Source organism: Bradyrhizobium sp. PUT101 (assembly GCF_052043945.1).
Classification (GTDB): domain Bacteria; phylum Pseudomonadota; class Alphaproteobacteria; order Rhizobiales; family Xanthobacteraceae; genus Bradyrhizobium.
This window is the reverse complement of sequence record NZ_CP197207.1, coordinates 5,435,417-5,547,972: the sequence shown is the minus strand read 5'-3', so window position 1 is coordinate 5,547,972 and position 112,556 is coordinate 5,435,417. Positions and strand designations below refer to the sequence as shown.

General features: G+C 65.2%; 102 protein-coding genes, 1 tRNA gene and 1 pseudogene (1 of these 104 cut by a window edge). 55 read left to right on the top strand and 49 right to left on the bottom strand.

The window, feature by feature from the left end:
• The 6 genes from ACSHT2_RS26705 to ACSHT2_RS26680 form a co-directional block, all read left to right on the top strand.
• Positions 1–615: the 3' portion of a Bug family tripartite tricarboxylate transporter substrate binding protein gene (locus ACSHT2_RS26705; RefSeq protein WP_440637596.1), read on the top strand. Its footprint begins 354 nt before the window's first position; only the last 615 of its 969 coding nucleotides appear in the window; the start codon falls outside the window, past its left edge; the stop codon is at positions 613–615.
• Positions 616–827: 212 nt separating this feature from the next.
• Positions 828–1,367 carry a VOC family protein gene (locus ACSHT2_RS26700; RefSeq protein WP_440637594.1) on the top strand — a complete coding sequence of 180 codons (540 nt, stop codon included), beginning with the start codon at positions 828–830 and terminating at the stop codon, positions 1,365–1,367.
• Positions 1,368–1,476: 109 nt separating this feature from the next.
• Complete coding sequence (locus ACSHT2_RS26695) at positions 1,477–2,289, top strand: class I SAM-dependent methyltransferase (protein WP_440637592.1); 813 nt, start codon at positions 1,477–1,479, stop codon at positions 2,287–2,289.
• A 361-nt stretch (positions 2,290–2,650) separates the two neighbouring features.
• Positions 2,651–3,178: a hypothetical protein gene (locus ACSHT2_RS26690; RefSeq protein WP_440637590.1), complete on the top strand. Its 528-nt coding sequence runs from the start codon at positions 2,651–2,653 to the stop codon at positions 3,176–3,178.
• 14 nt (positions 3,179–3,192) lie between these two features.
• Positions 3,193–3,843 (top strand): isochorismatase family cysteine hydrolase, encoded by a 651-nt coding sequence (locus ACSHT2_RS26685; RefSeq protein ID WP_440637588.1) that lies wholly within the window; start codon positions 3,193–3,195, stop codon positions 3,841–3,843.
• Positions 3,844–3,976: 133 nt separating this feature from the next.
• Entirely contained in the window at positions 3,977–4,798 is an 822-nt protein-coding gene (locus tag ACSHT2_RS26680; protein WP_440637586.1) for an enoyl-CoA hydratase/isomerase family protein, read from the top strand.
• A gap of 31 nt (positions 4,799–4,829) precedes the next feature.
• On the opposite strand, the gene ACSHT2_RS26675 is transcribed toward ACSHT2_RS26680, so the two are convergent.
• On the bottom strand, positions 4,830–6,380 hold the full coding sequence (locus ACSHT2_RS26675; RefSeq protein ID WP_440637584.1) for a L,D-transpeptidase: 1,551 nt from the start codon (positions 6,378–6,380) through the stop codon (positions 4,830–4,832).
• 359 nt (positions 6,381–6,739) lie between these two features.
• On the bottom strand, positions 6,740–8,176 hold the full coding sequence (locus tag ACSHT2_RS26670; RefSeq protein WP_440637582.1) for a lipopolysaccharide biosynthesis protein: 1,437 nt from the start codon (positions 8,174–8,176) through the stop codon (positions 6,740–6,742).
• A gap of 263 nt (positions 8,177–8,439) precedes the next feature.
• Here ACSHT2_RS26670 and ACSHT2_RS26665 point away from each other — a divergent pair, with 263 nt between their 5' ends.
• Positions 8,440–9,528, top strand: a complete 1,089-nt coding sequence (locus ACSHT2_RS26665) for a glycosyltransferase (RefSeq protein ID WP_440637580.1) — start codon at positions 8,440–8,442, stop codon at positions 9,526–9,528.
• The gene (locus tag ACSHT2_RS26660) at positions 9,525–10,592 is read left to right on the top strand and encodes an endo-1,4-beta-xylanase (protein WP_440637578.1); all 1,068 of its coding nucleotides are present in this window, start codon (positions 9,525–9,527) and stop codon (positions 10,590–10,592) included. The genes ACSHT2_RS26665 and ACSHT2_RS26660 overlap by 4 nt, the downstream gene beginning before the upstream one ends.
• An 11-nt stretch (positions 10,593–10,603) precedes the next feature.
• On the opposite strand, the gene ACSHT2_RS26655 is transcribed toward ACSHT2_RS26660, so the two are convergent.
• The 3 genes from ACSHT2_RS26655 to ACSHT2_RS26645 all read right to left on the bottom strand — a co-directional run bounded on the left by ACSHT2_RS26655 (position 10,604) and on the right by ACSHT2_RS26645 (position 15,910).
• On the bottom strand, positions 10,604–11,554 hold the full coding sequence (locus ACSHT2_RS26655; RefSeq protein WP_440637576.1) for a DUF6492 family protein: 951 nt from the start codon (positions 11,552–11,554) through the stop codon (positions 10,604–10,606).
• A 95-nt stretch (positions 11,555–11,649) separates the two neighbouring features.
• Complete coding sequence (locus ACSHT2_RS26650; RefSeq protein ID WP_440637574.1) at positions 11,650–12,444, bottom strand: protein-L-isoaspartate O-methyltransferase family protein; 795 nt, start codon at positions 12,442–12,444, stop codon at positions 11,650–11,652.
• A 1-nt stretch (position 12,445) separates the two neighbouring features.
• Positions 12,446–15,910, bottom strand: coding sequence for an ATP-binding protein (locus ACSHT2_RS26645; RefSeq protein WP_440637572.1), 3,465 nt, complete (start codon positions 15,908–15,910; stop codon positions 12,446–12,448).
• A gap of 136 nt (positions 15,911–16,046) precedes the next feature.
• On the opposite strand from ACSHT2_RS26645, the gene ACSHT2_RS26640 reads away from it, so the two are divergent.
• From ACSHT2_RS26640 to ACSHT2_RS26625, 4 genes are all read left to right on the top strand, one after another.
• The gene (locus tag ACSHT2_RS26640) at positions 16,047–22,490 is read left to right on the top strand and encodes an amino acid adenylation domain-containing protein (protein WP_440637570.1); all 6,444 of its coding nucleotides are present in this window, start codon (positions 16,047–16,049) and stop codon (positions 22,488–22,490) included.
• 138 nt (positions 22,491–22,628) lie between these two features.
• Positions 22,629–22,799, top strand: coding sequence for a hypothetical protein (locus tag ACSHT2_RS26635; RefSeq protein ID WP_319333456.1), 171 nt, complete (start codon positions 22,629–22,631; stop codon positions 22,797–22,799).
• A gap of 284 nt (positions 22,800–23,083) precedes the next feature.
• Entirely contained in the window at positions 23,084–23,815 is a 732-nt protein-coding gene (locus tag ACSHT2_RS26630; protein ID WP_440637568.1) for a 4'-phosphopantetheinyl transferase family protein, read from the top strand.
• On the top strand, positions 23,812–24,792 hold the full coding sequence (locus ACSHT2_RS26625) for an LLM class flavin-dependent oxidoreductase (protein ID WP_440637566.1): 981 nt from the start codon (positions 23,812–23,814) through the stop codon (positions 24,790–24,792). Before ACSHT2_RS26630 ends, ACSHT2_RS26625 begins: the two co-directional genes overlap by 4 nt.
• Before the next feature lie 172 nt (positions 24,793–24,964).
• Here ACSHT2_RS26625 and ACSHT2_RS26620 read toward each other — a convergent pair whose 3' ends face one another.
• The 3 genes from ACSHT2_RS26620 to ACSHT2_RS26610 form a co-directional block, all read right to left on the bottom strand.
• Positions 24,965–25,990, bottom strand: coding sequence for a histone deacetylase family protein (locus ACSHT2_RS26620; RefSeq protein WP_440637564.1), 1,026 nt, complete (start codon positions 25,988–25,990; stop codon positions 24,965–24,967).
• A gap of 137 nt (positions 25,991–26,127) precedes the next feature.
• Positions 26,128–27,069: an SMP-30/gluconolactonase/LRE family protein gene (locus ACSHT2_RS26615; RefSeq protein ID WP_440637563.1), complete on the bottom strand. Its 942-nt coding sequence runs from the start codon at positions 27,067–27,069 to the stop codon at positions 26,128–26,130.
• A complete protein-coding gene (locus ACSHT2_RS26610) occupies positions 27,026–29,098 on the bottom strand; it encodes a PQQ-dependent sugar dehydrogenase (protein WP_440637561.1) in 2,073 nt (690 codons plus the stop codon). The genes ACSHT2_RS26615 and ACSHT2_RS26610 overlap by 44 nt, the downstream gene beginning before the upstream one ends.
• 200 nt (positions 29,099–29,298) lie before the next feature.
• Here ACSHT2_RS26610 and ACSHT2_RS26605 point away from each other — a divergent pair, with 200 nt between their 5' ends.
• Positions 29,299–29,532, top strand: a complete 234-nt coding sequence (locus ACSHT2_RS26605; RefSeq protein ID WP_319333441.1) for a DUF6894 family protein — start codon at positions 29,299–29,301, stop codon at positions 29,530–29,532.
• A 12-nt stretch (positions 29,533–29,544) separates the two neighbouring features.
• A complete protein-coding gene (locus ACSHT2_RS26600; RefSeq protein WP_440637559.1) occupies positions 29,545–29,718 on the top strand; it encodes a hypothetical protein in 174 nt (57 codons plus the stop codon).
• Between the two features lie 151 nt (positions 29,719–29,869).
• Here ACSHT2_RS26600 and ACSHT2_RS26595 read toward each other — a convergent pair whose 3' ends face one another.
• On the bottom strand, positions 29,870–30,643 hold the full coding sequence (locus tag ACSHT2_RS26595; RefSeq protein WP_440637557.1) for an enoyl-CoA hydratase-related protein: 774 nt from the start codon (positions 30,641–30,643) through the stop codon (positions 29,870–29,872).
• A 143-nt stretch (positions 30,644–30,786) separates the two neighbouring features.
• On the opposite strand from ACSHT2_RS26595, the gene ACSHT2_RS26590 reads away from it, so the two are divergent.
• Both ACSHT2_RS26590 and ACSHT2_RS26585 read left to right on the top strand, forming a co-directional pair.
• Complete coding sequence (locus ACSHT2_RS26590; RefSeq protein WP_440637555.1) at positions 30,787–32,376, top strand: gamma-glutamyltransferase family protein; 1,590 nt, start codon at positions 30,787–30,789, stop codon at positions 32,374–32,376.
• A gap of 158 nt (positions 32,377–32,534) precedes the next feature.
• Complete coding sequence (locus ACSHT2_RS26585; protein WP_440637553.1) at positions 32,535–32,747, top strand: hypothetical protein; 213 nt, start codon at positions 32,535–32,537, stop codon at positions 32,745–32,747.
• 54 nt (positions 32,748–32,801) lie between these two features.
• Here ACSHT2_RS26585 and ACSHT2_RS26580 read toward each other — a convergent pair whose 3' ends face one another.
• From ACSHT2_RS26580 to ACSHT2_RS26565, 4 genes are read right to left on the bottom strand one after another with little or no spacing between them, the layout of a single operon-like run.
• Positions 32,802–34,085 (bottom strand): NAD(P)/FAD-dependent oxidoreductase, encoded by a 1,284-nt coding sequence (locus ACSHT2_RS26580; RefSeq protein WP_440637551.1) that lies wholly within the window; start codon positions 34,083–34,085, stop codon positions 32,802–32,804.
• Positions 34,086–34,097: 12 nt separating this feature from the next.
• On the bottom strand, positions 34,098–34,829 hold the full coding sequence (locus ACSHT2_RS26575; protein ID WP_028180141.1) for an amino acid ABC transporter ATP-binding protein: 732 nt from the start codon (positions 34,827–34,829) through the stop codon (positions 34,098–34,100).
• A complete protein-coding gene (locus tag ACSHT2_RS26570; protein WP_080140251.1) occupies positions 34,826–35,479 on the bottom strand; it encodes an amino acid ABC transporter permease in 654 nt (217 codons plus the stop codon). Before ACSHT2_RS26570 ends, ACSHT2_RS26575 begins: the two co-directional genes overlap by 4 nt.
• A 31-nt stretch (positions 35,480–35,510) precedes the next feature.
• Positions 35,511–36,269 carry an ABC transporter substrate-binding protein gene (locus tag ACSHT2_RS26565; RefSeq protein ID WP_440637549.1) on the bottom strand — a complete coding sequence of 253 codons (759 nt, stop codon included), beginning with the start codon at positions 36,267–36,269 and terminating at the stop codon, positions 35,511–35,513.
• A gap of 180 nt (positions 36,270–36,449) precedes the next feature.
• Between ACSHT2_RS26565 and ACSHT2_RS26560 the strand changes: the two genes are divergently transcribed.
• Positions 36,450–37,094, top strand: a complete 645-nt coding sequence (locus tag ACSHT2_RS26560; protein ID WP_440637547.1) for a helix-turn-helix domain-containing protein — start codon at positions 36,450–36,452, stop codon at positions 37,092–37,094.
• Positions 37,095–37,214: 120 nt separating this feature from the next.
• On the opposite strand, the gene ACSHT2_RS26555 is transcribed toward ACSHT2_RS26560, so the two are convergent.
• Both ACSHT2_RS26555 and ACSHT2_RS26550 read right to left on the bottom strand, forming a co-directional pair.
• Positions 37,215–38,480, bottom strand: a complete 1,266-nt coding sequence (locus ACSHT2_RS26555; protein ID WP_440637545.1) for a D-amino acid dehydrogenase — start codon at positions 38,478–38,480, stop codon at positions 37,215–37,217.
• A gap of 69 nt (positions 38,481–38,549) precedes the next feature.
• Positions 38,550–39,878, bottom strand: a complete 1,329-nt coding sequence (locus ACSHT2_RS26550; RefSeq protein WP_440637543.1) for an aspartate aminotransferase family protein — start codon at positions 39,876–39,878, stop codon at positions 38,550–38,552.
• A gap of 148 nt (positions 39,879–40,026) precedes the next feature.
• Here ACSHT2_RS26550 and ACSHT2_RS26545 point away from each other — a divergent pair, with 148 nt between their 5' ends.
• Positions 40,027–40,575 carry a cupin domain-containing protein gene (locus ACSHT2_RS26545; RefSeq protein WP_028180135.1) on the top strand — a complete coding sequence of 183 codons (549 nt, stop codon included), beginning with the start codon at positions 40,027–40,029 and terminating at the stop codon, positions 40,573–40,575.
• Positions 40,576–40,761: 186 nt separating this feature from the next.
• Positions 40,762–40,914, top strand: a complete 153-nt coding sequence (locus ACSHT2_RS26540; RefSeq protein WP_271526884.1) for a hypothetical protein — start codon at positions 40,762–40,764, stop codon at positions 40,912–40,914.
• A 42-nt stretch (positions 40,915–40,956) separates the two neighbouring features.
• Here the strand turns inward: ACSHT2_RS26540 and ACSHT2_RS26535 are convergent, their stop codons facing one another.
• The 3 genes from ACSHT2_RS26535 to ACSHT2_RS26525 are packed head-to-tail and all read right to left on the bottom strand — an operon-like array spanning position 40,957 to position 44,760.
• The gene (locus ACSHT2_RS26535) at positions 40,957–43,218 is read right to left on the bottom strand and encodes a xanthine dehydrogenase family protein molybdopterin-binding subunit (protein ID WP_440637540.1); all 2,262 of its coding nucleotides are present in this window, start codon (positions 43,216–43,218) and stop codon (positions 40,957–40,959) included.
• Positions 43,211–44,266, bottom strand: a complete 1,056-nt coding sequence (locus ACSHT2_RS26530; RefSeq protein ID WP_440637538.1) for an FAD binding domain-containing protein — start codon at positions 44,264–44,266, stop codon at positions 43,211–43,213. The genes ACSHT2_RS26535 and ACSHT2_RS26530 overlap by 8 nt, the downstream gene beginning before the upstream one ends.
• Entirely contained in the window at positions 44,263–44,760 is a 498-nt protein-coding gene (locus ACSHT2_RS26525) for a (2Fe-2S)-binding protein (protein ID WP_440637536.1), read from the bottom strand. The genes ACSHT2_RS26530 and ACSHT2_RS26525 overlap by 4 nt, the downstream gene beginning before the upstream one ends.
• A gap of 251 nt (positions 44,761–45,011) precedes the next feature.
• On the opposite strand from ACSHT2_RS26525, the gene ACSHT2_RS26520 reads away from it, so the two are divergent.
• The 5 genes from ACSHT2_RS26520 (at position 45,012) to cydX (ending at position 49,000) form a co-directional block, all read left to right on the top strand.
• Positions 45,012–45,671, top strand: coding sequence for a TetR/AcrR family transcriptional regulator (locus ACSHT2_RS26520; RefSeq protein WP_440642939.1), 660 nt, complete (start codon positions 45,012–45,014; stop codon positions 45,669–45,671).
• Between the two features lie 158 nt (positions 45,672–45,829).
• Positions 45,830–46,153 carry a hypothetical protein gene (locus ACSHT2_RS26515; RefSeq protein ID WP_440637534.1) on the top strand — a complete coding sequence of 108 codons (324 nt, stop codon included), beginning with the start codon at positions 45,830–45,832 and terminating at the stop codon, positions 46,151–46,153.
• Complete coding sequence (locus tag ACSHT2_RS26510) at positions 46,150–47,706, top strand: cytochrome ubiquinol oxidase subunit I (RefSeq protein ID WP_440637532.1); 1,557 nt, start codon at positions 46,150–46,152, stop codon at positions 47,704–47,706. Before ACSHT2_RS26515 ends, ACSHT2_RS26510 begins: the two co-directional genes overlap by 4 nt.
• A 13-nt stretch (positions 47,707–47,719) precedes the next feature.
• A complete protein-coding gene (gene cydB / locus ACSHT2_RS26505) occupies positions 47,720–48,862 on the top strand; it encodes a cytochrome d ubiquinol oxidase subunit II (RefSeq protein ID WP_440637530.1) in 1,143 nt (380 codons plus the stop codon).
• A 12-nt stretch (positions 48,863–48,874) separates the two neighbouring features.
• Positions 48,875–49,000, top strand: a complete 126-nt coding sequence (cydX, locus tag ACSHT2_RS26500; RefSeq protein WP_440637528.1) for a cytochrome bd-I oxidase subunit CydX — start codon at positions 48,875–48,877, stop codon at positions 48,998–49,000.
• Positions 49,001–49,095: 95 nt separating this feature from the next.
• On the opposite strand, the gene ACSHT2_RS26495 is transcribed toward cydX, so the two are convergent.
• On the bottom strand, positions 49,096–50,361 hold the full coding sequence (locus ACSHT2_RS26495; protein WP_440637526.1) for an MFS transporter: 1,266 nt from the start codon (positions 50,359–50,361) through the stop codon (positions 49,096–49,098).
• A 150-nt stretch (positions 50,362–50,511) separates the two neighbouring features.
• Between ACSHT2_RS26495 and ACSHT2_RS26490 the strand changes: the two genes are divergently transcribed.
• The 8 genes from ACSHT2_RS26490 (at position 50,512) to ACSHT2_RS26455 (ending at position 57,881) form a co-directional block, all read left to right on the top strand.
• On the top strand, positions 50,512–50,955 hold the full coding sequence (locus tag ACSHT2_RS26490) for a hypothetical protein (protein ID WP_440637524.1): 444 nt from the start codon (positions 50,512–50,514) through the stop codon (positions 50,953–50,955).
• Positions 50,956–51,028: 73 nt separating this feature from the next.
• A complete protein-coding gene (locus tag ACSHT2_RS26485; protein ID WP_440637522.1) occupies positions 51,029–51,313 on the top strand; it encodes a hypothetical protein in 285 nt (94 codons plus the stop codon).
• A gap of 9 nt (positions 51,314–51,322) precedes the next feature.
• Positions 51,323–52,747 carry a TolC family protein gene (locus ACSHT2_RS26480; RefSeq protein WP_440637520.1) on the top strand — a complete coding sequence of 475 codons (1,425 nt, stop codon included), beginning with the start codon at positions 51,323–51,325 and terminating at the stop codon, positions 52,745–52,747.
• Between the two features lie 13 nt (positions 52,748–52,760).
• Positions 52,761–54,098, top strand: a complete 1,338-nt coding sequence (locus ACSHT2_RS26475; protein ID WP_440637518.1) for a copper oxidase — start codon at positions 52,761–52,763, stop codon at positions 54,096–54,098.
• Positions 54,099–54,130: 32 nt separating this feature from the next.
• Entirely contained in the window at positions 54,131–54,586 is a 456-nt protein-coding gene (locus tag ACSHT2_RS26470; RefSeq protein WP_440642938.1) for a cupredoxin domain-containing protein, read from the top strand.
• Between the two features lie 15 nt (positions 54,587–54,601).
• A complete protein-coding gene (locus tag ACSHT2_RS26465) occupies positions 54,602–54,904 on the top strand; it encodes a copper-binding protein (RefSeq protein WP_440637516.1) in 303 nt (100 codons plus the stop codon).
• A 341-nt stretch (positions 54,905–55,245) separates the two neighbouring features.
• Positions 55,246–57,387: a flagellar biosynthesis protein FlhA gene (gene flhA, locus ACSHT2_RS26460; RefSeq protein WP_440637514.1), complete on the top strand. Its 2,142-nt coding sequence runs from the start codon at positions 55,246–55,248 to the stop codon at positions 57,385–57,387.
• A gap of 293 nt (positions 57,388–57,680) precedes the next feature.
• Complete coding sequence (locus ACSHT2_RS26455) at positions 57,681–57,881, top strand: hypothetical protein (protein ID WP_440637512.1); 201 nt, start codon at positions 57,681–57,683, stop codon at positions 57,879–57,881.
• Between the two features lie 335 nt (positions 57,882–58,216).
• On the opposite strand, the gene ACSHT2_RS26450 is transcribed toward ACSHT2_RS26455, so the two are convergent.
• The 6 genes from ACSHT2_RS26450 to fliI form a co-directional block, all read right to left on the bottom strand.
• Complete coding sequence (locus ACSHT2_RS26450) at positions 58,217–59,437, bottom strand: NAD(P)/FAD-dependent oxidoreductase (protein ID WP_440637511.1); 1,221 nt, start codon at positions 59,435–59,437, stop codon at positions 58,217–58,219.
• 111 nt (positions 59,438–59,548) lie between these two features.
• Positions 59,549–60,508, bottom strand: a complete 960-nt coding sequence (locus ACSHT2_RS26445) for an AraC family transcriptional regulator (RefSeq protein WP_440637509.1) — start codon at positions 60,506–60,508, stop codon at positions 59,549–59,551.
• Between the two features lie 227 nt (positions 60,509–60,735).
• Positions 60,736–61,794 (bottom strand): anti-sigma factor, encoded by a 1,059-nt coding sequence (locus tag ACSHT2_RS26440; RefSeq protein WP_440637507.1) that lies wholly within the window; start codon positions 61,792–61,794, stop codon positions 60,736–60,738.
• Between the two features lie 36 nt (positions 61,795–61,830).
• On the bottom strand, positions 61,831–62,376 hold the full coding sequence (locus ACSHT2_RS26435; protein WP_440637505.1) for a sigma-70 family RNA polymerase sigma factor: 546 nt from the start codon (positions 62,374–62,376) through the stop codon (positions 61,831–61,833).
• A gap of 316 nt (positions 62,377–62,692) precedes the next feature.
• The gene (fliJ, locus tag ACSHT2_RS26430; RefSeq protein WP_011084990.1) at positions 62,693–63,112 is read right to left on the bottom strand and encodes a flagellar export protein FliJ; all 420 of its coding nucleotides are present in this window, start codon (positions 63,110–63,112) and stop codon (positions 62,693–62,695) included.
• A gap of 121 nt (positions 63,113–63,233) precedes the next feature.
• Positions 63,234–64,559 (bottom strand): flagellar protein export ATPase FliI, encoded by a 1,326-nt coding sequence (gene fliI / locus ACSHT2_RS26425; RefSeq protein ID WP_440637503.1) that lies wholly within the window; start codon positions 64,557–64,559, stop codon positions 63,234–63,236.
• A 421-nt stretch (positions 64,560–64,980) separates the two neighbouring features.
• On the opposite strand from fliI, the gene ctrA reads away from it, so the two are divergent.
• The 4 genes from ctrA (at position 64,981) to ACSHT2_RS26405 (ending at position 67,844) form a co-directional block, all read left to right on the top strand.
• Positions 64,981–65,682: a response regulator transcription factor CtrA gene (gene ctrA, locus ACSHT2_RS26420; protein ID WP_008138878.1), complete on the top strand. Its 702-nt coding sequence runs from the start codon at positions 64,981–64,983 to the stop codon at positions 65,680–65,682.
• Between the two features lie 211 nt (positions 65,683–65,893).
• The gene (locus ACSHT2_RS26415) at positions 65,894–66,298 is read left to right on the top strand and encodes a DUF350 domain-containing protein (RefSeq protein ID WP_124161042.1); all 405 of its coding nucleotides are present in this window, start codon (positions 65,894–65,896) and stop codon (positions 66,296–66,298) included.
• Between the two features lies 1 nt (position 66,299).
• Positions 66,300–66,680, top strand: a complete 381-nt coding sequence (locus tag ACSHT2_RS26410) for a hypothetical protein (protein WP_440637500.1) — start codon at positions 66,300–66,302, stop codon at positions 66,678–66,680.
• Between the two features lie 3 nt (positions 66,681–66,683).
• Positions 66,684–67,844, top strand: a complete 1,161-nt coding sequence (locus ACSHT2_RS26405) for a glutathionylspermidine synthase family protein (protein WP_440637498.1) — start codon at positions 66,684–66,686, stop codon at positions 67,842–67,844.
• Between the two features lie 154 nt (positions 67,845–67,998).
• Here ACSHT2_RS26405 and ACSHT2_RS26400 read toward each other — a convergent pair whose 3' ends face one another.
• From ACSHT2_RS26400 to chpT, 6 genes are all read right to left on the bottom strand, one after another.
• Entirely contained in the window at positions 67,999–68,871 is an 873-nt protein-coding gene (locus ACSHT2_RS26400) for a CheR family methyltransferase (RefSeq protein ID WP_440637496.1), read from the bottom strand.
• Positions 68,868–70,058 (bottom strand): protein-glutamate methylesterase/protein-glutamine glutaminase, encoded by a 1,191-nt coding sequence (locus ACSHT2_RS26395; RefSeq protein WP_440637494.1) that lies wholly within the window; start codon positions 70,056–70,058, stop codon positions 68,868–68,870. The genes ACSHT2_RS26400 and ACSHT2_RS26395 overlap by 4 nt, the downstream gene beginning before the upstream one ends.
• 76 nt (positions 70,059–70,134) lie before the next feature.
• Positions 70,135–70,500 carry a response regulator gene (locus ACSHT2_RS26390; protein WP_007600538.1) on the bottom strand — a complete coding sequence of 122 codons (366 nt, stop codon included), beginning with the start codon at positions 70,498–70,500 and terminating at the stop codon, positions 70,135–70,137.
• Positions 70,501–70,571: 71 nt separating this feature from the next.
• On the bottom strand, positions 70,572–71,042 hold the full coding sequence (locus ACSHT2_RS26385; protein ID WP_440637492.1) for a chemotaxis protein CheW: 471 nt from the start codon (positions 71,040–71,042) through the stop codon (positions 70,572–70,574).
• Between the two features lie 21 nt (positions 71,043–71,063).
• Positions 71,064–73,880 (bottom strand): hybrid sensor histidine kinase/response regulator, encoded by a 2,817-nt coding sequence (locus tag ACSHT2_RS26380; protein ID WP_440637491.1) that lies wholly within the window; start codon positions 73,878–73,880, stop codon positions 71,064–71,066.
• Between the two features lie 194 nt (positions 73,881–74,074).
• Positions 74,075–74,728: a histidine phosphotransferase ChpT gene (gene chpT / locus ACSHT2_RS26375; RefSeq protein ID WP_440637490.1), complete on the bottom strand. Its 654-nt coding sequence runs from the start codon at positions 74,726–74,728 to the stop codon at positions 74,075–74,077.
• Between the two features lie 179 nt (positions 74,729–74,907).
• Here chpT and ACSHT2_RS26370 point away from each other — a divergent pair, with 179 nt between their 5' ends.
• Complete coding sequence (locus ACSHT2_RS26370) at positions 74,908–75,738, top strand: 3'(2'),5'-bisphosphate nucleotidase CysQ family protein (RefSeq protein WP_440637488.1); 831 nt, start codon at positions 74,908–74,910, stop codon at positions 75,736–75,738.
• Here the strand turns inward: ACSHT2_RS26370 and ACSHT2_RS26365 are convergent.
• The gene (locus ACSHT2_RS26365; protein WP_440637487.1) at positions 75,732–76,217 is read right to left on the bottom strand and encodes a YHS domain-containing (seleno)protein; all 486 of its coding nucleotides are present in this window, start codon (positions 76,215–76,217) and stop codon (positions 75,732–75,734) included. The two genes, ACSHT2_RS26370 and ACSHT2_RS26365, sit on opposite strands and share 7 nt — an antisense overlap.
• 138 nt (positions 76,218–76,355) lie before the next feature.
• On the opposite strand from ACSHT2_RS26365, the gene ACSHT2_RS26360 reads away from it, so the two are divergent.
• The 3 genes from ACSHT2_RS26360 to ACSHT2_RS26350 all read left to right on the top strand — a co-directional run bounded on the left by ACSHT2_RS26360 (position 76,356) and on the right by ACSHT2_RS26350 (position 78,605).
• On the top strand, positions 76,356–76,961 hold the full coding sequence (locus ACSHT2_RS26360) for a DUF1134 domain-containing protein (RefSeq protein ID WP_271527693.1): 606 nt from the start codon (positions 76,356–76,358) through the stop codon (positions 76,959–76,961).
• 113 nt (positions 76,962–77,074) lie between these two features.
• Positions 77,075–78,373: a hypothetical protein gene (locus tag ACSHT2_RS26355; RefSeq protein WP_440637485.1), complete on the top strand. Its 1,299-nt coding sequence runs from the start codon at positions 77,075–77,077 to the stop codon at positions 78,371–78,373.
• 157 nt (positions 78,374–78,530) lie between these two features.
• Positions 78,531–78,605 (top strand) — tRNA-Val (locus tag ACSHT2_RS26350).
• A 287-nt stretch (positions 78,606–78,892) separates the two neighbouring features.
• On the opposite strand, the gene ACSHT2_RS26345 is transcribed toward ACSHT2_RS26350, so the two are convergent.
• From ACSHT2_RS26345 to ACSHT2_RS26310, 8 genes and pseudogenes are all read right to left on the bottom strand, one after another.
• Positions 78,893–80,197 (bottom strand): HlyD family type I secretion periplasmic adaptor subunit, encoded by a 1,305-nt coding sequence (locus ACSHT2_RS26345; protein ID WP_440637483.1) that lies wholly within the window; start codon positions 80,195–80,197, stop codon positions 78,893–78,895.
• Positions 80,194–81,966, bottom strand: coding sequence for a type I secretion system permease/ATPase (locus tag ACSHT2_RS26340; RefSeq protein ID WP_440642937.1), 1,773 nt, complete (start codon positions 81,964–81,966; stop codon positions 80,194–80,196). The genes ACSHT2_RS26345 and ACSHT2_RS26340 overlap by 4 nt, the downstream gene beginning before the upstream one ends.
• A 186-nt stretch (positions 81,967–82,152) precedes the next feature.
• Positions 82,153–83,625, bottom strand: coding sequence for an alkaline phosphatase PhoX (locus tag ACSHT2_RS26335; RefSeq protein WP_440642936.1), 1,473 nt, complete (start codon positions 83,623–83,625; stop codon positions 82,153–82,155).
• Between the two features lie 183 nt (positions 83,626–83,808).
• Positions 83,809–84,108: pseudogene (locus ACSHT2_RS26330) on the bottom strand (calcium-binding protein); the annotation flags it as partial.
• Between the two features lie 306 nt (positions 84,109–84,414).
• Entirely contained in the window at positions 84,415–85,092 is a 678-nt protein-coding gene (locus ACSHT2_RS26325) for a hypothetical protein (protein WP_440637482.1), read from the bottom strand.
• Positions 85,093–85,433: 341 nt separating this feature from the next.
• Positions 85,434–85,916: a transcription elongation factor GreA gene (gene greA, locus ACSHT2_RS26320; protein WP_440637481.1), complete on the bottom strand. Its 483-nt coding sequence runs from the start codon at positions 85,914–85,916 to the stop codon at positions 85,434–85,436.
• Positions 85,917–85,975: 59 nt separating this feature from the next.
• Positions 85,976–86,461, bottom strand: a complete 486-nt coding sequence (locus ACSHT2_RS26315) for a hypothetical protein (RefSeq protein WP_440637479.1) — start codon at positions 86,459–86,461, stop codon at positions 85,976–85,978.
• A gap of 56 nt (positions 86,462–86,517) precedes the next feature.
• Positions 86,518–86,853, bottom strand: coding sequence for a hypothetical protein (locus ACSHT2_RS26310; RefSeq protein WP_440637477.1), 336 nt, complete (start codon positions 86,851–86,853; stop codon positions 86,518–86,520).
• Positions 86,854–87,115: 262 nt separating this feature from the next.
• Here ACSHT2_RS26310 and ACSHT2_RS26305 point away from each other — a divergent pair, with 262 nt between their 5' ends.
• Both ACSHT2_RS26305 and ACSHT2_RS26300 read left to right on the top strand, forming a co-directional pair.
• Complete coding sequence (locus tag ACSHT2_RS26305) at positions 87,116–87,349, top strand: DUF3551 domain-containing protein (RefSeq protein WP_440637475.1); 234 nt, start codon at positions 87,116–87,118, stop codon at positions 87,347–87,349.
• 258 nt (positions 87,350–87,607) lie between these two features.
• A complete protein-coding gene (locus tag ACSHT2_RS26300; RefSeq protein ID WP_440637473.1) occupies positions 87,608–88,552 on the top strand; it encodes a hypothetical protein in 945 nt (314 codons plus the stop codon).
• Between the two features lie 62 nt (positions 88,553–88,614).
• Here ACSHT2_RS26300 and ACSHT2_RS26295 read toward each other — a convergent pair whose 3' ends face one another.
• Entirely contained in the window at positions 88,615–89,133 is a 519-nt protein-coding gene (locus tag ACSHT2_RS26295) for a hypothetical protein (protein WP_440642935.1), read from the bottom strand.
• Between the two features lie 38 nt (positions 89,134–89,171).
• On the bottom strand, positions 89,172–90,719 hold the full coding sequence (locus ACSHT2_RS26290) for an acetolactate synthase large subunit (RefSeq protein ID WP_440637471.1): 1,548 nt from the start codon (positions 90,717–90,719) through the stop codon (positions 89,172–89,174).
• A gap of 263 nt (positions 90,720–90,982) precedes the next feature.
• On the opposite strand from ACSHT2_RS26290, the gene ACSHT2_RS26285 reads away from it, so the two are divergent.
• Together ACSHT2_RS26285 and ACSHT2_RS26280 are read left to right on the top strand one after the other, a co-directional pair.
• Positions 90,983–91,561, top strand: coding sequence for a L,D-transpeptidase (locus ACSHT2_RS26285; RefSeq protein WP_440637469.1), 579 nt, complete (start codon positions 90,983–90,985; stop codon positions 91,559–91,561).
• An 84-nt stretch (positions 91,562–91,645) separates the two neighbouring features.
• Positions 91,646–92,461 (top strand): DUF2927 domain-containing protein, encoded by an 816-nt coding sequence (locus ACSHT2_RS26280; RefSeq protein WP_440637467.1) that lies wholly within the window; start codon positions 91,646–91,648, stop codon positions 92,459–92,461.
• Positions 92,462–92,692: 231 nt separating this feature from the next.
• Here the strand turns inward: ACSHT2_RS26280 and ACSHT2_RS26275 are convergent, their stop codons facing one another.
• Positions 92,693–93,820: a threonine synthase gene (locus tag ACSHT2_RS26275; protein WP_440637465.1), complete on the bottom strand. Its 1,128-nt coding sequence runs from the start codon at positions 93,818–93,820 to the stop codon at positions 92,693–92,695.
• Between the two features lie 385 nt (positions 93,821–94,205).
• Between ACSHT2_RS26275 and ACSHT2_RS26270 the strand changes: the two genes are divergently transcribed.
• The 4 genes from ACSHT2_RS26270 (at position 94,206) to ACSHT2_RS26255 (ending at position 97,812) form a co-directional block, all read left to right on the top strand.
• Entirely contained in the window at positions 94,206–95,462 is a 1,257-nt protein-coding gene (locus tag ACSHT2_RS26270; protein ID WP_440637463.1) for a GTP cyclohydrolase II, read from the top strand.
• Positions 95,463–95,469: 7 nt separating this feature from the next.
• On the top strand, positions 95,470–96,708 hold the full coding sequence (locus ACSHT2_RS26265) for a URC4/urg3 family protein (protein ID WP_440642934.1): 1,239 nt from the start codon (positions 95,470–95,472) through the stop codon (positions 96,706–96,708).
• Between the two features lie 136 nt (positions 96,709–96,844).
• Positions 96,845–97,474 carry a uracil phosphoribosyltransferase gene (gene upp / locus ACSHT2_RS26260; RefSeq protein ID WP_028134563.1) on the top strand — a complete coding sequence of 210 codons (630 nt, stop codon included), beginning with the start codon at positions 96,845–96,847 and terminating at the stop codon, positions 97,472–97,474.
• A 125-nt stretch (positions 97,475–97,599) separates the two neighbouring features.
• The gene (locus tag ACSHT2_RS26255) at positions 97,600–97,812 is read left to right on the top strand and encodes a hypothetical protein (protein ID WP_271527711.1); all 213 of its coding nucleotides are present in this window, start codon (positions 97,600–97,602) and stop codon (positions 97,810–97,812) included.
• Between the two features lie 18 nt (positions 97,813–97,830).
• On the opposite strand, the gene ACSHT2_RS26250 is transcribed toward ACSHT2_RS26255, so the two are convergent.
• Both ACSHT2_RS26250 and ACSHT2_RS26245 read right to left on the bottom strand, forming a co-directional pair.
• Entirely contained in the window at positions 97,831–98,940 is a 1,110-nt protein-coding gene (locus tag ACSHT2_RS26250) for a M48 family metallopeptidase (protein WP_440637461.1), read from the bottom strand.
• A gap of 3 nt (positions 98,941–98,943) precedes the next feature.
• A complete protein-coding gene (locus ACSHT2_RS26245) occupies positions 98,944–100,089 on the bottom strand; it encodes a YjgN family protein (protein ID WP_440642933.1) in 1,146 nt (381 codons plus the stop codon).
• Between the two features lie 302 nt (positions 100,090–100,391).
• Between ACSHT2_RS26245 and ACSHT2_RS26240 the strand changes: the two genes are divergently transcribed.
• Both ACSHT2_RS26240 and ACSHT2_RS26235 read left to right on the top strand, forming a co-directional pair.
• Complete coding sequence (locus tag ACSHT2_RS26240; protein WP_440637459.1) at positions 100,392–101,657, top strand: cytochrome P450; 1,266 nt, start codon at positions 100,392–100,394, stop codon at positions 101,655–101,657.
• A gap of 190 nt (positions 101,658–101,847) precedes the next feature.
• Entirely contained in the window at positions 101,848–103,122 is a 1,275-nt protein-coding gene (locus tag ACSHT2_RS26235) for a cytochrome P450 (RefSeq protein ID WP_440637457.1), read from the top strand.
• A 279-nt stretch (positions 103,123–103,401) separates the two neighbouring features.
• On the opposite strand, the gene ACSHT2_RS26230 is transcribed toward ACSHT2_RS26235, so the two are convergent.
• Positions 103,402–104,322 (bottom strand): LysR substrate-binding domain-containing protein, encoded by a 921-nt coding sequence (locus tag ACSHT2_RS26230; RefSeq protein WP_440637455.1) that lies wholly within the window; start codon positions 104,320–104,322, stop codon positions 103,402–103,404.
• Between the two features lie 125 nt (positions 104,323–104,447).
• On the opposite strand from ACSHT2_RS26230, the gene ACSHT2_RS26225 reads away from it, so the two are divergent.
• The 4 genes from ACSHT2_RS26225 (at position 104,448) to mdlC (ending at position 109,339) form a co-directional block, all read left to right on the top strand.
• The gene (locus ACSHT2_RS26225; protein WP_319335855.1) at positions 104,448–105,617 is read left to right on the top strand and encodes an acyl-CoA dehydrogenase family protein; all 1,170 of its coding nucleotides are present in this window, start codon (positions 104,448–104,450) and stop codon (positions 105,615–105,617) included.
• Positions 105,618–105,627: 10 nt separating this feature from the next.
• Positions 105,628–106,731: a CaiB/BaiF CoA transferase family protein gene (locus ACSHT2_RS26220; protein ID WP_440637452.1), complete on the top strand. Its 1,104-nt coding sequence runs from the start codon at positions 105,628–105,630 to the stop codon at positions 106,729–106,731.
• 16 nt (positions 106,732–106,747) lie between these two features.
• Positions 106,748–107,599, top strand: coding sequence for an FAS1-like dehydratase domain-containing protein (locus ACSHT2_RS26215; RefSeq protein WP_440637450.1), 852 nt, complete (start codon positions 106,748–106,750; stop codon positions 107,597–107,599).
• Positions 107,600–107,716: 117 nt separating this feature from the next.
• Positions 107,717–109,339, top strand: a complete 1,623-nt coding sequence (gene mdlC / locus ACSHT2_RS26210) for a benzoylformate decarboxylase (protein ID WP_440637448.1) — start codon at positions 107,717–107,719, stop codon at positions 109,337–109,339.
• Positions 109,340–109,430: 91 nt separating this feature from the next.
• Here mdlC and ACSHT2_RS26205 read toward each other — a convergent pair whose 3' ends face one another.
• Complete coding sequence (locus ACSHT2_RS26205) at positions 109,431–110,207, bottom strand: SDR family NAD(P)-dependent oxidoreductase (protein WP_440637446.1); 777 nt, start codon at positions 110,205–110,207, stop codon at positions 109,431–109,433.
• 75 nt (positions 110,208–110,282) lie between these two features.
• On the opposite strand from ACSHT2_RS26205, the gene ACSHT2_RS26200 reads away from it, so the two are divergent.
• Entirely contained in the window at positions 110,283–110,741 is a 459-nt protein-coding gene (locus tag ACSHT2_RS26200; RefSeq protein ID WP_440637444.1) for a MarR family winged helix-turn-helix transcriptional regulator, read from the top strand.
• Positions 110,742–110,889: 148 nt separating this feature from the next.
• Here ACSHT2_RS26200 and ACSHT2_RS26195 read toward each other — a convergent pair whose 3' ends face one another.
• Both ACSHT2_RS26195 and trhA read right to left on the bottom strand, forming a co-directional pair.
• Positions 110,890–111,684: an SDR family oxidoreductase gene (locus tag ACSHT2_RS26195; RefSeq protein WP_440637442.1), complete on the bottom strand. Its 795-nt coding sequence runs from the start codon at positions 111,682–111,684 to the stop codon at positions 110,890–110,892.
• Between the two features lie 57 nt (positions 111,685–111,741).
• Complete coding sequence (gene trhA, locus ACSHT2_RS26190; RefSeq protein WP_440637440.1) at positions 111,742–112,437, bottom strand: PAQR family membrane homeostasis protein TrhA; 696 nt, start codon at positions 112,435–112,437, stop codon at positions 111,742–111,744.
• Positions 112,438–112,556: the final 119 nt, after the last annotated feature.

The following is a 112,556-nucleotide window of genomic DNA, read 5'->3' as shown; positions in this document are numbered from 1 at the left end:
ACCATCGGGCGTGTCGGCACCTCCTCGATCATGCTGGTCGCGACCAGGAATTTTGCCGCCAATGACATCAAGGGCCTCGTCGCGCTGGCCAAGAAAGGCGAGCCGATCCAGTACGGCAGCTGGGGCGTCGGCTCGACCGGGCAATTCTGCGCGGAGATCCTGATGCAGCAGACCGGCATCAAGATGGATCACGTGCCGTTCAACGGCATCGCGAAGCTTGCCGGCGATCTGCTCGGCGGCCACATCTCCCTTGCGACGCTCGACGTCGCGACGGCGACGCCGCTGGTGAAGGACGGCTCGATCAAGGCGCTCGCCGCCTGCGGCGAACGTTCGCCGAGCCTGCCTGATGTCGCCAGCTACAAGGAACAGGGCGTGCCATTCGACCGCAGCCTGTCCTGGGCGATGTATGCGCCGGCGGGACTCGCTCCGCCGACCGCGCAGAAATTATCGGCTGCGCTGAAAGAAGCGCTCGACGACACCGTCGTGAAGCAGAAGCTGCTCGGACTCGGCATCACGCCCCAATTCGTCTCCGGCGAGGAGCAGCGCGACATCAATGCCCGCGACATCACGGCCTGGAAGCAGGTTGCCAAGGACGCCGGGATCGAGGTCAAGTGAGCAGCAGGTTGCCTGCAGCCCATCCTTCGAGACGCCCGCCTGCGGCGGGCCCTCAGGATGAGGTCACGTTTTGCGGCAAGATTTCAGACCCTCATGGTGAGGAGCCCGCCAAAGCGGGCGTCTCGAACCATGCAGGCCGTGCTCATGCGACAGCCCTCCGCTGTCTTGTGCGATAGCACTGAGGTGATTGGGATTAAAAAAGGAGCGCGGGCATGAGCCGCATCTTCGGCGCGGTGCGCCAGAACGGATATGTGGTGCGGGACATCCACGCCGCGATGACGCACTGGATCGAGGTGATGGGCGTCGGCCCCTGGTACTACATGGACTGGGTCAAGACCGACTGGTTCCGCCATCGCGGTCAGGATTCCGCGGTCGAGATGAGCATTGCCCTCGCCAATTCCGGCGATCTCCAGATCGAGCTGATCCAGCAGCGCAACGACGCGCCTTCGCTGTACAAGGAATTCTTGGACGCCGGGCACGAAGGGCTCCAGCACATGTCGTACTGGAGCCACGACTATCAGGCGCTCTACGACAAGGCACTCGGGCTCGGCTACAGGATCGGCCATGAGGGCCAGATCGGCGGTGACAAGGGGCGCTTTGCCTATTTCGACACGCAGGCGCATCCGGGTACGGTGATCGAGATCTCCGACATCAGCGGCACCAAGGGACCGTTCTTCGAGAAGGTCCGGCAGGCCGCGATGAACTGGGACGGCACGCGGCCGATCCGCGAAGTCGGCGGGAGCCGATCGTAGGCTTGATCACCGGCTTGGTCGGCGTCGTTCGAAGCGCGCAAGACGACGTAAGGACCGAGGCCAAATCATGCTAGTCTGAAGCCGTGTCCGAACCTTCAGGGAGGCAATCATGTCCGAAACTGACAAGGTTTTCGCCGGCTCGATTCCAAGACTCTACGACGAATATCTCGTCCCGATGATCTTCGCCGTTTACGCCGAGGACATCGCAAGACGCGTCGCTGCACTCTCGCCCTCCGTGCTGCTGGAGATCGCGGCAGGCACCGGCGCGGTGACACGCGCCGTGGCGGCGGCGCTGCCGGGCGGCATCCGCTACGTTGCGACCGATCTGAACGAGCCGATGCTGGCTGTTGCCGCGCAGCGCCAGGCGGGTGATGATCGCATCACCTGGCGCCAGGCGGACGGAATGGCCCTGCCCTTCGGTGATGCCGAGTTCGACGCGGTCTGTTGCCAATTCGGCGCAATGTTCTTTCCGGACCGGATCAAGGCTTACGGAGAGGTGAAGCGAGTCCTGAAGCCGGACGGCACGTTCGTCTTCAACGTCTGGGATCGTATCGAGGACAATGTGCTCACGCAGGAAGCGATGGTCGCACTCGAAAAGCTGTTTCCCGACGATCCGCCCCGTTTCATGATCCGGACGCCGCACGGCTATTACGACAAGACCGTCATCAGAGGCGACCTCGAACGGGCGGGCTTCCGTGACATATCGATCGAAACCCGGTCTGAGATCAGCCGCGCGCCGTCGGCCGAATATGTCGCCATTGCGCTCTGCCAGGGCACGCCGCTGCGCAGCGAGATCGAAGCAAAGGATGCCAGCAAGCTCCAGGCTGCGACTGATATCGTTGCCGAGGCGATCCGGACGCGCCATGGCTCCGGCCCGGTCGAGGGCAAGATCCAGGCTATCGTGATCGAGGCGCGCGCGTAATTGCCGAAGCCGCCATCCACTGCGCCCTCGGCTCGCCTTCGAGACCAACGGCGTGAGCATCCATCCGGCCCGGGGGCGCAAACCTGCGGCCTCCCGGCGATCGCCGCCATAACAAAATCTCGCAGTCTCTAACACCGGACCGACCGATCGCCGGCGGACGACTGCCTGCGCGTTTTCGGCGCGATTTCCACGGCTCCGCAGAAGCTAACGACCTATAACAACCCATAACGAGCAATTTCCGGCGGCCCGCGCCAATTTGGTTGCACGACGAGCGGCCAGCCGACCTTGCGAGCACGCAGCGCAGTGTCGAGACACAGGGCCGTGAAGCCTCGAGCCTGCAACCCGATGAGGAGTTCCGGAGATGACCAATAACCAGATCGTCGATTCAAGTTTCACCGCCATCATCAACGCACCGATCGACCGGATCGACATACCCGAATGGTGCTTCAACCTGCCGGAACGCGAGTATCAGGGCTGCTCGCCTGCGCACATCGCCGCGGGCTTCACGACGGCCCCGAACGGCAAGCGGATGTCCATCAATGTCGAGATCATCGGCGGCAGCCTCATGGTGCAGCACTATGTCGAGACGCTGGGCGAGAAGGACCATCTGATCCTCGATTCCACCTCCGATGTGTTCACGCCCAATGGACGCACCACCATTCACGTGACCTGGGAGTTGAGCGTGAAGGAGATCGAGCCCGGCAAGTGCGAGTTCACCAACCGCGTCAGGTCGTACGCGACGGACGAGTTCATGGCGTTCATCGGCAAGCAGGGCATTCCCTTCGACCTCTTCCGCGCCCAGCGCCAGCCCGCCTCGATCGCGCACAATCAGGGCGAAACGCCTCTGTTCGCCGCCAGCATCGAGCGCGCGGCCCTGGCGAACGCCTGACAACGGAGAGTCTCATGACAGACCTGTCCTACGACAAGACCGTCACGGCGCTCCTGGTGGTTGATCCCTATAACGACTTCATTTCGGAAGGAGGCAAGATCTGGCCGCGGATCAAGGCCGTCGCCGAATCGAACAATTGCGTTCCACACATGCAGCAGGTTCTGCAGGCCGCGCGCGACGCGAAGCTTCGCGTCTTCTACGCCATGCATCATCGCTACCGCGAAGGCGATTATGCATCCTGGAAGTACATTGCGCCGATCCAGCGGAGAGCGTGGAAGAACAGGAGCTTCGAATTCGGCACCTGGGGCGGCGAGTTCCGCGCCGAGTTCGTGCCGGCGCCCGGCGAGATCGTCGCCAGCGAGCATTGGTGCTCCAGCGGCTTCGCCAATACCGATCTGGATCTCCAGCTGAAGCGGCATGGCGTCCAGCGACTGATCGTCATCGGATTGATCGCGCACACCTGCATCGAAGCGACCGTCCGCTTTGCTGCCGAGCTCGGCTACGACGTCACCGTCGTCAAGGATGCGGTTGCCGACTACTCCGAAGAGATGATGCACGCAGCGCTCGACATCAACATGCCGAACTACGCCAGTGCCATCGTGACCACGGACGAGATCGTCGCGGCGCTGTCATCAAGCCGGGTGGCAATCATCGCTGCCGAATGAGCTGGATCAACGAAAGATCGGGACGGTTGATCGGACCGGATCGGCCGGTATCCCGGCAGAGATGCTCGCGCGCCGGCGAGGGCAACAAGCCCGAATGCGCCCGAACATCCTCGCAACATCTATGGAGACCACAATGACCCGACAGATCACCATCGAGAAGCCGCTGCCAGCATTCTGGACCGCCACGTTCAACAATCCGCCCATCAACCTGATCGATCCGGACACGATTGGCGAACTGCAGGATCTGCTTGCAGCGCTCGAAACCGACGCGCATGTGAAGGTTGTCGTATTCCGGAGTGCCGACCCTGACTTCTTTCTCGCGCATTGGGACGTGCTTGCCGACAAGACCAAGGTCGCGGCGATGCCGCCCGGTCCGACCGGAATGCACCCGTGGATCGATGTGCTCGTGAGGCTGTCGCGGGCACCGGTCGGCTCCATCGCCGAGATCCGTGGCCGCGCACGCGGGGCGGGAAGCGAATTCGTCCTCGCCTGCGATATGCGCTTCGCCAGTCGCGAGCGCGCAATCCTGGGGCAGTTCGAGGTCGGGCTCGGCTCGGTACCCGGTGGAAATCCGATGGCGCGGCTGGCCGGCTTGATGGGGCGCGGGCGCGGGCTGGAGGTGATCTTGGGCGCCGACGACTTTTCAGCCGACCTGGCTGAGCGCTACGGCTACGTCAATAGAGCCCTGCCGGACAGCGAGATCGAGGCGTTCGTCGATGCGCTTGCCCGTCGTCTCGCCTCGTTCGAAAAGCATGCGCTGGTCGGTGCCAAGGCCCTGATGAACGACGTCACGCTGCCGGCGGACAGCGTCTTTCCGGCGGCGCTGTCGGCTTTCTTCAGCTCGGCCTCCCACCCAGCCACCCGCGCGCGCGCGGTGGCTCTGGTCGAGCGCGGCCTTCAGCTCCGTTCCGACATTGAGCTGCGGCTGGGTCAGGCTGTGGCCGACCTCGGATGATGTCCGCAGCGACAATGCGCGCGGCGCTTCCTTACCAAAAGCCGCGCTGCATCGGCTGCGCCGGCGCATAATACTGATACTGGCTGCGCCTGCGCGGATTGGCCGGCTGGACGTACGGATCACGCTGCTGGAAGAAGAAGAAGCCGTTACCGCCGTTGTCCCAGCCGTCATCGCTCGCGATCATGGCAGGCGCGGTCGGCTTGCGCGTGATGAAACCGCCCTGCGGCTCGTTGCTCAGCACCGCGACGAACTCGGTGCGGTAATTGGTCTCGCTGCTCAGGGGCTCATCCGAGACGGCGATCGACGAGCGCGGCAACGCGGTCGGTCCGATGCGATCCCACACGTCCTGCGGGATGGTGATGCGATCGAGCGCGTTCCTCGCCTCGTCGCCGTTCTCGATCGTGACCACGCTCCAGCGCAGGCCCGTATCGGTCTTCGCCATCGCCGTGAAGATATGCGTGCCGAGCGGCTGGTCGGGATTTCTGATCGTGACGGGAACCTCGATGCTGGTGTCGAACACCTCGCCGCCGCCGTCGGGCGCCGGCTTGTGCGTGTTCCGCCGCACGTAGAGCTTCTGCGTCGCGCGGCTGATGTAAACCGAGACCGGCTCGCCTGCGAGCTTCGCGTCGGTCGCCGCCTTGGCCGCGTCGGCTTTCCGGGTCGCGGCGGCCTTGGCGGCTTCCTTCGTGGCGGCCACTGCATCGCGCTTCGGCTGCGCGGCGGCCCTGGCGGCGTCGAGCTGTGTCGCCGCGTCGGCGGCCCTGGCCGCCACCTTTTGCTTCAGCTCCTCGGCCTTGGCGCGGGCCTGATCGTTCTTGGCGTTCGCGAGCGTCCTGTCGGCGAAGGCGAGCTCGGCATCTGCGCGGGCCTTCTGCTGTTCCAGCTTGCGCAGCGCGGCGGGAAGCGAGGCGGCTTCCTTCGCGGCTGCGGCAGCAGCCTTCTTGGCCGCATCGGCTGCCCTTGTGGCCTCCTCGGCCTCGGTGGAGAGCTTGTCGGCCCGGCCGGGCGCTGCCGCGATGGCGTCCGGCTTCGGCACGAACAGCGAGGGATGAGAGAAGTCGGTCGGGGCCGCGTCATACGGCGAGATGATCACACGCATCCCGATATTCATCTTCTCGAACAGGTTCTCGGCAAAGCCGAACGGCATGCGCACGCAGCCGTGCGAAGCGGCATAGCCAGGCAGCGGCCCGCCATGCAGCGCGATACCGTTCCAGGTGATGCGCAGCATGTTCGGCATCCAGGCATCGTCGTACATGGTCGAGCGGTGGTCCTTGTCCTTCTCGACGATGGCGAACACGCCGGCCGGCGTTTCGCGGCCCGTCGTGCCGGTCGACACCGGCGCCCGCATGATCCAGCCGTCGGCATCGTAGAAAGTGACCTGCTGGCTCTTGATCGACACGATCGCCATGACCGGCTCGCCGGCCTGGCGCGGCGCCACGGCCTCGGCCGTCTGGCGCGGCTGCTTGGCGGCGGTCGCCGGGGTCGCCGTCAATGCGACCATTGCCGCCAACGCCACAATTCCGGGAGGCCCCCAACGCCGCATCGCCAGGGTGGGTCGCGCCGTCGTCAGTCGGTTTCTCATGCCATCCTCGGTCGAATTGCCAGTCCGCCTGTGTCGATCACGCGTCAGATTGGAATCATTGGATTAAGAAATCGCAGCCGCCTTACGTTCCGTCTGTGGCGAGATTCGGCACGTTCCGGCGATAAATCTCTCATATACGACGGTTTGCGCAGGCGGAAGGCGGCCTTCGGCGGGACTGGCCCGAAGCTGGCGTCGATCACTGCGGCAGAATGTCCGGGTCACCTTTTGGTGCAGCCGTATGGGCCGACGCCGCCCGGCACGCTCCTTCAGGCTATTGTTTGAGCATGATCTCCGCGCAAGCGCGTTGCGCGTTTGTCGCGAGGGAAAACCGCCGCGCACTTTTCCGGATCGTGCTTGAGCTAGACGCCGAGCGCCTTGCGGTTCGACGTTCGCAGGAAACGCAGCGACAACGTTCGCACGTTCGCGACATTCAGCAGCCAGGCCGCAGCCGCATAAGCGAGGCCACCGGCGAGACTGACGATGGCGAGCGACACGAAGCCGGTGCCGCCCGCCTGCGATCGCGCAATCAGGATCGCGGCCGCCATCGCGGCTGCGGAAACGGCAACGCCGGCGAGGCGATTGAACTCGAACGGGACCGGGTAGGCCCGACGCATCAGGACGGCGGCAACGACGAAGCCGATCGCCTCGGTCGCCAGCGTCGCCAGCGCCGCGCCGTAGAGGCCGTAGCCGGCGATCAGCACGAACATCAGGGCCACGCTGATCACCAGCGTGAGAAAGGATTGCGCCGCCAGCATGAAGGGCCGTTCGGCGAGCTGGAAGCTGATCTGCACGTAGAACTGATTGGCAATACCGAAGAAGCGGGCGAGCACCAGCGTGGGCAGCAGCGCCGAGACGCCGGCGCGGAAGTCGATGCCGACGAGCGTGCCGGCGACCTGGTCCGCGGCGAGCGCGAGCCAGACGGCAACGGGTGCAACGACGACGAGGAGGAGCTCGAGGCTTTCGGTCAGCCGCTCCCGCGTCGTCACGCCGTTGTTCTCGGCCAACGACCGGAACACCAGCGGCACGGTCGCCGCGGCAACGCTGGATGCGATCATGACCATGAACTGGCGTGGCAGATCGGCGGCAACGCCGAAGATGCCGGCAGCGTCCCTGCCGAGCAAATAGGCGACAATGAGCCGGTCGCAGGCCGAATAGACGGCGACGGACAATCCTGCCAGCGTCAGCGGCAGGCCGTAGCGCGCCAGCTGCATGAACTGGCTGCGCTGGAACCGCGCGATCCTGGTGCGGTCGCCGACGAGGTTCAGGACGATGCCCGCGAGCGACCCCAGGCCAAACGCGGCGAGCAGCCCCAATCCACCCCAGCCGAGCCAGATGCCGAGCAGACCGAAGCCGACGCTGGAGACGCTGCGCACGATCGAGATCGCCGCGAAGCGGTAGGGGCGCAATTTGGCGCGCTCGAACTCCTGGCCGACATCGACCGCGTTCGCCATGATCGCGACGAACATGCTGGCGAGCAGCAGCTCGACACTGACGTCGCTGCGGAACAGGAAGACCAGCGGGGTGGTGGCGCAGAGCACCGCGGCCGTGAGGGCGAAGGCGACCATCGCCGTGCCGCGGAAATCGACCTCCGCCGACATCGCCTGATAGCGGGACACCGACAGCTTGATCCAGGCGAAGAAGATCGCGCCCAGAATGCCCGCAAGGCTGATGCCGACGACATAGAGGCCGTACTCAGCCGGGCTCAGGAGCCGCGTATAGGCGGTGACAGCGAAAAAGCCCACCGCCGCGGGCAGGATGTAGGCGACCAGATAGATCGAGAAGTGGCGGTTCAGCATGCGAGCAAGGGACCGTTGGCGGCCATCAGGATTAACGAGACGTTAAGGCAGTTGGACTTTGGTGTGACAATCGGATTGCGCCGCTGGCATCGGCGAAGATAGCCGCACAAGCCTGCAAATCGGACCGCGAATGGGGCGAGCGGGCGGTTATCGCGCGTTAGCGTTAAATTTGCCCTGTCCTTGAAGCGGCCGGCGCGATCACGGAAAAGAAGCAATGATGGCGAAACGTCGCTCGATTCCTCCGATGCGCTGATGTGACCGACATGGACGTTGCCGAACCAACCCGGGTGAAACCGGCCTCGCTGCCGCGTCGCGGCACCAACGTGCCTGCGGTTCCTTCGGATTTCGGCGCAGGAGGCCGCGACAGGATGGTCCTCAACCTCTTTTTCGAAGAACGGGACGACCGCTGGTTTCCCGGCGACCGTCGTCTCCGGCCGCTGCTGCGACGCTTGCTGCTGGGCAAGTCCTTCATCAGCGGACAGCGGCGCGTCCTGCTCAATCTGTGCGCAGGCCTCGATCGGCTCGGCATCCGCTATCGCGTCAACGACTATCGCCACATCCGGAAGCACCCCGAGGAACTGGCCTGCATCATCGGCCGGCCGTTCGTGCTCGACTGGTTCAAGTGGAAGAACCCGCTCTTGCTCGGCGTCGCCATGTATGACCACCCGATCGATGCGCCGGAGAGTCTGAAGGATCTCGATGTGAGGCGCGTGCTGGTGCCGTGCGCCTGGTATGCCGACATGTTCCGTCCGCACTGGCCCCACGTCGGCGCCTGGCCCGTCGGCATCGAGACCGATCTGTGGACACCCGCGCCGGCGGATCAGAAGAGCGTCGACGTGCTGCTCTACGACAAGGTCCGCTGGGATCAAGGACGGTACGAGCGAGAGCTGATCGAGCCGATCCGCAGGCATCTCGAGGCAAGCGGCCGTACCGTCGAGGTGATCCGCTACGGGCACTACAAGGAAGACGACTACAAGGCCGCGCTGGCGCGTTGCCGCAGCATGGTCTTCCTCTGCGAGCACGAAAGCCAGGGCATCGCCTGCCAGCAGGCGCTGTCGAGCGGCGTTCCTGTCTTTGCCTGGGACCGTGGCGGACCGTGGCAGGATCCGAAATATTTTCCGGACAAGGTGAGGTTCGAAGGCGACGTGTCCTCGGTGCCCTATTTCGACGGGCGCTGTGGCATGACCTTCACCGATGCGAGCGGATTCACCGCAGGCTGGGACGGCTTCTGGTCGCACGTCGGCGCGGGGGACTTCGCGCCGCGCGACTATGTGCTGGATCACCTGACGCTCGAGAAGGGCGCGCTTCACTATTACGAGATCGCCGAAGCGGCGATGCAGCGTCACGCGTGACCAGGATCGACCGACGCGAATTTCTCCTCGGCAGCGCCGCGGCCCTCGCGGCGGGCGCATCCGCGTCCGCAGTGCCGGCGTCGAAACGCGCCCAGCGCCGTCCCGGCTTTGGCGCTGCGGCGACGCTCTGGGACCTGCAAGCCGATCCCAGGCTCGGCGAGGCCATCAGTACCTATTGCACCCAGGTGGTGCCGGTGCTCGAGCTGAAATGGCCGATGCTGCGGCCGGACGCGCATACGTTTGCCTTCGAACGCGCCGACGCGATCCTGGATTTCGCGCGAGACAACGATCTGACGATGCGCGGCCACGCGCTCGCCTGGTATCACGACATTCCGGACTGGACCAAGCAGATCAAGACCACCAAGGGCGTCGAGCGCGCGTATCTCGACCACATCGGCACTGTGGTCTCCTACTACAAGGACAAGCTGACGTCGTGGGATGTCGTCAACGAGCCGATCCCGGACAATCCCCGCAGTCCGAAGGACCGGCGCGACACGTTCTGGACACAGCATCTGGGTCAAGGCTGGATACCGTTGGCGTTCCGCACGGCGGCTGCGGCCGACCCCTTGGTCCAGCTCGCGATCAACGAATATGACATCGAGTCGGCAAAAGACTCGTTCATCGCCAAGCGGGCAGCCTATCGCAACCTCATCATGGACCTGCTCGACCAGGGCGTTCCGCTACATGCCGTGGGGCTGCAATCGCATCTGCACGCCGAACTCGAGATCGACACGCACGGGCTCGCCGCGTTCGTGGCCGAGCTGCGTTCCTGGGGACTCGAGGTGCTGGTCACCGAGCTCGACGTCGACGACCAGAAGCTGGCGGGCAATCCGGCAGAGCGCGACGCGATCGTCGCCAAGCGCGTCGACGATCTCCTCACCGCGATCTCGACCAGCGGCCCCGTGCGCTCGATCCTGACCTGGGGTATCTCGGACCGTTACAGCTGGATCAACGGTACCTTCTCCCGCAAGGACAAGCAGCCGAACCGTCCGCTGCCGCTCGACGGCGAGTTCAAGCCGAAGCCGTTCATGGATGTCATCAGCAAGTTTACGAAGGACGCCTGAGGCGCTGGTCCTCAGCGTGTCTTCGGCGTCTCGAACGCGGGCGCATCTCCGATGTGATCGGGAACAAGGCTCGGACTGCGACGGTCGCGCGAGGAGAGGCGGAACACGTCACGAATGTCGTCGACCGAGGTCGACGAATAGGACTGGATGCAGAGCGCGACCTGCTCGGGCGAAGCGGCGCGCATCATGGCTTCGATGGCCGGACGGTCGAGGGGCGTGTCGTCCCAGTGCGAGACCGCGATGCTGTCTTCAGTGACCCGATGTCTCGCCAGATGTTCCGGCGAATTCGCGACGAAGTTCCCGTAAAGCAGATATTCGGAGAACTTCTTCTTCCGGCACAGCGCCAGAGCCCAGCTCAAGCCCGTCGCCGACTTGATGGCGTCGGTCATCGCGCGCGCGGTGTCCTTGTCCCAGACCAGCGCGTTGCCGACATAATCGTCCGCCGGGAACGAGCGCTCCTTGATACCCAGAAGCTGATCGACGGTGCGGAGCCATAGACCATGCAACGGGTGGTCGGCGCCGATCGCCTTGCGCGTGACGAAGAGCGGCGCCTTCTCGTCGCCGGCATATCGGCTGACGTCGAATTCGCGGAAGAACAGATTGTCCGAATCCAGGATGCAGACGCGCTGCTCGGGCGCATTGAGGACCCCTGCGATCTTCAGGATCTGCTGGATGTGCCAGCCATGCACGGGCGACGACAGCAGCGAGAGCCAGACACGCCGGCTGCTGATGAACTGGAGCGCCGGCGGCACCGCGAACAGCCATCCTGGCAGGTAGCGCGAGGCCGGAACGATGACCCGCCTGTCGGAGGCGAACCGCGCGAACAGAGGCACGTCCTCATCGTTAACGAGAACATAATGCCGCGTGTATCCCGAGAGCCAGGTGTCGATGCTCTCGCTGAGCAGCGAAAAGCGTTCGATATCCTTGGCGTAGCTGGCAGTCAGCAGTGCAACGGAATGCATGGAGCGCGCTCGAATGGCCATCAGCCCGCACTCATAGCGGCAATGGGAGGCGATGGAAACTTGCATTCGCAATCAAGGTAAAATGAAACGAAGCATTAACCATCCGATGGCAGGCCCTGCTCCAGCCTACGAAAGCGCAGCGGCGCCAGTGCGGAGGCGCGCTGCCACCAGTCGGCGACGCGGTCGTCGAGGGCGGTCGTGCCGCGGCCCTGGCCGGGGAAGATCCGGATCTGCTGGATCGCCTCAGCTTCAAACCTCCTGCCCTTGCGCGTGATCTTGAGGGCGGCGCCTTCGCGATCCCGCTGGGTCAGCGGCACCAGGAGGCGGCCGCGCGGACGGAGCGACTGAAGCCAGAGCGAGTGCGGCTGCGGGAAGCCGGCATGGACGATGATGACGTCGGCGGGCCCGCCGACGTCCTTGCATCCGTCGCCGTTGACGACCGTGACGTTGCGATATCGGCGCAAGTAGTTCGCCGCCCGGGCCGCGAGCCGCTCGTCGCATTCGACCGCATGTACGCTGCCCTTTGGGCCGACCATCATCGACAGCACCGCCGAGAAATACCCAAGACCGCAGCCGATCTGCACGACGCGCTCCTTCTCCCTGACGTCGAGCACGTCGATGAGATGCGCCCACAGGCTCGGCAAGCCGGTGTCGAGCTTGCGGCGAGCGTCGATCGCGATCAGCACATTGTCGTAGAGATGCACGGGATCCGCGTCGGGCGTCAGCCGGTAGCTGCGCGCCGCCTCGCTCTTGATGCGCCAGGGGCCCCTCGGCAGGAAATCCTCGCGCGGAACGGTGGCGAGCGCCTCGAGCAGGCGGGGCGAGGAAATCCGCTCGCGCCTGGCAATCCTCTCCGCGTAGCGCGCACGCACGGCGGCAAGATCGCTCATGTCACAGATCGGCCTGTTCGCGCACAGGCGCGTCCGTCCCCAGCTCGTTGACGAGTTGCATCGCCTGCTTCAGGTCCGGCGTGCAGAAACCCTCGCTGAACTTGGCCAAGACCGGCACGAGCAGAAGACTTGCGTGCTCGCGCCTGCCGGCTTCAAGCGACAGGCGCGCGAGGCTGACGGCGGTGCGAAGCTCCCAGGACAGCGCACCCTGCTTGCGCGCGGTCGCCAGCGACAGGGAGAACAGGTCCTCGGCCTCCTGTACCGAGGCCGGGTCGCCATCCGACAGGGTGATCTCGCCTTGAAGGCGATAGACCTCGGCGAGGTAGGAATGATCGCCGGTCCGCCGTGCGGTTGCGAGCGCGCCGTCCAGCGCGCGCAGGGCGGCATCGCGCATCCCGCTCCTGGCGTAGGCTTCCGCGAGCAGGCAGCGGAACCAGCAGCCGGCGAGCCAGGAATCCATCGCCTCGTATTCGTCGAGACCGAAGCGCATCTGGCCGAGGCCTTCGTCGGCCTCGCCGAGCTGCGTCAGCGCCCAGCCGCGCAGGATCGTCGCCTGCTGCTTCCAGTGCAGGAAATTGTGCTCGGTGGCGATGATCATGGCGCGGTTGGCGTGGTCGCGCGTACCCTCGACGTCGCGCAGATGCTGGCAGAGATAGGCGCCGAACACGAGCGCAAAGGCGAGCGTGAAAGGATGGCGGATCTTCTCGGCATTGGCGATCGCCTGCTCGCTGTGCTGGCGCGCCGCGTCGGGCCGGCCGAGAAACCAGAGCAGATAACCGAGATAGGACAGCGAGACGACACCGGGATCGGTGCCGTGCCGCACCATCAGGTCGGAGTGCAAATCGGGGCTGTAGAGATTGATGCAGCGGTGCAGATGATGCTGCGAGGCGGCAAAGCGGCCGCGATAGAGCATGGTCATCGCGATCGAACGGTGCGCCTCGATCAAATACCCGGTCTGCTGCGCCGGCTGCGAGCGCTCGTTCAGCCGCTGCCGCTTGGCGAATTTCAACAGCTCGACGCTGAGATCGTGCGCGCGGGTGAGATCGGCGCGGATGAAGTGGCACACCCAGAGTCCGCGAGTGGCTGCGAAGACCTTTTCGTCGTCATCGAGCTGATGGCCGAGTTCCAGTGCGCGGATGTAGTTTTCCTCGACTTCCTGCACCGCATAGCCCTTGGCGGCAATCAGCGCGTTGCCCAGCGCGATGCGCAGATCGAGCTCCATCTCGTCGGCACCCTGTATGCGCGCGCTGGCGTGCACGACGCTGAGGCCGCGGCGCAGATGTCCGATCGCCTCCAGATTGGCGCCGCTCCTCGCCGCCTGCTTGCCGGCCTTAAGCCAGAAGCTGGCGGCGCCCTCGCTTTGGCCGGATTCGGTCAGGTGATGGGCGAGCAGCTCCGGCTCGCGCTCGGTCTTCTCCGGATACATTTCGGAAAGCACCTGGGCGATCCGGGAATGCAGCTTGCGCCGCTCGCTGTGCAACAGGCTCGCATGCGCGGCGTTCTGGATCATCACGTGCTTGAAGGAGTAGAGCGCGTCCGGCGGGTCGCCGCGGCGCATGATCAGCCCCGCCCCCTCCAGATGATTGAGTGCCGCCACGATCTGCTCGGCAGGCGTATTGGCGACGGCGTGCAGCGTCTCGTAGGAGAACTCGCGGCCGATCGTGGCGCCGATCTGCGCGATCCGCTTGAACGGCCCCATCCGATCGAGCCGCGCCATCAGCGAGTCGGTCAGGGTTGCCGGGATTGCGAGCTGCCGCCACGGCCCGGACAGCACATAGCGCCCGTGCCGCTCGGTCAGGAGGTCGGATTCAAGAACCGTCTTGGTCAGTTCTTCCAAAAACAGCGGCACGCCGTCGGTCTTGACGATGATCTCCTCGACGACCTCCTTGGGCAGCTCGCGTCCCGCAACGCGCTCGACCAGCGTCGTGCGCAATTGCCGGCTCAGGCGGCTCAGGACCAGGGTGGTGATGTGCGAATGCGCGTTCCAGCTCGGCTGGAATTCGGAGCGCGCGGTGATGATGACCAGGATCGGCCGGTTCTGCACCCGGTCGACCAAGAGGTCGATCACCTCGCGGGACGTCGGGTCGATCCAGTGCAGGTCCTCGAACGCGATCACCAGCGGCATCTCGCGCGCGAGGCCGAGGAAATGGTTGACCAGCGCCACAACGGTCGCATCCTTCTGCTGCTGCGGCGAGAGTTGGAGCGGCGGATAGCGGTCTCCGGTCGGTATCGACAGCAGCGCGGCAAACAGCGGCGTGACCTGCTCGATGTCGCCATGAGCGGCGGCGATCGCGGTCTCGAGGCCCGCCAGCGACAGCGCGGACGGATCCTCGCGATCGAGGCCGAGCGAGAATTTGAGCTGATCGACGAACGGGTGGAACGCCGTGGAGGTGTAGTAAGGCGAGCACTGGAGCGAGACTTGTCCGTGGCGGTCGCCCGATATCCGCTCGAAGATTTCCTGGATGATGCGCGACTTGCCGATGCCCGGCTCGCCGAACTTGACCACGACCTGGCCGTCGCCGTCCTTGGCCTGCTGCCAGCGCCCCATCAACAGCGAGATCTCCTCCTCGCGGTTGACGAGCGGCGTCAACCGCGAGCCCATGGCGGCGGCGAAGCGGGTCTCCATCCGCGAGGCGCGCACCACGTGCCAGGCCTGTGCTTTCTCGGAGATCCCCTTCAAGTCATGGACGCCGAGATTGCGGTAATCGAACTTCCCCTTCAGCAGCGACTGCGTCGAAGCGGAGATCACCACACCGTTGGGCGGCGCCAGGGCTTGCAGGCGCGCAGCGAGATTGACGGTCTCTCCGACCGCGGAGTCGCGTTCTTCGGTGCCCTGTCCGACGAGGTCGCCGACCACGACGAGACCAGTCGCGATTCCGATGCGGACGGCGGGCGAATGGCTGAGCGCACCGCGCGGCTCGACCGCGTGCGCCGTCGACAGCACGCGCACGATCTCGAGCCCGGCGCGCACCGCGCGCTCAGCATCGTCCTCATGTGCGGCCGGATAGCCGAAATAGACCAGGATACCGTCGCCGACGAAACGGGCGGCAAAGCCCTCGTAATGCTTGACCACGCGGACGCAGGTTTCGCGGAAGCCCGCAATCATGTCGCGGACGTCTTCGGGATCGAACTGCGCGGAAAGCGAGGTGGAATCCACCATGTCGCAGAACATCGTGGTGAGCTGGCGCCGTTCGGCTCCGACGTCCGCCCGTGCTTGCGGACGCACAGCCTCGGTTGGCACCTCCGCCGTTTCAGCTTGAAACAGCGCCGCCATCGCACGCTGGAGCCGCTTGCGATCGCCGAGCGGCAATCCGAGCTCGCCCAGATCGGATTCGGTCAGGTCCCCGATGACGTCGAGATCGAGACGGTGCTGCGCGAAGAGATCGGTGTAGTGACCGAGGCCGATACCTTCGAGCCAGCGCTTCAGCTCGCCTTCCGTTCCCGTGTCCGGCTCATTCTCCAGCATGGTGATTCTGCCCGACCATCACTCCGTCGAAGGGCTCCGGGGCCCCTCAACCACAGATTTCGGGGCTCAAACTTCACCTCAGACTGGACGCGTTCCCCAACTTCTTGGAAGAATAGCTCAATCGGATCAAAAGGGAATGGCGTTGTCGGACATTGCATCCGGAGCAAACGAAGAATCAGCCGGTAGCACGGCCGAAACGAAGATATTCGCCCATATCAGCGGCCTTCTCGAATTCTACGCGCGCAGGACACCGGCGGCGCCCGCACTCCTCGCCCCTGGCCGGCCGGTTCTCAACTACCGCGCCCTTGGCAACCGGACGCAGGATCTGATCCGTACGCTGCGCGGGCTCGGCATCGCGCCTGCGGACCGCATTGCAGTTGCACTGCCGCGCGGCGCCGACAGCGCGTTGGCGTTGATCGCGGTCGCGTCAGCCGCCGTTTGCATCCCCGTCAGCCCGGATCTGACGGCGGACGAGCTGCAACGCTATTTCAGCGAATTGAAGTTGGCGGCGCTCGTGACCCGGGCCGACATGAACTCGGCGAGCCGCGACGTCGCCAGGGCGCTCAATATCGCGGTGATCGATTTCGTGCCGGGGCCGAAAGACGATCTCGGCGGCTGCGCGTTCATCGGCCCGTCGGTCGGGCCGGCGAGCACGAGCGGCCCCTCGCGCGGGGACGACGATGCGTTCATCCTGTTGACGTCAGGCACGGCGGCGCGGCCGAAGATGGTGCCGCTGACGCATCGCAATGTCTGCCTGTCCGCCTACAATGCCGGCCGTGTGCTGTCTCTCGCTTCGCGCGATCGCCTGCTCAACGTCCTCCCGCTGTTTCATGCCCATGGCTTGATCTCCGGCCTTCTCACGGCGCTGGCCGCGGGCTCCAGCGTGATCTGCACCGACGGCTTCGACGCATCGTCCTTCTTCGGCTGGATGCGGGAGCTGCAGCCGACCTGGTACACGGCGGTGCCGACCATTCACCGCGCATTGCTGACGGCAGCGGAAGCGAACCCGGACCGCGCCCGGTCGTCGTCGCTGCGTGTGATCCGCTCGGCCTCGGCCTCGCTCGCGCCTGCGATTCTTCGAGGGCTGGAGGCGACGTTCGGCGTTCCCGTGCTCGAGACCTACGGGATGACGGAAGCGGCCTCGCAGATCGCGGCCAATCCGTTCGAGCTGCGGAAGGTCGGATCGGTCGGCCGCGCCGCCGGTCCGGAGATCGCGATCATGGACGAGACGGGCCGCAGGCTTGCGAGCGGCGCGCGCGGCGAGATCATGCTGCGCGGACCCAACATGAGCCGCGGCTATTACAATGACGAGGCGGCGACGCAGGCTGCGTTCCACCATGGCTGGTTCCGGACCGGCGACCTCGGCTATCTCGATGCCGACGGCTATCTCTTCATCGTGGGCCGCATCAAGGATGTCATCAACCGCGGCGGTCAGAAGATATCGCCGCTGGAGGTTGAAGAAGTTCTGCTCGGCCATCCGGCGGTGCTGGAGGCCGGCGTGTTCGCCGTCCCGCACCCGAAGCTCGGCGAGAACGTCGCCGCCGTCGTGGTGCTGCGGCCGAATTCCGAGGCCACCTCCGACCAGCTACGCCAGTTCGCACGAAAGCGGCTTGCAGCCTACAAGGTACCGAGCCTGATCCGCAGCGTCGCGGCGCTGCCGAAAGGCGCCAGCGGCAAGGTTCAACGCAATGTGCTGGCCGGACTCATTGCAGCAGTTGACGGCAGGGACGAGACCCGGCTGCCGCGCAATGCGATGGAGACCCAGCTCGCCGAAATCTGGGCCGGCCTGTTGGAGTTGCCGCAGGTCGGCGTCGACCAGGACGTCTTCGCGCTCGGTGCGGACTCGCTCGCAGTGACGCAGATGCGCTCGCGCCTGCGCGAACGCTTCAATGTCGACTTCTCGTTCGAGGACATCTTCGATTGCACCACGGTCGCAGCACTCGCGGTGCGGATCGATACCGCCGCAAGCCGGCGCGAGACGGCGCTGCCGGCCTGGCACCATGCTGCGGGCGCAGATGCACCGCTGTCGTTCCAGCAGCAGCGGATGTACGTGCTCTCGCGGCTCGACCCAACCCGCTACAATTACAATGTCGTCGAAGTGGCGCTCCTCAACGGACCGGTCGACGTCGCCGCGCTTTCTGCGAGCCTCACTGCGATCTGCGCGCGCCATGAGGCGCTGCGCACGGTCTTCATCGAACGTCTGGGCGAGCCGGTGCAGCTTGTGCTGTCATCGCCGCCGCAGTTCGAGCGCATCGAGCTCAAGCCCTGCCCTCCGGACAAGCGGCTCGCGGCTGTCCGGCGCGAGGCGCTCAAGCTCGCGCAACATCCGTTCGACCTGGCCCACGAGCCGCCGCTGAAGGTCGCACTGCTGTCGTTCGACGAGCACAGCCATGCGCTGGTGGTCAACGTCCATCACCTCGTCACCGACGGCTGGTCGCAGCGGCTGTTCTGGGAGGATCTCGCCGTCCATTACGCCGCGGCGCGCATGAAGCGCCCGGTCACGCTGCCTCCGCCTGCCTTCCGGTATCGCGACTTCGCGCTCTGGCAGCAGAGCTGGGCGCAGACGCCGGCGGCGAAGGAGCAGCTCGATTATTGGAGGGCCCAGCTCAACGGCGTCACCACGTTGCCGCTGCGAACCGACAGGCCCAGGCCGGAGGCCTGGAGCGGTCACGGCGCGCGCCACTATCTCGAATTTTCCAAAACGCTGTCGGGCGACCTGCGCGCACTGAGCCAGAACCAGGGCGTCACACCGTTCATGACGCTGCTGGCGGCCTTCCAGTGCCTGTTGTTCCGCCACACCTCGCATGAGGACGTCGCGACGGGATCGCTGATCGCCAACCGCAACCAGATCGAGAGCGAACGCCTGATCGGGCTGTTCGCCAACACCCTGATCCTGCGCAACGATTTTAGCGGCGATCCGAGCTTCGGCGAGATGTTGCGGCGGGTGCGGCAGGTCACGTTGGACGCCTACCGCAACCAGGACCTCCCGATCGAGGAGGTGTTGCGCACGCTCCAGATCGCGCGCCGCAGCGACGGCAATCCGCTGTTCCGGATCATGTTCATCCTCCAGAACGCCTCGATCGAGGCGGCACGTTTTCCCGGCCTGTCGGCACGGCGGCTGGAAATCGATCCGAAAGTGGCGCGCTTCGACATCACGCTCGAACTGGTCGAGGCCGATGGCCGTTTCAGCGGGTTCTTCGAATACGCCACCGATCTGTTCGACGCCGCGACGATCGCAGGCATGGCCGCCCAGTTCAGGACGCTGCTCAAGGCCGTCATCGCCAATCCGGAACAGCGCATCTCGCGCCTGCCGCTCCTGACCGAGGCCGAACGCCGTCTGCTGCTGGCGAAAGGCCGGGGCGTGCCGGCCAATTTCACGACGCGCGGCAATTTGTGCGAACGCTTCGAGCGCCAGGCGAGGAAGACGCCAAACGCTGTTGCGGTGTCGGACGGCCGTACGTCTCTGAGCTATCGCGAGCTGGCGCACCGCAGCCTGGCGGCTGCGCGCTGGCTGGCCCGTGAGGGAGTCGGCGGCGAGAGCGTCGTCGCCTTGCTCGCGGAGCGCGGGCCCGACCTGCTCGCCGCGATGATCGCAGTGCAGCGCGTCGGCGCGGCCTTTCTCAATCTCGATCCCGACCAGCCGACGGCCCGGCTCACCACTATCCTCGGATCGAGCTGTGCCCGCGTGCTGCTGACCGGACGGGCTCAGTCCGCCATGGTCGAGGCACTGCTCGAGCCGCTGGTCGAGCGCATCCAGGTGGCCGAGCTCGAAGACGCGATCGCGTCAGGGACGACCAAGCCCGCACGCGCCGCAGCGCGGGCCGCCTCCAGCCTCGCCTATCTCGTCTATACGTCCGGCTCCTCCGGCGCGCCGAAGGGCGTCATGATCGAGCAGCGCGGCCTGTCGAACCACCTCGCCTCGCTCATCTCCGAGCTCGAACTCTCCGCCAGGGACGTGATCGCGCAGACCGCGCCGCAGAGCTTCGTCATCTCGGTCTGGCAATTCCTCGCCGGGCCGATGGTCGGCGCGCGCGTGCATGTCTGCGCCACCGCGATCGTGCGGGACCCGATCCTGCTGGCGCGGGAGATCGAGCGTGAGGGCATCACGGTGCTCGAGATCGTGCCTTCGCTGCTGCGTGTCATTCTCGATCGCATGGACGAGACGCCGGTGCTGCGCGCCTTCTCCAGGTTGCGTCTCCTGATCTCGACCGGAGAACCGTTGCCCGTCGAGCTCTGCCGCGCCTGGTTCGCCCGCTGTCCAGGAGTGCCGTTGATCAACGCCTATGGCGCGTCGGAATGCTCCGACGACGTCTCCCTGCATCGCCTGACCAAGGTCCCGGCGACCGCGACGGGCAACGTTCCGGTCGGCGCGCCGCTGCCGAACACCCAGCTCTACGTGCTCGACGCAAACCTCCAGCCGCAGCCGATCGGCGTGACCGGCGAGCTCTGCATCGGCGGTGCCGGCGTAGGCCGCGGCTATGTCAACGATCCCGCGCAAAGCCGGCAGCGCTTCATCCCCGATCCGTTCTCGCGCCAGCAAGGCGGCCGACTCTACCGGACTGGCGATCTTGCCCGGCGTCGCGCCGACGGGACGATCGAATGCCTCGGCCGTGCCGACCATCAGGTCAAGATCCGTGGCCATCGTATCGAGCTCAAGGAGATCGAGAACGCGCTTGCCGATCATCCAGGCGTGCGCGCCGGCCTCGTCGAGCCGCGCCGCGAGGCGAGCGGCGATATCAGGCTGATCGCCCATATCGTCGCAAAGCCCGGCAGCCGGAGCAGCGCCAGCGAGCTGCGCGAATTCCTGAAAGGAAGGCTGCCGGCCCACGCCATCCCGTCCGCATTCCTGTTCCTGGATCAGGTGCCGCTCAACGCCCATGGCAAGATCGACCGCTCCGCGCTGCTGGCGCCCACCCAGCAGGAAACGTCCGGGCCGGACGCGGCCGTGCCGGCGCGGCGCTTCACCGAAAAGGTGCTCTCCGACATCTGGACCGACCTGCTGAAGGTCGAGAGCCTCGGTGTGACCGACAATTTCTTCGACCTCGGCGGCCATTCGCTGCTGGCCGGCCAGGCGATGGCGCGCGTTGCGCGCGCGCTTGGCGTGTCGCTGCCGATCAAAACCATCTTCGAGGCACCGACGATCGAGGAGCTCGCCCGGCGGGTCGACGAGGCCGTGGCGGCGAAGCCGCACAAGCCTGCCGCAAGCGTGCCGCGATTGGCTGCAAGCGGGCCTCCTGCGCTTTCCATCGCGCAGGAGCAGATGCTGCGGATCGAGCGGAATCTGCCGGAGCTACCGTTGTTCAACCTGCCCTTCGCGTTGCGTCTAGAGGGCCCGCTCGATTCGGCCGCCCTGGCAAAGGCGATCGACGACGTCGTGCGCCGGCACGAATCGCTGCGGACCGCGTTCGCCTGGAACGGCGAGGAGCCCGAAAGCCGCATCGTTGCGCCCCGCGCCCTTGGCCCTGTCATGACCGTCGAGACGATCGGCGACGGTCATCCCCACAACAACAAGCGGCGCAAGGCGCTCGAACTCAGGAAGATCAATCTCCTGACCGAGCAGGAGACCTATACCCCGATCGACACCACGCGCGCGCCGCTGCTGCGCGCCCGGTTATTGCGGCTCCACGACAACGACCACGCGCTTTTGCTGACGCTGCATCACGCCATTGTCGACGGCTGGTCGATCGGCGTGCTGTTCGAGGAATTGTCGAGCCGGTATGCGGCGCTGGCCGGATATCCGTCGGTGCCGTTGCCGAAACCGCCACCGGCGTTTTCGGCTGTCGCACGCTGGCAGCGCTGGTGGTGCGATACCGACGCCGCCCGCCGCCAGGCTGCCGACTGGACGGAGAATTTGCGCGGAGCGCGCCCCGTCTTCGACGGCGGATCGAGCCCGGGCGCACCCACCGGGCACCATCCGGTCAGCCTCGAGCGGGAACTGATCGGTCGGCTCACGGCGTTCGCCGGCCGGCACAATTGCACGCTGTTCATGTGCCTGCTCACCGGTCTGAAGGGCATGCTGCTGGCGCGGACGGGCCGCACCGACATCGCGGTCGCGACCGCCATGGCCAATCGTGCCCAGCCGGACACCGACCGCATCATCGGCCCGTTCGAGAACACGGTGATCGTCCGTACGACAATCACGCCGGAGCTGTCGTTCGCGCAGGCCCTGGTGCGGGTGCGCCAGAGCGTGCTCGACGCGCATGCGCGGCAGGAGCTGCCGTTCAACATCCTGGCCGACCATCTGGAGCAGGAGGGGATCGATCCGGCCTCGCTGCTCCAGGTCTATTTCACGCTGCAGAATCCACTACGCCAGCCGCTCGATCTTCCTGATCTCGCGACAGAATCGATCGGCAACATCGCGCGCGAAGGCCAGCCGGTGCTGCCGATCGACCAGACCTGGCTGTCGCTGATGCTCAAGGAGCGCCCGACCGGCGTCACCGGCTCATGCAACTACAAGAGCGACTTGCTCGAGGACCGAATGGTCGGCGAGTGGATGGAGGATCTCGTCGCACTGCTGACGGCGGCTGTGGCCCAACCCAACACACCGCTCGGCCGGTTGCTCGCCCGCAGGGCAGCCTGAGCGGGTTGCATCGCGAACGACTACGGATTCACGGCCAAGGCTGTGAATGATCAAGTTGCGTCTTGATTATTTGGCGTCGCCGCGCAAGATTATTCCCGCGGTTTGATTTGGACGACTATTTTCAACCGGGGGAGTGTTATGGGTTTCATCAAATTTACCAAGGGCACCTCGTTGAGCGACAAGGACCGCAAGGCCCTCCAGAAGCTGCTGACCGACCAGAAGAAGAAGCTGCAGTCGGCACTGAAGGAGGTCGACGCCAGCCTTTCCATCCTGGGTGGGTCGAAGAAGGCCAAGAAGAAAAAGAAGTAAGATTCGCCGGCCGGGACGCTGCAGGAATCTCCAGGCTTCAACGTTCGGCTTCAGTTTTCGGACTTTGACTTTCGGTCTTTAGTTTTCGATCTTTAGTTTTCGGTCGTGGCCGCTCGCTGGTCGAGTTAGGGTCTCGCACAAGCTTGCGCCTGTAAACCGGCCTGCAAATCGACAAGAATTCGCCTGGGTGGATCGCTAGGAACGGTCCACTTGGTGATTCTTGCTTAGTTGAATCTTCCGTCGGGATCGGGGATTGGCCTCGCCTGACGCCATGGGCCCAATTGATGGCGGACGACAGAATTGAACTCTTTGTCGGGCTGATCGAGACCTTTGACGCCCCGGGCGCGGTCGAGGCGTGCCGGCGCCTGCTCTCGGTCGACGAACGGGCCCGGGCCGATCGATTCATGTTCGAGCGGCACCGACGGCAATACATCTTCGCACACGCCATGTTGCGCCTCGCGCTATCGCAGGTCGCGCGCAACGTCGCGCCCTCCGACTGGTCCTTTGCCGCAGGCCACTATGGGCGGCCCTTTGTCGCAGCGCCGGTCACCTCGACTGCGCTGCATTTCAGCCTGTCGCATGCCGACGGCTGCGTCGCCTGCGTGGTGTCGCGGCATGAGGCCGTCGGCGTCGACGTCGAAGCCGTGTCGCGGCGCGTCGCCCCGCTGTCCACCGCGCTTCGCTTCTTTGCGCCGGAGGAGGTCGAAACGCTGCGCGGGCTGCCGGAGCCCGCGGCCATCGAGCGCTTCTTCGACTATTGGACGCTCAAGGAGGCCTATCTGAAGGCCAGGGGCTTTGGGCTCAATTTGCCGCTCGACGCCTTCGCTATGCAGGTGTCGGGCAAGGCCATCGAGATCAGCTTCAAGCCCGACATCGTCGACGATCCGGACGGCTGGCGCTTCTCGCTGTGCTCGCCATCGCCCTCGCACCGCCTCGCGATCGCCGACGGCTCCCGTGCGGACGGCGGCCTTCCCATCAGCCGACATGCCTGGCCGCTCCAGCAAGCGGCTGAATGATGCCGCCGCGGCTGCGCGTCTTTCCAGCGATTTCACGCAACCGCGATCCCAAGGCCTATATCGGCGAGCTGATGCGGGTGGCCCGGTTCGCCGACCGCAACGGCTTCGAAGGCATCCTGCTGTTCGAAGGCAATGACGTGTTCGTCGAACCCTGGGCGATGGCCCAGCACATCATGGCAGAGACGACGCAGAGCTCGCCGCTGATCGCCGTCAATCCGGTCTACATGCACCCGTTCACGGCCGCGAAATTCGTCTCGTCCTTCGCGCAGCTCTACGGCCGCAAGGTCTATCTCAACATGATCACGGGGACGGCGATCAGCGACTTGCAGGGACTGGGCGACGACCAGTCCCATGCCGATCGCTACGTTCGCCTCGGTGAATTCGTCGCGCTGATGCGCCAGTTGCTGGCAAGCCCGCGGCCGGTGAATTTCGAGGGCACGTTCTATCGTGCCAGCAATCTGCAACTTCGTCCGCGCCTGCCCGCGGAGCTGATGCCGGAGTTCTTGATCGCCGGCCAATCCGAGGCGGCCGAGCGCGTCGCGAAGGAGACCGGCTGCATCAAGATGCAGATGCTGCCGCCCGATCTCGATCGCGGGCTCGACGTATCAGGCCTCAACTTTGGAATATTCGCGCGCGAGGGACGGGACGAGGCTCGGCAGGCCGCAAAGGTGCGCTTCCGCGACAATCCCGATGATCGCGAGCTGCTCGCGCTCACCGTAGAGAACAGCGACTCCGTGTGGAAGCAGCGGCTCTATGAGAGCCAGAGCGGCGAACTTCAGGACAACGGCTACTGGCTGCTGCCGTTCCTGACTTTCCAGGCCGACTGCCCATATCTCGTCGGCAGCTACGAGGAGATCGGCGCGAAGCTGAAGCAGTTTGCGGCGAACGGCCTGACCACGATCATGCTCGACATGGTCGCCGACGAGACCGAGATGCGGCACGTCGGCAAGGCGCTCGCAGCGAGCGGGATGTTTTGAGCTCTCGCCCCGCCTGCCGGCTCCTCCGCATCGTCATGGCGGGAGGGTCCCGGGGCATCGCCGCACTGAGCAGAGAACGTGAATGCCCGGGACAAGCCCCGGGCATGACGACCCTTCATTGAGGGCGGACGCGAGATTTCCTAAACCGCATGCGCGGGGAATGACGGCGGCCTCACCTTGCTTCCTCGAATCCTGCCAGCACCGAGGTCAGGTTCGCGCCAAGGATATCCGAGAGATAACCGCCCTCCTGCACGAACACGGTCGGCAGGCCCATCCTCGCGATGGCCTGGCCGATGCGGCGGAAGCCGGGCGTGGTGACGGACAATCCCTTCAGCGGGTCGTGCTCGGAGGCATCGAGACCGAGCGCGATGACGAGCGCTCCGGGCGCAAACGACTCGATCGCCCTGCGCGCGAGGTCCAGCGCCTGCATGTAGCCGTCATCGCCGGTGCCGATGGCGAGGGGAATGTTGAGATTGGTGCCGAGACCGGGCCCTTCGCCCCGCTCATGCGAATAGCCCCACACGTAGGGATAGTACGCCACGGGGTCGGCATGGATCGAGATCGTGTAGACGTCGGGCCGGGCATAAAAAATGCCTTGCGTGCCGTTGCCGTGATGGACATCGACGTCGAGGATCACGACGCGCTCGTGCTTCTGCCGCAGATGCGCCGCCGCGATCGCGCTGTTGTTGAGGAAGCAGAAGCCGCCGGCCATGTCGCGATAGGCGTGATGGCCGGGCGGACGGCACAGCGCGTAGGTCGCGTCCTCGCCGTCCATCACCATCTGCGCGGCGGTGACTGCGACATCGGTCGCGGCACAGACCGCCGCCCACGTGCCCGGCCCGATCGGCGCCGCGGTGTCGGCAGTGTGCCAGCCGAGCTTGCCGACGATGTGGGTGGGATAGGTTGCGGCATGGCGCACCGGATGGATGTTGCCGATCATCTCCGGGCCGGAATCCCCGAGCGCCGTCCAGGCGTCCCAGGCTTCGCTCAGGAACGACAGATATTCCGGGCTGTGGATGCGCGCGCGGGGCCCCTGCCCGAACTTGGTCGGCTCGACCAGCTGATGCTTGCCGTCCTTCAATCCCTTGAGCAGGCGGTCGGCGCGCTCGGGCTGCTCGGTGGTGCGCTTGACGACACCGCGAACCAGGAAGAATTGCGGATCGTGGCTGCGGTGCAGTTCGGTATGGACGGCTTTCACTCAAACACTCCGTGGTCGCATGCTCTAGGGGGTGCCACAGATTCTTGATCCCTGCGGCGGCCGGATGCAAGCAAGAAGAATGCCGCCTCACCCCCACCGTTCTGCACGGGAAGGAGACCGCCTTTGAACGGCCGGGCTCAGCAACGTCCGCGCTGGAGGCAGTGCTCGCGCCCCTGCTGGTCAGTGCGGAAGGACTCGATGAAGCCACCTTGGCGCTGAGTGACGAAGACGGTCTTGCCGTCGCTGCCGCCGAAGGCGAGGTTGGTCGGCTCCTTGCCCTTCAGCGCGATCTCCCGCTCGACGGCGCCACTGGGCTTCATCAGCGCGATCGTGCCTTTGAGAATGCGCGCGACATAGAGACGGCCGGCAACGTCGGTGCGCAGACCGTCGACGGTGTCGGGCTGAAACGACTTGACGAGTTTTGCGCCGGTGAGCTCGTTGCCGTTGATCGCATAGGACCAGATCTGGCCGCTGCTGGATTCGCCAACATAGAGCGTCCTGCCGTCCGGGCTGAGATCGATGCCGTTTGTGGTGCCCATCGCGCGCGGCGCAGTCATGACCCGGCCCTGCACCGTACCATCGGCTCCCTTGGCGATGCGCCAGATGTATCCCTGGCGGCCCTTCCAGTTCGGATCGCTCGCATAGATCGTGCCGTCGCGCGCGATGGTGATGTCGTTCGGCTGGTTCATTTCGCCGGAGTGAAACCAGACGGCCGGCTCGGTCGCGCCCTTCGGAATCGCGAAGATGTTGTGCTTCTTGTAGTCGGCAATGAACATGGTGCCGTTCCGATCGAAACGGATGGCATTGCCGACGCTGCCTTCGGGCAGCACCGTGAATGGCTCCGACGCCGCGCCGCCGGCCGGCAGCCTGCCGATGGTGCCGGGCTTGCCGAGATTGACCACGAAGAGGTTGCCGTCGAGATCGGCGGCCGGCCCCTCGATGCCGAACGTGTATTCGCCCGCAGGCGTCACCTGCACGCTTTCGAACAGCTTGGTCTCGGCCCGGGCGGACGCGGTCGCAATGACGAGAACAACGCTACCGCACAGGCACCAGAAATTCCTGCCGGATGTAATAGCCATCGCCGTCGGTGCACTCGCCATTCAGATAGGGATCGGCCGGCCGAAAGAAGCGGCTGAAGCCGGGTTTGTCTACAGCGCTCCTTTGTGTCACGACAACGACCTTGGCGGCCGGTATTTCGCCGCATTCCTTGTTCGTCCTGCCATAGAACTTGCGCTGCGGCGGACCGGATTTGATCCGCATCCGCGTGCCCGGAACCATTTTCGCAACGAGCAGATCTGCCGCATCCAGCAGACGTTTGTAGCCGGGCTCCGTCTTCGGCAGGTTCTCGCCGCCCGGCGGCATCAGCTTCTCCGCGCCCAAGCCGCGCAGGCGCGTGCGCAGCTTGCCGGCGTCGGGATCGCCCGGATAGATCCAGCCGTCTTGCGACAGGATGAAGCGCAGCACGGCCCCGTCCCTCTCCGTCTCCGATTGACCCGGCGTCAGACCGAAATCGGAGTGACAGCCGACACAATGCTTCTCGACGAGGCCCTTGCGCAGCGTGGTGAGCCGGGCGCTGTTCTGCGTGTCCTTGGCGACGAAGGCCGCGAGTTGGTCGATCATGGCCTGGCTGCGCACGTCGCAGGGTAGCGGCTGAGGCGCATCGCCCGTGGCGCGATCAATGCGGATCACGGTCTTGTTCTTGTCCTCGACCAGCCAGATCGCGCCGTCCTCGGCAACCGTCATGCCAACCGGGGCGCCTTGTGGCCGCGCGCCATTGACACGGTGCCAGCCTGCAATCAGCTCCTGGAACGGCGCAGCGGCGACCTCGCCGGTGTCGGTCTGGAAGCTGCGGGTCGGGTCAGCTGCGCAACTGACGTGATAGCGCACCGGTGCCGGGGCAGGTTTGGGAAAGCCGTGATCGCCGACGTCATAGACGAGCAGGCGACTGCCGGTCGGCCGATAGCCGTGCAGGCCGACCAGCAGCTTGCCCTCAAGCTCCGGGAATTTGCCGCCGCGATAATACAGCATCGCGAGCGGCGCACCGTGTGGCGGCAGCAGCGAGAGCGGCGCCTTGTAGAGCGCATTGGCCGTGCATAGCGATTTGTAGATCCCCGATTGCAGCACGAGCCTGAATTCGGGACTCGGCGTCGACAGGTCGTAGCAATAGGGCCAGCCATAGTGCCGGCCCTGCTCGATCGCGTTGATCTCCTCGTTCGGCTTGAAGATGTCAGGCAGATCGCGACCGTTCTCGCCCTGCAGGAAGGCGTAACCGGCATCCGGAAACATCGGGTGCAGCACCAGCGCCATCGAATTGCGCAAGCCGCGCGCATAGACGGTGTGCGGCGGATCGGGATCGTTCGGCTTCAATGCCGGGAAGACGCCGCCTGCGGGCGGCGCATACAGCCAGATCGATGCCATCGCGGACGCGCCCTCGGCGGCAGCGCAAGGCCTCGTGATCGGTGCGGGCGTAACGCAGTCGTCGCTATGCGAGCCGATATTGACGAACAGCCGCCCATTCCGGTCAAAGACGAACGCCTTAAACGGATGCGCACTCTCGTCGATCCTGGCACTGCCGGGCAAGCTGATCCGCCGGCCGGGCATGTTGCGGATGATGGTCTCAACCGTGCCGCGCGGATTGTCGGCGAGCGGATCGAACCGGAAGATCGTCTCTGCGGTCGAGGCATAGAGCTTCCGGTCGGGGCCGATCAACAGGCCGAACGGATATTCGACATCGGTCAATAGCTCCTTGAAACGCCGGCCCTGTGGCGCGTGCGGGTCGAGCAGCAGCAGCCGTCCATCGGCGTGACCCCAGCCGCCCATGTCGGCCACTACGAACAGGTCGCGGCCGGGCACCTGGACGATCGCACGCGGAAATTTGAGATGATCCTCTTCGCTGGCGACGAGGCCGGCGCAAAACTCCGCCTTCATGTCGATCTGGATCCGGGGAAAAGCGAGATCGCCGCTGCCGCAAACGTCCGTGCCGATCGCATAGCCGCTCTTACTGATCGGTTCGGACGAAGCAGGGGCGAAGCCGAGCAGCACGCCGGCCAAGACTGCAGCAACCAAGCGCAGATGTCGCCGTTCGCCTGCGAATGTGAACTGGTTCACGGTGGCCCCCGTCTTCCCGGGACGCTTGTTCCATGGCGACCGGGCGCCGTCCAGTCTTCACCCGCCTGTGATCAAACCCGTAGCGGCTTTGGTGGCGACCAACCTCCGTAAATTCCCTTACCGGGCTCGACCCGAATGTTTCGCGAATGCCTGGGGTGGTATGGATTTGCCATCCCAATCGCTTTCTACAGGAGGCGTTCATGGTCCAGGTCTATTTTCACTGCTCCAACACCGAGGGCACGCTGATCGACCGCTACGGCGCCGTCGTCGCCAATCTGACCGAGGCGCGCGACCACGCCGCCCAGATCATGAACTTGATGATCCAGACCCCCGGTGCCGAAGACTGGCGCGAGTGGGTCATCCATGTCAGCGACGATGACGGCGAGGAGATTTTCGATCTCCCTTTCACCGCCATTCTCGGCAAGCCGCATTGAGGTGATGCCATATTGCTCCCTTCACTGAACCTGCTCCGCCAGCCCCTGACCTTCGTCGCCGCAAAATGGCAGACACTGATCCGTGTCGCAGGCAACCCTTATCGCCCCGAACTGCACTACATGCGCGGGCCTGGCCCGAAATGGCGCGCCAAGCATCAGGCCAGCCGGCTGGACCGCTCGCTCTGAGCACCGTCCACTGCTTTCCTAGATCAGATCGCTCTCTCCACTCGTCATGCCCGGGCTTGTCCCGGGCATCCACGTCTTGGCCACCACGAAGGAACGTGGATGGCCGGGACAAGCCCGGCCATGACGAGCCCCGGGGAAGCGCTTCCCCACCTCACCTCCCGGTAAACCTCGCCTTGCGCTTCTCGATGAAGGCATTGCGGCCTTCGATGGCGTCTGCGCTCTTGCGGATCGTGGCCTGGAGTTCGATCTCGCGGCGGAACTGCGCCTCGTAGGTCGCATGCTCGCTCTCCTCGATCAGCATGCGCGTTGCCACCAAGGCGCGCGTCGGTCCCTCGGCGAGGCGGCGGGCCAGACCCAGCGCCTCGTCCATCAGCTTGGCATCGTCAACGACCTGCCGCACCAGGCCGATCTCCTGGGCACGTTCCGCCGTCAGCGGCTCGTTCAGCAGCATCAGCTCGAGCGCGCGCTGCCGGCCGACCAGCCGCGGCAGCAGCCAGGTCGAGCCGAGATCGGGCACCAGCGCGATGCGGCTGAACACCTGGATGAAGCTCGCCGACCGCGCCGCGACGATCATGTCGCCGGCCATCGCCAGACTGAAGCCGCCGCCGGCCGCTACGCCATTGACGGCGACCACGACGGGCACGCGGCACTCGCGCAAGGCCTTGAAGGCCGGCCAGTAGAAGCGCATGACGCCGGCGGCGATATCCTCGCCGAGCGCTTCCGAGGCCTTCAGGTTCTGGCCCGAGCAGAAGCCGCGCCCGGCCCCGGTCAGGATGAGGGCGCGGACGTCCTCGTCCGTCGTCATCTCCGCGACGGCGGCGGCGAGCGCGCCGAGCAGGTCCGGCGTCATTGCGTTCAGGCTTGCCGGCTCGTCGAGGGTCAAGATCCCGACCGCGCCATCCCGCGCCTGTTTCACACCAGCCATGTCGCCTCTCCCTTTTGATGTTCTCGTTGGCTCCAATGTGCCATTGTCCGCGCGCTTCGCCAATCGCGGAGCGCCTCACATTCAACGCAGCCACACAAGACGGCTGACGCAAGACCACTGAATCCAGAGATCAAGACGACATCATGCCTCATCAGTTCAGCCTCAACCAAACCGTCCGCAAACCTGCCGTTACATCCAAGGGCGGCATCGTCGCCTCGCAATCGCGACGGGCGGCTGAAGTCGGGACGCAGGTGCTGGCCGCGGGTGGCGACTGCGTCGACGCGATCGTCGCGACCACTTTTGCCCTGAATGTGCTGGAGCCCTGGAATAGCGGTATCGGCGGCGGTGGTGCGATGGTGCTCTACCGTGCCAAGGAAAATCGCACCGAGGTGATCGACTACGGCATGTGCGCGCCGCAGAGCCTGCGCGCCGCCGACTATCCACTCAGTGGCGAAGGCGCGGCGTCCGACCTATTTCCCTGGTCGCGGGTGAAGGATGATCGCAACATCCATGGTCCCGGCTCGATTGCCGTCCCCGGCGTCGTTGCCGGAATGGAAGAGGCGCATCGGCGCTACGCAAAAATGCCGTGGAAGGAACTGGTCGCGCCGGCTGCCGCGCTCGCCGGCGAAGGCCTGCTGGTCGATTGGTGGACCACGGTGACGATCGCGGGCTCGGCCGCCGATCTCAGGCGCTATCCGGCCAGCGCAGCGGCGTACCTGAAGGACGGCCTGCCGCCGAGCGCGCCATGGGGCATCAAGTCCGAGACGCGGCTGCCGCAGGACTCGCTGAAGGCGACGCTGTCGCATCTCGCCGAAGCCGGACCGCGCGACTTCTACCAGGGCGATCTCGCCAGGAGCATCGCTTCCGACATCAAGGCCGACGGCGGTTCGCTGTCCGTGGAGGATCTCGCCGCCTTCCGTGCCCACCCGCGCGCGCCGCTGGCGATCCCCTATCGCGACGGCAAGGTGTACGCGACGCCTGAGCTCACGGCCGGGCCCACCATGGCGCACGCGCTGCGCCTGTTGCAGCAGAGCCTGAAGCCGGCAAGCGCGCCGGATGCGGCCGCCTATGTCGAATATGCACTCGCCTTGCAAGCAGCCTTCCGCGAGCGGCTCAAGGACATGGGCGATGCCGACGGCAAGCGCTCCCTCGGCGCCGAATATCTGGCGCCGGCCTGCACCACGCATTTCTCGGTGGTCGACCGACACGGCAACATCGCCGCGGTGACGCAGACGCTGCTCTCGTCGTTCGGCTCGCGATATGTGACACCGCATACCGGTATCACCATGAACAACGGCATCATGTGGTTCGATCCGACGCCGGGCACCACCAACTCGCTGGCACCCGGCAAGCGCTGCCTTTGCAACTACACGCCCGTCATCGCCGAGACGAAGGATGGCAAGCGCCTCGCCGTCGGCGCCTCCGGCGGACGCCGCATCCTGCCGTCGGTGATGCAGCTCGTGTCCTTTGCGATGGATTACGGCATGGACCTCGACGCCGCCATCCATCAGCCGCGTATCGACGCCAGCGAGGGTGCGATCGTGATCGGCGACGCCCGCCTGCCGGCGGACGTCCGCAAGACGCTCGCCGCGCGCTTCGACTATGAAGAGAGTCGCGTGCAGACGTTGCCGCAGAAATTCGCCTGCCCGAGCGTTGTGATGCGCGAGGGCGACACGAATTTTGGCGCGGTCGAGATCTTTCAGCCCTGGGCCGACGCGGTGACGGAGGGCTGAACGCTCGGATCGATGCAGGATTGTGCCAGCGCGCGTTGTGCGCTCGCACGATTGCGTATCTCCGCGAGCGTCACGACTCCTCCGCATTTGCAGGCAACCTAGCTGCGCGCGGTTCGCTCGCTGAACGGACCGGTGCGCTCGCCCCACTGGAGGACACGATGAAGAAACTTGCGCTCGCCGCGTCGCTGATCGTTGCGGCCGGCCTCACTTATGCCGGCCCTGCGGCTGCGAAGGGCGGACATGGTCACGGTCACGGCCGAGCAATGGGCCATCATTATCATGGCACGCCGGCCGGATGGCACCACGGGCGCAAGGTTGGCTGGCGCGGCATGGGGTGCCCGCCCGGCCTGTGGAAGCAGGGCCGCTGCTGACGCCCGCTCTGCAAGTCCTGCAAGGCGTCGCCCGAAACCGGGCGGCGCCTTTCTTCAAATGCCGAGCCGGTCCCGCACGCGGCCCGCAATCACGGCGGTCGTCACGCCGACCGGCCAGAACGCATGCATCGGGATCGGCTTGATGCCCGTGATCGGCATGTCGATCTCCACCTTCGGTCCGCCGATCAGCCGGTGGGCCAGCTGCGCACCCATCGCGGTCGAGAGCGCGACGCCACGACCGTTGCAGCCGAGCGAGATCAGCACGCTTTCCGCAGGCTCGTGCACGTGCGGATAATGATCCTTGGTGATGGCGAGCCGGCTGTTCCAGCCATGGGTCCAGGAAGCGCCCTTGAGCTGCGGCCAAAGCCGCTCGGCATAACGGATGAGATAGGCGACGTCATACGGCGACTTGATCCAGCGCATCGGGCCGCGGCCGCCCATCAAGAGACGGTTCTGCTGGTCGATGCGGTAGTAGACGGTGATGTGGCCGCTCTCGTAGAGGACGGGACGCGTCGGCATGATCGAACGGGCGACCTCGTCGGAGAGCGGCGCGGTGGCGGCGATCGAGGAGAACACGGGCACGATGGTGCGGCGGAGCGCCGGCCAGAGATCATCGGTGAAGCCGTTGGTGGCGAGCAGCACTTTTTCTGCGTGCACCACCGCGCGTGGCGTTTCGATGCGCCAGCGCGAGCCGTCGCGGCGCAGCGACAACGCCGGTGTCTCGCCAAAGACCTTTGCGCCGGCGGAGATTGCCGCGCGCGCGAGACCGCGCGCGTAGCTGAGCGGATGCAGATCACCGCCGCGGCTATCCAGCATGGCGCCGATGTAGCGGTCGGTGCCGGTCATCTCGCGGAGCTGCTCGCGGTTCAGATATGTCACCGGCATGCCGCGGCGGATGCATTGTTGCGCGGTCTTCTCGATCGCGGCGGCGCTGGCTTCGTTGTAGGCCGCGCGCAGCGTGCCGTTCTGCCGCGCCTCGCACGGGATCTGGTAGCGGCGGATCAGATCATGCGTGAAATTCGTGGTGCCGTAGGCGAAGTCGATCATGCGGCGACCGAGCTCCGCGCCGAAATCGGCCTCGATCTGATCGGGGTCGTGCTTCAGCCCGGGATTGGTGTGGCCGCCATTGTTGCCGGACGCGCCCCAGCCCGGCTCCTGCGCCTCCAGCACCAGCGCCTCGACGCCCTGCTCCGCCAGATGCAGCGCGGTGGACAGGCCGGTGTAGCCGCCGCCGATGATTGCGACGGAGACGCTCTTGTCGACGTCGAGCGGCGGCGTGGCCGCCGGTGCGACGGCAGTATCGGCATAGAGCGAGGGCGGCAAAGGCAGGCGCGTCATGGCGAATTCCGGTCAGAGCGGATGCAGCACGCGGCGCAAGAAGTCCTGCGTGCGCGGATGCTGGGGCTGGTTGAGCAGCGCCTTGGCCGGCCCCTGCTCGACGATGACGCCGCCGTCGATGAACAGCACGCGGTCGGCGACGTCGCGGGCAAAGCCCATCTCGTGGGTGACGACGACCATGGTCATGCCGTCGTCGGCGAGCTTGCGCATGACGCCGAGCACGTCGCCGACGAGCTCGGGATCGAGTGCCGAGGTCGGCTCGTCGAACAGGATGGCCTTGGGCTGCATCGCGAGCGCCCGCGCGATCGCGACGCGCTGCTGCTGGCCGCCGGAGAGCTGCGGCGGATGCGCATCGGCCTTCTCGGCGAGCCCGACCTGGGCGAGCAGCGCGCGGCCGCGCTCGAGCGCCTGCGCACGCGATTCTTTCTTCACATAGAGTGGTCCCTCGACCACGTTCTCCAGCGCCGTGCGGTGTGGGAACAGATTGAAGCGCTGAAACACCATCGAGACCTGGGTGCGAATGTCCACGATCGACGGCGCGTCGCGGTCGACCTTCAGCCCTTCGACGCTGATCTCGCCACGGTCATAGCTCTCCAGTCCGTTGATGCAGCGCAGGATGGTGGACTTGCCGGAGCCGGAGGGGCCGATAATGCAGACCACCTCGCCCTTCTGGACGGAGGCCGTGATGCCCTTGAGCACCTCGACCTTGCCGAAGCTCTTGTGGACGTCGCTCAGCTCGATCATCGCTTGCCGGCCCGCTTCTCGAAGTGACGAACCAGCAGGATCAGCGGGATGCTCATGGTGAGATACATCAGCGCCACGAGCGTGAATACGCTGGTGTTCTTGAAGGTCGAGGACGCGATCAGCTTGCCTTGCAGCGCGAGCTCGGCGACCGTGATGGTCGAGGCCTGCGAAGAGTCCTTCAGCATCATGATCATGACGTTGCCGTAGGGCGGCAGCACGATGCGCACAGCCTGTGGCAGCACCACGCGGCGCATGGTGAGCCACCAGCCCATGCCGATCGACTGTGCCGCCTCGATCTGGCCCTTGTCGATCGCCTCGATGCCGGCGCGGAAGTTTTCCGCCTGGTAGGCCGAATAGGCGATGCCAAGCCCGAGGATCGCGGCCTGCAAGGCCGACAGCGTGACGCCGAGATCGGGCATCACGAAGTAAAGGTAGAACAACAGCACGATGATCGGGATGCCGCGGATCACGTTGATCAGGCTGGCGCTGAGCATCGACAGTGCCTTGATGCCCGAAACTCGCATCATCGCCCAGACGAGGCCCAGCACCGTCGAGAGCAGCAGCGAGCCGATCGTGACGACGATCGTCAGCGCGACGCCGTTCATCAGGATCGGGAAGAACTCGGCGGCGTCGTGCCAGAAGCCTTTCATCGGGCAGCCTTCATCGATCAGACGCTGACGATCAACCCTGTGCCTTCAGGCCCCACTTACCGAGGATCTTGTCGATGGTGCCGTTGGCCTTGAGCTTCGCGAGCGAGGCATTGATCTTGCCGAGCAGCGCGGTCTCGCCCTTGCGCACGCCGATGCCGACCGAGCCGACCGTGACCGGCTTGTAGCCGTCGACCAGGCGCACCTCGGGGAAGCCGCCCTGCTTCAGATTGTAGGCGAGGATCGGATAGTCGGCGTAGCCGGCCTTGAGGCGCCCGGTGTTCACGTCACGCAGGATGTCGGGAATGGTGTCGTAGGCCTTCACGTCGGCGAACAGGCCGGTCTTCTTCAGCGCGTCGACGAAGGCGGTGCCGACCTGGGCGCCGACCGTCTCGCCCTTCAGATCGTCCTGCGTGGCGTAGGCCTTGGTGTCGCTCTTAGGCACCACGAGGCCCTCGCCGTAGCTGTAGATCGGGTCGGAGAAGTCGACGACCTCCTTGCGCGGCGGCGTGATGAACATCGCAGCCGCAATGATGTCGATCTTGCTCGAGGTCAGCGACGGGATCAGTGCCGAAAACTGCATCGGCTCGATCTGCACGTTGAAGCCGGCATCCTTGCCGACCTCGGTGATGAGATCGACCATGATGCCCTGGATGGTGTTGGTCTTGGTGTCGAGGAAGGTGAACGGAATGCCCGTCGGCGTCGAGCCGACCTTCAGCACCTGTTGCGCCGAAGCCGGCACTACGGTTGCAATTGCGAGTGCCGCTATCGCGACCAGACCAAAACGCTTCATCGCATCCCCCTTTGGGCCCGGCCGATGGGCGGCGCTCGCGCATGTCGTGATCAGACGTTGCGAGCGAAGCCATTTCGGCCTATTTTCACCAATATGAAAATCTGGTCATACTTTCACGGACGATGCAAGCAGTTTTCATGCACATGAAGGAAGCGGTTTGACGTGAGCGGTGGCAAAAGAATGCGCAAACCGGCCGCCCCGAAGCCGGCGAACAAGGTGAAGGCCAGAGCCATGACCAAGCCGGCCGAGCCGGCGATGGACGTCGCCGTCGGCCGCCGCATCAGGGATCTGCGGCGGGTCCGGCAATTCTCGCTGGAGACGGTCGCCGCGCGCACGGACCTGTCGATCGGCTTTCTCAGCCAGATCGAGCGCGGGCTGTCGTCACCGTCGCTGCGCGTGCTGGCAACGCTCGCCGACGTGCTCGGCGTCGGCATCGCCGCGCTGTTCGGCGCGAGCCCGAGCGCCGACGGCGCATCCGATCAGGTGGTGACGCGCGGCCTGCAACGGCCAGAGCTGAAGCTCTGGCGCACCGGCGTGTCAAAACAGTTGCTGAGCCCGGCCAGCGCCGACAACAAGCTCAACCTGTTCCTGGTGCATCTGGAGCCAGGCGGCTCCACCGGGGACGAGCTCTACACCCATGACGGCGAGGAAGCCGGCCTCGTGCTCGAAGGCGAGATGATGCTGACGGTGGACAGCGAGACGTGGTCGCTGAAGACGGGCGACAGTTTTCGTTTCGCGAGCCGAAGGCCGCACCGGTTTTCCAATCCGGCGAACGATGCGAAGGCCGTGGTGCTGTGGGTGAATTGTGTGACGGGAGCGGGATAGCGCTGTTCGCAACGTAAACAGCCGTCATTGCGAGGAGCCCTAGCGACGAAGCAATCGAGGCTGTCTCCGCGGACAGTTACTGGATTGCTTTGCTGCGCTCGCAATGACGAAGAGAGAGTCTCACCCAAAGCGGTGATTATACCTGTCCACCGTCAGCGCGCTGACGTCGATGTCGGGTTTCTTGCCCGACAGCATGTCGGCGAGCACACGTCCCGAACCGCAGGACATTGTCCAGCCCAGCGTGCCGTGGCCGGTGTTGAGGTGAAGATTGGCGTACTGCGTCGGGCCGATCACGGGCGGGCCGTCCGGCGTCATCGGGCGCAGGCCGCTCCAGAACGTCGCCTTGGCGAGATCGCCGCCACGCGGGAACAGGTCGGTCAGCGAATGATCGAGCGTGGCGCGGCGCGCGTCGTAGAGCTTGTCCGAGAAGCCCGAGATTTCGGCGGTGCCGCCGACGCGGATGCGGTTGCCGAGGCGGGTGATCGCGACCTTGTAGCTCTCGTCCATCACGGTCGATTCCGGCGCGCCGGAGGTGTCCTTGATCGGCACCGTGATCGAATAGCCCTTCACCGGATAGACCGGCAGCGAGATGCCGAGCGGCGCGACCAGCCGCGACGACCAGCTGCCGAGCGCGAGCACGTAAGCATCCGCCTGCAACAGGCCGGCGCCGGTCGCGACGCCGCTGACGCGGGCGCCCTCGGTGACGATGCGATCGATGGCGGTGTTGAACATGAAGCGCACGCCAAGCGCCTCGGCATGCTTGGCCAGCGCCTGGGTGAACATGTGGCAGTCGCCGGTCTCGTCCTGCGGCAAGCGAAGGCCGCCGACGAACTTCTCCTTTACGCCACCGAGCGCCGGCTCGACCGCAATGCAGCCCTCGCGGCTCAGCACCTCGAAGGGCACGCCGTACTGCTTGAGCACGGTGATGTCCTCAGCCGTGCCGTCGAGCTGCGCCTGGTAGCGAAACAGCTGCAGCGTCCCCTGCGCGCGATCGTCATATTGAATACCGATGTCGCGGCGCAGATCGCGCAGGCAATCGCGGCTGTATTCCGCGATCGGAATCATCCGGCTCTTGTTGACCGCGTAGCGGGCGCTGGTGCAGTTGCGCAGCATCTTGAGCAGCCAGACCCACATCACCGGATCGAGCTTCGGCCGGATCACCAGCGGGCCGTGCTTCATCAAGAGCCACTTGACCGCCTTCACCGGCACGCCGGGGCCGGCCCAGGGCGAGGAATAGCCCGGCGACACCTCGCCGGCATTGGCGAAAGAGGTCTCCAGTGCCGGCTCCGGTTGACGGTCGACGACCGTCACGTCATGGCCGGCACGAGCGAGGTAGTAGGCAGAGGTGACACCGATGACACCGCTGCCGAGGATCAGAACTTTCACGCTTCGTCAAACTCCCGCGGCATCACGCTCGCCGCTGCAAGGAACAACTCGCAACGGCGAGAGCAATTATCAGGCCACCTTCTTGATGGCGTCGCCGAGGATCGAGACCATCTGGTCGATGTGGCTCTTCTCGACGATGAGCGGGGGCGACATCGCGAAGCTGTCGCCGCTCATGCGCAGGTAAAGGCCGGTGTTGAAGCAGTCGACCATGACATCATAACCGCGCGCGCCGACGACTCCGTCACGCGGCGCGAGCTCGACCGCACCCATCAGGCCGCAATTGCGGATATCGACCACGTTCGGCAGGCCCTTGAGCGAATGCAGCGCATCGCGCCAATATTCGGAGATCGAGGCACCGCGCGTGAGCAGGCCTTCGTCCTTGTAGATGTCGAGCGTCGCGATGCCGGCTGCGCAAGCGGTCGGATGCGCCGAATAGGTGTAGCCGTGGAACAGCTCCATCTGGCTCTCCGGACCGACCATCAGGCCGTCATGCACCTTGCGGCTCGCAAACACCGCGCCGCAGGGAATGGTGCCGTTGGTGATGCCCTTGGCCGTCGTCATCAGGTCCGGCGTGACGCCGAAGAAGTTGGCGGCGAACGGCGTGCCGAGGCGGCCGAAGCCGGTGATGACCTCGTCGAAGATCAGCAGGATGCCGTGCTTGTCGCAGATCTCGCGCAGGCGCTGCAGATAACCCTTCGGCGGCGGCAGCACCGCGGTCGAGCCCGGCACCGGCTCGACGATGACGGCGGCGATCGTGTCGGCGCCATGCAGGCCGACGAGACGCTCGAGATCGTCAGCGAGCTCGGCGCCATGCTCGGGCTGATCCTTGGCGAAGGCGTTGCGGGTGAGGTCGTGGGTGTGGCGGATGTGATCGACGCCCGGCAGCAAGGTCGTGAAGGCGCGGCGGTTGGCGACCATGCCGCCGACCGAGGTGCCGCCGAAGCCGACGCCGTGATAGCCGCGCTCGCGGCCGATCAGGCGGGTGCGGCTCGCCTGGCCGTTGGCGCGGTGATAGGCGAGCGCGATCTTCAGCGCGGTGTCGACCGACTCGGAGCCGGAGTTGGTGAAGAAGATGCGGTCGAGGCCCTTCGGCGCGATCTCGGCGAGACGCTCGGCGAAGTCGAACGCCAGCGGATGGCCCATCTGGAACGACGGCGCGAAGTCCAGCGTCATCAGCTGGCGCTCGACGGCAGCGGCGATCTGCTTGCGGCCGTGGCCGGCATTGACGCACCAGAGGCCGGCCGAGCCGTCGATCACCTTGCGGCCGTCGACCGTGGTGTAGTGCATGCCCTCGGCCGAGGAGAACAGGCGCGGAGCCTTCTTGAACTGGCGGTTGGCCGTGAACGGCATCCAGAACGAGTCGGTCTTGATAGTGTTCGGAATCTGATGAAGGGTCACGGCCGCGCTCCTTTGCTGACCCCATAGCTGAGCCACGGTTTCGGAACCGCAACAAGTCCTTTTCTGGCGACCTGCAAGCCATTGATTTAACTGCCCCCTCCGGTCCATATTTGTCCGATCCGCAACACCTGCAACAGGGGCCAGGGGCATGAGCGTCGACATCGGTGGACGGCTGCGATTCATTCGGGCGCGCCACAAGCTGTCGCAGCGCGAGCTGGCCAAGCGCGCCGGCGTCACCAATTCGACGATCTCGCTGATCGAATCCAACCAGATGAACCCTTCGGTCGGCGCGCTCAAGCGCATCCTCGACGGCATCCCGATGGGGCTCGCCGAGTTCTTCGCCCTGGAGCCGGAGAGCCGGCGCAAGATCTTCTACCGTGCCGAAGAACTGACGGAGGTCGGCAAGAAGCCGATCTCCTATCGGCAGGTCGGCGACAATCTGTTCGGCCGCAGCCTGCAGATCCTGAAGGAGCGCTACGAACCGGGCAGCGACACCGGCCGCGTCCACCTCGTCCATGAGGGCGAGGAAGGCGGCATCGTGATCTCGGGCAAGCTCGAGGTCACCGTCGAGGACGAGCGCCGCATCCTCAACCCGGGCGATGCCTATTATTTCGAGAGCCGCCGCCCGCATCGCTTCCGCTGCGTCGGCGGCAAGCCCTGCGAGGTGATCTCGGCCTGCACGCCGCCGACGTTTTGAAGCGCGGTAAAATATCCGGACTCCTACGGGGTCACCGGTTTCTTACGGAGCTTGAGCCATCTCAATTTCCGCGGCCCGCACCGCTATATATTGCGAACCATAGCCGAGCAGCCTGGCGCAAAAGGTGCTGAGGTTATCGCCCGGACGCCCAGGCACTCCGGGGCCGCTTCGTAACAAGGCTCGCAGATGAAGATCACGCTCGCCAATGCAGAAGCCGCGCTCGACGAAGTCCAGCGCGACGCCGACAAGCTCCATTCGCGCGAGCTGCGCAAGGCCATCGCCGAATACATCGAGGAGCAGCGAGAGGCGCTCAAGGCGCTCCGGAAAAAGCTGCATTAACGAGACGCGGCGGAGCGAGAGGATCTCGCCCCGCCCTTTGTCTCAACGCTGCGTCAGCAACTCCTCGATCCGGATCGGAAAGCGGCGGACGCGCACGCCGGTCGCGTGCCAGACCGCGTTGGCGACCGCGCCGGCGCTGCCGGTGATGCCGATCTCGCCGACACCCTTGATGCCGAGCGCATTCACGTGCGGATCGTGCTCCTCGACCGTGATCACGTCGAGCGGCGGCACGTCGGCATTCACCGGGATGTGGTACTCACCGAGATTGGCGTTCATGATCCGTCCGCTGCGCCGGTCGGTGATGGCCTCCTCGTGCAGCGCGAAGGACATGCCCCAGATCATGCCGCCGAACAGCTGGCTCTGCACCATGCGCGGATTGACGATGCGCCCGGCCGCGAAGGCCCCGACCATGCGGGTGACGCGGACCTGGCCGAGATCGGGATCGACCTTCACTTCCGCGAACACCGCGCCGTGGGCGTGCATCGCATATTCCTCCATCGCGGCAGGGTTCGGCGCGCCGGTGCCGCGCGCCTCGACCTCGGCGATGCCGGCGCGCGCGAGGATCTCGGAATAGCTCTCGCTGCGGCTCTCGTCGTCGCGACGGATCAGCCTGCCATCGCGCGCGATCACGCCGGCATTGCCGGCGCCGAACAGCGGCGAGCGTTCGTCATTGGTCGCGAGATCGGCGAGCCTGGCAATCACGGCCGCTCCGGCACTGTGGATCGCGGCACCGGCGGTGGCCGTGTGCGCCGAGCCGCCGGCAATGCCGGCATCCGGCAGGTCTGACGTCCCCGCCTTGAACGCCACGCGGTCGACATCGAGGCCAAGACCGTCGGCCGCGATCTGGGCGAGCGCCGTCCAGGCGCCCTGCCCCATGTCGTGCGCGCCGATCTCCATCACGCCGGAGCCGTCGCGGCGGATCGCCGCCCGGGCTTCCGCCTGGAACATCAGCGCCGGGAAAGTCGCCGTGCCCATGCCCCAGCCGACCAGCAGGCCGGCATCGTCGCGCATCTGTCGCGGCTGCAGCGACCGCTTCGCCCAGCCGAAGCGCGCGGCGCCCTGCTCGTAACAGGCACGCAGGGCTTTTGAAGAGAACGGCTTGCCGGTGATCGGCTCGACCTCGGCGTAGTTCCTGAGGCGGAAGGCCAGCGGATCCATGCCGCAGGCCCAGGCCATCTCGTCGATCGCGCTCTCGAGCGCGATCGAGCCGGTCGCCTCGCCGGGCGCGCGCATGAACAACGGCGTGCCGGTGTTGACGCGCACGGCATCATGCGAGGTGCGGATCGCGGGCGCCGCATAGAGCGTGTGCGAGGCATCGGCGGCGGGCTCATAGAAATCGTCGAATATGCTCGACACCGTCCGGGCGTGGTGATCGAGCGCAGTCAGACGCCCCTCGCCGTCGGCACCGATACGCAATCGCTGCCGGGTCGGTGCGCGATGGCCGACCGGGCCGTACATCTGCTCACGGCGCAGCACCAGCTTCACGGGTCGGCCGACCAGCTTGGCGGCCATGATGCCGAGGGTCGGCGGGCCGGCCATCAGCCCCTTGGAGCCGAAGCCGCCGCCGAGGAACGGGCTGCGGATGTGGATATTCTCGTGCGCGATGCCGAACAGTTCGGCGATGCGCGCCAGCGACAGCATCAGGCCCTGGGTCGGCATGTCGACCGACAGATTGTCGCCGTCCCACGACGCGACGATCGCATGCGGCTCCATCGCGTTGTGATATTGCGGCGGCGTCTCGTAGACCGCCTCGATCTGCTGCGCGGCCGAGGCAAGGCCCTCCTCGACATCGCCGTGGTGATGCTCCGCGGGGTTGCCGACACCGACGACCGGCGGCACGAAGCTCTCGCCGGCATCGAGGCCGACGAGCGCAGGCAGCGCCTCGTAACGCGGCGCCAGCAGCGCGGCGCCTTCCGTCGCGGCCTCCAGCGTCTCAGCGATGACGACGGCGATCGGCTGGTTGGCGTAGCGGACCTCATGGCTCTGCAACACCTCCATCCGGAACACGAACGGATTGGTCTTGATGTCGGGATCGATCGCAAGCTGTGGCTTGTGGTCGGGCGTCATGACGTCGACGACGCCGGGATGGCGCTTGGCGGCAGCGACGTCGAGCGAGACCACGCGGCCGTGCGCAATGCTCGAGACAGCCATCACCGCAAAGAGCATGCCGCGCGGATGATTGTCGGCGGCATAGGTCGCCCGCCCCGTGACCTTGAGGATGCCGTCGCGGCGGGTCAGCGGCTGGCCGATATTCGAGCCGTGCCGCAGATGGGCGGGCGCGCTGGTGAGGTTGAGCTCAGGCATGGATGGCTCCGGAGATCGAGGCAAAGGGAGAGGCCGGCAGCGCGGGGATACGCGCAGGCGTACCGGCGGCGGCGAGCAGCAGCGCGCGTACGACGATGCGGCGCGCAAGCTCGATCTTGAAGGCATTGTCGCCGGACGGTTTTGCGTCGGCGAGCGCCCGCCAGGCAGCTTCCTGGAAGGTGTCGGCCGTCGGCGCGACGTTCCTGAGCACGTCCTCCGCTGCGCGAGCACGCCAGGGCTTTGCGGCGACACCACCGAGTGCAAGCCGCGCCTCCGCGATCTTGCCGTTCTCGATCCGCAACGCGGCGGCGGCCGAGACGACGGCGAAGGCATAGGAGGTGCGTTCGCGGACCTTGAGGTAGCGCGCATGCGCGGCAAAGCCGCGCGCGGCGGGCGGCAGGCGCACCGCAACGATGAGGTCGCCGGGCTCGAGCGCGGACTCGTGCTCGGGCGCATCGCCCGGCAGGCGATGCAGCTCGTCGAGCGCGATCTCGCGCCGGCCGCCCCTGCCCTCGATCTCGACGACGGCGTCGAGCGCGACCAGCGGCACGCAGAAGTCGGACGGATGCGTGGCGATGCAGCTTTCGCTCCAGCCGAGCACGGCATGGCTGCGGTTCTCGCCGTCGCGGGCATCGCAGCCGCTGCCGGCCTCGCGCTTGCTGCAGCGGCTGGCGGTATCGTAGAAGTACGCGCAGCGTGTCCGTTGCAACAGATTGCCGCCGACGGTCGCGGCATTGCGCAACTGAGCCGACGCGCCGGAGAGAAGGGCTTCGGCGACGGCCGGATAGGATCTTGCAAAGGCCGCGTCAAGCGCGAGATCGGCATTGCTCACCAGCGCACCGATGCGCAATGACCCGTCGGCGAGGGTCTCGATTTGATCGAGCCCGTCGAGATGCGTGACGTCGACCAACCGGTCCGGACGGCTGACGCCGCCTTTCATGAGGTCGAGCAGGTTGGTGCCGGCAGCAAGAAAGACCGCGCCCGGCTGAGCGGCGGCGGCAACGGCCTCTGCGACCGTGGCGGGCCTGACATAGTCGAACGGCTTCATGCGGAGCGCCTCTGATTGGATTCGTCCATACGTCCTTGCGCCTCCAGCACCGCATCGACGATGCCGGCATAAGCGCCGCAGCGGCAGAGATTGCCGCTCATGCATTCGCGGATGCGCTCGGGATCGTTGCCCGCCTGCGCCTCAATCATCATGCCGATCGCGCTCATGATCTGGCCGGGCGTGCAGAAGCCGCACTGAAAGCCGTCATGCGCGATGAAGGCAGCCTGTACCGGATGAAGCTGGTCGCCGCGTGCGACACCTTCGATGGTGAGGATGTCGGCGCCGTCGTGGCTGATGGCGAGCGCGAGGCAGGAGTTGATGCGCTTGCCATCGACGAGGATGGTGCAGGCGCCGCACTGGCCGCGGTCGCATCCCTTCTTGGTTCCGGTCAGATGGAGGCGCTCACGCAGGAGATCGAGCAGCGTGACGCGCGGATCGTCCAGGACGAAATCGCGCCGCGCACCGTTCACGGTGAGGCTGATGGAGTGGTTCATACAAGGCTCCGATCAGATATGGACATGAGTCATCGCCAAGCGCGCCACCGCCGTGGCCGCTGTCGATACCGCGCCGCCCGAACATGGATGCAGGCCGACGCTTGAGTGAAGATACGGAGGCACCCTCCGCTTAGCAAGGGGCGCCGCAAATATTTGGAAACTGTCAAAAGCCCGTGCGCCACCAACGCGATGCAGCCCGTTAAGGTTCGACAAGGGTTCAATCTAACCAATTCGTGATCTACATTGCCGGCATGGACGACCACACCGATCACGCCCGCAAGCCCCGCGCCGATGCCGTGCGCAATCGCGAACGCGTGCTCGAGGCCGCGAAGGCCGTGTTCAACGCCGGCGGGCCCGAGGCGAGCCTGGAGGCCGTTGCAAAGCGCGCCGGCGTCGGCATCGGCACGCTCTACCGGCATTTCCCGACGCGCGAGGATCTGTTCGAGGCAGTCTACCGGCGCGAGGTCGAGCAGCTCAGCGAGCTTGCCGAGCAGTTGAAGTACGCCAAGGACCCGGTGGATGCGCTGCGTCGCTGGCTGCGCTCCAACGTCGAATTCGTCGCCACCAAGAAAGGCATGTCGGCCGCGCTGGCGCTGACGTTCCAGAGTTCGTCGGAGCTCGCGGCTTTCTCCATGGACCGCCTGACCAAGGCGATCGGCTCACTGCTCGACCGCGCGGTCGCGGCGGGCCAGATGCGCGGCGACATCAGCCCGGAGGACCTGCTGCGGGCGCTCGTCGGCATGTGCTACATGCACGACCAGCCCGGCTGGCAATCCTCGGTGCTGCGGATGCTCGACGTGTTCGTCGACGGTCTGCGCATGCAGCCCAGTGCCAAGACCAAGGCGCGCGCGGCCGGCTCTCTGCCTTCGCGAGCCAAGAAGGCCGGCCGCAAATCGAATCGCAAGCGCTAAAGCATGATCCGGAAAAGTGCGCAGCGGTTTTCCGAAAAGATCATGCTTAAACAACAACCTAAAGCGCGATGACGATTCATCCTAATCGCATCGCGCTTTAGTTGGACAATTTGTCCTGTTGAGCCGCGCATCTCCTCGCACGAGTGTCTCACACCGACGTGAAGAAGCGTTTTGCGCTCGATCAAGCGACGCCCACCTCAGGAGATCTATCGGTCTCTTTGAAATGGACCTCGCTTGGATCTTCCACCGTGGTCGGCCGCATGGACCAAAGCCATGCGTACTTCAAGCTGGACGAATCACTCATGGCCGCATCCGGTCTGAGACGTAGCCTTACGATCGTACTCACGATCAAGATCGCAGTCATCCTTGGAGCCGCGATTTTCGTGTTCGCGCCGAGCAAACGCCCGCGGATCGACGCCAGCGCCCTCGACCGCCAGTTTCTCGACCCCACGAACTCCGCCAATCAAGGACGCATGCAATGACATCGCTGGACGTCGTGTCGCTTTCACGGCTGCAATTCGGCCTGACCGCGCTGTATCATTTCCTTTTCGTTCCCCTGACGCTCGGACTTTCGATCCTGCTCGGAGTGATGGAGAGCGTCTACGTGATGACCGGACGCGCAATCTGGAAGGAGATGACGAAGTTCTGGGGCCTCCTGTTCGGGATCAACTTCGCGATGGGTGTTGCCACCGGCATCACCATGGAATTCCAGTTCGGCATGAACTGGGCCTATTACAGTCACTATGTCGGCGACATCTTCGGAGCCCCGCTCGCAATCGAAGGGCTGATGGCCTTCTTCCTGGAGGCCACCTTCATCGGTCTTTTCTTCTTCGGATGGGAGAAGCTGAGCGCCCTGCAGCATCTCACCGTCACCTGGCTCGTCGCGCTCGGCTCGAACATTTCGGCATTGTGGATCCTGATCGCCAACGGCTGGATGCAGTATCCGGTCGGCGCCGAGTTCAATCCGGCGACCATGCGAATGGAAGTGACGAGCTTCATGGAAGTGCTGTTCAACCCGGTCGCACAGGCCAAGTTCGTTCATACCGTCAGTGCCGGCTACGTCACCGGATCGATGTTCGTGCTCTCGATCTCGGCCTACTACCTGCTCAAGGGACGACATGTCGAGTTCGCCAAGCGCTCGATGACCGTGGCGGCCAGCTTCGGCCTTGCCTCCGCCCTGTCCGTCGTCGTTCTCGGCGACGAGAGCGGATACACGGCCGGCGAAAACCAGAAGATGAAGATCGCGGCGATCGAGGCGATGTGGGAAACGGAGCCCGCGCCGGCATCTTTTACGCTGTTCGGATTCCCCAATCTCGAAAAGCACACCACCGAATATGAGGTGAAGATCCCCTGGGTGCTCGGACTGATCGCGACGCGATCCCTGGACAAGGAGGTGCCGGGCATCAAGGAGCTCGTCGCGCAGGCCGAGCAACGGATCAAGAACGGCCTCGTCGCCTACGACGCGCTCGAGAAGCTCCGTGCCGATCCATCCAGCGCAACCGAGAAGGCCCGCCTGGATGCGACGGCGGCGGATCTCGGCCACGCCCTGCTGCTCAAGAAGATCCGCCCCGACGTCCGCAATGCGACGCCGGAGGAGATCGCGAAGGCGGCGTGGAGCACCGTCCCAGCGGTGTCTCCGCTGTTCTGGAGCTTCCGCTTCATGGTCGGGCTCGGCTTCTATTTCATCGCTCTGTTCGCGGTTGCCTTCGTGCTCGCCAGCAAACGGCAGCTCGATCGATACCGCCTCTTCCTGTGGGCGGCGCTGCTCAGCCTGCCGCTGCCCTGGATAGCGGCTGAACTGGGCTGGATCGTCGCCGAAGTGGGACGGCAGCCGTGGGTCATCGAGGGCGTGCTTCCGACTTTTCTGGCTGTGTCCAACCTTTCGGCCGCCAACGTCTGGACCACCCTGATTGGCTTCGTGGTGTTCTATTCGACCCTCGCGGTCGTCGACATCTATCTGATGGTGAAGACGGCCAAGGCCGGGCCCGGGGCGCCCCGCACCGAGCCGACCGTTCGTCTTGCCGCTGCCGAATAGGAGGATCACCGTCATGTTCGACTATGAAAGCATGCGACTGATCTGGTGGGCCCTGCTCGGGATTCTCTTGATCGGCATCGCCGTCATGGACGGTTTCGACTTCGGCGTCGCGATCCTGCTTCCCTTCGTGGCCAAGTCGGACGTCGAGCGTCGCATCGTGATCAACACGGTCGGCCCCGTCTGGGAGGGTAATCAGGTCTGGTTGATCCTCGGTGGCGGCGCCATTTTCGCGGCCTGGCCGTTGCTCTATGCCACGGCATTCTCGGGGTTCTATCTCGCGATGTTCCTGGTGCTCGCTGCGCTGATCCTGCGTCCGGTCGCGTTCAAGTTCCGCAGCAAGCTCGACGACGTGCGATGGCGCGCGACCTGGGACGTCGCATTCTTCATCGCGGGCCTGGTGCCAGCGCTCATCTTCGGCGTCGCGTTCGGCAACGTCATCGTCGGCGTTCCCTTCCGCTTCGACGACACGCTGCGAATGACCTACGAAGGCACCTTGCTGGGCCTGCTCAATCCATTCGCGCTGGTTTGCGGGTTGATCAGCGTCGCCATGCTGACCCTGCACGGCGCCAACTACCTCGCCCTCAAGGCCGAAGGTCCGCTGGTCGCGCGGGGCGTACGCATCGGGCGGATGGCCGCACTGGCAGCGGTCGCGCTGTTCATCGTCGCCGGCATCTGGGTGGCCTACGGCATCGATGGCTATTCGATCGCTCAGCCCATTCCCCATGACGGCCCGTCGAACCCGTTGCTGAAGACGGTTACGAAAGAGGCCGGTGCCTGGCTCATCAACTATCGCCTGTTCCCATGGACGAAGGCGGCCCCGGTCGTGGCCATCCTGATGCTGGCCGCTTCAGCCCTGCTGCTCGGCAAGCAGCGCGCGGGTCTCGCACTTCTGGCGAGCGGACTCGGCATCGCCGCTATCATCGCGACGGCCGGCCTTTCGCTGTTTCCGTTCATGCTGCCGTCGTCGCTCGATCCCAGTGCCAGCCTCACCGTCTGGGACACGTCGTCGAGTCTCCTGACGCTGCGGATCATGCTCGCGGCAACGGTGATCTTCCTGCCCGTGATCATGCTCTACACCGCCTGGGTCTATAGCGTGCTGCGCGGACCGATCAACGAAGCGTTCGTCAAGGACGAGACGCATTCGACGGTGTACTAGCTGGAGACGACAATGTGGTACTTCTCGTGGATTCTCGGTGTCGCCTTCGCAGGGACCTTCGCCATCCTCAATGCGCTGTGGTTCGAGGCCAACACGCAGCGGGAACTCGGCGATACCGGCACCGGACACCATAACTGAAGCGGACACCCGCACGCAGCCGTCCGTGCCGGTCCGTCGAACTTTCGCGCCGGCGGCTCCGATCGACGCAGCCGGCAACGTTTGGGACGGAAGGCCTAGGTCGCGAAACCGGGACCGGTCTTCGTCGCGCTCATCCGCGAGCGGATCAGCAGCAGCACGACGATGCCGATGTTCAGCGCATTCCACGCCACGCCGTTCGCGAACGCCGCGGCGTAGGATCCGGTGGCATCGAAGATGACGCCCGACACCCAGCCGCCGAAGGACATGCCGAACACGGACGCAAAGATCACGATGCCGACGCGCGTCGCCGCCTCGCTAGCCGGCATCGCCTCACGCACGATGATGGCGTAGCTCGGCACGATGCCGCCCTGGAACAGGCCGAACATCGCGGAGATCAGATACAGCGAGGTCAGGCTGTCGAAGAACAGATAGAACACCAGCGCAAAACCCTGCGCCAGCGATCCGACCAGCAGCGTGCGGATGCCGCCGATCTTGTCAGCGAGATAGCCGGAGCCGATCCGGCTGACGATGCCGCAGGCCATCATCAAGGACAGCATCTCGGCCCCGCGCGCCACGCCATAGCCGAGATCGCCGCAATAGGCGACGATATGCACCTGCGGCATCGCCATCGCCACGCAGCAGGCGATGGACGCGATCGAAAGCAGCACCGTCAGCGTGTTGGTCGAGAGCTTGAGATCGACCCGCGGCGGCGGTGCGTTGGCGTGATCGCGAACCTTGTCGTTGCCCATCTGTGCGCGCAGGACGAGGACCAGGAGCGTCATCGTGCAGGCGCAGACCATGCCGATGCCGATATGGGTGTAACGCCAACCGATCTCCTGCGTTCCCCAGCTCACGATCGGCGGCCACATCGCGCCCGCGACATAATTGCCGCTGGCGACGATGGTCACGGCAAGTCCGCGGTAGCGCTCGAACCAGTGCGAGGCTTCGGCCATGAGCGGCGCGAAGGTCGCCGCGGTGCCGAGCCCGATGAGGAAGTAAGCCGCCACGAACTGCCAGAGCTGGCTCGACAGGCCCGCGAGCACGTTGGCGACGCCGAGGAAAGCGATGCTGATCGCCATGGCCGGCACGATGCCGAACCGGTCGGTGATCTTGCCGGCGATCACGCCGCCAAGCCCGAACCCGAACATCATGAGGGTGAAGGCCAGCGACACCGCGCCGCGCGTGGCACCGAATTCGGCCTGCACCACGGGAATCACGACCACGACCGCCCACATGCCGACGGCGCCGATCGAACCGATCAAGAGCGCAATGATCAGCCGCATCCAGGCCTGACGGGAATCAGGGGTGAAAGAGGCCGGTGTTTGTCCTGGATGATTTGGCGCGTGCACGGGCCGGACCATGGCCCGCGGATCGCCACAGGGTCAAGCATTGTGCCGCGATATTGGGCATGCGCGGTGCACTGCGGTAAGAAGGAGCTTGGCGACCGCGCAATTTGCCACTAGTTTGCAATCCGCGTGTGCACCTTTGCCGCGCGGAGAGCATGCCGGCGGATGTTGCTGCGATTGACGCGATCGATGCGGATCAGGGTGGGGCGGATCATCGCCCTCGCCTACCTGTTCTGCGTGCTCGCCCCCGCTGCGGCGCTTGCCTGGGGCGATGGCGCTGCACCGTGCCTTGACGACGCGCTCCTCGCAGATCACGTGCCGGCGCATCACCAGATGCCGACGAGCCATCTGCATGGCGATGCCTCGCACGAACACGCGGGAACCCACGCTCACCCCCAGACGGCCGCGCAGGACGTGCCGGCTCCGCATCATCACGGCGGCACGGGAACAGTGGGACCGTGCTGCGCGATGATGTGCGTGAGCGCGCTGCCCGCCGACCTACCCAGCGTCGCCAAGCCCCTGCTGCCCGTCTCCGCCTGCGCGCCCGAACTCGTGGCCAGCCTGCACGGCGCGGCGCCCCCCCTGCACTACCGTCCCCCCATCGCCTGATCTGACGCGACGATTTCGGGCCGAGCGCGCTCTTGCGCGCGCGAACCTGTGGTTTCCAGATCAGGGATGAGACATGATTACGCTTTCCGGGGCGAAGTCCGCCGCCGCATCTGCGGTCGGTGGACGACAGTGCCGATTCAGTTGGCTGCTGCTGGCCTTTGCTGCGCTGGCGCTGTCCGGCTGCATGCCGGCAACGACACGAGTCGCCAGCGCCGATCCCGCCGATCCGGCGGCGAAGGTGGCCCGCATCGGCTATCGCTCGACCATTGCGCCCTACACCAGCCTGCGGCCTGCGACGCCGGCGCCATGGCGTGACCGCAACGACGCGGTGACGCCGCAGCCGAAGCAAGACCGGTAGGAGCGCGCCATGACACGCCATCTTGCGCGGGGCCTGCTCGTCCTCATTGCGCTCAGCGTCTCCGGCTGCGCCGCGTTCTCGCCCGACAGCGGGATGACTGATGTCTCGGATCTGACAAGCCAGACCATCAACAAGGACGTCGCTTTCGTGCGAACGGCGGAGGGCGCCAACGCGGTCGACGCGCGCGTTCGCCAGCTGTTGTCGCGAACGCTGAGCGCAGATGCCGCCGTGCAGATCGCACTGCTCAACAACAAGGGACTGCAAGCCGTCTATAACGAGCTGGCGCTGGCCGAGACCGACCTCGTCGAGCAGAGCCTGCCGCCCAATCCCGTGTTCGCGATCTCGCGGATATCAGGCAACGGCGCCAGCGAGATCGAGCGCCAGGTGGTCGGCGATATCCTCGCGCTGGCCACCCTGCCGTTCCGCTCCGAGATCGCCCGCGACCGCTTCCGCGGAGCGCAGCTGCGCGCTGCCCTGGCGACGCTGCGACTCGCCGCCGACGTCCGCCGCGCCTATGTCCGCACTGTTGCCGCCAACGAGATGGTGGTGCTGCTGACGGACGCAAAGGCCACGGCGGAATCGACCGCACAGCTTGCGGTCCAGCTCGGCGAAACCGGCTCGCTCAACAAGCTCGACCAGGCCCGCGAGCAGGTGTTTTATGCCGAAACCACCGCCGACCTCGCAACGGCGCGTCAGGCCGCGACGAGCGCGCGCGAAAGGCTGGCGCGCCTGATGGGGCTGTGGGACGGCGGTCTCGACTTCCGCCTCCCCGATCGACTGCCGCCGCTGCCGCGTCGGCCGCAGGCCTTGCCCTCGATCGAGGTCGATGCCGTGGCGCACCGCATCGACCTGCAGATTGCACGGCTGGAGTTGGCGGCGCTGGCGAAGGCCCTGAACCTCACCGAGGCGACGCGCTTCGTGACACTGCTCGATCTTGCCGGCATCTCCCGCCGCACCCAGGATCCGGAAGGGCCGCCGTTCCGCGAACGCGGCTTCGACGTGCAGTTCCAGATCCCGATCTTCGACGGCGGCGAGGTGCGGGTGCGGCAGGCCGCCGAGACCTACAATCTCGCCTTCAACCGCCTGACCGAGCGCGCCGTGAATGTCCGCTCCGAGGCGCGCGATGCTTATCGTGTCTATCGCTCCACCTACGACATCGCCGGCCATTACCAGCGCGAGATCATCCCGTTGCGGAAGATCATCACCGAGGAGATGCAGCTGCGCTTCTCCAGCATGCAGGTCGACATTTTCGCGCTGCTCACCGAGGCGCGACAGCGCCTGGCGTCGCTGCGCGGCGCGATCGACGCCAGGCAACGGTTCTTTCTCGCCCAGGCCGATTTGCAGACTGCCGTCAACGGCGGCGGCGTGCCGACGGCCGGCGGCGACAATCCAACCACCATCGCCGCGGCAGCGCCTGCCGGTGGCGGCCACTGAGATGGAGGCCAGCATGTTTTCCCGCCGAGGATTCCTGGGGACCGCCGCGCTTGCCAGCGCGTCGGCCATCAGCGGCCGCGTCCAGGCCGCATCCATTCCGGAAGCGCCCACCATGGACAAGGTGGTGATGCAGCCGCCGCTGCATCCGATCAGCGGCCCCGACTATCGCCCCGTGGTCACGCTGAACGGCTGGTCGCTGCCGTTCCGCATGAACGGCGACTGGAAGGAATTCCATCTCGTCGCCGAACCCGTGGTGCGAGAATTCGCCGAAGGCATGAAGGTGAATTTGTGGGGCTATAACGGGCAATCGCCGGGCCCGACCATCGAGGCCGTCGAGGGCGACAAGGTCCGCATCTTCGTCACCAACAGACTGCCCGAATACACCACCGTGCACTGGCACGGCATGATCATCCCCAGCGGCATGGATGGCGTGGGCGGGTTGACCCAGCCGCACATCCAGCCGGGCAAGACCTTCGTCTACGAGTTCGAGATGAAGAAGAGCGGGACCTTCATGTACCACCCGCACTCCGACGAGATGGTGCAGATGGCGATGGGCATGATGGGCATGGTCGTCGTGCATCCGCGCGACCAAAGATTCCGGCCCGTCGACCGCGACTTCGTCTTCGTGATGAGCACCTATCGCGTCGACCCCGGCACATATCTGCCGCACGTCAACGAGATGACCGACTTCAACATGTGGACCTGGAATGCGCGGGTATTTCCCGGCATCGATCCGCTGCCGGTCAGGCTCGGCGACAAGGTGCGCGTGCGCATCGGCAATCTCAGCATGACCAACCATCCGATCCATCTGCATGGCCACAGCTTTGCGGTCACCTGCACCGACGGCGGCTGGATCCCGGAGAGCGCACAGATCCCGGAGACGACCACCGACGTGCCGGTCGGCGCTGTCAGGGTGTTCGACGTGCTCGCCGACAATCCCGGCGACTGGGCGTTCCACTGCCACAAGTCGCACCACACCATGAACGCGATGGGACACGCTGTGCGCAATCTCATCGGCGTGTCGCGCAAGGACCTCGCCAAGGCCGTCGGCAAGCTTGCGCCTGACGGCATGGCCATGGGCTCGACCGGCATGGCGATGGGCAACATGGAGATGCCCGCCCCCGACAACACGCTCCCGATGATGACCGGCACCGGCCAGTTCGGCCCGATCGAGATGGGCGGCATGTTCACCGTGATGAAGATCCGCGAGAACCTCGCGCACGACGATTACCGCGATCCCGGCCCGTACAAATTCCCGCAAGGCACCGTCGCCTACGAGGTCACGGCGCCGGCCGCAGAGCCTGCCCGGCAAAAACCAGGCAGCCCGCCGATGAAGAACATGAAGATGTGAGCGTTTCGATGAACGACCAACCGGAGACCACGATGAAGACCACTATCAAGCTCGGCCTCGCGCTGGCTGCGCTTTCGACCGCGCCGGCCTTTGCCCACGACAAGCACGGGCACGGAAACTTTTCCGCCGGCGAGCCCGGCGATCCCAAGAAGCCCGCCCGCACGATCGAGATTCTGATGAACGAGATGGACTACGCGCCCGCCCGGATCGAGGTCAAACGCGGCGAGCAGATCCGTTTCGTGCTGCGCAATGTCGGCAAGGAGGACCATGAATTTCTGCTCGCCACACCGAAGGAAAATCTCGCGCATGCGGTGGAGATGAAGAAACACCCGCACATGGAGCACGACGATCCCAACGGTGTCCGGCTCGCGCCGAACAAGACGGCCGAGATCCTCTGGAAATTCAGCAAGGCGGGCACGTTCGAATATTCCTGCCTGATTCCCGACCATCGCGACTACGGCATGGTCGGCCACGTCACCGTGAAGTAAGCAATGGAGATTCCCATGAACCACATCATCCGCATCACTGCTGCGCTCGCGCTGACTGTCGGCCTTGCGACCGGGACCCTCGCAGCCGAGGGCGCCGCGATCAGCGGCGAGGTGAAGAAGATCGACGAGGGCGCCGGCAAGATCACGCTCAAGCACGGACCGGCGAAGAGCCTCGGCATGGAGGAGCCGATGACCATGGTCTATCGCGTCAAGGACGCAGCGATGCTCAAGCAGGTGAAGGTCGGCGACAAGGTGACCTTCGAAGCCGAGGAGGGAACGTCGGGATATACGGTGACCAGGATGCAAAAGGCCAAGTAGGCTCTGTCATTCCGGGGCGCGCCCCTTGGCGCGAGCCCGGAATCCATTTCCCCCCACCACCTGCGGCCCGATGGATTCCGGGTTCGCCCTTCGGGCGCCCCGGAATGACAGCCTGGGGCCCCGAAACACCCCGTCCCACCCTCTCCGTACCCCCCGCGTTAACCCTTTGCTAACCATACACCGGGCAAAAATTGCCGGGTGAAGTCGAGTGTCGTCAGCCGCGTAGAACGGGAGCTCCCGTGGACGCCAGTGCGGTGCCTCACTTTCGGAACGGCGGCCCATCGGCCGCCGCGCAGACGTTTGGGGCGCGCGGACGGCAGTCGCGCGGGGAGGCAGCTACCATGGTCGACGTCACGGCGGGACAGGGCGTAGGCAGCGCGAAGCCTGGCATCCCCTCCCTCAACGAGATCGTCAACATCCTCAAGCGCGGCGACATCGCGCTGGCGCTCGGCGTCCTCACCATCCTGGTGGTGCTGATCCTTCCCCTGCCCGCGGTCGTGCTGGACCTGTTCCTGGCGATCTCGATCACGCTCTCGATCCTGATCCTCATGACGTCGCTGTTCATCCAGGCGCCGCTCGAGTTCTCGGCCTTCCCGACCATCCTGCTGATCTCGACCATGCTGCGCCTGTCGCTCAACATGGCCTCGACCCGCCTGATCCTGTCGCACGGGCACGAGGGCACGGCCGCCGCCGGTCACGTCATCGAGGCCTTCGGCAACTTCGTGATGGGCGGCAATTTCGTCATCGGCATCATCGTCTTCGCCATCCTGATCATCGTCAACTTCGTCGTCATCACCAAGGGTTCGGGCCGTATCGCCGAGGTCGCCGCGCGTTTCCACCTCGACGCCATGCCCGGCAAGCAGATGGCGATCGACGCCGATCTCTCCGCCGGCCTGATCGACGAGAAGGTCGCCAAGGAGCGGCGCAAGGAGCTGGAGGACGAGAGCGGCTTCTTCGGCGCAATGGACGGTGCCTCCAAATTCGTCCGCGGCGATGCCATCGCCGGCCTCCTGGTCGTCTTCATCAACGTGGTCGGCGGCATCATCATCGGCGTGGCGCAGCAAGGCATGTCCTTCGCCGACGCCGGCCGCAGCTACACGCTGCTGACCGTCGGTGACGGCCTCGTCACCCAGGTGCCGGCGCTGATCGTCTCGACCGCGGCCGGCCTGCTGGTCTCCAAGGCCGGCGTGTCCGGCGCCGCCGACAAGGCGCTGATGAAGCAATTCTCCGGCTATCCGCAGGCGCTGGCGATGTCCTCGGCAGTGATGCTGGTGCTGGCGGCCCTGCCGGGCATTCCGACCCTCCCGTTCCTGGCGCTCGGCGCCGGCGCCGGCGCGCTGGCCTGGAACGCCCGCAACCGCAACCGGGTCACCGCCAAGGCCGAGGAAGCCGCCAAGGCCGCGCCCGCGGCAGGTCAGCCCGGTGCACCGGGAGCCGCTGCAACCGAAGAGCCGATCTCGGCAGCGCTCAAGATCGACGACCTCAAGATCGAGCTTGGCTATGCACTGCTGCCGCTCGTCAACGGTCCCGACGGCACCGACCGCCTCACCGAGCAGATCAAGGCGCTGCGCCGTTCGCTCGCGATCGAAATGGGTTTCGTGATGCCGGCGGTGCGCATTCTCGACAACGTCCAGCTCGAGGCCAACACCTACATCATCAAGATCAAGGAGGTCGACGCCGGCACGGGCAAAATCTGGCCGAACCAGTTCATGGTCATGGATCCCGGCGGCAGCCAGGTGCAAGTGCCCGGCATCCACACCACCGAGCCGACCTTCGGCCTGCCCGCGACCTGGGTCGACGCCAGCTTCAAGGAAGAAGCCTCTCTCAAGGGCTACACCGTCGTCGACGCCGCGACCGTGCTCTCGACCCACCTCACCGAGCTGCTCAAGGCCAACATGTCGGACCTGCTCTCCTATGGCGAGGTGCAGAAGCTGCTCAAGGAGCTGCCGAAGGAGCAGAGCGAGCTGGTCAAGGACATCGTCCCCGGACAGGTCACGGTCTCCGGCATCCAGCGCGTGCTGCAATTGCTGCTCGCCGAGCGCATCTCGATCCGCGACCTCTCGACCATCCTCGAAGGCATCGCCGATTCGCTCGCCTTCTCGCGCAACCCCGCCACCATGGTCGAGCACGTCCGCGCGCGCCTGGCGCGGCAGATCTGCGCGCAGAACACCTCCTACAACGGCTATCTGCCGCTGATCGCGCTGTCGGCACGATGGGAGCAGGCCTTTGCCGAATCCATCATCGGCCAGGGCGAGGAGCGGAGCCTCGCGATGCAGCCCTCGAAACTGTCGGAGTTCATGACCGCCGTGCGCGAGGCGTTCGAGCGCGCCGCCCGCGAGGGCGAGGCCCCGGTGCTGGTCACCTCTGCGGCAATTCGTCCGTTCGTCCGGTCCTTGGTGGAGCGATTCCGGGCCCAGACGACCGTGCTGTCGCAGGCAGAAATCCACCCCAGGGCGAGGTTGAAAACGGTCGGAAGCATCTGATTTGCCTTAAGAAGCCGTGTGTTTTTCGGCCACAGGCAAATGGTTTTTGAGTTCCTGGCGCCTTGTCGACCAAATGCAGCCAAGGCACCCAATGGCACATTACGTCTTTGAAATAATTATATAATTGCACGATCAAGGATCGTTCCTGATCGCGACCTTTCACGTCCTGTCACGCTCTTGTGACCGCCCCTTGGGAACGAATCCCGCCAATACTAGGTTGTTGGGCACCGGAAGCATGAACCTGCCTGAACGGGCTGGCGACTACTTCGGGTAGATGGCGGCAGGAGGCTTCCATGAACCACTCGATCTACAGCGCAGATCGCTCGACACACTTGAAAATCGTGGTCGTGGCCCTCGTCGCGGGGATCGCGGTGGCAGGCCTCGGCATTACGGCGCGCTCCGGTTCGGATGAAGGTTTGACCCAGACCGCCCGCGTCATCAAGGCCGGGAAGCCGATCGTTGTCACCAGTTCGGACGCATCCCTCGTCCGATAAGGAGATTTAGAGTTTCAGGAATTCACGCGGCTCTTTACCAGCCCCCCAAAGTCGCCACGTGGATATGTAGACGACCCCAACCCCAAGTCGACTACAGAAAGCGCCCGCCCCCCACGGGCGCTTTCTCTTGTCTGGGCATGCGTACACGCACTTGAAGCTCGGACATTCCTCGACCAATACGGCTGTCATTCCCCGCGAAGGCGGGGAATCCAGTACGCCGCGCCCCTTCCGCATCCCTCCCTGTCTCTGGAATACTGGATCGTCCGCCGTCGCGGACGATGACGCCGATCATTTGGGGCGAGCAATCACCACACGGTCATTGAAGCGAGCTTGCATTACCGCCCCCCATAAGTCGGCGGCGGTGCCTGCACGGTCGGCGCTGCGGCAGCGAACAGTTCGTCCTTGCTGCCGGTCAGCGGCGGATAGATCCGCTTGCGATTGATGGTCTGCTTGGTCGCCTTTGCGGCCGCGCCGGTGGCACGGACCTCGCGATCCCACCCCTCCGTATAGAGCGCACCCCAGCCGCCGAGATCGAGCACGGTGACGTACCAGTCGATCCGCAGCGGCAACATGGGCAGGCCGACGAGATCGGCCACCACGTTGTGGCCGGCGAAGCGGCCCATGGGACGGGCGAACTGACAGGACATCACGGTCGGATGCAACCCGTCGATCACGCTCGAGGCAACATCGCCGGCCGCGAACACGCCGCCGACATCCGCAACCCGCATCAGGGGATCGACGAGAAGGCGCCCGAGGCGATCGCGTGCGCCCGGAAAGCGCGCGGCCAGAGGGCTTGCACGCATGCCCGCGCACCAGATCACCGTCTGCGCCGAAATGAACTCGCCCGAGTTCAGGCGCATGCCAGCGGCCTCGATCGACACGACACGCGCGCCGAGCCGTGTCTCGATGTCGAGCGAAGCCAGGGCCGTCTCGATGACGGGACGCGCGTGCGCGCCGATCGTGGCGCCGACCGCGGGATTGGGATCGACCAGCATGATGCGGTGGCTGCCAGTGATGCCCGCACGCGCCAGCCGGTCAGGCATCTCGGCTGCGACCTCGACGCCGGTGAAGCCGGCGCCGACCACCGCCACCGTTGAACGCCCCGGAGACGGCGCACTGCGTCCAAGCGAAACCAGATGACCCTCGAGGCGGAGCGCCGCGGCATAGGTGTCGACGTCGAAGGCGTGCTCGGCAAGGCCGGGAATGTCGGGGCGCATCACCTCGCTGCCGAGCGCCAGCACGAGGCGGTCATAGCCCAGCGTCTCTTCGCCGCTGCCGGTGACGAGCGAGATCTCGCGCCGTACCGGATCGACGGCCTCGACCTCGCCGAGGCCGTGGCTGACACCGACCGGATCGAGCAGTCGCGGCAGCGGCAGCGCGACCTCGCCGAGATCGGCCTCGTAGTTGCGCACGCGGATATTGTGATAGGGGTTGCGGTCGATGAGACGGATCTCGATGTCGCGCTGGCTCGCGCCGATCTCGTCTCGCTTGCGCGCAGCGCCGATGGCCGCCCACAGGCCTGCAAATCCGGCACCGAGCACGACGATACGCGGCATGTCCGCCTGCTTTCCAGAGAAATCCTGCGGTCTGCCCGCGTCGACAGATTAGCTCAACAGCCGGCGTCGACCAAATGCGGCAGCGCCCGCGCTGCTGCACAAAATCGCGACTTACGCCCCGCGCAATTCCGACGGTGTCGTCCCGAAGCGCTTGCGAAAGGCGCGATTGAAATAGGACAGATCGGAAAAGCCGGAGGAATGCGCGATGTCGCTGATCTTGCGCGCCCTGGCGCGGGGATCACCGAGCAGCTTGCGCGCCTGGAGCAGGCGCTGCTCCAGCACGAATTCGGTGAAGGTCGTGCCGGCCTGCTCGAACAGGCGCTGTGCCTGGCGCGGGCTCAGCCCCGAGCGCGTCGCGACCTCGGACAGGCAGAGATCGTTGCGGCCGAGCGAGGCCATCACGTCGGCACGCATCAGATCGAGGCGAGCCGCCGCCTGCCCGCGGCCGCGTGCGCGGCTTGCATGTTCCGCATCGGTGCCGAGCAGGAGACCGACGAGATCGACCATATGCTGCGCGGTCAGGCGCTGGCCTACCGCATCGAGATGCGGCGCGTGGTTGGCGGCGAGCGCATGGTAGCGGAAGATGGTCTCGGCGACCGCACCGTCACAGAGCACCTGCGAGAGCTTGTCCTCGGCGCGCGGACTGATATCGAGCAGCGCACGGCGCGGCATGCGAATGGTGGTGAAGCGGTCCTCATCGGTGTGGCCGACGGTGCCGGTGATGCTCATGTCGACGAGCACCATCTGGGCAGGCGTGAGCTCCACGGTATGCCCATTCTGTCCGACGCGGACGAGCCCCGCATGTGCCGCGATCAGGACGAGGTCGTCGCTGCCGTCGGCAAGATGGCTCTGCGTACGGGAGTATTGCGCGGAGCCGCCTTCCGGAATGGCGAGCACGATGTTGTCGATGACGCTGATCTGGAGCCGGCAATCGATGCTGTCGCCATGGCTCGGCCCGATGTCGAGGCCGCAGCGACCGAAGGCCCGCTCGCGCCAATCTTCGAACGCCGGGCCGTGCGGCGGCCCCGCATATTGGTGAAGGAAGATGCCCGGCGTTCTCGCTGCATCCATCTGATTCTCTCGCCCTCTCCGGCATCGCCGACTTCAAATTCCGGGGATTTGACGCCGCAAATTGCGGGGAGGTTCAAATCGAGGGCGGATTCGGGAGGACTTGTCGGGATACGACGATTGGGGGTGGACCCTGGCGACAATTTCGTAGCCCACATGAGCGGAGCGACATGCGGGAGGCATAGTCCCGGATTTCGCTTACGCTCGTGTGGGCTACGACGCTGCGGTACCTACTTCTTCGCGGGCGCCTGCGGCTGGGTAGGCGGCACGGTCTCGATCAGCTTGCCGGAAAATACCGGGGCCGAGGTGGGCTCGCCGTTTGGCGATCCACCGGCCTGCTCGACGGTGACGGCGTAGGTTGCGCCGTTGACGACCTCGGCATCGTAGGAGGCAAGCAGCGGACGCGCGGTGAAATCGCTGGTCCCGATGACGCCGAGCGAGCGCGGGCGCGGCAGCTTGTCCGAGATCAGCCAGAGCTCGAAACTCTTGCCGGGCTCCGGCGTCGCGCCGACTTTCCGCACCGTGAAATTCCGCGTCGCGCCGTCGATGGTGAGGATGAACGCGGGGCCGCCGCCCTGGCCCTGCAGCAGCGCGACATATTGCGCGGAGGCGGCGAGCGGAGCGGCCGGAGTTTTCACCTCGACCGTCTGGATGCGCGGCGCGGGACGCAAGCCGGCCGGCAGCGCGTCGGGCAGGAAGATCTGGAGCGACAGCGTCACCAGCAGCGCGGCCGCGAGCGCGCCGACGGCGGAGGCAATGTTGCGCCAGCGCTTCACGCGCCCCTCGAGGCGGATCACGTCACCATCGACGACCGGCGCCAGCTGTGCGCGCAGAACACTGATATCGGGAGCATGGACCTGTGGAATGAATTGCGGCGCGATGTCAGGTATGGCGTCAGGGTCGGGACGCTGCGCCTCCGGTGGCCCGGCTTCGGGATGCTGCGCCTCCGCCGACTGCGAGCCCTCGGTGGAGGACTCCGCAGTCTCCAGCGAGGACAACTCCGGTACAGGCGGCTGGGGCGGCGGCGAAGCCTCGGCAAGCGCGGGCGGCTCGTGCGCAAGGGCCGTGCGCGCGATCTCGGACCTGATGTTCTCCCACACGATCGGGCGCGGCTCGACCGAGCCGACCATCTGGTTGAGCGCGCCGAGTCGATAGGACCAGGACTGCACGATACCGGCGAACGCCTCGTCCTCCGCCATCATGGCCTCGACCTGCGCACGCTCATCGGCGTCGAGCGTACCGAGCGCGTATTCCGCGGCGAGCGCGATATGATCCTCCGTGTAGGCCATCAATTGCGGTCCAGAACCATCCTCATCATCAGGCCATCACAGCCCGAGGCACTCCCGTATATCCAGCATACTGCGCCGGAGCCACGTCTTCACCGTGTTGACGGGCGCGGCGAATTTCTCCGCCAATTGCTCACGGCTCCAGCCGTTGTAATAGGCGAGAAGCACGAGCCTCTGGCGGTCCGGCTCGAGCCGGCCGATACATTCCAGGAGCCGCTTCAGCTCCTCGGTCATCTCGCGGCGCGCCAGCGGATCGGGACTCTCGGCCGCAACCTCCATCGCCTGAGGCTCTTCCTCGATGGAGGCTTCCGACTTCTTGCGCACGATGTCGATCGCACGGTTGCGCGCGATCGAGGCCATCCACGTGATCGGCGACGACAAGGTTGAATTGAACTGGCCGGCGTTGCTCCAGATCTTGACGTAGGTCTCCTGAATGACCTCCTCTGCGAGATCCTGTCGGCGCAAGATACGGAGCACGATGCCATAGAGTTTCGCTCGCGTGGCGGCGTAGAGGCGCTCGAACGCGGCCTGATCGCCCTTCGCCACCGCCTCAATCAACCCGACCAGCTCTGCTGGCGTCAGCATTCAGCCCCCCAACGCGCGGCCCCGTCTTCGCCTTCACCTCTCCCCGACGGGGAGAGAGGTCGAGTTGCGCAGCAAATCGGGTGAGGAGGCTCAGGGCTAACGGGAGACTGCCCCTCGCCCCGCGCTCCGCGCCGACCTCTCCCAGGGGAGAGATGGACATCGCCGTCGCTGGCACAGCATTCATTGCCGCCACCATAGCGCGCGGCAAAGCCGACCACCAAGGGGCGCGGCGCCACGCTGTGGACAGCACATACGAAAACCCGGACCTTGCGGGTCCGGGTTTGGCGAATTCCAACGTGGTCTGGCTGCTGGCGGCTCAGGCAACCGCGCCGATGCGGGCACGCATCAGGCCGATGCTGTCGAGGTCGGCCTGCTCACGGGCGTTCTCTTCGGCGCGCTCGCGGGCCTGGTCGCGCTCGTCCAGGAGCTCGACCTTCTTCAGTTCCTCGAAGGCCTCGGCCAGTGCGGCCTTGGCTTCGTCGAGCTGACCCTTCAGCTCGTCGGCCGAGCGGGTCAGGTTCTCGCGGCGCTGGATCGCGGCTTTGGCATAGGTCGGATAGGCGAAGTGCGAGGGATCGTTGATCCCGGCACGCTCCTGCTCGGTCTGGATCTCGCGTTCGAGATCGACCGACATCCGCTGGAAATCGGCGATCATTGTCTCGATCTGGGTGACCCGGCGGCGCTTCTCGTCGACCTGAAACTTCTTCAGGCGGATGAGGGTATCTCGTGACTTCATCGACTCGTACTCCCCAGAAGTCCCCCCGCTGCACGTGGGACGACACCGGTCGCCCCAAAGGCCCGATTGGGGCCAAGACCGGCTCTGCTACTCTGTGGGATGGGATGATGACCGGACAAAGTTAGCGTTCCGTTTCCAAATTGCCGAGGATTTGTGCCAATTGGCGGTAGCCGTCCGCGAGGGATGCATTTTCGTCCTTGCGCTGGCGCAGGAAGGCTTCCAGCGGCTCGTGCAGGCGGATCGCCTCGTCGACCTCGGGGCTGGAGCCGGCCCGGTAGGCGCCGAGACGGATCAATTCCTCCATGTCGGCATAGGTCGCCATCACCTGGCGCGCCCGCTGGATGACGGGCCAGAACTGCGGATCCGCCGATTTCGGCATGGTGCGCGAGACGGATTTGAGGATGTTGATCGCGGGATAGCGGCCGCGCTCGGCGATCGAGCGCTGCATCACGATATGGCCGTCCAGGATGCCGCGGACGGCATCCGCGATCGGCTCATTATGGTCGTCGCCGTCGACCAGCACCGTGAAGATCGCGGTGATGGCCCCCTCCCCCAGGCCCGGCCCGGCACGCTCCAAGAGCTTCGGCAATTCGGTGAAGACGGTCGGCGTGTAACCCTTGGCGGTCGGCGGCTCGCCCGCGGACAGGCCGATCTCGCGCTGGGCCATGGCAAAGCGCGTCACCGAGTCCATCAGACAGAGCACGTCCTTGTCCTCGTCGCGAAAATATTCGGCGACCGCGAGCGTCAGATAGGCCGCCTGGCGGCGCATCAGCGCGGGCTCGTCGGAGGTCGCGACCACCACGACCGAACGCGCGAGGCCCTCCTCGCCGAGATCGTCCTGCAGGAACTCCTGCACCTCACGGCCGCGTTCGCCGATCAGCCCGATGACACTGACATCGGCATCGACGTTGCGCGCGAGCATCGACAGCAGCACCGACTTGCCGACGCCGGATCCTGCGAAGATGCCCATGCGCTGGCCGCGGCAGCAAGTGAGAAAGGTGTTCATCGCCCGCACGCCGAGATCGAGCGGGGCGCCGACGCGCTTGCGCGAATGCGCCGGCGGCGGCGTATTGCGGAACGGCATCGGCGAAGAACCCTGCGGCAGCGGCCCCTTGCCGTCGATCGGCTCGCCCAGCGCGTTGACGACGCGGCCGAGCCAGGCTGCGGACGGCCGCACCTGATTGGCGGCATTGGCAATCACCGCCTTGCAGCCGCGGCGCACGCCGTCGAGGCCGGCGAACGGCATCACGACAGCATTGTTGCCGGAGAAGCCGATCACCTCACAGGGAATGGTGCGGTTGGCGCCGGTCTCGATCACGAGCCGCGCACCGACCGACATCGCGTGAATCGGACCGGCCACCTCGACCATCAGGCCGCGGACGCCGACCACGCGGCCATAAATATTGACGCCGTCGATGTCGCCGATCTGTTCGGCAAGAGCCTTCATCGGGAGCGCGCCTTCATGTCAGGGCCTTCATGAGGTGGTCGCCTTCTTCACGGTGAAAGCCTTAAGTTTCGCCACATTTCTGAACGGCGCTTAACCTCGTGTTTACCCGCATCATTAATCATTGCGTCACTGTCTTTGTGACTGAGCGTGACTCCCCCTTCAGAAGAAGGCTGAGTCGCGGGAGTCGGTTAGGCCCGTCTCTTAAAGTGGAGCTTGAACGGAATCGGGTAACGAAAGCTGCTTCATACGCAAGACCTTAGGGCGATTCGACAAAAATTGCACGGTAGGGACTTGCGTTCCAGAATCAGAGTTTGTTAACCATCTGTCGTCAGGATCCGAATCAGTTGTTCAAAGGCGTTTTGTTGAGTGCCGCGAATGCGGCCGACCTGACGCCCAGGAGCGGCGACTATGGGGAACTGGCATGCGCGTTTTGCTGATTGAAGATGACAGCGCCGTCGCGCAGTCGATCGAGCTGATGCTGAAGTCGGAGAGCTTCAACGTCTACACGACCGATTTGGGGGAAGAAGGCGTCGATCTCGGTAAACTATACGATTACGACATTATTCTTCTCGACCTCAACCTGCCCGACATGTCCGGCTATGACGTGCTCAAGCAGCTCCGGGTCTCCAAAATCAAGACACCGATTCTGATCCTCTCCGGCCTCGCCGGCATCGAGGACAAGGTCAAGGGTCTCGGCGTCGGCGCCGACGACTACATGACCAAGCCCTTCCACAAGGACGAGCTGGTGGCCCGCATCCACGCGATCGTGCGCCGCTCCAAGGGCCACGCCCAGTCGGTCATCCAGACCGGCGACCTCGTCGTCAACCTCGACACCAAGACGGTGGAAGTCGGCGGCCAGCGCGTGCATCTGACCGGCAAGGAATATCAGATGCTGGAGCTCCTCTCGCTCCGCAAGGGCACGACCCTCACCAAGGAAATGTTCCTCAACCATCTCTATGGCGGCATGGACGAGCCGGAGCTGAAGATCATCGACGTCTTCATCTGCAAGCTCCGCAAGAAGCTGGCCAACGCGTCCGAGGGCCGCAACTTCATCGAGACCGTGTGGGGCCGCGGCTATGTGCTGCGCGAGCCGCACGAGCACGAAGAGCGCATCCCCGCCTGATCTCCTGGGTTACGTCGCGAGCCTCGGGGCTCGCTCCTCCCAGCCTGGACCCCGCCGCAAATGGCGGGGTTTTTGTTTTGGGGACGTATTCTCCCTCTCCCGCTTGGGGGTGAGGTGCGGCAGCCGCTGTCGATACGACTTCATCCCTCTCTAACGTTTGAACCACTACCCTTCCCCTGCCGACGAATGGTCGCTGCACGATGGGGAGACGATGATCCTGCAATCACTCGCCGGCCTGCCCGCCTTCCTGGTCTATTTCTGCACCGGGCTGATCGCGATCGTGGCCTATCTGTTCGTCTACACCCGCATCACGGCGCATAACGAGTTCCAGCTCATCCGCGACAACGAACCGGCCGCGGCGATCGCGCTCGGCCTCAGCCTCCTCGGCTTCGTGGCACCGCTGGTGAGCGCCATCGCGCATTCGGCCAACGTGCTAGACTGCCTGATCTGGGCGACGATCGCGCTGGTCGTGCAGGTCATCGTGTTCTTCCTCGTCAAGGTCCCGGTCCCCAGCCTGTCGGAGCGGATCTCCGCCGGCGAGCTTGCCCCGGCGATCTGGCTCGGCCTGTCCTCGCTCGCCGCGGGGCTCCTCAACGCCGCCAGCATGATCTACTGACATGGCCGACAGACCTGCCAAGAAGGTGTTCGGCAAGCGCCGGCCAGTGGCCGAGCCGCCGCCGCGGCCGCCGGTGAAGCGCTCCGGTCATGTCGCCCTCCTCGTGATGGGCACGATCGCGGTGGGCACCACCGCCTACACGCTGATGCCGCGGCAGACCTGCGAGCCCTCTCCCGGCGCCATGCCGGGCCAGACGACGACATGCAGCAGCGGCAGCAGTTCGTCAGGCGGCAGCAGCTCGCGTTGGTCATCGCGATCGAGTCTCTTCAGCAGCGATTCCTCGAGCCACTCCTCGACGGGAACGTCGTCCGACTCGAGCTCCCATGGCGTGAGCCGCGGCGGCTTCGGCTCGTTCGGCCATGGCTTCTCGGGTGGCGGCTGATCCATGCGGCGCATCGTCTGTCTCGAGCGCGACGACTGGCGAGAGACCGCAGCGCAATGCGGCTTTTCCTTCCACACCATCGATGGCGAGCGCTATTGGGATGAACGCGCCTATTACGGCTTCACGCTCGACGAGATCGAGCGCGGCATCGAGACGCCGACCGGCGAGATCGAGGCGATGTGTCTGGAGCTTGCCGGCCGTGTCATTGGCGACGAGCGCCACTTGCGGCGCTTGAAGATCCCGGAAGCGTTCTGGAGCCTGATCGCAGAGAGCTGGGAACGCGACGACCGCAGCCTTTACGGCCGGCTCGATCTGAAGTTCGACGGCAAGGCGCCGGCAAAGCTGCTCGAATACAACGCGGACACGCCGACCTCGATCTTCGAGGCCGCGGTGTTCCAATGGACCTGGCTCGAACAGGCGATCGAACGCCGCATCATCCCGGCCCGCGCCGATCAGTTCAACTCCATCCACGAGCGGCTGATCGCGGCGTGGAAGGAGATCGCGGCCGGCCGTCACGTCCACCTCACCGGCACCATCGGCAACGACGAGGACGCCGGCACACTCGCCTATCTCGAAGACGCCGCGCGCCAGGCGGGGCTCTCGACCACGCTGCTCGACATCGAGCAGGTCGGCTGGCGCGACGAGACTGGCGGCTTCGTCGATCTCGACGATGGCGACATTGCGCTCGCCTTCAAGCTCTATCCCTGGGAATGGATGTTCCAGGACGCGTTCGGCGCCAAGCTCAAGGATGCAACCACGCGCTGGATCGAGCCGCCGTGGAAAGCCGTACTCTCCAACAAGGGCATCCTGCCGCTGCTATGGGAGATGTTTCCGAACCATCCCAATCTGCTGCCGGCCTTCTTCGAGGACGATCCGCGCGCGGCGGAGCTCGGAACGTCCTATGTCCGCAAGCCGCTGCTGTCGCGCGAAGGTGCCAATGTCACGCTTGTCTCCGGCGGCATGCCGCTCGACGAGCAGGCCGGCCCCTACGGCGCCGAAGGTTTCGTGCGGCAGGCATTGTCTCCGCTGCCGAACTTTTCCGGCTTCTATCCGGTGGTGGGAAGCTGGCTGGTGAACCACGAGCCATGCGGCCTCTCGATCCGCGAGGACGAGAGCCCGATCACGGGCAACCGCTCGCGGTTTCTGCCGCATGCGATTTTATGAGGGCTCGTCATTCCGGGGCGCGACGCGAGCCCGGAATCCATAACCACGGCAGATCGAACGGTCCCACGTCTAACCGCCTGCCTATTTCGATGGCTTGTGGTTATGGATTCCGGGCTCCGCGCTTACGCGCGGCCCCGGAATGACGAGGAGAGATTCACCTCGCCGCTGCCACCTTCAATGTCGGCGGCATCAGTCCGCCCATTGGCCGGCCGGAGCGCGCGGTATTGAGCTGATAGAGGCCGCGACGGTCGGTGACGGGGCGGAACGCGTCAGTGATGCCGACGACGGACTCGGCAGCGCCGAGCAGCAGCGTGCTGTCGGGCTCCATCGCCTTCGCCATCCGCTCGAAGATCACCGCCTTGGTGTCCTGGTCGAAATAGATCAGCACGTTGCGGCAGAAGATCACGTCGAACGTGCCGAGATGCGAGAAGTCCTGCAACAGGTTGAGCTGGCGGAACTGCACCATCGCGCGAATGTCGGCATTGAGCTGCCAGAGCTCGCCGACTTGCGTGAAGTACTTCATCAGGTGCTGGATCGGCAGGCCGCGCTGCACCTCGAACTGGCTGTAAACGCCGGCCCTGGATTTCTCCAGCACCTCCTGCGACAGATCGGTGGCGACGATCTCGATGCGCCAGCCGGCGAGAGCCGCGCCCATCTCCTTCACGCACATCGCGATCGAATAAGGCTCCTGCCCCGTCGAGGACGCCGCCGACCAGATGCGCAAACTCTTGCGCGCCGCGCGCGCCTGGATCAGGCCCGGCAGGATGGTGTCGCGCAGATGATCGAACGGGATCTTGTCGCGGTAGAAGAAGGTCTCGTTGGTGGTCATCGCCTCGACTACGTCGGTCGCAAGCCGGCCGTCGCCGTTCCTGATCTTCAGCACGAGGTCGGGAATGCCTGATAGGCTCGCCTTGCGCGCGAGCGGCATCAGCCGGCTCTCGACCAGGTACTGCTTGTCGGCCGAGAGATCGAGGCCGGAGCGCTCCTTCAGGAACTTGCGCAGATAGTCGTAATCCGTCGGCGTCACGAGCGGTCTCCCGCGAACAGACGGTTGACCTTGGCGCCGATCTGGTTGAGCGGCAGGATCGCCGCGCAGATGCCGGCATTGGCCGCCGCCCCCGGCATGCCCCAGACCACGCTGGAGGCTTCGTCCTGTGCGATGACGCTGCCACCGGCTGCAACGATGTCCTTGCCGCCGCGCATGCCGTCCGAGCCCATGCCCGTCAGGATCACGGAGAGGATATTGCCATGCCAGACGTCGATGGCCGAGGTGAAGAGCGGATCGACCGCGGGTTTGCAGAAATTGACGGCCGGCCCATCGTCGAGCGAGATCGCGACGTCCGCGCCGCTGCGCACGACGCGCATATGCTTGCCGCCGGGCGCAAGGTAAATCCGTCCCGGCTTCACCGGCTCGCCGTCGACTGCCTCGCTCGCCGGCCGGCGGCTCGAGCGCGCCAGATGCTCGGCAAGGATGGTGGTGAAGGTCGGTGGCATGTGCTGGGTGATCAGCACCGGGAAGCGGTCGATCACCGGGCCGAGTTCGGTGACGAGCGCCATCAGCGCCTGAGGACCGCCGGTCGAGGAGCCGATCAGCAGCACCTTGGGTGCCTGATTGGAGAACGGGCGCGTCGTCAGCGATCCTGACGACGGAGCCTGCACAACTGGTGCGGGCGCGGCGGCCCGCGCAACGGGTCCGCGCGAGGCCGCAGCCGGGCTCGCGGGCGCCAGCGGCGGGCTCGCAACCGCAGCCTTGCGACGCAGTCGCGCGCCGAGATGGCGGATCTTCTGGATCAGGTCGTGGTGAAAGATGTCGGCGGCCGATGCCTCGCGCGTCGACTCCGGCTTCGGGATGTAGTCGGCCGCGCCGAGCGACAGCGCCTTGAAGCTGATCTCCGCGTTGCGGCGGGTCAGCGTCGAGGCCATGATGACGACGAGATCGCGCTTCTTCGCCAGCAGCTGCGGCAGCGCCGAAAGGCCGTCGAGCTCGGGCATTTCGATGTCGAGCACGGCAACGTCAGGGTTGATGCGCTCGAGCTGGTTGACCGCCTCGAGCCCGGTGCGCAGCGAGGCCGCGACCTCCATGTCGTGCTCGGCGCCGACCCAGCGCGAGATCAGACCGCGGATGACGACGGAGTCGTCGACGATCATCACCCGCAGCGGCCGCACTTCGCGCGACGGCGTCGTGGTCGAATTACTTGCGAACGCAACACTCATTGCTCACCAACTCAGACTGAAACGGTACCGTTGAAAGCAGACGCCGAAGGATCCGTTCAGCCTCCGGGGCGGCCGCTCAGATAAGGCCGACTTCCTGGAATTTCGCCGTCACGATGTCCTTGTCGAACGGCTTCATGATGTACTCGTTGGCGCCGGCATGCAGCGCGCGCGCGATATGCGCGACGTCGTTCTCGGTGGTGCAGAACACGACCTTGGGCTGGTCGCCGCCGGGCATCCGCCTGAGATGGCCGAGGAACTCGTAGCCGTCCATGACGGGCATGTTCCAGTCGAGCAGCACCGCATCGGGCAGGCCGCGCTTGCAGGCCTCCAGCGCCTTCTCACCGTCCTCGGCTTCGAGGATCTGGAAGTCGAGGCCCTCCAGGATCCGGCGCGCAACCTTGCGGATGACGCTGGAATCATCAACGACGAGACAAGTGCGCATGTGAACCTCTGCTTCCTCCCCTTTGCGGGGGCACTTCCAATTGCAAGTCCGTCGGCGACGATGCCGCCGTATCAGGCCGCCATCATCTCGGGTGCGAGTTCGAGGACGCGATCGACGTCGAGGACGACCATGAGCTGGCCGTTGAGGCGGTGGACGCCGCCGGCGAGCTTGGCCATGCGGGGGTCGAGGTTGACCGGGTTCTCTTCCTTGCCGTCCTCGGACAGGCGCAGCACCTCGCCGATCTGGTCGATCAGCAGACCATAGGATTCGCCGCGCAGGTCGACGCCGACCGCCATCGGCACCTTGCCGTCCTCGGCCCTGGGCAGGCCGAGACGGGCGCGCATGTCGACCACGGTGACGATGCGGCCGCGCAGGTTCAGGACGCCCGCGATCTCGCGCGAGGACAAGGGAACGCGGGTGACGCGCTCGGGCATGAACACGTCCTGGACGCGGGAGATCGGCAGGCCGAACAGCTGGCCGCCGATCATCGCGGTGACGTATTCGACCATGGTGCCTTCGCTTGCTTGCGTCTTGCTGGTCATCGCTTGTCTCCTGATCCTGTCTTAGGCCGCTGCCCGGCTCAGCTCGGAAGCGCCGGCAGCGCCCGCGGTCTGCTCCTTCAGCGCCGCGATCAGGCCGGGACGGTCGAACTTGGCGACATAATCGTGGAAGCCGGCCTGACGGCCGCGCTCGATCGCCGCCGGCGACACCAGCGCGGACAGGCCGATGATCGGCGTCGCGGCGAGGTTGTTGTCGGAACGGATCACTTCCGCGAACTCGAACCCGTTCATGTCGGGCATCTCGATGTCGGTCAGCACCACGTCGAAGCTCTGGGCGCGGAGCGCGGCGAGGCCCTCCTGCGCGGTCGGCGCAGTGCGGACGCGGTAGCCGGCGGCCTTGAGCACCGGGGCCAGCATGTTGCGGAAGAAGGCGGAGTCGTCGACCAGCAGCACCGACTGCGAGTGCATCGACGGCTTCATCTCCTTGCGGGTGAACCAGTCGGAGAACGCCATCGGCAGGAAGTGGCCGACGTCGATCACCTCGGTGGCCTGGCCCTTGATCACGGCCGAGCCCAGGATGCCCGAGGACGAGCCGCCGACCTCGATGTTGAGCCGTTCCTCGACGATGTCGATGATCTCGTCGACGACGAGGCCCATGGAGCGGCCGTCGTCGGCGAACACCAGGATCGGCTGGACGCCCTGGCTGGCGATGGTGACGCCTTCCATGGCCACCAGCGGCATCAGCTGCTCGCGGTACTGCACCATGTAGCGGCCGTTGCTGAACTCGATCTTGTCTGCGGGGAGCTCTTCCAGGCGGGTGACGAGCCCGAGCGGGACCGCCTTGGGCTGGGACGAGCCGGCGCGGAACACCAGCAGCGAGGTGGTCTGCTCGCCGCTGCCGATGTGATGGCCGGCCGCTTCGTCGCCCATGTCGTGGGCCGAGGAACCGGCGGCGCCGAGCGCTTTCGCAATGCCGTTGGGGTCGATGATCATGATCACCGCGCCATCGCCCAGAATGGTGTTGCCGGAGAACATGTCGATGTGGCGCAGCTTGGTCGACATCGGCTTCACCACGATCTCTTCGGTGTGGAACACGCCGTCGACCACGATGCCGAAAGTCTGGCTGCCGACCTGGGTCACCACGATGAAGCCGTTCTCGGGATCGGAGGCCGCGCCGTCGTCGATCTTGAGCAGCTTCTTCAGGTGGATCAGCGGCAAGAGCTTGTTGCGGAGCCTGAGGACCGCCGTGTCCTTGATGCGCTCGATGCGGTGCTCGGAGTTGGCGCGGGCCCGCACCAATTCCACCACCGAGAGCTGCGGGATGGCGAAGCGGTCGCCGGCGGCTTCCACGATCAGGGCCGAGACGATGGCGAGCGTCAGCGGGATCTTGATGGTGACGCTCGAGCCCTCGCCGGCCACGCTCTTGATGTCGATGGTGCCGCCGATCTGGTCGATATTGGTGCGCACCACGTCCATGCCGACGCCGCGCCCCGACACCGAGGTGATGGCGGCCGCGGTGGAGAAGCCCGGCGCGAAGATGAACTTGTGGATCTGGGCTTCGCTCATCTTCTCCAGCTCGGCCTCGGTGACGAGACCGCTCGAGAGCGCCTTGGTCTTGATCTTCTCGGTGTTGAGACCGCGGCCGTTGTCGGCGATGCAGATGATGATGTGGCCGCCCTCGTGATAGGCGGACAGGCGAATGGTGCCCTGCTCGCCCTTGCCGCTCGCCAGGCGCTCGGCGGGGGTCTCCAGGCCATGATCGGCGGAGTTGCGCACCATGTGGGTGAGCGGGTCCTTGATCAAATCGAGCACCTGGCGGTCGAGCTCGGTGTCGGCGCCGTGCATCTCCAGTTCGATCTGCTTGCCGAGCTCGCTCGACAGATCGCGGACGATGCGGGGCAGCTTCTGCCAGGCATTGCCGATCGGCTGCATGCGCGTCTTCATGACGCCTTCCTGCAGCTCGGCGGTGACGTTGGAGAGGCGCTGCAGCGGCACCTTGAACTCGGTGTCCTCGTTGCGCCTTGAGATCTCCAGCAGCTGGTTGCGGGTCAGCACCAGCTCGGAGACCATGGTCATCAGATGTTCCAGCGTATCCACGTTGACGCGGATCGACTGGTTGGCGATGCGGTCGCCCTCGGAGGCGCCCTCGTCGGCCGTCGACTTCTTCGGCGCGGCCTTCTCCCGGGCGGGTTTTGCTTCCTTCGCGACAGGCGCTTCGGGGGCGGGCTCAGCCTTTGCTTCAGCCTTTACTTCAGCCTTTACTTCAGCCTTGGCAACCGGCGCGGGTGCCGGCGCTTCGATCGCGGTCTCGCGGAAGGCGCGCTCGAGCTCGTCGAGCGAGACCTCGCCCGGGCGCAACGGGCGTTCCAGGGTCTGGTCGATCAGCGAGCCCGTGGTCAACTCCTTGGCGGCTGCAGGCTCTGCTTCGGCGAGCGGTGCTTCCGGCGCCAGCGGCGGCGACTCGGCGACAGGAGCGCTGGCAGTGCCGGCAGCCATCGCCGCCATGCCCTGCTCGACCATCGCTTCCAGCTTGTCGATGAGATCGCGGTCGTTGCCCTCAGGCTCGGCTTCGGTCGCCTCCAGGCCGGCCAGGATCTCCTTGATGCGGTCGATCGAGGACAGGATCACCGTCACCGCCTGCCCGGTCACCGGCATGCCGTCACGGAATTTGCCCATCAGCGTCTCGCCGGCATGCGCCAGCGCTTCCAGCCGCGGCAAACCCAGGAAGCCGCAGGTGCCCTTGATGGTGTGGACCAGGCGGAAGATGTTATCCAGGATCTTGGCGTTGTTCGGCTCCTGCTCGAACTTCACCAGCTGATTGTCCACGGTGTCCAGGCTCTCGCTGGTCTCCGTCAAAAACTCCCGCAACAGATCATCCATGAAAACAGGCCTTCATACAGGAAGGGCGCGCACGAGGCGTGATGCGCCATTTCGGAATGGGGCCAGCTTCACCGCAAAGCGTTTAATATTGGTTGAGTATGTGCAAAAGAACGGGACCAACAAAGAGATAAGGCGCTCCGGACAAGCCGAAGCGCCTCGTAAAGATTCGATTAAGAAGCCGAGCGCGACGCGGTTTACGAAGCGGTAACGATGATGGCTTCGCCTTCCGCTCTAAGCGTCACCGTGAGCCCGCAGGCCTGCGCGAGCAGGCGCGTATAGTAAGGCTGGATCGCATGCGCATCCGCGGCAGGGCCGCGCTCGCCGCTCAGGAGCTCGGAGATGTTCTGCGGCAAACGCGCATTGTGTCCGGTCGCAGTGATGCGAAAGCTCATCGTCTCGCCCTCGCCGATCGGGTCGATCGTCAGCATGCCGCCGCGCGGGATCGTATGCTGGGCGACGACCAGCATGTTGAGCAGCAGCTTGACGCGATTCTTCGGCAGCAGGAGCCGCGGCAGATTCCAGGTGATCGAGCACTTGCCGTCCTCGATATGGCCGCGCGCCATGGTCTGGGCATCGCCGAGATCGATCTGCGCGCCGGAAGAGCCGGCGGCGCCGAAGGCAAGGCGGCAGAACTGGAGCCGGGCCGAGGCGGTCTTGGCGCTCTTGCGAATCAGCTCGAGCGCGAACTCGCGGTCTTCGGGCTTGGGATCGTCGTCGAGCACTTCGAGCCCGTTGACGATGGCACCGACAGGGCTGATGAGATCGTGGCAGACCCGCGAGCACAGGAGCGCTGCGAGTTCGAGCATATCGGGAGCGGTAACGGGCGCGGGCGACGAGGCGTCAGACATATAAAGGGGTCCTGGAGGGTTCCTGGAATTGCACGGCGCAGGATGCCGCGAATCACGCATGCTTGACGGATGCTGCGGGTTCTAACATTCGCAAGCCCGCGGCAGCTAGCTTGCGATCGGTTCGAGGAGGCCATAAAGCGAATCAGTGGACGAGGAACGGAATTGCCGATGAATGAGGCATGCAGGTGATGCGGATCATCGACGGGGCGGCCGCATTCGGCCTGATGGAGCCGCTGACCGGGCTGGTGGTAAAGGCCGGCGAGGCGATCCTCGGCATCAACCGCGCCGCCATGCGGATCGAAGGCAAGCAGGACGGCTCGCCGGTGACCGAGGCCGACCTTGCCGCCGACCGCATCATCGCAGACGGCCTCGCGCAGCTCGCGGGCGACGTTCCGACGCTGTCGGAAGAGCGGGCCCAGCTCGCCTCCCCGCCGTTTCCGGGCAGCTTCTTCCTGATCGATCCGCTCGACGGTACCAAGGAGTTCGTCGCCGGCCGCGACGAGTTCACCGTCAACCTCGCCCTCGTGACATCGGGTGTTCCGCTGCTCGGCATCGTCAGCGCGCCCGCGCTCGGCCTGCTCTGGCGCGGAATCGTAGGCCGCGGCGCCGAGCGGGTGAGGTTCAACGGCGCAACCATCGGGGCGGCCGAGCCGATCCACACCCGCAAGCTGCCGGCGCGAGGGGAACCCTGGATCGCGGCGGTGAGCCGCTCGCATGGCGATCCCAGGAGCGAGGCGTTCATCGCCAACAGGCCCAATGCCGTCCGAAGGACGATCGGCTCAGCCGTGAAATTCGGCCGGATCGCGGAGGGCAGCGCCGATATCTATCCCCGCTTCGGGCCGACCTCGGAATGGGATGTCGGGGCCGGCTGCGCGGTCGTGACCGCGGCCGGCGGCAGGGTGACCGACGGCAAGGGCGGCGAGCTCCGCTTCGGCCAGCGCAGCGACACTGGCTTCATCGTCCCGGAATTCATCGCCTGGGGCGATCCGCAGGCGGTAAGTTGCTACTGACTGAGCTGTTCCTGAAGCGCCGGCCAGCGCTTGCCTACCTCATAGAGGAAGCGCTCGGGATTGGCGGCGAAAGCGTCGCGATTGGCTTCCCGGCTGAACAGATAGAGCCGCTGCGCCACGATCGCGAAGAAACGGGGATTGCCGGCGACGGTAACGCCGCGGGCGATGTCGGCCGGGTCATAGCCGCCGAATTGGGGTCCGTAGATCTCGGGATGAGCCAGGAAAGAGGCGCGGTTGCCCTCGTTCCGGAAGCGCCAGACAGCGCCCCAGAGATTCGCCTCGAACTCCGCCCTCCCCCGCGCGGCCGTGCCTGTGACGAAATAAGCGACGGGGTCGAAGCCCTCGATGGCGACGCCGGTGAAGCGATTGACGACGATCCGCTCGGTGGTGGCGGTCCATGCCGGCCCCCCCGAGCAGATGATCCAAAGGCCCGCCAACAGGCAGACGCGAAGGCCGATCAAGGCAATTCCGGGGCGCAAAGGGCTATCTTCCTGCCGTTGTGCCGTCATAGTTGCTACGGATAACATCCGAGTCGAGGGGACATCCGGCGCAACCTAGAGCCGCGCCTGTTGGCGTCAGGTTAAGGAAGCGACCGGATTCGGTACCAGGGGTTCTTTATGACTTTCGCATCACGCCTTGCTGCGCTCGCGCTTGCCGCGATGATCGGCTGGATCGTGCCGGCCTCCGCCCAGCAGGCGCCGCCGCCCGACCTGCCGCCACCGCAGCGGACCCCGACGCCCAGTACCTATGGGCCGGACGAGCTCGTCACGGCCGGCCACCGCTTCTTCGGCAACGTCTCGCGCGGGCTCGCCTCGATCATCGAGAAGGCGGTCAGCCAATGGGGCCTGCCCAACGGCTACATCCTGGGTGAGGAAGGCTCCGGCGCTTTCGTCGCCGGCCTGCGCTACGGTGAAGGCACGCTCTACACCAAGAATGCCGGCGACCTCAGAGTCTACTGGCAGGGCCCCTCGCTCGGCTTCGATTGGGGCGGCGACGGCGCGCGCACCATGACGCTGGTCTACAATCTGCCCGCCACCAACGCGATCTACCAGCGCTTCGGCGGCATCGACGGCTCGGCCTATATCATCGGCGGCTTCGGCATGACGGCACTCACCGCCAACAACATCGTGCTCGTGCCGATCCGCTCGGGGCTCGGCCTGCGGCTGGGCGCCAATATCGGCTATCTCAAATTCACCCCGCGCGCGACCTGGAACCCGTTCTAGGCTTCACTCCCCGTCTCCCTGCGGATCAAGGTTAACGACAGGCCAGGGCTGGCTTTTTGCCGGCCCCGCATGCATTGTCGTTGGTAAATTTTTCCTTAGCTCTGGGAGTTCTCATGGTCGAACCGATCATGTACCTGGCGATCGGTTTCCTGCTCTCGATGCTGTGCGGGCTCGCGATCGTGCCGCTGGTGCACAACCGCGCGGTGCGCCTGACCACGCGCCGGTTAGAGGCCGCCACCCCGCTGTCGATGGCCGAGATCCAGGCCGACAAGGACCAGCTCCGCGCCGAATTCGCCATGTCGGCGCGGCGGCTCGAGATGAGCGTCGAGCAGCTCAAGAACAAGACCACGAGCCAGCTCGCCGAGCTCGGCAAGAAGAGCGACGCCATCAACCGGATGAAGATCGAGCTTGGCGAGAAGAACGCCACGATCTTCGCGCTGGAGGCGCGCGAGAAGGCGGTGAAGGAGCAGCTTCGCGCCACCGAAGAGGAATTCAATGCCAAGACCGAAGCCTTGCGTGAAGCCGAGATCGCGCTGGCCGACAAGCAGGCCGAGCTCGCCAAGATCAATGCCGAGCTGTCCGACCGCTCGATGATGGCGGAGACCCGCCAGGTCGAGCTCATCGCGGTGCGCGCGCAGATCGAGGAATTGAAGAACCGCGTCGGCGATGCCGAGAAGGAATTTGCCGCCACGCAGGCGCGCCTCGCGCAGGAGCGGACCGAATCCGAGACCGCCTCGCGCGAGCTCGCCGAAGCGCGCGGCCGCGTCGAGAATCTGGGCCAGCGCGTCACCGAGCTCGATCGCCAGCTCATCGTGCAGGTCAAGGAAGCCGAAATGCTGTCCGGCCGCGTCGCCGACCTCGAGGGACGCCTCGCCACGCAGGGCAAGCTGCTCGCCGAGCGCGACTATGAGAACAACCAGCTGCGCCAGGCCAATGAAAGCAATGAGCGCACCATCAAGGAGCTGCGCGTCGAGATCGCCGCCTTGAGCGGCGGCAAATCGTCGGCTGCAGTGGAATCGCTGCGCGCGGAAAAGGCCGCGCTGGAGGAGCAGCTGCGCACCGCACGCGACGAGCGCGCCAAGCTTCAGCGCGACATCAACGCGATCCAGCAGCAGGCGGAGAGCTCCTGGGCCACCGAGCGCATGGAGAACGCGCTCTTGCGCGAGCGCATCAACGACATCGCGGCGGAAGTCGCAAAGCTCGCGATGCAGCTCGAAGGCCCGAACTCGCCGATCGAGGCCCTGCTCGCGGCCGAGGCAGGCCAGCCGGCGAAGCCGGCACCGCGCCCGGCCAACGACGCCGCGACCAACGGCGCTCCTGCGGCCCGCCTGCCCGAAGGCGGCGGAACGCTCGCCGAGCGCATCCGTGCGCTCCAGGCCCACGCCTCCCGCGCCCGCCAGCAGGGCGCGTAACCGGCCCAGAATCCGGCTTCCCCTGCGGATTGCGCGGTCGAGGCAGGTTTTCCGCCCCGGCTGCGCCTGAAAACTTGACACCTTCGGCCCGCACTTCTAAATCGCGGGCTCCGATGCACCGGCCGGCCGCAGTTGCGGCCGCCTGCATGATGGTCCCGGGCGCATAGCTCAGCGGGAGAGCGTTCCCTTCACACGGGAGAGGTCCAAGGTTCGATCCCTTGTGCGCCCACCATCCATCCTCCTGCCACCCTGCAGTATCGAACTATCCCGGACAGTTGACGGACTCAGTTGGCACTTGCCGGGAGCGTTGCATCAAAAAATCGAAAAACAACCCCATGCACAGTAGACGGCACCAGCCGGATCAATGGGTTGCGCCTTTTCCGAATCTTCGCTTGCTCCGTCGGGCAAAACAGGGGCAGGATGGCATGATCGGGGGAGAGGGTCGCCGGGCGGTCGATCGGACCTGAACGGATCACTCGCCCGATGCGGAGCCCGGCGGGCCGCTTGCGTCGCCCCGCATCAACGCTCGCGGAAAGCCCGGGCAACCTGGTCCAGGAGTGGTTTGGTGAAATACGACAGGATGCTGCGATCGTAGGTCTTGGCAAAGACTTCCGCCGGCATGCCGGGCACGAGCTTGACATTGCCGAGTCGCGCCAGCTCCTCGGGCACTATCGAGACACGGACGGTGTAGAAATTCTGACCGGTGCGTTGATCCGGCGTCACGTCGGCGGAGATACGGCTGACCTTCCCCTCGATCTCCGGCGTCGTGCGCTGGTTGAAGGCGGAGAACCGCAGGCTTGCCGTTTGACCGACGTAGAGCTGGTCGATGTCGGCCGGAGCAACCTTGGCTTCCACCATCAACAGGTCGGCTTCCGGCACGATGAGCATGACGGGGTCGGCCGGGCTTACCACGCCGCCGACCGTATGGACGTTGAGTTGATGAACCACGCCGGCTTGCGGAGCGCGTATGTCAACCCGCTTCAGTTGATCTTCGGCCGTCACCTTGCGCTCGATGAACTCGCCAATCTTGCCGTCGATCTCGCGCAATTCCTTGGCAACCTCGCTGCTGAGGTCCTGGTCGATCTGCAGGATCTGCAGCTCGATTTCGGTGACCTTGCCCCGGACCTGGGCCGTGGAGGCGATCGACTGCGCCAGTTCGCCCTTGAGACGCGCAGCTTCGCGCTCAAGGAGGGTGAGACGGTTTATCTGGACGAGATTCTTCTCCCAGAGGCCGCGCACTCCGATCAGCTCGCGCTGAATCAATTCGATTTCTTCCGCCTTGGCCTGCTGCAAAGCCGCATAGCCGCGGATTTCATCCTCGAGCTGCGCGATTCGCTGGCGAAGCTGGGATTTCTGGCCGCGACGCGCGGTGGCGCGCAACTCGAACAGCTTACGTTCGCTGCCGAGCGCGGCGGCGAATTCCGCAGAAGCGTTATCCAGCAGTTCCTGCGGAACGACGAGATGGTCGGCACCGTCTCGCTCGCTGGCAAGACGAGCCTTGCGGGCGCGCATCTCGTCCAATCCCTTCGTATAGATGGCGAGGCCGGCACGCAGGGCGGTTTCGTCGAGCCGCACCAATGTCTCACCGGCACGGACATGGTCGCCTTCACGAACCATCAGCTCTCCAACGATACCGCCGGTCAGATGCTGGACTTTCTTGACATTGGAGTCGACCACCACCGATCCAGCGGCGGTGACCGCTCCCGACAGCTCGGTCGTCGCGGCCCAGCCGCCGATACCGCCGGTCAACCCCGCCGCCAGAATGATTCCGGCGAGCAGATGATGGCGCATGCTGCGATCTTCGCCGTATATCGCGGCGGTCATGTGGATGCGGCCGGTTGAGGGACGACGACCTTGAACGGCGCGGCAGGCGGCCCGGCTGGCCCGGCTTCCCGCCTCGCCAGCAGCGACTGCACTTCTTCCTTGGGCCCGAAGGCCTGCTGCCGGCCATGGAACATCGTCATCACGAAGTCCACGGCAACGAGCGCGCTGGAGCGATGTGCGACGATGACGACAACACCGCCTCGGGCCCGAACGGCGAGAATTGCGCGAGTCAGCGCCTCTTCGCCCTCGATATCCAGGTTGGAATTTGGTTCGTCGAGCACGACCAGGAAAGGATCTCCATACAGCGCCCGCGCGAGCGCCACACGCTGTCTTTGGCCCGCCGACAATAGTGCGCCCTGTTCGCCGATCTGGGTATTGTATCCATCGGGCAGGCTGACGATAAGCTGGTGGATGCCGGCGGCATTGGCAGCGGCAAGGATCTGCTCCATCGAAGCATCGGGCGCAAACCGTGCAATATTCTCGGCGATGGTACCCTCGAACAATTCGACGTCCTGAGGCAGGTACCCGATATGATTTCCCAGTGCGTCAGACGACCATTGCTCGAGCGATGCACCGTCGAGCCGGATAACGCCGCGTGATGGCCGCCATGCGCCGACCAGGGCGCGCACCAACGAGGATTTTCCCGAGCCGCTGGCGCCGACAATCCCGAGCCCGCTGCCTGCCTTCAGATGAAAGCTGACATCGGCAACCAGGAGCTTTTCCGATCCAGGGGCCGTGACCGACAGCTTGTCCACGACGAGGAGCCGTGCCGGAGGCCGCAGAGGCAGCTTGTCGGCGGACACCGGCAACGCCGACATGAGCCCGGTGAGGCGCTGCCAGCTTTGGGCCGCGGCGATGAAGTTCTTCCAGTTGCCAATCGTGACATCCACGGGTGCAAGTGCGCGCCCCGTCAGGATCGAACTGGCAATGATGATCCCGCCGGATGCTTCCTGTCGAATGACCAGATAGGCCCCAACTCCGAGCACGGCCGATTGCAGCATCATCCGCAGCATCCGTCCCGTGACCCCGAACCCTCCCGAGATATCGTTGGCGATCCTTTGCTGCCTGCGATGCGCATCGCCCAGCTTGCGCCACCGCTCCAGAAACCGGGACGACATCGACATTGCGATCAGGACTTCCGCATTGCGACGACTGGCTTCCGCAAGGCGATTGCGTGCGGCGGCATAGCTCGACGCCTTCCGGACGGATTGCCGCGACAGTCGATCGGTGAACAGCGTCAGCATCACCAGCACGAGTGCACCGCCGAGCGCTGTCATGCCGATCAGCGGATGGAAGGCAAAGCAGATGGCGAGGTAGAACGGCAGCCAAGGCAGATCGAACAGCGCAGGCAGACCGGAGCCCGACATCACCGATCGAACGGTGTCGACGTCGCGAACCGGCTGCAGTCCGTCTCCACCGCCGCGCGTGCGAAGCGGCAGGCGAACCACCAGATCGTAAATGCGGTCACCGATGCGCCAGTCGATCTGGTTCCCGATGCGAACCAGCATTCGGCCGCGAACCACCTCCAGTGTGCCCTGAAAGACGAACAGCAAGGCCGCAATGATCGTCAGGCCCACCAGCGTGGATACGCTGCGGCCAGGCAGCACGCGATCATAGACCTCCAGCATATAGAGGGAGCCGGTCAGGCTAAGGATATTGATCAATCCGCTGAACGCTGCAATGCCCACAAGGGCCGTGCGGCACGATCGAAGGGCGGCACGCAGCTCCGATCCTGCATCCGTGGAAGGGCCTGCTTGCGTAGCCAACATCACACGCAATTACTCCGCGGCTTACGATGAGGTGATTGTTCCGAACCGACTGCCCTTCACCGAAGAAGCGATGAAACTGCTCCTAACTGTCGATGATTCATGACAGCCGTTTGACAAAAGCAGAGGTGCCGGCCGGGGAGCCCGGCACCTCCACATTGAGCAATAATCCTCGTCGGGCGACTGGCGTCAGACGAGATATTGGTGGATCAGTTGCAGCTGGCCGCCTTCGACGAGCTCGCCTCCTACATTGAGGTGAGACTGGCTGTCGATCAGGTAGACGTTTTCCCCGGCGTTACCGAGGATATGCGTGACGTCGATGATGCCCGATGCCTCTTCGTCCTGGGTCTGGAAGTTCGCAGCTCCCGTAACGAAGCGGCTCGGATCGTGCTCGGCAAGCTGTGTGAGCGCGTCGGTCGCGGGATCATATTGCCAGACCTTGCCGAGGTGGGCGTTATTGCCGACGTCCTCGGACAAAATGACCTTGCCGTGCGAATCGACGGCAATGTTGTCGAGCATCTTCTGACCTTCGCTGCCGTTGAGGAGCAGCTTGATGGTGCCGCCGAGCTCGGGGTGCGACGCGTCGGTGAAGTCCAGCGCCCAGAGCTGGCTCGGTGCGTTGAACGCATTCGTCGACACGAAGTAGAAGCGGTTGGGGTTGAGTGTATCCCACGCGCCATCCTCCGGCCGCAGGAAGCTCGTCACGCCCGCAGTTTCGCTGTCCGCATCGATTTGCGCACCGGTTTTGCCGCTAACGTCGCCGAGATCAATCATGGTGAAGGCGGACTTCTCGTCGGTACCCAGCGCACTGGTGCTGCTCGGCGCATTGTTCGCGGAACCTTCGAACTCGCTGACGTGAATTCCGAGCAGATGGCCTCCGGTCAGCCCGGCCTTTTCGACAGCATTTCCGGTCGCCTGCTTGGTGCCGGAATAGAAGTAGACTTGGCCGTTCTGGCCGTCATCCAGCGCGGCGACGACGGTCTTGTCCCCGGTGTGTGCATTGGCGACCACGTTCTCGTAGGCCATGTTGCCGAGCCAGGCCAGCTCGTAGCTGTTACCATCCTGGGGACCGCCGACGACGTGAGCGAAGGCCCGTCCCTCGACGCCCCCCTCTTCACCATTGAGATACAGCCTGCCGTCGAAACCGAGCCCCGTCTGCGCGTTGTAGAACGCGCCCGAATCCGCAAGATCTGCCGAGCAGAGTCGGTTGAACGTCACTGGACTGTTGCCGGCGTTGTGGTCGACATAGGTGCCGCCCTCGTACATCCAGACGTCATGGACGAGGTCCTTGCCCGAGACGACCTGCAGAGTCGTCTTGTCAATGACCCACTCCGACACGAACGAGCCGGTGCCGCCATGCTCTCGGGCAATTCCGGCCGTTCCGGGAAGCTCATGGTTCATCAGGACGGTGAAGGTGCCGTCGCCATTATCGAACGCGCCGAGGCCGTCCGGAATGCCGGCCATCTTGTAGCCGTTCACGCTGTCGCCGGTCGTCAGCAGCGACTCGGTATAGACGTGCGAATTGCTGCTGAGCAGGTAGGGCGTCTGTGAGCTCGACGCGCCCGTCACCTCGTTGGAAAGAATGAACTGCTCGGCGTGAAGATCGGAAATGCGGGCATGCTCGATGATCAGCGCGTCGCCATTGCCGAGATTGATCTGCACGTGATGACCGACCTGGCGCGCGGAATTGATGAGCGTCTGAAAGGATGGAATGTCGAAGTCGCGGACGTCGATGCGATCGCCCGCTTCAAGCCGCTCGATCGTGTCCACGCCCATGCCCTTGCGGAGCAGGAACTTGTCGTTGCCGTCGTCGCCGCTCAGATGATCCCGGCCCGCGCCGCCAAGCAGCAGATCCCGGCCGCGACCGCCATGCAGGTCGTCATTGCCATCGCCGCCGATCAGGGCGTCATTGCCGCTTTCGCCGAACAGCGCATCGTTTCCCTTGCCGCCGTCGATCCAGTCATTGCCGCGGCCGCCGAGAACGATGTCATTGCCGAGGCCGGCGACGATCGTATCATTGCCGCCGAAGCCGAGGATGATGTCGCTGTGGTTCGACCCTGGAATGGCGTCGTCTCCGTTGGTTCCGAACTTGATCTTTTTGAATGGACCGACGTGGCGATGATCGTCGTGGTGATGGTGCGACATGCTTGCTCCCTGGCTGTTTGGCTTGGTACTGGCACGAACGCTCCGTTAACCAACGGCTGTGACGTTGACACGACATCGATATGAATGGGCCATGCCTGCATTTGGCTCGAGTTGATTATTCGGCGACACGTCAGGGCACGGGTTTTGCCCAGGACGATCCCGAGGCCGAAACCGATGCACTCGGCTCTATGAGCTACCCGCACGCGATCGTCGGCACGGCACACGCTGCGAGGACTGGATTGCGTCGCTTCCGCCGTCGCTGTTCGAGCTATGGCGGACAGGCCGCTTGCAAGGCCGGAGCAAGCCTCAGGCGGCCCGCGCCGCCCGCCAGGCCGCGTAGAGACCGACGAGGGTGCCGATGGCGACCAGCCCGGCCGCGAGCAATACCTGCAATCGCCCGTCATCGGTGGGGCCTACGGACGACACAAGTCGGGTCACGATGACGAACAATACGCCGACAGAGGCTGCTGCACCCAGGCAAAGATGGGCGAGCTCTCGTGTCAGGTTTCCGCCGAGAAGTCCGAGTGCCGTGAAATACATCGCGCAGGCGTTTGGATGAACGAACAAGGCGACGCGCGCGTAGGGACCGTAGGCGTGAAGAAGGGACTCACATCGACGCAGCGCCGCTTTCGAAGCAACCCGCTGCAGGAGCGGCCTGAAAAAACGAGCCTGTCCGTAACTCAGAACGGCACCGACGAAGATGGCCAGCCACGCCACGATAAAGACGGAGACATCCGCGGACTTCGGATTGAGCGCCACCGACATCAGGATGAGGGCGGTCCCGGGAAAGTAGCCGAAATACGGAAAGACCGACTCCAGGAGCACGCAGACGAACATGAAGACCAGAAACCATGACGAACCGGTCGCACCCTGGACGATGGCGTTCAGGTCGAAGAGGTTCGTCCTGTACAGGACGAGGTACATGCACATGGCCAGTCCAGCCAGCGCGTAAAACGGTGCCGCTCCCGCCAGAAAACGTCTCATCCAACCAACGCACTTCGTTCGGCGGGCACAGCGGAGACCATCGGTATCGACAGAAGACGACCGAAACGCCTCGCAGGCCGAATTCCGGCACGGCTGCCGGGGCTCTGCTTCTTTCGTGCTGCAGGTACCATGGTCTCCGTTCCGGACAGCTCTAGCGCGATGGACATCAGGGTGGATCGACTTCGCGCCTCAGCTTCCTGTTGGCGCATGATATTTCCGGAGAACCGCTTTGCATTTTGCGCTAACGTGGTCCTTCGGGTCCGGATCATGCTTTAGGCGAATGAGATTGCTCCTGTCGAGCACCCTTTGCTCATGCAATCCCCGCCTCACCCCGAGCACGCCTACGCAATCGACAGAATCTCGATCTCCTGGCTGCCCGAACCCACGACGTCTCCGGCCGCCTTTCCCATCAGCGACCTCGCGACCGGCGAGACGAACGAGATCGAGCCGGCTTTTGGATCGGCTTCATCCTCGCCGACGATGCGGTAGGTCTGCACGCGGCCATCAGTTCGGCTGAACGTTACCGTGCTGCCGAAGGCGACGACGTCGGTCGAGGTCGGATCGGGCATGACCTGCGCGGTGCGCAGGCGTTCGGTGAGATAACGGGTGTCGCGCAGGGGCACGGCCGACTGCCGGCGCTTCTCGTTGACGTCATCGATGCGTTGCGCGGCTTCATAGGCCTCGCGCGCTTCGGCAAGCTGCGTCTGCAACGCCTTGTGGCCTGCTTCGGTCACGAGGTTCGGATGCGGCGAGATCGGGCGATCCGGCAACAGCGTCTCGGACGCGGTTTCGGCGCTCTCTTCCTTGGTAAAGGCGACGCTCAATTGAAGATCCTGTCGAGCTGTTTGGGATGGCGACGCCGCGCGCCGCCGATTGCACTGAACTATATCTCAAGTTCGACGAAACGGCGCAGCTTGAAGACAAGGTCCGGCATGGCCTGGCGGAACCGCGTTGCATTCTGAAAACTGGTCGAAAACGGGGCGAAGGTGAGCATGGCGTTCCAGTTCCGGTAGCCGTAGACCGTAACCGAGACGCCAGAGCTCGGGAAATCCTCCAGCTTGCGCAGTTCGCCGAGCACGAGATCGGCGATCGCCTCGGCCGGCAGCAGGCGCTTGCCGTCCCGCGTGGTTGTGATTTGCGCGGGCGGCTCGACCGGCTTCGTGGCAGCCGGCGCGTCATCGGCCGCGTTCTCGGCATTGGCCGCTGCCGGATCGGAGCTGGACGTCTCGACCGGCTCCAATCCATCCGCCGGCACAGTCGGCGGAACATCGGCGAGCGGCAGCGGTGCAAGACTGTCTGCGCGCCTGTTGCCTCCCAGGATGCCGCTGATCATCGCCACAAGGCCAGCGTCCTTCACCTCGTCATTCATTGCTCCCCCCGGGACCTCAGTCTACTCCAGCACCGCTCCCGCCGCTGCGCGATCCGCTACCGCTTGTCGAACGGAATATACTGCTGGTACTGCTTCGGCACTGAGCTGCGGTAGCGCGCCGGCACGGTGCCGGTGTCGATCGAATGATCGATCTCCTGCCGCCGGGTCATCTTCTTCGCAGGCTTCTTCGACGCGCTCTTGTTGGCGTCGGTCGGCTGGCTGGAGCTGTCGGTGGTGGCGCTTGGCGCTGTCGTCGTCGCGGCCGGCGCAGCACTTGTCGCGGGAGGCGTAGCGGTTCCACCGGCGGCCGGAGCGCCCTGCGCCAGCGCAAGCGGCGTCTGCATCATGAGCACCAGCGCGGCCGTTGCAACCAGCAAATATGACTTCTGCATCAGAACCTCCAACATGCCTGATCCGAATAAGGGCAAGCCTAGTCCCGCGGGATCGAGGCGTGCAAGTTCGTTGGATAGCTTGGAACCTGCGCGCGATCTGTGGTGGAGATCACATTACCCGCCACCGGCTGCGTCAGAATGTACCTCACCTCGAACGCATCCGGCGTCGCGGACACCAACCCAGGCATGACCGTGCATCAGACAGCCCACCGGGAACGCCAAGGCACGGCCGTTCCATCCCACGCTCGAAAGGAAAATTGAAATGCGTCGCACCATCCTCACGCTTGCATCCTTCGCAACCTTGATCGCAGCGTCATTGTCGGCCGCTCCGGCCCAGGCCGCAAACGACAGATATTGCCTGCAGGGCCGCAACTGGGGCTATCCCGGCAACTGCCAGTTCGCCAGCTACCAGCAATGTGCCGCCACGGCCTCCGGCACGTCGGCCTATTGCGGCATCAACCCGCGCTACGCCTACTCGCAGCCGTATCGTTACTGATGACGCGGCGGCTGAAGACATGGCGGCGTGCGTGAGAGCGCACGCCGCGCGCCCTGGGCCGCGATCAACCGCTCGAGCATCGCGCGCGCAGCGACATCATCACCGGACTCTCGCGTGTGGTGCCAAGTTGTCACAACCGCCCTAAATCCGCTGCGCGGGCGAGGTTGCAGATTGCTCCGTTCGCAGCAAATCACCACAATCCACCTCAAAGTTTCATTCCGATTCGCAGGATATCCAGACAAGCAGGCTGAGGACGTCGTGCACAAGGCAGCATTCATCGCATCCGGCCTCTTCATGCTCGTCGCTCCGGCAGTCGCCGCCGATCTGCCGATCAAGGCTGTCAGGGCTCCCGAGCCGCTCAATCTTTGGCAGGTCGAGGTCGGCGCACGGTACTGGTACAGCATCGGCCGCACCGCTTACGACTTGCACACCAGCGGCTCGCGATCTTCCCCGGTCATCTCACGGCTCGACTATCACAACATGAGCACGCATTCGGGAGAGGTTTTCTTCCGGGTCGACAGCCCCATGAAGTTCTTCGTCAAGGGCTACGGGGGATTTGGAGGCATCACCGGCGGCACCATGAACGACGAGGATTTTCCTCCGTTCTTCAACGGGCCGTACACAAAGACGGAGAGCCAGACCCGCGGTTTTCTGGGCTACGCCAACCTCGATATCGGCTACTCCTTTTACGAGTCCCACCCGGTCAATGCGGAGCCGCGCCTTCGTCTGGGTGCCTTCGTCGGCTACCATTACCGCGGCGAACTGGCCGATGCATGGGGCTGTCGACAGACCGTGTCTGGCGGTCAAATCTGCGAAGGTGCCAACGCCCTCGCCGGCAGCGTCAAGGTCATCACCGAGCGAGACATCTTGCACTCGGTACGCGCCGGCGCCGTGGCCGATCTCTGGTTTACGCCGGCGCTCAAGCTGACCGTCGATGCCGCCTACACTTATTCCGACGTGAGAGCTTTCGACACGCATTACTTCACCTTCGGCACCGAGCCCTCGCGCGGCTACGGCCATGGCTTTCAGCTCGAGACGGTCATGTCCTACGCCGTCACGCCCAACGCAAATGTCGGAATCGGCGCCCGGTACTGGCACACCGGGATCAACGACTTCACCGAGCCTGCGGGCGGAGCGGGGCAGGCGCAGACCTATCAGGTCGACCGATACGGCACTTTCGTCCAGAGCAGCTTCAAGTTCTGAGCGAGGAAATTCGGGCCGAGCCCAACAGGGACCCCAAGGCTGCGTTCTGTTCGCCGGCGCCCTCACGAGGTCCCGACAAGACCGGCGTCATTCAGCCGCTTGGCGAACCACACCGCCAATGCCCGGTCGGGCACCCCGCCGAAATAGACGTCCGACACCATGACGCCGGTTCTATCCAGCACCAGCAGCACGCCGATCGTGTAGGCGAACCAGACATTCGGATCGGTGAGTGCCCTCAGCTTGTGCTCGTCATGCTCCAGCGGCGTATGATTGTTCGCCTTGCGGATCTCGACGGCGAGCAGATTGTTCGGGATCTCGCGCTGATGCACGACGACATCGGGGTAGATCGACTTGCCGAGATGATCGTCGGTCGAGATGATGGTGCCGTGCGGCAGGTGCAGCGTGCGCTCGCCGAGCCGGTCGTAGTTGCAATCGACTGACCAGCCCGAAAACTGCTTTTCCAGATACACGGCGAAGCGGTGCGTGACCGCGCGCTCGCCGATGTCCTTCTCGAACAGGAAATCCTCGTGGGCGTAGAAGTCCTGGAGCGCCGCGATCACCTTGTTCAGCTCGGTCTGCATCATGCCTCCGGGCTCACGGCGCTCTGTCTGTTGACGCCCTACATCTGAACTTCGATCAGCCGCGGCCCGGGCTCGGCGACCGCTTCGGCCAGCGCCTTGTTGAATTCGTCGGCATTGGTGACGGCGCGGCCTGGCACGCCCATGCCCTTGGCCAGCGCCACGAAATCGAGCGTCGGACGGTCGAGCCTGAGCATGTCGTTGGCGCGCTGGCCGGGCTCGCCCGCGCCGACATTGTCGAACTCGCCGCGCAGGATCTGGTAGATGCGGTTGGCGAACACGATGGTGACGATGTCGAGGTTCTCGCGCGCCTGCGTCCACAGCGACTGGATCGTGTACATCGCGCTGCCGTCGCCGACCATGGTGATCACCTTGCGATCCGGGCAGGCGATCGCAGCGCCGATCGACAGTGGCGTGGAGAAGCCGATCGAGCCGCCCATGTTCTGGAGCCAGTCGTGCGGGGCGGCGGCCGCCGTCGGCGGGAAGAAGCCGCGGCCGGTGGTCAGGGATTCGTCGACCATGATCGCGTTCTCGGGGATCGCACAGGCGATCGCCTGCGCGATCGAGGCGAAGTTGAGCGCGCCGGTCGGCTTGACCAGTTCCTGCAAAGCCTGCGGCTTGACGTCCTTGGTGCTGGCCTTCACGGCACCGGCGAGCGCCTCCAGCGCCGCGACCGAGTTCTCGCCCCAGGAGGTCATGCGATGCACCTCGCAGCCCTGGGGCTTGAGCATGCTCGGCTTGTTCGGATAGGCGAAGAAGGCCACGGGATCGTCGGACTCGACCAGCACGATGTGACGGAACTTTGCCAGCATCGGCAGGGCCTGATCGATCACGTAGTGGATGCGGTCGATCGAGAAGCGGCCGCGGCCGCGCGCCATCTTCGGGCGGAACGTCGGGCCCATCACGGTGCAGCCGGTCTTGCCGGCAATGCGCTCGGCAAGCGCCAGGCCCTGCTCGCTCAGCGCGCTCCCGGTCATCAGGAGCAGCGTGCCCTCGCCGTCACCATGCAGGACCTTGGCGGCCTGCTCGACCGCCTGCGGCGAATAGCTCGCGCGTTGCTGCTCGGCCGGAACCTCGGCGACGCCGTCGGCCTCGTTCCAGGCGGTGTCGGCGGGCAGGATCAGGGTCGCGATCTGAGGCGGTGCGCTCTTGGCGGCCGCAATGGCAGCGGCACCGTCGGCGGCGACCGATTTGGCATCCGGCGAGGTGCGGACCCAGGACGACATCGGCCGGGCCAGGCCCTCGATGTCGGAGGTCAGCGGCGCGTTGTAGCCGATATGGTAGACGGCGTGCTGGCCGACGATGTTGACGATGCCGGAATTCGCCTTCTTGGCATTGTGCAGATTGGCAAGGCCGTTGGCGAGGCCGGGACCCAGATGCAGCAGCGTCGAGGCCGGCGTGCCCTTCATGCGGAAATAGCCGTCGGCGGCGCCCGTCACCACGCCTTCGAACAGGCCGAGCACGCAGCGCATGCCCGGCACGCGGTCGAGCGCTGCGACAAAATGCATCTCGGAGGTGCCGGGGTTGGTGAAGCAGACGTCCACCCCACCCTTGACCATCGTCCGCACCAGGCTTTCCGCACCGTTCATCCCAAAGCTCCCGTAGCCGGCCATATCCAGATATCCGCCCGATCAATCATTGTTCGCGCGTCCCGTCAAAGCAATAGCCGCCAGCGCCGCCCTGCCCCGCGCGACGATGCGCCGGTTTGGCTAATGGATTTCGGCAAATTGTGGTTGCCGATTTGGTAACGACGATCGTCGAGCATGGCATGCCTCACGGGCCCGTGGCTTGCGGAATCCCTGCAAATATGGCCTGTGGCGTACATTGAATCGATTTCTTTCTGGGGAAGACAATGATCCGGTTTTTTGCCGCGCCGATTGCCGCCATCGCACTGCTGTCGGCCACGGCGGGCGGCACGTTCGCCGAAGAGTTCGACACGCGCGACATCATGGGCGGCGGCCCGAACTTCTTCCGTTCCGGCGCAAATCCCGTTCCCCGCACCACCGTCATGTACAACGGCAACTACGCCCCCGGCACGGTCGTGGTGAACACCAGGGAGCGCCGGCTCTATCTGGTGCTCCAGAACGGCCAGGCGCTGCGCTACGGCATCGGCGTCGGCCGCGACGGCTTCCGCTGGGGCGGGGTCCACAAGATCACCGGCAAGAGGGAATGGCCGGACTGGACGCCGCCGTCGCAGATGCTGGCCCGCCGGCCCGATCTGCCGCGCCACATGAAGGGCGGCGTCGACAATCCGCTCGGTGCGCGCGCGATGTACCTGGGCTCGACGCTGTACCGCATCCACGGCTCCAACGAGCCGGAGACGATCGGACAGGCCGTGTCCTCCGGCTGCTTCCGCATGACCAATGACGACGTCACCGATCTCTATAGCCGTGTCTCGGTCGGCACCACCGTGGTGGTGCTGAACAACTAGCCGAACAGCCGCAGCGGGAACCCGCAGGGCGCGTGAATTTGTGGACTTGTGTGCGCGGCGTGAATACGGCAGCGTCGGGCAACGATGAGTGCATTGACTCCGTCCTCGCCCGCCCTTCGCTTCGCCCTGCTGGCGCTCGCCGCGCTCACATTGGTGCCTGACACCGCCCCCATGGCTGCCGCAGGCGAACTGGCCGCGATCTCCTCGCGTCAGCGCGCCGAGAAGAAGAGCTTCACCGACGGCGAGATCGTCGAAGGCTTCCTGAAGACGGCATTCGGCGCCGAATATCATCTCGCCGGCCGCGTCGACCGCATCCGCAAGTTCGACGGGCCGGTCCGCGTGTTCGCCGAGAGCGAGCGCGCCGACCGCAAGATGCAGCTCGCAAAGGTCGTGGCCGACATCGGCAAGCGCGTGCAGCATCTCGACATCGCCATGATCGACAACAACGAAGCCGCGAACGTCCGGGTGAAGCTGGTGCGCGACCGCGATCTCTTCCGCACCATCACGAGCTTCTACGGCGCGGAGAAGGCGCGCGAGATCCGCACCTCGCTCGACCCGCAATGCCTGTCCGGCTTCCGCAAGAACGAGAATTTCGAGATCGAGCATTCCGACGTCATCCTCACCGTGGACAACGGCGATTTCGTCTTCCTCGACTGCGCCTATGAGGAGCTCCTGCAATCGCTCGGGCCCATCAACGATACCGCGAGCGTGCCGTGGACCATGTTCAACGACAACGTCTCGATGGGCTATTTCGACGTCTACGACCAGTACATCCTCAACCTGCTGTACGATCCCCGCATCAAGGCCGGCATGACCGTGGCTGACGTCAAGGCGGTGCTGCCCGCCGTGCTCACGGATGTGCGCGCCTGGGTGAAGCGGGTGAATGACCTGAAGGAGTGAGGTCGTTCTTACCCTCCCCTGGAGGGCAGGGCTATCGCATATGAGATGTCGCTATGGGCACCGGCTGTCTCCACAGCGTCATGGCCGGGCTTGTCCCGGCCATCCACGCCTTTACACGCGGCACAAAGAACGTGGATGCCCGGGACAAGCCCGGGCATGACGACCTCTGCAAAATTCAAATGCGATTGCCCTGCCCCTCCAGGGGAGGGTAAGCACGGCGCCCGCTCCGACCTATTGCACCAGATCAGCCACAGCCGTCGCAGCCTTCAGCCCAGTGCCGGTGAGGACCGCCACCGTGGTCTCGGTCGGCTTGATCGCACCTTCGGCTGCGAGCTTGTCCAGCGCGGCCGCCGCGCTGGCGCTGGTCGGCTCGGCGAACAGGCCCTGACGCGCGAGACGGCGCAAGGCGGCGACGATCTCATTCTCGGTGAGCGCAACGGTGCCACCGCCGCTCTCGCGCAAGGCGCCGATGATCTCGCGCAGGCGCAGCGGATGCTTGATCGCCGTGCCTTCGGCGATGGTCTTGTGCACCTCGCGCGCGACGGGCGTATCGACACCGGCCTTGAAGCTCGCATCGATCGGCGAGCAATTCAGCGGCTGCGCCGCGAACAGGCGCGGCAGCTTCGATATCTGCCCGGCCTTCAACAGCTCGCGGAAGCCGAAGGCGCAGCCGAGCAGGCTGCTGCCGGCGCCGACGGGAACGATGACGTTGTCGGGTGCGCGGAAGCCGAGGTCTTCCCAGATCTCATAGGCGAGCGATTTGGTGCCTTCGAGGAAGAACGGCTGCCAATTGTGGCTGGCGTAGAAGGTCTGGCTCGACTGGCGGATGGCTTCGGCTTCCAACTCCTCGCGCGGGCCTTCGACGAGTTGCACCTCGGCGCCATAGGCCCGCACCTGCGCGATCTTGGCCGGCGACGTGGACGCGGGCGCGAGGATCTTCACGCGCATGCCGCCGGCGGCGCCCAGCCCTGCCATCGACGAGCCGCCATTGCCCGACGAGTCCTCCAGAATGGCATCGACACCGATCTGCCGCAGGAAGGAGAGCATCACGGAAGAGCCGCGGTCCTTGAAGCTGCCGGTCGGGTTGAACCATTCGAGCTTGAAGAAGGGCCGCAGATCACCCCAACCTTGCTGGATCAGCGGCGTGCAGCCCTCGCCGAGCGAGATCGGATTGGCGATCTCGACCGGCAATGCCGCGCGGTAGCGCCAAAGCGACCGCGTCCGGCCATCGATGTCCTCGCGCGAGACGCCGGCACCCGGCGTCACCAGCAGCGGCGTGCGCTCGTCCGAGCACCAGCGCGGCGGGTCCAGCGGATAGAGTTTTCCGTTGCGAGGGTCGATGTAGCTGGCGGCGGGCATTGGGGTCTCCAAGACAAGGACGATTCTACGATCGGAACGGATGACACGTTTAGTCCGGGATTCGACGCTGGCCGAGCGAAACGACACACATCCCCTTGAAAACATGAAAAGTATAAATACTTCAATTCCTTAAGCCGACCCCGCCGGCAGTGCCGCGCGCTCGGTCAGCGCGAGCGCCCGGCGCGCAAGGCGAATTCTGCAGGCCCGTTGATGACGGGAATTTGGTCGCAAACGGCCCTGCTCGCCCGGCACGATTAACTTGTCTGTCGTCGCCGGCCGCTACAATATGTTGGATTGAGCTTGCGCCGCCGCTGTTCCTGTCAGGCAACGCAAGCGAGCCAGGCCCGTCCGAGCGGCGGGCCGTTGGCTTTTTGGGAGCCTGGACATGAGCCGCGCCAATCGCACCGACCACATCCGCCTCACCTCCCATCCGGAGCCGGGCAGGAAGGCCGCGTTTCCGATCCATTGGGGCGCCGCCGATGCGCGCGCCCGCGGACCGATCGTCGGCACGGTGTCGCGCGCCGGGGATCGCAACGTGATCGGCAGCCATGGCGGGTCCTATGCGATGTACCGCGCACTCGCCGTCTCCGCCGGCGCGCTCGATCCGATTCGCAGGCCCGATCTCACCAACACGTTTCCCGCCGCGACCATCGGGCCATTCCCGCAATGGAGCGATCCCACAAAAATCGTCGCGCTCGATCCCTGGGGACATCTCGTCGCCGAGAATTTCCGCCAGGAGATCGCCGAAGGCGCCGATATCCGCCCGAGCATCGCGGTGACGCGGGCGCGGCTCGACCTGCCGGAGATACGTGAGGCGCTGGCCGCAAAGCGGCTGCGCGCCGACGGCGAGGTCGTGCATGCCAATGGCAGCGTCTCCGTGGTGAAGATCGCGATCGATCCGGTCTGGTACCTGCCGGGGCTTGCCGCGCGCTTCGGCACCGGCGAGACCGAGCTACGGCGTACGCTGTTCGAGCAGACCGCCGGCATGTTCCCGGAACTGGTGACGCGGCCGGACATGAAAGTGTTCCTGCCGCCGATCGGCGGCACAACCGTCTACGTGTTCGGCGACGTCACCAAGCTGCCGGACCATCGCACCAGGATCACCTGCCGCGTGCATGACGAGTGCAACGGCTCCGACGTGTTCGGCTCCGACATCTGCACCTGCCGGCCCTATCTGATCCACGGCATCGAGGAATCCGCGCGCGGCGCGCAGGAGGGCGGGCTCGGGCTCGTCGTCTACAACCGCAAAGAGGGTCGCGCACTCGGCGAGGTCACGAAATTCCTGGTCTACAACGCGCGCAAGCGCCAGGAGGACGGCGATGCGGCGGCCGCCTATTTCGAGCGCACCGAGTGCGTCGCCGGCGTCCAGGATGCACGCTTCCAGCAATTGATGCCGGATACGATCCACTGGCTGGGCCTCAAGCGCATCGACCGCTTCCTGTCGATGAGCGACATGAAATACGACGCGCTGACCTCGCAGGGCATCGACATCGTCGAGCGCGTGCCGATCCCGCCGGAGCTGATTCCGGCCGACGCCTATGTCGAGATCGCCGCGAAGAAGGCCGCCGGTTACTACTCGGCCGACCTCGCGCCGGAGAAGGACGTGAACGGCGTGGTCGGACGCTCGCTGGAAAAATACTGATCGCATGATGGCGGACGCCCTGGAACTGCAGGCACGCTCGCTGCTCACCGCAAAGGCGGTGCGCGCGCGGGCGGGGCAGATGCTCGATCTCGGCCTCGCCGGCGGGCTCTCGCACTTCACGATCGATCTCGACCGCATGGATGGCGTCGCGGAGGCGGTGCTTGCGGTCACGCGCAAAGCCTATCCGACGCTGGATGTCCCCTTCCACGCGCGGTGGCGGCACTTTGTGCTTGGCGGCGTCGACCGTTGGGCGCGGCTTGCAGATGCTGCGTCCTGGCCGGATCGCGCCGCGCGGGCGCGCGCGGAGTTCGATCTTGCGATCGTCAGCGTGCTGCTCGATGCCGGCGCGGGCGCTGCATGGCGATACCGCGACGCCGTGACCGGCGAAGCCATCGGCCGCTCCGAGGGACTTGCGATCGCAAGCCTCGACATGTTCGCGGGCGGCCTCTTCTCGCGCGATGCGCGTGCGCCATTCAGGGCCGATGCGGATGTGCTCGCAATGCTGCCGCCCGCCGCACTCACCTCCGCCTTTCAGGCGAGCGACGCCAATCCGCTGCTCGGCCTCGAAGGCCGCACCGATCTGCTGCAACGACTGGGCAAGCTGGTGACAGAGCGTGCGGACGTGTTCGGCCTGCACGACACGCCGCGGCCGGGCGGCCTGTTCGATCACATCGCGGCGCAGGCGGATGGCGGCGCCATTGCCGCGCCCGCGATCCTGTCCGCCGTGCTGAACCAGCTCGGTCCGATCTGGCCGTCGCGGCTCGAGCTTGCAGGAATCCCGCTCGGCGATTGCTGGCGTCACCCCGCCATCACGGCGGACGACGCAACCGCGGGACTCGTGCCCTTGCACAAGCTGTCGCAATGGCTGAGCTATTCGCTGATCGAGCCGCTCCAGCGCGCGGGCTTTGACATCACCGACATCGACGGCCTCACGGGGCTTGCCGAATACCGCAACGGCGGCCTGTTCGTCGACCACGAGGTGCTGCGCCTGCGGGATCCCACCGATGCCGCGCGCGCTCATGCGGTGGATTCGCTGCTCGTCGTGGAGTGGCGCGCGCTGACGGTCGCGCTGCTGGATCGTCTTGCCGAACTGGTTCGCGCAAAGCTTGGCCGCACGCCTGAAACCTTGCCGCTTGCGAGCATTCTCGAAGGCGGCACCTGGTCTGCCGGCCGCGCCATCGCGTTTGCGCGCCGCCCCGATGGTTCGCCTCCGCTCAAGGTGATCAGCGACGGCACGGTTTTCTAGAGCATGGACAAAGATTTGCGACCACCCGCGTCATTGCGAGCGCAGCGAAGCAATCCAGAATCTTTCCGCAGCGGGACTCTGGATTGCTTCGCTGCGCTCGCAATGACGACTCGATGAGTTTCAGGAGCATCCGATCATGGAAGGCGTCACGATCGTCGATCATCCCTTGGTACAGCACAAGCTGACGCTGGTGCGGGACAAGTCCATCTCGACCAAGTCGTTCCGCGAGCTGATCAAGGAGATCGGCATGCTCTTGTGCTACGAGGTGACACGCGACCTGCCGCTCACTGACACCGTCATCGAGACGCCGCTGGCGACGATGCACTCGGCCAAGATCGCCGGCAAGAAGCTCGTGTTCGTACCGATGCTGCGCGCCGGCACCACCTTCGTCGACGGCATGATGGATCTGGTGCCGACCGCGCGCGTCGCGCATATCGGGCTCTACCGCGAGCCGCACAGCTTTGCCGCTGTGGAATATTTCTTCAAATCGCCGTCCGATCTCAGCGAGCGTCTGGCGATCGTGGTGACGCCGGTGGTCGCCACCGCCAACACTGCCGTCGCCGCCATCGACCGGCTGAAGGAGCGCGGCGCCAGGGACATCCGCCTCGCCTGCCTGATCGCCGCACCGGAAGGCCTCGAACGGCTGCGCGGTCTGCATCCGGACGTGCCGATCTGGACGGCGGCGGTGGACGAAGGTCTGGACGAGAACGGGTTCATCCTGCCGGGCCTCGGCGATGCCGGCGACCGCGCTTACGGGACGCGGTAAGCGCTGCACGCACCTATATTGTTCGAGCATGATCTTTTCGGAATACCGCTGCACCCTTTTCCGGGTCATGCCTTAGGAACAGCTTCCATCGCGCGATGTTCTCCTGCATTGCGATGGAGAGCACGATGACCTATCAGGATGACGACCGCAGGGCCGACAGAGCACGCCGCAACAGCCCGGTCGGCTGGGCGGTCGGCGCGATCTTCGTGATCGCCGTGGTCGCGACCGTCTTCTTCTACAATGGGCGCCAAGTGGGGCCACAGACCACGACCTCCGATCCGAATACGGCGCCGAACGTCACCACCGGATCGAATCCACCTGCTGCACCTGCGAAGTGATGCGCTGAGCGCGGGCCGTCACACCTTCCCGCTGCCGCAAATGCCCTTCAGCGCCTGCCACTCCCTGTCGGTCAGCAGCGGCGGGCCGCTGGCGGGACGATCCTCTTTCGTCATGCGCGCGAGGCGGTCCTCGGTCAGCGGGTGGCTGGCGAGGATCGTGGTGAGACCGGAACCGCGCTCCTTTCCGGTGATGCGGAACATCAATTCGGCCGCGGGTTTCGGCGAGCGGCCGAGCTTGTGCATGATCTCGATGGCGAAGGTGTCGGCGCCGGTCTCGGCCTCGCGCGAATAGGAAGCCTCGACCAGGCTGCGCGAAGCGAAGATCACGGCCGAGGAGCCGGTGACGTCGCCGAACAACAGGCCGATCAGGAACGAGGTGCCGCCGTTGTAGATCAGGCCGCGCATGTTGTCGTAATGCTTGAGATGGCCGAGCTCGTGGGCGAGGATGCCTGCAAGCTCGTCGGGGTTTTCAGCCTTGTCGAGCAGGCCCTTCAGCACGAACACCTTGCCGCCGGGCAGCGCGAAGGCATTCGGCAGCGAAGTCGGCAGCACGCCCGCCGTCATGGCGTCGTCGAGGCCGGCGGCATCACGCAAGCGGTTGACGAGCTTGGTGAACGCAGCCTTGCCCGCGGCGTCTTCGCAGACGCTGCGGCCGAAGATCGTTTTCATCTGCACTTCGGCGGCATCGCCGATGCGCCGTTCGACCGGTTTCGGCACCAGCGGTGCGAGACGATCGGCGGCAAGCGGCACGCCAAACAAGACGACGCAGACGATGGAGACGGCGGCAGCCACCGACCAGCCGACAATCTTTGCGACACCGCGGCGCGTGGTCCGGTGCTCGTCGAGATGCATGCAGCGCGCGGTCACATCTGCCGCCAGCATTGCGTCGCGGATCTCGAGCCGCGCCAGCGGCGGTGCGGACGTCGCGGCCAGGCGCAGGATCCCGGGGGGACTGTCGGCGCGACGAATTTCGGCATAGGCCCAGCGAAGGGGCGTCCCACCCTCTTCGCATATCTCGAGCGCATCGCCGAGCGTCACCGTCACCTGCCGCTTGCGGCTGGACACGCCGTCGAAGAAGACGGTCGGCCTGGCGGACTGCGCCGGCGCTTGCGCGAACACGTCACTCACAGCTCAAAATCCCGCAACATCGAGTCCGTCGGCAAAGCCTTCGCCGAGCGCGCTGGCAAGCTGACCGCTGCCACGCACATCCGCCGCGGCCGCGATGTCGTGCACCTCGACGGTTTCCAGCACCTTGGCCCAGAGATCGCGCTGGAGATAGACCCTCATGACGATATTGACAGCAAGCGCGACGGCGAAATAGCCGATGACCATCATTGCCACCACCGGGATACTCTTCGCGCCATCGCCAGGCTCGAATACCTGATCGACTGGCACGCCGGTGAGCTGCACGACAAGCAAGGTACCGCCGACCATATAGGCACCGAAAGCGGCCGAGAGCAGCGTCCACCAGCCGATCACCTTCCAGTACAGGCCATAGAAGGCGTCATGAGGCAGGTTCGAGGACAGGCTGACGCCGCCGATGCGGATGCCGTCGAGCCACCAGCGCCATTCGCGCGCCTTGAACTCCGCGTAGAAGAACGGTGCGAGCGGGAAGATCACGAGCGCGACCGGGCTGAGCAGCCACAGCCACCAGCCGCGCTTGAAGAAGGTCCAGCCGTCGCCTTCGAAGTGGCCGGAGAGATCGCCATAATGGGTGTGCTGCATCTTGTAGCGTTCGAGCGCAGCTGCGCGCCACGGCAGCGCCAGGCCGAGCGTCAGGAACACGAGCAAGCCCCACAGCATGGCGCGGAGCGAATAGGCCCAGCCCGAGCCATCCATCCAGAACCGCACGCCGCGCCAGACCGTGCGCGTCAGTCGGTAGCGCCGCGCACGAAAAATCGCGAATTGGCCGAACGCGTAGAAGCCGATGAACAGCGGCAACGAGGCGAAGCCCTGCCAGCGCTCGAACTCGATGCCAATCAGAAAATACGCGAGGTAGATCGGCACCAGGATCGCCAGCGCGACCAGGAAGCCGATCAAGAGCTCCTTGGCCCGTCCGGTGTATTCGGCGGCGTCGCCGTCGATCGCGGTGTGCGTCCACAGATGGCGGCGAATGTCGGTGACCAGCCAGAACCGGTAGAAACCGAAGGTGACGAGCTCCAGCATGGCACCCTTGGTGACCATTCTGCGGAACTCGGAGCGGTTGCCGGAGAAATCGCCCCGCGTGGGCGGCAGCGGCGGCGGCAAGGGTTCGGAGCCAATGGGGCTCCATTGCATGTCGTTCACGGCAGCAACCTCGGGGTGCGACTCTGTTGCAGTCAAACTATAGATCAGAGGTTGGTCGATCCCCAATATTGGCGGGTTCGATTTAGCTCGATTTCGTCGGCTTCTTGCACGATTCTCCACCGCGCCGCGTGCGGGAGATCACGTTCGCGTGGCGGCCCTCCGACGCTCTCGTGAAGGTTGGATGTGGCAAAACTCTCCCTTGCTCCGACGCGGACAACCGGCTGTAATTGCAAATCAAATACCGCAGCGCAGAATTCAACGAGAACGCGCGGTTCAGGTCAGGGAGAACGGTCATGCATGGGACCATCGAGAGCGCGGCCAAGCTCGACGCACTTCGCGCGCGCGCCACGTCACTGCCGCTGGAGCAATTCGATCCGGGCGACCCCGAATTGTTCAGGACGGATACGTTCTGGCCCTATTTCGACCGGCTGCGCCGGGAAGATCCCGTGCATTACTGCAAGGACTCGATGTTCGGGCCGTATTGGTCGATATCGCGCTACAACGACATCATGGAGATCGAGACCAACCATGCGGTGTTCTCCTCGGCCTCCGCGCTCGGCGGCATCACCATCCGCGACATCGATCCGGATTTGCGCCGCGAGAGCTTCATCTCGATGGACCCGCCGCGCCACGCGGCCCAGCGCAAGACCGTGGCGCCGATGTTCACGCCGACGCACCTGGACAATCTCGCGATCAACATCCGCAAGCGCTCGGCCGAATGCCTGGACAACCTGCCGCGCGGCGAGGTGTTCGACTGGGTCGACCGCGTCTCGATCGAGCTGACAACGCAGATGCTGGCGGTGCTGTTCGACTTCCCCTGGGAGGACCGCCGCAAGCTGACGCGCTGGTCGGACATCGCCACCACCATTCCCGGCCCCGATGGCCTCGTCGCGACCGAGGACGAGCGGATGGCCGAGCTGACGGAATGTGCGGCCTATTTCTCGCGCCTCTGGAAGGAGCGCATCGAACAGCCGCCGAAGAGCGATCTCTTGTCGATGATGGCGCATAGTGCCGCCACACGCGACATGGACGCCAGGAACTTCCTCGGCAATCTCATCCTTTTGATCGTCGGCGGCAACGACACCACCCGCAACACCATGTCCGGCTCGATCTACGCGCTGAGCCAGCATCCGGAGCAATACCGCAAGCTGCGCGAAAACCCTGATCTGCTCGACAGCTTCGTGCCCGAGGTCATCCGCTGGCAGACGCCGCTCGCGCATATGCGGCGCACGGCGCTCTCCGACTTCGAATTCCGCGGCAAGCAGATCAAGAAGGGTGACAAGGTCGTGATGTGGTACGTCTCGGGCAACCGCGACGAGGAGGCGATCGAAAAGCCCTATGATTTCATCATCGACCGCGCCCGCCCACGCACGCATCTCTCCTTCGGCTTCGGCATCCACCGCTGCGTGGGCTTGCGGCTTGCCGAACTCCAGCTCAAGATTATTTGGGAAGAAATTCTCAAGCGTTTCGACCATATTGATGTGGTCGGCGAGCCCAGGCGGGTTTATTCGAGCTTCGTGAAGGGTCTCGAGACGTTGCCGGTGAAGATTGCGGCGTAGATTCGCAGTAAGATGAACTTGAACTACATCCACTCGGATGCTGCGTCCCCTCCCCGCTTGCGGGGGAGGGTCGGGGAGAGGGTGCCTCGACAACGAAGGCTCCCCAGGAAGAAAGAGCCCTCACCCGGCGCTCCGCGCCGACCTCTCCCGCCAGCGGGAGAGGTTAGAAACCAACACTGGAGCTAACACCATGAACATCCAAGCGCCGGTTAAAGTGGACAAGGCCGAACGCATGCGCAGGGCGCGCGAGGAGGCCTATGCGACGCCGCTTTCGCAATACCACCCCGGCGCCCCCAGGCTGTTCCAGGACGACACGCTGTGGCCGTGGTTCGAGCGGCTGCGCAAGGAAGAGCCGGTGCACTACTGCACCAACGCGCCGATCGAGCCCTACTGGTCGGTGGTGAAGTACGACGACATCATGCATGTCGACACCAATCACGGCATCTTCTCTTCGGATTCGAAGCTCGGCGGCATCTCGATCCGGGACGTGCCGGAAGGCTACGACTATCCAAGCTTCATCGCGATGGACCAGCCCCGGCATTCGGCGCAGCGCAAGACCGTGTCGCCGATGTTCACGCCTCAGCATCTGGACGAGCTGGCAAAACTGATCCGCCAGCGCTCGCAGACCGTGCTCGACAATCTGCCGCGCAACGAGACCTTCAACTTCGTCGAGCGCGTCTCAATCGAGCTGACGACGCAGATGCTGGCGACGCTGTTCGACTTCCCGTGGGAAGAGCGTCGCAAGCTGACGCGCTGGTCCGACGTCTCGACCGCTCTGCCCAAGAGCGGCATCGTCGCATCGGCCGAGGAGCGCCGCCGCGAGATGGACGAATGCTACGCCTACATGTCGAAGCTGTGGAACGAGCGCGTCAACTCCGCGCCGCGCAACGACTTGTTGTCGCTGATGGCGCACAATGAGGCCACGCGCCACATGGACCCCGACAACCTCATGGGCAACATCATCCTGCTCATCGTCGGCGGCAACGACACCACGCGCAACACCATGACCGGATCGGTGCTGGCGCTGAACGAGAACCCCGAGCAGTACGACAAGCTCCGTGCCGATCCGGCCCTGATCGATTCCATGGTGCCGGAGGTGATCCGCTGGCAGACGCCGCTGGCGCATATGCGGCGCACCGCATTGCAGGACACCGAAATCGGCGGCAAGCACATCAAGAAGGGCGACCGCGTCGTGATGTGGTACGTCTCCGGCAATCGCGACGAGGAGATGTTCGAGAAGCCGAACGAGTTCATGATCGACCGCCCGCGGCCGCGCACCCACCTCTCCTTCGGCTTCGGCATCCACCGCTGCGTCGGCATGCGCCTCGCCGAATTGCAGCTGCGGATCGTCTGGGAGGAGATGCTCAAGCGGTTCGACCGCATCGAGGTGGTCGGCGAGCCGAAGCGGATCTATTCCAGCTTCATCAAGGGATATGAGACGCTGCCGGTGAGGATTCCGGGGTAGGCGGAGTGCCTTGAGCCAAAGCGCCTCCTCCAAACTCTGCTGTCATTCCCCGCGAAGGCGGGGAAGCCAGTACGCCGCGGCTTCTCGGTTCTAGCCGTGCGGGCCTCTGGAATACTGGATTGCCCGCCTTCGCGGGCAATGACACCGAGTGTGGGGCTGGGAGCACACCGCCCCTAACGCTCCGCTATCACACGTCCCCGGCTATAAAATTCCGGCATGACAGATCGCGCCAGATGCGAAGGCAAGACGGCGCCTGACTGTTCTACGACACGAGCGCATCTAACTCAATTTGATGTCCCACAGGCCTTCCTTGCGGCAGGCGGCGACTTCCTCGCGCAGGAGGGCGGTGATGGCGAGCGAGGCCGTCGAGGCCGGGCGATCGATCGGAGAGGCAAAGATGAGCTCGCGCGTCATCGGCTTGGATACGGGCGCGGTTTCAAGCCGCCCGTCCGCGACCTCGCCGTGGACCGACGAAGGCGGCAGCAGCGCGAAGCCGAGGCCCTCCTCGACGAGGCTGGTCAGCACGCGGAAGGAATCCGCCTCGAGCTGGACGTTGAGCTTGATCCTGCGCTGGGCCGCTGCGTGCTCGATCAGCGCGCGGAGGCCGTGGGAATGACTGGGCAGCACCAGGCGCTGGCGCAGCAGCCAGCCGATGTCGACGCTCTTCTTGCGCGCCAGCCCACAGCCGCGCGGGCCGACCGCGACGATGTTGTCGCGCCCCAGGCTCTGCACATTGAGATGCAGATCGGCCGAGCGGCCGTAGAGGATGGCGAGATCCATCTCGCCGCGATGCAGCCATTCGACCAGATGGCCGCTGTAGCTCTCGACGATGCGCAGCGAGATGCCGGGAAACTTTTCGACGCAGCGCCGCGCAAAGCGCGCCGACAGCACGCAGCTCACGGTCGGAACCAGGCCGAGCACGACCTGGCCCGACGGCGGCCCCTTGGCCGACTGGATGTCGTCGCGGATCTGGTCGATCTGCCGCACGATGCCGGAGGTGCGCGCGAGCAGAAGCCGGCCGGCCTCGGTCAGCACCATGCCGCGACCGTTGCGGGTGAACAGATCGGTGCGCAGCTCGTGTTCGAGGAGCTTGATCTGCCGGCTGAGCGCCGGCTGCGCCACGCGCAGCGTGTCGGAGGCCTTGGAGAGGCTGCCGAGCTCCGCCACGCAACTGAAGGTTCTGAGCTGCCGGAAATCCATGCTTGCCAATCCTGGAAGGCTACTCCATACGCTATAGCAAATGAGCATAGGGGGCTGGCGTTGTTTTCACAACGCCAGGGGATTGGCCGGCGTTATCTTAACTGCCGCTACGAACAGGAAACGCCATGAGTCAAGAACACCACACCGAGGATCACGCCGACATTCGCGAAGCCGTCGCAAAGCTCTGCGCGCAGTTTCCCGGCGAATACTGGCGCAAGCTCGATCGCGAGATGGCCTATCCCAAGGCGTTCGTGGATGCACTGACCGAGGCCGGTTATCTCTCGGTGCTGATCCCCGAGGAATATGGCGGCGCGGGCCTGAAGCTATCTGCGGCCGCCGCGATCCTCGAAGAGATCCAGCGCGCGGGCTGCAACGGCGGCGGCTGCCACGCCCAGATGTACACGATGGGCACGGTGCTGCGGCACGGCAATGCCGAGCAGAAGGCCAAATATCTGCCGAAGATCGCGAGCGGCGAACTGCGGCTGCAGGCGTTCGGCGTCACCGAGCCGACCAGCGGCACCGACACCTCCTCGCTGAAGACCTTCGCGCGCAAGGACGGCAACGACAGCTATGTCGTCAACGGCCAGAAGATCTGGACCAGCCGTGCCGAGCATTCCGATCTGATGATCCTGCTGGCGCGCACCACGCCGAAGGATCAGGTCAAGAAGCGCACGGACGGCCTTTCGGTGTTCATCGTCGACATGCGCGAGGCGAAGAACAACGGCCTCGAGATCCGCCCGATCCGCACCATGATGAACCACGCCACCACGGAAGTGTTCTTCACCGACATGAAGGTGCCGGCCGAGAACCTGATCGGCGAGGAAGGCAAGGGCTTTCGCTACATCCTCTCGGGCATGAATGCCGAGCGCATCCTGATCGCGGCCGAATGCGTCGGCGACGCCAAGTGGTTCATCGCCAAGGCCACCAACTACGCCAAGGAGCGCAGCGTTTTCGGCCGGCCGATCGGCCAGAACCAGGGCATCCAGTTCCCGATCGCCAAGGCCTACGCCTCGATGCGGGCGGCCGAGCTGATGGTGAAGGAAGCGACGCGCAAATACGAGGCCGGCCTCGACTGCGGCGCGGAGGCCAACATGGCCAAGATGCTGGCGGCCGATGCGTCCTGGGAAGCGGCCAATGCCTGCATCCAGACCCATGGCGGCTTCGGCTTCGCCGAGGAATACGACGTCGAGCGCAAGTTCCGCGAGACGCGCCTCTACCAGGTGGCACCGATCTCGACCAACCTCGTGCTGTCCTTCGTCGCCGAGCACGTGCTCGGCATGCCGCGCTCGTACTGAGGCGGCCATCATGGGAGCACTTGACGGGATCAGGGTGATTGCGGTCGAGCAGGCGGTCGCGGCGCCGTTCTGTTCCTCGCGTTTGGCCGATGCCGGCGCGGAGGTGATCAAGATCGAGCGGCCCGAAGGCGATTTCGCCCGCGGCTATGACGCAGCCGCCAAGGGCCAGAGCAGCTATTTCGTGTGGCTGAACCGCGGCAAGCAGTCGGCCGTGGTCGATCTCGCAACGAAAGAAGGCTGCGCCGAGCTGGAGAAGCTGATCGCGAGCGCCGACGTGCTGATCCAGAACCTCAAGCCCGGCTCGATGGACAAGCTCGGCTTCTCGCGCGAGCGTTTGCTCAGGGACTATCCGAAGCTGATCTCGTGCACCATCACCGGCTACGGCGACGAGGGCCCCTACGCGCACCGCAAGGCCTATGATCTCCTGATCCAGGCCGAGAGCGGGCTCGCTTCGATCACGGGCAATCCCGACGGCGCTTCGCGCGTCGGCATGTCGATCGTCGACGTCGCGACCGGCGCCACCGCCCACGCGGCGATCCTGGAAGCGCTGATCGCGCGCGGGCGCACCGGCAAGGGCGCCGATATCCGCATCTCCATGTTCGACGTGATGGCCGACTGGTGCACCGTGCCGCTGCTCAACTCCGAAGCCGGCAATCCGCCCAAGCGCATGGGCCTCCGCCATCCCTCGATCGCTCCTTACGGCGTGTTCACCTCGAAGGACGGCAAGGACATCCTGATCTCGATCCAGAGCGAGCGGGAGTGGAAGACGCTGTGCGCGAAGGTGCTGGACCAGCCGGACCTGCCTGCCGATCCGCGCGTCGCCAACATGGTCGAGCGCGTGCGCAACCGCGACTTCACCGACAGGACGGTCGCGGATGCCTTCGGCAAGATGACGCGCGACGAGCTGCTGAAGCGGCTGTCGGATGCCGACATTGCCTTTGCCGAGGTCAACACCATGGCCGACCTCACCAACCATCCGCATCTGCGCCGGATCGAGGTCGACACGCCGAACGGCCGCGTCAGCTATCCCGCACCGGCGCCGATCATCGTCGGCGAGACGCGGAGCTACGGCGCCGTGCCCGCGATCGGCGAAAATCCAAAGTCCAAGCAGTAAGCGAGAGCGAGGCGTCATGACCGAGAAGCTCGACATCGATCATTTGCGGCAATGGATCGGCCGCAGCACGGAGGCCACCGACATCGTCACCGCGCAGCTCGTGAAAGGCCTGCGCGCGACGCTGTTCCAGGACGTCGGCGAGCCCACGACAGGTGACGCCGCGCCGTTCACGGTGCACTGGTGCCTGGCGCAGCCGGTGTTCCCGATGTCGATGCTCGGCCCCGACGGTCACCCGACCCGCGGCGGCTTCCTGCCGCCGGTGCCTCTGCCGCGCCGGATGTGGGCCGGCGGCGAGATCGAATTCCTGCAGCCGCTTCGCGTCGGCGATGAATCGACACGGACCTCGCGCATCGCCGATGTGCAGGTCAAATCGGGCTCGACCGGCACGCTGTGCTTCGTCTCGGTCGAGCACAGCATCTCCTCGCCGCGCGGCGTTGCGATCCGCGAGCGGCAGGACATCGTCTATCGCGAGATGACGAGCAGCGCGCCTGCTGGCGGCAAGGCCCCGCCTCCGCCGCCGAAGGCGCAGCATCGCGAGACCCATGTGTCGGATCCCGTGCTGCTGTTCCGCTACTCCGCGCTCACTTTCAACGGCCACCGCATCCACTACGACCGCGACTACGTCACCAAGGTCGAGGGCTATCCGGGCCTGGTCTTCCACGGGCCGCTGCAGGCGGCGCTCATCATCGAAATGGCGGCCAAGCTTCGCGGCGGCAACGCGCCGAAGAAGTTTACCTATCGCGGCCTGCAGCCGCTGTTCGAGGGCACGGAGTTCTCCATCAACGCCAACGAGATCGAGGCGGGCATGGAGCTGTGGACCGCGAACGCGGACGGCCAGCCGACGATGAAGGGCACGGCGGTGTGGTGATGGATACACCGTCATTCCGGGGCGGTCCGCAGGACCGAACCCGGAATCTCGAGATTCCGGGTTCGCTTCGCGCCCCGGAATGACGAACCAAACAATAAGCACGCAGGGACGGAAACCATGGCCAAGAACGGCAAGACCGGCAGCAAGTCCGTCACCGTGAAGCAGGCAACGCTCGACCTGCTGCGCGCCTTTGGCATCGACAAGGTGTTCGGCAATCCCGGCTCGACCGAGCTGCCGTTCCTCAGCGACTGGCCTGACGACATCGACTACGTGCTGGCGCTGCAGGAGGCCTCCGCGGTCGGCATGGCCGACGGCTATGCGCAGGCGACGCGCAATGCCGGCTTCGTCAATCTGCATTCGGCGGCCGGCGTCGGCAATGCGCTCGGCAATATTTACACCGCGCACCGCAACCAGACGCCGCTCGTGATCACTGCGGGCCAGCAGGCGCGCTCGATCCTGCCGCTGCAGGCGTTCCTCTATGCCGAGCGCGCGTCGGAATTCCCGCGGCCCTACGTCAAATACAGCGTCGAGCCGGCGCGGCCCGAGGACGTGCCGGCCGCGATCGCGCGGGCCTACTACACCGCGATGCAGCCGCCATGCGGGCCGACCTTCGTCTCGATCCCGATCGACGACTGGGCGCATGCGGCTGCTCCCGTGGAGGCGCGCAAGGTCAGCCGGGAGATCGGTCCGGAGGCTGACGCGATGAAGGCGCTGGTTGCCGCGCTCGGCTCCGCAAAACACCCTGCCCTCGTCGTCGGCCCCGGCATCGACCGCGCCGGCGCGGTGGACCTGATGGTGCGCGTCGCCGAGAAGGCGAAGGCCAGTGTCTGGGTCAGCCCGTTCTCTGCGCGCTGCTCATTCCCCGAGCGGCATCCGCAATTTGCGGGCTTCCTGCATGCATCGCCGGCACAGCTCTCCGATGCGCTACGCGGGTACGATGTCGTCGTCGTCATCGGCGCGCCGGTATTCACCTTCCATGTCGAGGGCCATGCCGCGATCTTCGATGGCGGGGCGACCATTTTTCAGATCACCGATGATCCGGATGCCGCCGCCGTGACGCCGGTCGGCACCAGCATCATCGCGACGATGAAGCCGGCGCTGACCATGCTGCTCGAGTTGCTGCCGGAGAGCAAGCGCGCGGCGCCGAAGGGCCGCACGCTGCCGCCGGCGCCGCAAGCCGCCGATCCTCTGCCGGTTGAATTCCTGCTGCAATCGCTGTCGCAAGTGATGCCGGACGGGACGTCACTCGTCGAGGAAGTGCCCTCGCACCGGCCGGCGATGCAGAAGTTCATGCCGATGCGCGGCCAGGACAGTTTCTACACGATGTCGAGCGGCGGTCTCGGCTACTCCCTGCCCGCCGCCGTCGGCATGGCGCTCGGCAAGCCGAGCAGCCGCACCGTCTGCCTGATCGGCGACGGCTCGGCGATGTATTCGATCCAGGCGCTGTGGACCGCGGCGCAGCGCAAGCTGCCGCTCACCGTCGTCGTCATCAACAATTCCGGCTACGGCGCCATGCGTTCGTTCAGCCAGGTGATGCAGGTGAGGAACGTGCCGGGGCTGGAACTGCCGGGGATCGATTTCGTGCGGCTCGTCGAGGGCATGGGCTGCCATGCGGTGCGGGTGAGCAAGGCGGCGGAACTGGGCGAAGCGCTGAAGCGCGGCATGGCCTATGCAGGCACGAGCCTCGTCGAGGTCATCGTGGATTCAGCGGTGCCGGTGTTGTACGGGCAGAAGCACTGACGCTGCCGTAGCCCGGATGAGCGCAGCGACATCCGGGAATCGCAATCGCGAACCTCACCCGGATATCGCTGCGCTCATCCGGGCTGCGAAGCTACGACGCCAAAAATCCGCCGTCCGCCGCCAGCACATGCCCGACGATATAGGATGAGGCGTCGGACGACAGCCACACCACGGCCTCCGCCACCTCCTCCGGGCTTCCCATCCGCCGCAGCGGCAGGCCGGCGCTGACGGTTGCGACATCGCCGACGCCGGCACGCAGCATCATGTCGGTGACGACACGGCCGGGGGCGATGGCGTTGATGCGGATGCCGCGCGGAGCGTTCTCCATCGCCGCCGAGCGCGTCAGCGAGATCGCGGCGGCTTTCGAGGCCGAATAGAGCGAGAAGCCGGGATTGGGATTGCGCACGCCGCTGACGGAGGCGTTGACGACGATGCTGCCGCGGCCCTGCGCCAGCATTGCCGGCAGTTGGTGGCGCAGGCACAGGAACAGCGCGCGGACATTGGTATTGAACACGCTATCGTAGATCTCCGTGCCCTGCTCTTCCAGCGGCGCGCGGCGCTCCTGGAATCCGGCATTGTTGAAGGCAACGTCGAGGCGACCGCAGCGCTCGACCGCAGCGCGCACCAGCCGTGCGACGTCGCCCTCCTCCGTGATGTCGGTCTTGACGGGGACGGCCTCCACACCGAGCTCGCGGCACGCCGAGGCGGTGGCGTCGATCTCGGCTTCGCGCCGGCCGGCGACGAAGATCGCTTCGGCGCCTTCGGCCGCCATCCTCAGCGCCGTGGCGCGGCCGATGCCGCTGCCGCCGCCCGTGACGAGGCAGACCTTGCCCCTCATCCGCATCCCGGTTGGCAAAGTTCCGCTCATCGTCCACTCCAAAACGCTTGCGCGCGGCGTTGCGCCCATATAGTTGTATGATACAACTATATGCCGGGAGTCAAGATGGCCGAGCTTTCGCTGATCGACGACATCCGCGCCGCTTCGCGCCTGATGGTACGCGAGCTCGGCTTCATGGACACGACGGTGGCGGCATCGGATTATCCGCCCTCGGCGGTCCACGCCATCCTGGAGATCGGCATCCGCGGTCCAATGACGTCAGGCGAGCTCGGTGATTTCCTGCGTCTGGAGAAATCGAGCGTCAGCCGCATGGTGCGCAAGCTGATCGAGTGCGGTGAACTGCGGGAGACGCCGGACGAGCTTGATGCACGCAGCAAGCTGTTGTCGCTGACGGCGAAGGGCCGCCGCACGCTGGAAGCGCTGCATGCGTTCGGGCGGCAGCAGGTGCGCGGCGCGCTGGCGGCGTTGACGCCGGCCGAGCAGCGCACCGTGCGCGAGGGCATGATGCTCTATGCGCAGGCGCTGCGGGCGAGCCGGATGGCGGAGGCGCAATCGGCGGCGTGAGGCTGCCGGAGCCCCGCTTCCTCGCTCGGTGTCATCGCCCGCGAAGGCGGGCGATCCAGTATTCCAGAGACGGCTGTGGTTGAACCGATAGGCCGCGGCGTACTGGATGCCCCGCCTTCGCGTGGCATGACAGTGTCGAGTGTGGCGGTCACTTCCCGAACTCTTCCCGCATCTTCGCCTGGATCTTGGCCATGCCGCCGATCCAGCGGTCGTAGTTCTCGGTCTTCTTGCGCATATAGCCGAGCACCTGGGGGTGCGGCAGGATCAGGAACGTCTCCTGCTCGAGGCCGGCGAGCACGTCTTTCGCCACCTGCTCCGGCGTCAGGTCGCCGTCTCCGGATTGCGGACCCTTGGGGATCGAGCGCAGCATGTTGGTGTCGACGCCCTGCGGGCAGAGGATCGAGACCTTGATGTTGTCGGCCTTGTGGGAAATCGCGAGATTTTCGGCAAAACCCACCGCGGCGTGCTTGGTCGTCGAATAAGCGGGGCTCCCGACCTGCGACAGCAGACCTGCGGCCGAGATGGTGTTGAGGAAATAGCCGCCGCCGCGTGCCCTCATGCGCGGGACGAGATGCCGCGCCGCGTAGACATGGGCCATGACGTGGATCGCCCAGCTGCGCTGCCAGGGTTCATCCGAGGCGCCGCCGGCGTTTTCCGACATCGGATCGAAGCCGCCGCCGATGCCGGCATTGGAGCAGAACAGGTCGATCGGCCCGAACTGACGTTCGGTCTCCTCGATGACGTGAGCGATGTCCTTTTCCTGCGCAACGTCGCATTTGAAGGCGGCGCCATCAACCATGGCCGCGACCGCCCGCGCATTGGCGGCGTCCATGTCTGCGACCACGACCTTGGCTGCGCCCGCATGATGAAACGCCTCGCACAGCGCCTTGCCGATGCCGTTTGCGCCGCCCGTGACGACCACGACCTTGCCGGTCACCTGCATGCGACGTCTCCTCTTGTCTTCGACCGCGCTTCTTATGCCGCTTCGCGGAAAGCTTGCTCAGCTCAACACGAGGTCGAGCACCGCGGTATAATGGCATGCCGCGCCGGCCAAGACAAAGCCGTGCCAGATCGCATTCTGAAAGCGCAGCCGCCGCCAAGCGTGGAAGATCACGCCAAAGCTGTAGAGCAGGCCGCCCGCAACGATGAAGCCAAGCACCAGCGCAGGCAGCGCCCTGACCACGGCGTCGTAGAGCATCATGCCGCTCCAGCCCATCGCGAGGTAGATGCCGACCGAGACGCGGTCGAACCGGCCGGGATAGAGAAGCTTCAACACGATGCCTGATATCGCCACGCACCAGACCCCGGCGAGCAGCACCAGCGCGAACACACTGTCCTTCAGCTCCAGGATGAACGGCGTGTAGGTCGCTGCGATCAGCAGATAAATCGCGGAATGGTCGAACCGGCGCAGCAGCCATTTGGCGGGCGAGATCGGCCAGAGATTATAGGTCGCCGACAACACCAGCATCGAGAGCAGGCCGGCGACATAGATGGAGACGCCGACGATGTCGGTGGCCGTCGCATAGAGGGCCGTCAGCACCACCAGCACGGTCGCGGCGACGAGGCCGGCGAGCACGCCGATCGCGTGGATGACACCGTCGGCGATCAGCTCGGCGCGGTCGTAATTCCAGCCGATCGCGTCGGCTGCGGCGTGGACGGAGGTGGATGCGAACTCTTTCAGCTGGAAGACAGTCATGGCAATCCGCTAGGTGTGGCAGTGCCCTCTTGTATGGGTCTTTCGGGATCGGCAGTCGTTCAAGCGGCTGACTCGCCGACAAAGGCGGTGGAAGTATGGAGCTTGATTTTTCTCACGCA

Excerpts from the sequence above, each read along its gene's own strand:
- ACSHT2_RS26445 (WP_440637509.1), bottom strand. The coding sequence starts at position 60,508 with ATGGATGCAGCGAGAACGCCGGGCATCTTCCTTCACCAATATGCGGGG.
- cydB (WP_440637530.1), top strand. The coding sequence starts at position 47,720 with ATGTTCGACTATGAAAGCATGCGACTGATCTGGTGGGCCCTGCTCGGG.
- ACSHT2_RS26200 (WP_440637444.1), top strand. The coding sequence starts at position 110,283 with ATGGCCGAGCTTTCGCTGATCGACGACATCCGCGCCGCTTCGCGCCTG.
- ACSHT2_RS26690 (WP_440637590.1), top strand. The coding sequence starts at position 2,651 with ATGACCAATAACCAGATCGTCGATTCAAGTTTCACCGCCATCATCAAC.
- ACSHT2_RS26510 (WP_440637532.1), top strand. The coding sequence starts at position 46,150 with ATGACATCGCTGGACGTCGTGTCGCTTTCACGGCTGCAATTCGGCCTG.
- upp (WP_028134563.1), top strand. The coding sequence starts at position 96,845 with ATGGAAGGCGTCACGATCGTCGATCATCCCTTGGTACAGCACAAGCTG.
- chpT (WP_440637490.1), bottom strand. The coding sequence starts at position 74,728 with ATGTCTGACGCCTCGTCGCCCGCGCCCGTTACCGCTCCCGATATGCTC.
- ACSHT2_RS26360 (WP_271527693.1), top strand. The coding sequence starts at position 76,356 with ATGACTTTCGCATCACGCCTTGCTGCGCTCGCGCTTGCCGCGATGATC.
- ACSHT2_RS26565 (WP_440637549.1), bottom strand. The coding sequence starts at position 36,269 with ATGAAGCGTTTTGGTCTGGTCGCGATAGCGGCACTCGCAATTGCAACC.
- ACSHT2_RS26385 (WP_440637492.1), bottom strand. The coding sequence starts at position 71,042 with ATGACCAGCAAGACGCAAGCAAGCGAAGGCACCATGGTCGAATACGTC.
- ACSHT2_RS26215 (WP_440637450.1), top strand. The coding sequence starts at position 106,748 with ATGACCGAGAAGCTCGACATCGATCATTTGCGGCAATGGATCGGCCGC.
- ACSHT2_RS26700 (WP_440637594.1), top strand. The coding sequence starts at position 828 with ATGAGCCGCATCTTCGGCGCGGTGCGCCAGAACGGATATGTGGTGCGG.
- ACSHT2_RS26530 (WP_440637538.1), bottom strand. The coding sequence starts at position 44,266 with ATGAAGCCGTTCGACTATGTCAGGCCCGCCACGGTCGCAGAGGCCGTT.
- ACSHT2_RS26395 (WP_440637494.1), bottom strand. The coding sequence starts at position 70,058 with ATGAGTGTTGCGTTCGCAAGTAATTCGACCACGACGCCGTCGCGCGAA.
- ACSHT2_RS26560 (WP_440637547.1), top strand. The coding sequence starts at position 36,450 with ATGCGCAAACCGGCCGCCCCGAAGCCGGCGAACAAGGTGAAGGCCAGA.
- ACSHT2_RS26605 (WP_319333441.1), top strand. The coding sequence starts at position 29,299 with ATGGTCCAGGTCTATTTTCACTGCTCCAACACCGAGGGCACGCTGATC.
- ACSHT2_RS26630 (WP_440637568.1), top strand. The coding sequence starts at position 23,084 with ATGGCGGACGACAGAATTGAACTCTTTGTCGGGCTGATCGAGACCTTT.
- ACSHT2_RS26195 (WP_440637442.1), bottom strand. The coding sequence starts at position 111,684 with ATGCAGGTGACCGGCAAGGTCGTGGTCGTCACGGGCGGCGCAAACGGC.
- fliI (WP_440637503.1), bottom strand. The coding sequence starts at position 64,559 with ATGAAGGCTCTTGCCGAACAGATCGGCGACATCGACGGCGTCAATATT.
- ACSHT2_RS26665 (WP_440637580.1), top strand. The coding sequence starts at position 8,440 with ATGGACGTTGCCGAACCAACCCGGGTGAAACCGGCCTCGCTGCCGCGT.
- fliJ (WP_011084990.1), bottom strand. The coding sequence starts at position 63,112 with ATGAAGTCACGAGATACCCTCATCCGCCTGAAGAAGTTTCAGGTCGAC.
- trhA (WP_440637440.1), bottom strand. The coding sequence starts at position 112,437 with ATGACTGTCTTCCAGCTGAAAGAGTTCGCATCCACCTCCGTCCACGCC.
- ACSHT2_RS26245 (WP_440642933.1), bottom strand. The coding sequence starts at position 100,089 with ATGCAATGGAGCCCCATTGGCTCCGAACCCTTGCCGCCGCCGCTGCCG.
- ACSHT2_RS26285 (WP_440637469.1), top strand. The coding sequence starts at position 90,983 with ATGATCCGGTTTTTTGCCGCGCCGATTGCCGCCATCGCACTGCTGTCG.
- ACSHT2_RS26645 (WP_440637572.1), bottom strand. The coding sequence starts at position 15,910 with ATGCTGGAGAATGAGCCGGACACGGGAACGGAAGGCGAGCTGAAGCGC.
- mdlC (WP_440637448.1), top strand. The coding sequence starts at position 107,717 with ATGGCCAAGAACGGCAAGACCGGCAGCAAGTCCGTCACCGTGAAGCAG.
- ACSHT2_RS26520 (WP_440642939.1), top strand. The coding sequence starts at position 45,012 with ATGGACGACCACACCGATCACGCCCGCAAGCCCCGCGCCGATGCCGTG.
- ACSHT2_RS26615 (WP_440637563.1), bottom strand. The coding sequence starts at position 27,069 with ATGGCTATTACATCCGGCAGGAATTTCTGGTGCCTGTGCGGTAGCGTT.
- ACSHT2_RS26220 (WP_440637452.1), top strand. The coding sequence starts at position 105,628 with ATGGGAGCACTTGACGGGATCAGGGTGATTGCGGTCGAGCAGGCGGTC.
- ACSHT2_RS26655 (WP_440637576.1), bottom strand. The coding sequence starts at position 11,554 with ATGCATTCCGTTGCACTGCTGACTGCCAGCTACGCCAAGGATATCGAA.
- ACSHT2_RS26580 (WP_440637551.1), bottom strand. The coding sequence starts at position 34,085 with ATGACGCGCCTGCCTTTGCCGCCCTCGCTCTATGCCGATACTGCCGTC.
- ACSHT2_RS26295 (WP_440642935.1), bottom strand. The coding sequence starts at position 89,133 with ATGCAGACCGAGCTGAACAAGGTGATCGCGGCGCTCCAGGACTTCTAC.
- ACSHT2_RS26435 (WP_440637505.1), bottom strand. The coding sequence starts at position 62,376 with ATGCTGACGCCAGCAGAGCTGGTCGGGTTGATTGAGGCGGTGGCGAAG.
- ACSHT2_RS26675 (WP_440637584.1), bottom strand. The coding sequence starts at position 6,380 with ATGAGAAACCGACTGACGACGGCGCGACCCACCCTGGCGATGCGGCGT.
- ACSHT2_RS26475 (WP_440637518.1), top strand. The coding sequence starts at position 52,761 with ATGTTTTCCCGCCGAGGATTCCTGGGGACCGCCGCGCTTGCCAGCGCG.
- ACSHT2_RS26310 (WP_440637477.1), bottom strand. The coding sequence starts at position 86,853 with ATGCAGAAGTCATATTTGCTGGTTGCAACGGCCGCGCTGGTGCTCATG.
- ACSHT2_RS26225 (WP_319335855.1), top strand. The coding sequence starts at position 104,448 with ATGAGTCAAGAACACCACACCGAGGATCACGCCGACATTCGCGAAGCC.
- ACSHT2_RS26680 (WP_440637586.1), top strand. The coding sequence starts at position 3,977 with ATGACCCGACAGATCACCATCGAGAAGCCGCTGCCAGCATTCTGGACC.
- ACSHT2_RS26270 (WP_440637463.1), top strand. The coding sequence starts at position 94,206 with ATGAGCCGCGCCAATCGCACCGACCACATCCGCCTCACCTCCCATCCG.
- ACSHT2_RS26380 (WP_440637491.1), bottom strand. The coding sequence starts at position 73,880 with ATGGATGATCTGTTGCGGGAGTTTTTGACGGAGACCAGCGAGAGCCTG.
- ACSHT2_RS26695 (WP_440637592.1), top strand. The coding sequence starts at position 1,477 with ATGTCCGAAACTGACAAGGTTTTCGCCGGCTCGATTCCAAGACTCTAC.
- ACSHT2_RS26290 (WP_440637471.1), bottom strand. The coding sequence starts at position 90,719 with ATGAACGGTGCGGAAAGCCTGGTGCGGACGATGGTCAAGGGTGGGGTG.
- ACSHT2_RS26405 (WP_440637498.1), top strand. The coding sequence starts at position 66,684 with ATGCGGCGCATCGTCTGTCTCGAGCGCGACGACTGGCGAGAGACCGCA.
- ACSHT2_RS26650 (WP_440637574.1), bottom strand. The coding sequence starts at position 12,444 with ATGAGCGATCTTGCCGCCGTGCGTGCGCGCTACGCGGAGAGGATTGCC.
- ACSHT2_RS26205 (WP_440637446.1), bottom strand. The coding sequence starts at position 110,207 with ATGAGCGGAACTTTGCCAACCGGGATGCGGATGAGGGGCAAGGTCTGC.
- ACSHT2_RS26570 (WP_080140251.1), bottom strand. The coding sequence starts at position 35,479 with ATGAAAGGCTTCTGGCACGACGCCGCCGAGTTCTTCCCGATCCTGATG.
- ACSHT2_RS26275 (WP_440637465.1), bottom strand. The coding sequence starts at position 93,820 with ATGCCCGCCGCCAGCTACATCGACCCTCGCAACGGAAAACTCTATCCG.
- ACSHT2_RS26585 (WP_440637553.1), top strand. The coding sequence starts at position 32,535 with ATGAAGAAACTTGCGCTCGCCGCGTCGCTGATCGTTGCGGCCGGCCTC.
- ACSHT2_RS26485 (WP_440637522.1), top strand. The coding sequence starts at position 51,029 with ATGATTACGCTTTCCGGGGCGAAGTCCGCCGCCGCATCTGCGGTCGGT.
- ACSHT2_RS26345 (WP_440637483.1), bottom strand. The coding sequence starts at position 80,197 with ATGACCGCCGCGATATACGGCGAAGATCGCAGCATGCGCCATCATCTG.
- ACSHT2_RS26540 (WP_271526884.1), top strand. The coding sequence starts at position 40,762 with ATGAAGATCACGCTCGCCAATGCAGAAGCCGCGCTCGACGAAGTCCAG.
- ACSHT2_RS26625 (WP_440637566.1), top strand. The coding sequence starts at position 23,812 with ATGATGCCGCCGCGGCTGCGCGTCTTTCCAGCGATTTCACGCAACCGC.
- ACSHT2_RS26230 (WP_440637455.1), bottom strand. The coding sequence starts at position 104,322 with ATGGATTTCCGGCAGCTCAGAACCTTCAGTTGCGTGGCGGAGCTCGGC.
- ACSHT2_RS26480 (WP_440637520.1), top strand. The coding sequence starts at position 51,323 with ATGACACGCCATCTTGCGCGGGGCCTGCTCGTCCTCATTGCGCTCAGC.
- ctrA (WP_008138878.1), top strand. The coding sequence starts at position 64,981 with ATGCGCGTTTTGCTGATTGAAGATGACAGCGCCGTCGCGCAGTCGATC.
- ACSHT2_RS26490 (WP_440637524.1), top strand. The coding sequence starts at position 50,512 with ATGTTGCTGCGATTGACGCGATCGATGCGGATCAGGGTGGGGCGGATC.
- ACSHT2_RS26465 (WP_440637516.1), top strand. The coding sequence starts at position 54,602 with ATGAACCACATCATCCGCATCACTGCTGCGCTCGCGCTGACTGTCGGC.
- ACSHT2_RS26315 (WP_440637479.1), bottom strand. The coding sequence starts at position 86,461 with ATGAATGACGAGGTGAAGGACGCTGGCCTTGTGGCGATGATCAGCGGC.
- ACSHT2_RS26635 (WP_319333456.1), top strand. The coding sequence starts at position 22,629 with ATGGGTTTCATCAAATTTACCAAGGGCACCTCGTTGAGCGACAAGGAC.
- ACSHT2_RS26390 (WP_007600538.1), bottom strand. The coding sequence starts at position 70,500 with ATGCGCACTTGTCTCGTCGTTGATGATTCCAGCGTCATCCGCAAGGTT.
- ACSHT2_RS26370 (WP_440637488.1), top strand. The coding sequence starts at position 74,908 with ATGCAGGTGATGCGGATCATCGACGGGGCGGCCGCATTCGGCCTGATG.
- ACSHT2_RS26325 (WP_440637482.1), bottom strand. The coding sequence starts at position 85,092 with ATGAGACGTTTTCTGGCGGGAGCGGCACCGTTTTACGCGCTGGCTGGA.
- ACSHT2_RS26450 (WP_440637511.1), bottom strand. The coding sequence starts at position 59,437 with ATGCCGCGTATCGTCGTGCTCGGTGCCGGATTTGCAGGCCTGTGGGCG.
- ACSHT2_RS26595 (WP_440637557.1), bottom strand. The coding sequence starts at position 30,643 with ATGGCTGGTGTGAAACAGGCGCGGGATGGCGCGGTCGGGATCTTGACC.
- ACSHT2_RS26455 (WP_440637512.1), top strand. The coding sequence starts at position 57,681 with ATGAACCACTCGATCTACAGCGCAGATCGCTCGACACACTTGAAAATC.
- ACSHT2_RS26240 (WP_440637459.1), top strand. The coding sequence starts at position 100,392 with ATGCATGGGACCATCGAGAGCGCGGCCAAGCTCGACGCACTTCGCGCG.
- ACSHT2_RS26415 (WP_124161042.1), top strand. The coding sequence starts at position 65,894 with ATGATCCTGCAATCACTCGCCGGCCTGCCCGCCTTCCTGGTCTATTTC.
- ACSHT2_RS26355 (WP_440637485.1), top strand. The coding sequence starts at position 77,075 with ATGGTCGAACCGATCATGTACCTGGCGATCGGTTTCCTGCTCTCGATG.
- ACSHT2_RS26535 (WP_440637540.1), bottom strand. The coding sequence starts at position 43,218 with ATGCCTGAGCTCAACCTCACCAGCGCGCCCGCCCATCTGCGGCACGGC.
- ACSHT2_RS26305 (WP_440637475.1), top strand. The coding sequence starts at position 87,116 with ATGCGTCGCACCATCCTCACGCTTGCATCCTTCGCAACCTTGATCGCA.
- flhA (WP_440637514.1), top strand. The coding sequence starts at position 55,246 with ATGGTCGACGTCACGGCGGGACAGGGCGTAGGCAGCGCGAAGCCTGGC.
- ACSHT2_RS26495 (WP_440637526.1), bottom strand. The coding sequence starts at position 50,361 with ATGGTCCGGCCCGTGCACGCGCCAAATCATCCAGGACAAACACCGGCC.
- ACSHT2_RS26640 (WP_440637570.1), top strand. The coding sequence starts at position 16,047 with ATGGCGTTGTCGGACATTGCATCCGGAGCAAACGAAGAATCAGCCGGT.
- ACSHT2_RS26440 (WP_440637507.1), bottom strand. The coding sequence starts at position 61,794 with ATGGCCTACACGGAGGATCATATCGCGCTCGCCGCGGAATACGCGCTC.
- ACSHT2_RS26685 (WP_440637588.1), top strand. The coding sequence starts at position 3,193 with ATGACAGACCTGTCCTACGACAAGACCGTCACGGCGCTCCTGGTGGTT.
- ACSHT2_RS26575 (WP_028180141.1), bottom strand. The coding sequence starts at position 34,829 with ATGATCGAGCTGAGCGACGTCCACAAGAGCTTCGGCAAGGTCGAGGTG.
- ACSHT2_RS26340 (WP_440642937.1), bottom strand. The coding sequence starts at position 81,966 with ATGTTGGCTACGCAAGCAGGCCCTTCCACGGATGCAGGATCGGAGCTG.
- ACSHT2_RS26235 (WP_440637457.1), top strand. The coding sequence starts at position 101,848 with ATGAACATCCAAGCGCCGGTTAAAGTGGACAAGGCCGAACGCATGCGC.
- ACSHT2_RS26470 (WP_440642938.1), top strand. The coding sequence starts at position 54,131 with ATGAAGACCACTATCAAGCTCGGCCTCGCGCTGGCTGCGCTTTCGACC.
- ACSHT2_RS26255 (WP_271527711.1), top strand. The coding sequence starts at position 97,600 with ATGACCTATCAGGATGACGACCGCAGGGCCGACAGAGCACGCCGCAAC.
- ACSHT2_RS26670 (WP_440637582.1), bottom strand. The coding sequence starts at position 8,176 with ATGCTGAACCGCCACTTCTCGATCTATCTGGTCGCCTACATCCTGCCC.
- ACSHT2_RS26590 (WP_440637555.1), top strand. The coding sequence starts at position 30,787 with ATGCCTCATCAGTTCAGCCTCAACCAAACCGTCCGCAAACCTGCCGTT.
- ACSHT2_RS26265 (WP_440642934.1), top strand. The coding sequence starts at position 95,470 with ATGGCGGACGCCCTGGAACTGCAGGCACGCTCGCTGCTCACCGCAAAG.
- ACSHT2_RS26280 (WP_440637467.1), top strand. The coding sequence starts at position 91,646 with ATGAGTGCATTGACTCCGTCCTCGCCCGCCCTTCGCTTCGCCCTGCTG.
- ACSHT2_RS26545 (WP_028180135.1), top strand. The coding sequence starts at position 40,027 with ATGAGCGTCGACATCGGTGGACGGCTGCGATTCATTCGGGCGCGCCAC.
- cydX (WP_440637528.1), top strand. The coding sequence starts at position 48,875 with ATGTGGTACTTCTCGTGGATTCTCGGTGTCGCCTTCGCAGGGACCTTC.
- ACSHT2_RS26410 (WP_440637500.1), top strand. The coding sequence starts at position 66,300 with ATGGCCGACAGACCTGCCAAGAAGGTGTTCGGCAAGCGCCGGCCAGTG.
- ACSHT2_RS26525 (WP_440637536.1), bottom strand. The coding sequence starts at position 44,760 with ATGAACCACTCCATCAGCCTCACCGTGAACGGTGCGCGGCGCGATTTC.